General features: G+C 70.6%; 99 protein-coding genes and 2 pseudogenes (1 of these 101 only partly in view). 50 read left to right on the plus strand and 51 right to left on the minus strand.

The genetic code is table 11. The features are described 5' to 3' along the window. Both IH68_RS0118325 and IH68_RS0118330 read right to left on the minus strand, forming a co-directional pair. A protein-coding gene (locus IH68_RS0118325) for a phosphocholine-specific phospholipase C (protein ID WP_030936368.1) crosses the window boundary here: on the minus strand, positions 1–1,952 show its 5' portion. It extends 106 nt beyond the left edge of the window; 1,952 of the gene's 2,058 nt are visible here — the first part of the coding sequence; the start codon lies at positions 1,950–1,952; the stop codon falls past the left edge of the window. 335 nt (positions 1,953–2,287) lie between these two features. After that, a complete protein-coding gene (locus tag IH68_RS0118330) occupies positions 2,288–2,470 on the minus strand; it encodes an isocitrate/isopropylmalate family dehydrogenase (RefSeq protein WP_030936370.1) in 183 nt (60 codons plus the stop codon). A gap of 98 nt (positions 2,471–2,568) precedes the next feature. Here IH68_RS0118330 and IH68_RS0118335 point away from each other — a divergent pair, with 98 nt between their 5' ends. Continuing rightward, positions 2,569–2,793 carry a hypothetical protein gene (locus tag IH68_RS0118335; RefSeq protein WP_030936372.1) on the plus strand — a complete coding sequence of 75 codons (225 nt, stop codon included), beginning with the start codon at positions 2,569–2,571 and terminating at the stop codon, positions 2,791–2,793. Between the two features lie 32 nt (positions 2,794–2,825). On the opposite strand, the gene IH68_RS0118340 is transcribed toward IH68_RS0118335, so the two are convergent. The 3 genes from IH68_RS0118340 to IH68_RS0118350 all read right to left on the minus strand — a co-directional run bounded on the left by IH68_RS0118340 (position 2,826) and on the right by IH68_RS0118350 (position 4,450). Beyond that, on the minus strand, positions 2,826–3,485 hold the full coding sequence (locus tag IH68_RS0118340; RefSeq protein ID WP_030936373.1) for a DNA gyrase: 660 nt from the start codon (positions 3,483–3,485) through the stop codon (positions 2,826–2,828). Continuing rightward, positions 3,472–3,732, minus strand: a complete 261-nt coding sequence (locus tag IH68_RS57145) for a helix-turn-helix transcriptional regulator (protein ID WP_030936375.1) — start codon at positions 3,730–3,732, stop codon at positions 3,472–3,474. Before IH68_RS57145 ends, IH68_RS0118340 begins: the two co-directional genes overlap by 14 nt. Positions 3,733–3,922: 190 nt before the next feature. Continuing rightward, complete coding sequence (locus IH68_RS0118350; protein ID WP_030936378.1) at positions 3,923–4,450, minus strand: ATP-binding protein; 528 nt, start codon at positions 4,448–4,450, stop codon at positions 3,923–3,925. 171 nt (positions 4,451–4,621) lie between these two features. Between IH68_RS0118350 and IH68_RS55245 the strand changes: the two genes are divergently transcribed. From IH68_RS55245 to IH68_RS0118395, 9 genes are all read left to right on the plus strand, one after another. After that, positions 4,622–4,858, plus strand: coding sequence for a Mu transposase domain-containing protein (locus IH68_RS55245; protein ID WP_051833538.1), 237 nt, complete (start codon positions 4,622–4,624; stop codon positions 4,856–4,858). 434 nt (positions 4,859–5,292) lie between these two features. Beyond that, a complete protein-coding gene (locus tag IH68_RS0118360; RefSeq protein ID WP_037884980.1) occupies positions 5,293–7,737 on the plus strand; it encodes a SpoIIE family protein phosphatase in 2,445 nt (814 codons plus the stop codon). A 282-nt stretch (positions 7,738–8,019) separates the two neighbouring features. Continuing rightward, positions 8,020–9,093, plus strand: coding sequence for an aromatic ring-hydroxylating dioxygenase subunit alpha (locus tag IH68_RS0118365; RefSeq protein WP_030936385.1), 1,074 nt, complete (start codon positions 8,020–8,022; stop codon positions 9,091–9,093). After that, positions 9,090–9,275 carry a hypothetical protein gene (locus IH68_RS0118370; RefSeq protein WP_030936387.1) on the plus strand — a complete coding sequence of 62 codons (186 nt, stop codon included), beginning with the start codon at positions 9,090–9,092 and terminating at the stop codon, positions 9,273–9,275. The genes IH68_RS0118365 and IH68_RS0118370 overlap by 4 nt, the downstream gene beginning before the upstream one ends. After that, a complete protein-coding gene (locus tag IH68_RS0118375; RefSeq protein ID WP_030936389.1) occupies positions 9,272–10,207 on the plus strand; it encodes a PDR/VanB family oxidoreductase in 936 nt (311 codons plus the stop codon). Before IH68_RS0118370 ends, IH68_RS0118375 begins: the two co-directional genes overlap by 4 nt. Before the next feature lie 245 nt (positions 10,208–10,452). Then, a complete protein-coding gene (locus tag IH68_RS0118380) occupies positions 10,453–11,421 on the plus strand; it encodes an ABC transporter substrate-binding protein (protein ID WP_030936391.1) in 969 nt (322 codons plus the stop codon). Beyond that, positions 11,418–12,191 carry an ABC transporter permease gene (locus tag IH68_RS0118385; RefSeq protein ID WP_030936392.1) on the plus strand — a complete coding sequence of 258 codons (774 nt, stop codon included), beginning with the start codon at positions 11,418–11,420 and terminating at the stop codon, positions 12,189–12,191. Before IH68_RS0118380 ends, IH68_RS0118385 begins: the two co-directional genes overlap by 4 nt. Next, the gene (locus IH68_RS0118390; protein WP_030936394.1) at positions 12,188–12,964 is read left to right on the plus strand and encodes an ABC transporter permease; all 777 of its coding nucleotides are present in this window, start codon (positions 12,188–12,190) and stop codon (positions 12,962–12,964) included. The genes IH68_RS0118385 and IH68_RS0118390 overlap by 4 nt, the downstream gene beginning before the upstream one ends. Before the next feature lie 19 nt (positions 12,965–12,983). Beyond that, positions 12,984–13,796, plus strand: a complete 813-nt coding sequence (locus IH68_RS0118395) for an ABC transporter ATP-binding protein (RefSeq protein WP_030936395.1) — start codon at positions 12,984–12,986, stop codon at positions 13,794–13,796. On the opposite strand, the gene IH68_RS0118400 is transcribed toward IH68_RS0118395, so the two are convergent. The 14 genes from IH68_RS0118400 to IH68_RS0118465 all read right to left on the minus strand — a co-directional run bounded on the left by IH68_RS0118400 (position 13,765) and on the right by IH68_RS0118465 (position 28,652). Continuing rightward, entirely contained in the window at positions 13,765–15,906 is a 2,142-nt protein-coding gene (locus IH68_RS0118400) for a discoidin domain-containing protein (RefSeq protein ID WP_420718993.1), read from the minus strand. The genes IH68_RS0118395 and IH68_RS0118400 overlap by 32 nt on opposite strands. A 77-nt stretch (positions 15,907–15,983) precedes the next feature. Next, a complete protein-coding gene (locus tag IH68_RS0118405; protein ID WP_030936399.1) occupies positions 15,984–17,564 on the minus strand; it encodes a glycoside hydrolase family 13 protein in 1,581 nt (526 codons plus the stop codon). A 30-nt stretch (positions 17,565–17,594) separates the two neighbouring features. After that, complete coding sequence (locus IH68_RS0118410; RefSeq protein WP_030936400.1) at positions 17,595–18,473, minus strand: carbohydrate ABC transporter permease; 879 nt, start codon at positions 18,471–18,473, stop codon at positions 17,595–17,597. Further along, a complete protein-coding gene (locus tag IH68_RS0118415; protein ID WP_030936401.1) occupies positions 18,470–19,426 on the minus strand; it encodes a carbohydrate ABC transporter permease in 957 nt (318 codons plus the stop codon). Before IH68_RS0118415 ends, IH68_RS0118410 begins: the two co-directional genes overlap by 4 nt. A 4-nt stretch (positions 19,427–19,430) precedes the next feature. Beyond that, a complete protein-coding gene (locus IH68_RS0118420; protein ID WP_030936402.1) occupies positions 19,431–20,780 on the minus strand; it encodes an ABC transporter substrate-binding protein in 1,350 nt (449 codons plus the stop codon). Between the two features lie 110 nt (positions 20,781–20,890). Next, entirely contained in the window at positions 20,891–21,886 is a 996-nt protein-coding gene (locus tag IH68_RS0118425) for a LacI family DNA-binding transcriptional regulator (protein WP_030936403.1), read from the minus strand. A 57-nt stretch (positions 21,887–21,943) separates the two neighbouring features. Further along, on the minus strand, positions 21,944–22,615 hold the full coding sequence (locus IH68_RS0118430; RefSeq protein WP_030936404.1) for a GntR family transcriptional regulator: 672 nt from the start codon (positions 22,613–22,615) through the stop codon (positions 21,944–21,946). A gap of 41 nt (positions 22,616–22,656) precedes the next feature. Then, positions 22,657–23,658, minus strand: a complete 1,002-nt coding sequence (locus IH68_RS0118435) for a proline racemase family protein (protein ID WP_030936407.1) — start codon at positions 23,656–23,658, stop codon at positions 22,657–22,659. An 18-nt stretch (positions 23,659–23,676) separates the two neighbouring features. Further along, positions 23,677–24,567, minus strand: coding sequence for a dihydrodipicolinate synthase family protein (locus IH68_RS0118440; RefSeq protein ID WP_030936409.1), 891 nt, complete (start codon positions 24,565–24,567; stop codon positions 23,677–23,679). Next, positions 24,564–25,976 carry an NAD(P)/FAD-dependent oxidoreductase gene (locus IH68_RS0118445; RefSeq protein WP_030936411.1) on the minus strand — a complete coding sequence of 471 codons (1,413 nt, stop codon included), beginning with the start codon at positions 25,974–25,976 and terminating at the stop codon, positions 24,564–24,566. The genes IH68_RS0118440 and IH68_RS0118445 overlap by 4 nt, the downstream gene beginning before the upstream one ends. Then, a complete protein-coding gene (locus IH68_RS0118450) occupies positions 25,966–26,268 on the minus strand; it encodes a (2Fe-2S)-binding protein (protein ID WP_030936413.1) in 303 nt (100 codons plus the stop codon). The genes IH68_RS0118445 and IH68_RS0118450 overlap by 11 nt, the downstream gene beginning before the upstream one ends. Next, the gene (locus tag IH68_RS0118455; RefSeq protein ID WP_030936415.1) at positions 26,265–27,416 is read right to left on the minus strand and encodes an NAD(P)/FAD-dependent oxidoreductase; all 1,152 of its coding nucleotides are present in this window, start codon (positions 27,414–27,416) and stop codon (positions 26,265–26,267) included. The genes IH68_RS0118450 and IH68_RS0118455 overlap by 4 nt, the downstream gene beginning before the upstream one ends. Positions 27,417–27,517: 101 nt before the next feature. Beyond that, complete coding sequence (locus tag IH68_RS0118460) at positions 27,518–27,997, minus strand: DUF3592 domain-containing protein (RefSeq protein WP_030936418.1); 480 nt, start codon at positions 27,995–27,997, stop codon at positions 27,518–27,520. Between the two features lie 91 nt (positions 27,998–28,088). Beyond that, entirely contained in the window at positions 28,089–28,652 is a 564-nt protein-coding gene (locus IH68_RS0118465) for an ABC transporter permease (protein WP_267883736.1), read from the minus strand. Between the two features lie 116 nt (positions 28,653–28,768). On the opposite strand from IH68_RS0118465, the pseudogene IH68_RS0118470 reads away from it, so the two are divergent. After that, positions 28,769–29,086, plus strand: a pseudogene (locus IH68_RS0118470) (hypothetical protein); the annotation flags it as partial. A 12-nt stretch (positions 29,087–29,098) separates the two neighbouring features. On the opposite strand, the gene IH68_RS0118475 reads toward IH68_RS0118470, so the two are convergent. Next, a complete protein-coding gene (locus tag IH68_RS0118475; protein ID WP_030936426.1) occupies positions 29,099–29,761 on the minus strand; it encodes a hypothetical protein in 663 nt (220 codons plus the stop codon). A gap of 223 nt (positions 29,762–29,984) precedes the next feature. On the opposite strand from IH68_RS0118475, the gene IH68_RS0118480 reads away from it, so the two are divergent. Together IH68_RS0118480 and IH68_RS0118485 are read left to right on the plus strand one after the other, a co-directional pair. Beyond that, a complete protein-coding gene (locus IH68_RS0118480; RefSeq protein WP_030936428.1) occupies positions 29,985–30,638 on the plus strand; it encodes a helix-turn-helix domain-containing protein in 654 nt (217 codons plus the stop codon). A 32-nt stretch (positions 30,639–30,670) separates the two neighbouring features. Beyond that, positions 30,671–31,201, plus strand: coding sequence for a hypothetical protein (locus IH68_RS0118485; protein ID WP_030936430.1), 531 nt, complete (start codon positions 30,671–30,673; stop codon positions 31,199–31,201). Positions 31,202–31,221: 20 nt separating this feature from the next. Here the strand turns inward: IH68_RS0118485 and IH68_RS0118490 are convergent, their stop codons facing one another. Then, on the minus strand, positions 31,222–31,656 hold the full coding sequence (locus tag IH68_RS0118490) for an ankyrin repeat domain-containing protein (protein WP_030936432.1): 435 nt from the start codon (positions 31,654–31,656) through the stop codon (positions 31,222–31,224). Between the two features lie 80 nt (positions 31,657–31,736). Next, the gene (locus tag IH68_RS0118495; RefSeq protein WP_030936435.1) at positions 31,737–32,780 is read right to left on the minus strand and encodes an alpha/beta fold hydrolase; all 1,044 of its coding nucleotides are present in this window, start codon (positions 32,778–32,780) and stop codon (positions 31,737–31,739) included. 222 nt (positions 32,781–33,002) lie between these two features. Here IH68_RS0118495 and IH68_RS0118500 point away from each other — a divergent pair, with 222 nt between their 5' ends. Next, positions 33,003–33,230 carry a hypothetical protein gene (locus IH68_RS0118500; RefSeq protein WP_030936438.1) on the plus strand — a complete coding sequence of 76 codons (228 nt, stop codon included), beginning with the start codon at positions 33,003–33,005 and terminating at the stop codon, positions 33,228–33,230. A gap of 25 nt (positions 33,231–33,255) precedes the next feature. Here the strand turns inward: IH68_RS0118500 and IH68_RS0118505 are convergent, their stop codons facing one another. Continuing rightward, positions 33,256–34,107 (minus strand): 4'-phosphopantetheinyl transferase superfamily protein, encoded by an 852-nt coding sequence (locus tag IH68_RS0118505; RefSeq protein WP_078912504.1) that lies wholly within the window; start codon positions 34,105–34,107, stop codon positions 33,256–33,258. Further along, positions 34,104–34,964 carry a metallophosphoesterase family protein gene (locus IH68_RS0118510; protein WP_030936443.1) on the minus strand — a complete coding sequence of 287 codons (861 nt, stop codon included), beginning with the start codon at positions 34,962–34,964 and terminating at the stop codon, positions 34,104–34,106. Before IH68_RS0118510 ends, IH68_RS0118505 begins: the two co-directional genes overlap by 4 nt. A gap of 267 nt (positions 34,965–35,231) precedes the next feature. On the opposite strand from IH68_RS0118510, the gene IH68_RS0118515 reads away from it, so the two are divergent. Together IH68_RS0118515 and IH68_RS0118520 are read left to right on the plus strand one after the other, a co-directional pair. Beyond that, on the plus strand, positions 35,232–36,353 hold the full coding sequence (locus IH68_RS0118515) for an ATP-grasp domain-containing protein (protein ID WP_030936445.1): 1,122 nt from the start codon (positions 35,232–35,234) through the stop codon (positions 36,351–36,353). Positions 36,354–36,540: 187 nt separating this feature from the next. Beyond that, positions 36,541–38,229, plus strand: a complete 1,689-nt coding sequence (locus IH68_RS0118520) for a carbohydrate binding domain-containing protein (protein WP_030936448.1) — start codon at positions 36,541–36,543, stop codon at positions 38,227–38,229. Between the two features lie 50 nt (positions 38,230–38,279). On the opposite strand, the gene IH68_RS0118525 is transcribed toward IH68_RS0118520, so the two are convergent. The 4 genes from IH68_RS0118525 to IH68_RS0118540 all read right to left on the minus strand — a co-directional run bounded on the left by IH68_RS0118525 (position 38,280) and on the right by IH68_RS0118540 (position 45,023). Further along, complete coding sequence (locus IH68_RS0118525) at positions 38,280–39,530, minus strand: alpha-L-fucosidase (RefSeq protein WP_030936450.1); 1,251 nt, start codon at positions 39,528–39,530, stop codon at positions 38,280–38,282. A gap of 3 nt (positions 39,531–39,533) precedes the next feature. After that, a complete protein-coding gene (locus IH68_RS0118530; RefSeq protein WP_030936453.1) occupies positions 39,534–42,578 on the minus strand; it encodes an alpha-mannosidase in 3,045 nt (1,014 codons plus the stop codon). Between the two features lie 116 nt (positions 42,579–42,694). Beyond that, positions 42,695–44,032 carry a 6-phospho-beta-glucosidase gene (locus IH68_RS0118535; protein WP_030936455.1) on the minus strand — a complete coding sequence of 446 codons (1,338 nt, stop codon included), beginning with the start codon at positions 44,030–44,032 and terminating at the stop codon, positions 42,695–42,697. A 226-nt stretch (positions 44,033–44,258) separates the two neighbouring features. Further along, a complete protein-coding gene (locus IH68_RS0118540; RefSeq protein WP_030936459.1) occupies positions 44,259–45,023 on the minus strand; it encodes a DeoR/GlpR family DNA-binding transcription regulator in 765 nt (254 codons plus the stop codon). A 129-nt stretch (positions 45,024–45,152) separates the two neighbouring features. Between IH68_RS0118540 and IH68_RS0118545 the strand changes: the two genes are divergently transcribed. The 9 genes from IH68_RS0118545 (at position 45,153) to IH68_RS0118585 (ending at position 57,948) form a co-directional block, all read left to right on the plus strand. Next, on the plus strand, positions 45,153–46,187 hold the full coding sequence (locus tag IH68_RS0118545; RefSeq protein WP_030936461.1) for a carbohydrate kinase family protein: 1,035 nt from the start codon (positions 45,153–45,155) through the stop codon (positions 46,185–46,187). Between the two features lie 62 nt (positions 46,188–46,249). Beyond that, positions 46,250–47,527: an extracellular solute-binding protein gene (locus IH68_RS0118550; RefSeq protein ID WP_030936463.1), complete on the plus strand. Its 1,278-nt coding sequence runs from the start codon at positions 46,250–46,252 to the stop codon at positions 47,525–47,527. A 34-nt stretch (positions 47,528–47,561) separates the two neighbouring features. After that, positions 47,562–48,536 (plus strand): carbohydrate ABC transporter permease, encoded by a 975-nt coding sequence (locus tag IH68_RS0118555; protein WP_199931894.1) that lies wholly within the window; start codon positions 47,562–47,564, stop codon positions 48,534–48,536. Next, a complete protein-coding gene (locus IH68_RS0118560; RefSeq protein WP_030936468.1) occupies positions 48,533–49,402 on the plus strand; it encodes a carbohydrate ABC transporter permease in 870 nt (289 codons plus the stop codon). The genes IH68_RS0118555 and IH68_RS0118560 overlap by 4 nt, the downstream gene beginning before the upstream one ends. A gap of 163 nt (positions 49,403–49,565) precedes the next feature. Beyond that, a complete protein-coding gene (locus IH68_RS0118565; RefSeq protein WP_030936470.1) occupies positions 49,566–50,492 on the plus strand; it encodes an alkaline phosphatase family protein in 927 nt (308 codons plus the stop codon). Continuing rightward, positions 50,489–53,428 (plus strand): glycoside hydrolase family 2 TIM barrel-domain containing protein, encoded by a 2,940-nt coding sequence (locus tag IH68_RS0118570; RefSeq protein WP_030936472.1) that lies wholly within the window; start codon positions 50,489–50,491, stop codon positions 53,426–53,428. The genes IH68_RS0118565 and IH68_RS0118570 overlap by 4 nt, the downstream gene beginning before the upstream one ends. 79 nt (positions 53,429–53,507) lie before the next feature. Beyond that, the gene (locus IH68_RS0118575) at positions 53,508–55,364 is read left to right on the plus strand and encodes a LamG-like jellyroll fold domain-containing protein (protein ID WP_030936475.1); all 1,857 of its coding nucleotides are present in this window, start codon (positions 53,508–53,510) and stop codon (positions 55,362–55,364) included. Positions 55,365–55,383: 19 nt separating this feature from the next. Continuing rightward, complete coding sequence (locus IH68_RS0118580; RefSeq protein WP_030936485.1) at positions 55,384–57,057, plus strand: PHP domain-containing protein; 1,674 nt, start codon at positions 55,384–55,386, stop codon at positions 57,055–57,057. 60 nt (positions 57,058–57,117) lie between these two features. Further along, positions 57,118–57,948, plus strand: a complete 831-nt coding sequence (locus IH68_RS0118585; RefSeq protein ID WP_030936487.1) for a PaaX family transcriptional regulator C-terminal domain-containing protein — start codon at positions 57,118–57,120, stop codon at positions 57,946–57,948. Here IH68_RS0118585 and IH68_RS0118590 read toward each other — a convergent pair. From IH68_RS0118590 to IH68_RS0118605, 4 genes are read right to left on the minus strand one after another with little or no spacing between them, the layout of a single operon-like run. After that, positions 57,939–58,394, minus strand: coding sequence for a MaoC family dehydratase (locus IH68_RS0118590; RefSeq protein ID WP_030936488.1), 456 nt, complete (start codon positions 58,392–58,394; stop codon positions 57,939–57,941). The genes IH68_RS0118585 and IH68_RS0118590 overlap by 10 nt on opposite strands. Before the next feature lie 23 nt (positions 58,395–58,417). Beyond that, complete coding sequence (locus tag IH68_RS0118595; RefSeq protein ID WP_030936490.1) at positions 58,418–59,920, minus strand: acyl-CoA synthetase; 1,503 nt, start codon at positions 59,918–59,920, stop codon at positions 58,418–58,420. Positions 59,921–59,930: 10 nt separating this feature from the next. After that, complete coding sequence (locus tag IH68_RS0118600; protein ID WP_030936492.1) at positions 59,931–60,815, minus strand: amidohydrolase family protein; 885 nt, start codon at positions 60,813–60,815, stop codon at positions 59,931–59,933. 2 nt (positions 60,816–60,817) lie between these two features. Continuing rightward, positions 60,818–61,735, minus strand: coding sequence for an SDR family NAD(P)-dependent oxidoreductase (locus tag IH68_RS0118605; protein WP_030936495.1), 918 nt, complete (start codon positions 61,733–61,735; stop codon positions 60,818–60,820). 245 nt (positions 61,736–61,980) lie between these two features. Here IH68_RS0118605 and IH68_RS0118610 point away from each other — a divergent pair, with 245 nt between their 5' ends. Next, entirely contained in the window at positions 61,981–62,406 is a 426-nt protein-coding gene (locus IH68_RS0118610; RefSeq protein WP_030936497.1) for a MarR family winged helix-turn-helix transcriptional regulator, read from the plus strand. 34 nt (positions 62,407–62,440) lie between these two features. Further along, complete coding sequence (locus IH68_RS0118615) at positions 62,441–63,196, plus strand: IclR family transcriptional regulator (protein WP_030936499.1); 756 nt, start codon at positions 62,441–62,443, stop codon at positions 63,194–63,196. Positions 63,197–63,205: 9 nt separating this feature from the next. Here IH68_RS0118615 and IH68_RS0118620 read toward each other — a convergent pair whose 3' ends face one another. Further along, positions 63,206–64,510, minus strand: coding sequence for a lipase family protein (locus tag IH68_RS0118620; RefSeq protein ID WP_051833541.1), 1,305 nt, complete (start codon positions 64,508–64,510; stop codon positions 63,206–63,208). 208 nt (positions 64,511–64,718) lie between these two features. Between IH68_RS0118620 and IH68_RS0118625 the strand changes: the two genes are divergently transcribed. Both IH68_RS0118625 and IH68_RS0118630 read left to right on the plus strand, forming a co-directional pair. Further along, a complete protein-coding gene (locus IH68_RS0118625) occupies positions 64,719–65,906 on the plus strand; it encodes a sensor histidine kinase (protein ID WP_030936504.1) in 1,188 nt (395 codons plus the stop codon). Beyond that, positions 65,903–66,571 (plus strand): response regulator, encoded by a 669-nt coding sequence (locus tag IH68_RS0118630; protein WP_030936506.1) that lies wholly within the window; start codon positions 65,903–65,905, stop codon positions 66,569–66,571. Before IH68_RS0118625 ends, IH68_RS0118630 begins: the two co-directional genes overlap by 4 nt. On the opposite strand, the gene IH68_RS0118635 is transcribed toward IH68_RS0118630, so the two are convergent. After that, complete coding sequence (locus tag IH68_RS0118635) at positions 66,568–66,972, minus strand: VOC family protein (protein WP_030936508.1); 405 nt, start codon at positions 66,970–66,972, stop codon at positions 66,568–66,570. The two genes, IH68_RS0118630 and IH68_RS0118635, sit on opposite strands and share 4 nt — an antisense overlap. Before the next feature lie 207 nt (positions 66,973–67,179). On the opposite strand from IH68_RS0118635, the gene IH68_RS0118640 reads away from it, so the two are divergent. Continuing rightward, complete coding sequence (locus IH68_RS0118640) at positions 67,180–69,279, plus strand: MMPL family transporter (protein WP_030936511.1); 2,100 nt, start codon at positions 67,180–67,182, stop codon at positions 69,277–69,279. Positions 69,280–69,408: 129 nt separating this feature from the next. On the opposite strand, the gene IH68_RS0118645 is transcribed toward IH68_RS0118640, so the two are convergent. Further along, the gene (locus tag IH68_RS0118645) at positions 69,409–72,087 is read right to left on the minus strand and encodes an FAD/NAD(P)-binding protein (protein WP_030936512.1); all 2,679 of its coding nucleotides are present in this window, start codon (positions 72,085–72,087) and stop codon (positions 69,409–69,411) included. A 209-nt stretch (positions 72,088–72,296) separates the two neighbouring features. Here IH68_RS0118645 and IH68_RS0118650 point away from each other — a divergent pair, with 209 nt between their 5' ends. Further along, positions 72,297–73,532 carry a L,D-transpeptidase gene (locus IH68_RS0118650; protein ID WP_030936514.1) on the plus strand — a complete coding sequence of 412 codons (1,236 nt, stop codon included), beginning with the start codon at positions 72,297–72,299 and terminating at the stop codon, positions 73,530–73,532. 160 nt (positions 73,533–73,692) lie between these two features. Then, on the plus strand, positions 73,693–75,078 hold the full coding sequence (locus IH68_RS0118655) for a glycoside hydrolase family 16 protein (RefSeq protein ID WP_030936518.1): 1,386 nt from the start codon (positions 73,693–73,695) through the stop codon (positions 75,076–75,078). A 135-nt stretch (positions 75,079–75,213) separates the two neighbouring features. On the opposite strand, the gene IH68_RS0118660 is transcribed toward IH68_RS0118655, so the two are convergent. Continuing rightward, positions 75,214–76,125 carry a helix-turn-helix domain-containing protein gene (locus IH68_RS0118660; protein WP_030936520.1) on the minus strand — a complete coding sequence of 304 codons (912 nt, stop codon included), beginning with the start codon at positions 76,123–76,125 and terminating at the stop codon, positions 75,214–75,216. Positions 76,126–76,271: 146 nt separating this feature from the next. Between IH68_RS0118660 and tkt the strand changes: the two genes are divergently transcribed. From tkt to IH68_RS0118695, 7 genes are read left to right on the plus strand one after another with little or no spacing between them, the layout of a single operon-like run. Next, on the plus strand, positions 76,272–78,347 hold the full coding sequence (gene tkt, locus IH68_RS0118665; protein ID WP_030936523.1) for a transketolase: 2,076 nt from the start codon (positions 76,272–76,274) through the stop codon (positions 78,345–78,347). Between the two features lie 19 nt (positions 78,348–78,366). Beyond that, positions 78,367–79,512, plus strand: coding sequence for a transaldolase (gene tal, locus IH68_RS0118670; protein WP_030936525.1), 1,146 nt, complete (start codon positions 78,367–78,369; stop codon positions 79,510–79,512). Continuing rightward, on the plus strand, positions 79,509–81,062 hold the full coding sequence (gene zwf / locus IH68_RS0118675) for a glucose-6-phosphate dehydrogenase (protein WP_030936527.1): 1,554 nt from the start codon (positions 79,509–79,511) through the stop codon (positions 81,060–81,062). Before tal ends, zwf begins: the two co-directional genes overlap by 4 nt. Further along, positions 81,059–81,994: a glucose-6-phosphate dehydrogenase assembly protein OpcA gene (gene opcA, locus IH68_RS0118680; RefSeq protein WP_030936530.1), complete on the plus strand. Its 936-nt coding sequence runs from the start codon at positions 81,059–81,061 to the stop codon at positions 81,992–81,994. The genes zwf and opcA overlap by 4 nt, the downstream gene beginning before the upstream one ends. Then, on the plus strand, positions 81,987–83,645 hold the full coding sequence (pgi, locus tag IH68_RS0118685; protein ID WP_030936532.1) for a glucose-6-phosphate isomerase: 1,659 nt from the start codon (positions 81,987–81,989) through the stop codon (positions 83,643–83,645). The genes opcA and pgi overlap by 8 nt, the downstream gene beginning before the upstream one ends. Positions 83,646–83,647: 2 nt before the next feature. After that, positions 83,648–84,523: a phosphogluconate dehydrogenase (NAD(+)-dependent, decarboxylating) gene (gnd, locus tag IH68_RS0118690; RefSeq protein ID WP_030936534.1), complete on the plus strand. Its 876-nt coding sequence runs from the start codon at positions 83,648–83,650 to the stop codon at positions 84,521–84,523. A 7-nt stretch (positions 84,524–84,530) separates the two neighbouring features. Further along, a complete protein-coding gene (locus tag IH68_RS0118695; RefSeq protein WP_030936536.1) occupies positions 84,531–85,118 on the plus strand; it encodes a histidine phosphatase family protein in 588 nt (195 codons plus the stop codon). A gap of 102 nt (positions 85,119–85,220) precedes the next feature. Here IH68_RS0118695 and IH68_RS0118700 read toward each other — a convergent pair whose 3' ends face one another. After that, a complete protein-coding gene (locus IH68_RS0118700; RefSeq protein WP_030936538.1) occupies positions 85,221–86,495 on the minus strand; it encodes a lipase family protein in 1,275 nt (424 codons plus the stop codon). A gap of 322 nt (positions 86,496–86,817) precedes the next feature. Here IH68_RS0118700 and IH68_RS0118705 point away from each other — a divergent pair, with 322 nt between their 5' ends. The 3 genes from IH68_RS0118705 to IH68_RS0118715 are packed head-to-tail and all read left to right on the plus strand — an operon-like array spanning position 86,818 to position 92,536. Then, positions 86,818–89,697 (plus strand): peroxidase family protein, encoded by a 2,880-nt coding sequence (locus tag IH68_RS0118705; protein WP_030936540.1) that lies wholly within the window; start codon positions 86,818–86,820, stop codon positions 89,695–89,697. Next, positions 89,694–91,061, plus strand: a complete 1,368-nt coding sequence (locus tag IH68_RS0118710) for a hypothetical protein (protein WP_030936541.1) — start codon at positions 89,694–89,696, stop codon at positions 91,059–91,061. The genes IH68_RS0118705 and IH68_RS0118710 overlap by 4 nt, the downstream gene beginning before the upstream one ends. A gap of 11 nt (positions 91,062–91,072) precedes the next feature. Next, positions 91,073–92,536: a hypothetical protein gene (locus tag IH68_RS0118715; protein WP_030936543.1), complete on the plus strand. Its 1,464-nt coding sequence runs from the start codon at positions 91,073–91,075 to the stop codon at positions 92,534–92,536. Here IH68_RS0118715 and IH68_RS0118720 read toward each other — a convergent pair. Beyond that, positions 92,523–94,322, minus strand: coding sequence for a bifunctional sugar phosphate isomerase/epimerase/4-hydroxyphenylpyruvate dioxygenase family protein (locus IH68_RS0118720; protein WP_030936546.1), 1,800 nt, complete (start codon positions 94,320–94,322; stop codon positions 92,523–92,525). The genes IH68_RS0118715 and IH68_RS0118720 overlap by 14 nt on opposite strands. Positions 94,323–94,436: 114 nt before the next feature. Then, complete coding sequence (locus IH68_RS0118725) at positions 94,437–95,324, minus strand: shikimate dehydrogenase (protein WP_030936548.1); 888 nt, start codon at positions 95,322–95,324, stop codon at positions 94,437–94,439. Positions 95,325–95,465: 141 nt separating this feature from the next. Here IH68_RS0118725 and IH68_RS0118730 point away from each other — a divergent pair, with 141 nt between their 5' ends. Both IH68_RS0118730 and IH68_RS0118735 read left to right on the plus strand, forming a co-directional pair. Continuing rightward, on the plus strand, positions 95,466–96,131 hold the full coding sequence (locus IH68_RS0118730; protein WP_030936550.1) for a TetR/AcrR family transcriptional regulator: 666 nt from the start codon (positions 95,466–95,468) through the stop codon (positions 96,129–96,131). Between the two features lie 222 nt (positions 96,132–96,353). Next, entirely contained in the window at positions 96,354–97,694 is a 1,341-nt protein-coding gene (locus IH68_RS0118735; RefSeq protein WP_030936552.1) for an MFS transporter, read from the plus strand. A 130-nt stretch (positions 97,695–97,824) separates the two neighbouring features. On the opposite strand, the gene IH68_RS57150 is transcribed toward IH68_RS0118735, so the two are convergent. From IH68_RS57150 to IH68_RS0118755, 4 genes are read right to left on the minus strand one after another with little or no spacing between them, the layout of a single operon-like run. Further along, positions 97,825–98,130, minus strand: coding sequence for a hypothetical protein (locus tag IH68_RS57150; protein ID WP_030936554.1), 306 nt, complete (start codon positions 98,128–98,130; stop codon positions 97,825–97,827). Between the two features lie 29 nt (positions 98,131–98,159). After that, entirely contained in the window at positions 98,160–98,501 is a 342-nt protein-coding gene (locus IH68_RS0118745) for a VOC family protein (RefSeq protein WP_030936556.1), read from the minus strand. Positions 98,502–98,554: 53 nt separating this feature from the next. Next, entirely contained in the window at positions 98,555–98,989 is a 435-nt protein-coding gene (locus IH68_RS0118750) for a VOC family protein (RefSeq protein WP_030936558.1), read from the minus strand. 51 nt (positions 98,990–99,040) lie between these two features. Beyond that, complete coding sequence (locus tag IH68_RS0118755) at positions 99,041–99,451, minus strand: VOC family protein (RefSeq protein WP_030936560.1); 411 nt, start codon at positions 99,449–99,451, stop codon at positions 99,041–99,043. 238 nt (positions 99,452–99,689) lie between these two features. Between IH68_RS0118755 and IH68_RS0118760 the strand changes: the two genes are divergently transcribed. After that, positions 99,690–101,465, plus strand: a complete 1,776-nt coding sequence (locus IH68_RS0118760) for a hypothetical protein (RefSeq protein WP_030936562.1) — start codon at positions 99,690–99,692, stop codon at positions 101,463–101,465. A gap of 162 nt (positions 101,466–101,627) precedes the next feature. On the opposite strand, the gene IH68_RS0118765 is transcribed toward IH68_RS0118760, so the two are convergent. Both IH68_RS0118765 and IH68_RS0118770 read right to left on the minus strand, forming a co-directional pair. Continuing rightward, positions 101,628–103,718, minus strand: a complete 2,091-nt coding sequence (locus IH68_RS0118765) for a tetratricopeptide repeat protein (RefSeq protein ID WP_030936564.1) — start codon at positions 103,716–103,718, stop codon at positions 101,628–101,630. A 154-nt stretch (positions 103,719–103,872) separates the two neighbouring features. Then, on the minus strand, positions 103,873–104,310 hold the full coding sequence (locus IH68_RS0118770) for a PPOX class F420-dependent oxidoreductase (protein WP_030936566.1): 438 nt from the start codon (positions 104,308–104,310) through the stop codon (positions 103,873–103,875). A 78-nt stretch (positions 104,311–104,388) separates the two neighbouring features. Between IH68_RS0118770 and IH68_RS0118775 the strand changes: the two genes are divergently transcribed. From IH68_RS0118775 to IH68_RS0118785, 3 genes are all read left to right on the plus strand, one after another. Next, complete coding sequence (locus IH68_RS0118775; RefSeq protein WP_030936568.1) at positions 104,389–104,964, plus strand: TetR/AcrR family transcriptional regulator; 576 nt, start codon at positions 104,389–104,391, stop codon at positions 104,962–104,964. Then, positions 104,961–106,337, plus strand: a complete 1,377-nt coding sequence (locus tag IH68_RS0118780; protein ID WP_030936569.1) for an MFS transporter — start codon at positions 104,961–104,963, stop codon at positions 106,335–106,337. Before IH68_RS0118775 ends, IH68_RS0118780 begins: the two co-directional genes overlap by 4 nt. 168 nt (positions 106,338–106,505) lie before the next feature. Then, positions 106,506–107,735 carry a serine hydrolase domain-containing protein gene (locus tag IH68_RS0118785; protein ID WP_030936570.1) on the plus strand — a complete coding sequence of 410 codons (1,230 nt, stop codon included), beginning with the start codon at positions 106,506–106,508 and terminating at the stop codon, positions 107,733–107,735. Between the two features lie 70 nt (positions 107,736–107,805). Here the strand turns inward: IH68_RS0118785 and ribA are convergent, their stop codons facing one another. Next, complete coding sequence (ribA, locus tag IH68_RS0118790) at positions 107,806–108,465, minus strand: GTP cyclohydrolase II (protein WP_030936571.1); 660 nt, start codon at positions 108,463–108,465, stop codon at positions 107,806–107,808. A 38-nt stretch (positions 108,466–108,503) separates the two neighbouring features. Between ribA and IH68_RS53200 the strand changes: the two genes are divergently transcribed. Next, the gene (locus IH68_RS53200; RefSeq protein ID WP_078912506.1) at positions 108,504–109,319 is read left to right on the plus strand and encodes a creatininase family protein; all 816 of its coding nucleotides are present in this window, start codon (positions 108,504–108,506) and stop codon (positions 109,317–109,319) included. A gap of 137 nt (positions 109,320–109,456) precedes the next feature. Here IH68_RS53200 and IH68_RS58055 read toward each other — a convergent pair. The 5 genes and pseudogenes from IH68_RS58055 to IH68_RS0118820 all read right to left on the minus strand — a co-directional run. Continuing rightward, positions 109,457–110,722: pseudogene (locus tag IH68_RS58055) on the minus strand (lysylphosphatidylglycerol synthase transmembrane domain-containing protein); the annotation flags it as partial. After that, a complete protein-coding gene (locus IH68_RS0118805; RefSeq protein WP_030936573.1) occupies positions 110,719–111,726 on the minus strand; it encodes a class I SAM-dependent methyltransferase in 1,008 nt (335 codons plus the stop codon). The gene IH68_RS0118805 and the pseudogene IH68_RS58055, both read right to left, overlap by 4 nt. Next, positions 111,723–112,922 carry a glycosyltransferase family 4 protein gene (locus IH68_RS0118810; RefSeq protein ID WP_030936580.1) on the minus strand — a complete coding sequence of 400 codons (1,200 nt, stop codon included), beginning with the start codon at positions 112,920–112,922 and terminating at the stop codon, positions 111,723–111,725. The genes IH68_RS0118805 and IH68_RS0118810 overlap by 4 nt, the downstream gene beginning before the upstream one ends. Beyond that, positions 112,919–113,317, minus strand: a complete 399-nt coding sequence (locus IH68_RS0118815) for a 6-pyruvoyl trahydropterin synthase family protein (RefSeq protein ID WP_030936582.1) — start codon at positions 113,315–113,317, stop codon at positions 112,919–112,921. Before IH68_RS0118815 ends, IH68_RS0118810 begins: the two co-directional genes overlap by 4 nt. Before the next feature lie 116 nt (positions 113,318–113,433). Next, positions 113,434–114,414: a zinc-dependent alcohol dehydrogenase gene (locus IH68_RS0118820; RefSeq protein ID WP_030936583.1), complete on the minus strand. Its 981-nt coding sequence runs from the start codon at positions 114,412–114,414 to the stop codon at positions 113,434–113,436. 108 nt (positions 114,415–114,522) lie between these two features. On the opposite strand from IH68_RS0118820, the gene IH68_RS0118825 reads away from it, so the two are divergent. After that, positions 114,523–115,299 (plus strand): CDP-alcohol phosphatidyltransferase family protein, encoded by a 777-nt coding sequence (locus IH68_RS0118825; RefSeq protein ID WP_030936585.1) that lies wholly within the window; start codon positions 114,523–114,525, stop codon positions 115,297–115,299. Positions 115,300–115,343 lie beyond the last annotated feature (44 nt).

A 115,343-nucleotide genomic window follows, 5' to 3' on the forward strand; every position in this document is an offset into this window, starting at 1 on the left:
TCGTACCAGCGTCGGCTCGCCGCAAGGTCGACGGTGTGCGTCACCGTGGCTCCGGGCCGCACCGTGAAGGTCCGGGGCTTGCAGCCGTATCCACCCGTCAGCTTCAGACGGACCGTGCCGGAGCCCTTGTTGGTGAAGGTCAGCTCGATGTCGTCGCCGCTGTGGCGGGCGGTGACCTCGGGCCCTGCCACCTTGTTCGGCCCCTTGAAGACGCGCAGGAAACCGTTCGGGCCGTGCACGGCCAGGTCGTACGAGCCGTTCGAGTACACCGAGTTCCAGGCGTCCGAGACGGTCTTGCCGGCCTCGGTGGTGTAGCTCCAGGGCCCGTCGGTGCGGTTGCCGGAGGTCACCAGGAAGGCGGCGCCCGCCTTGGCTCCCGAGGCGAAGGTCAGGGTGAACTTCCCGGAGGCCATGTCCGCCGAACCGTCCACGTACGGGGCGTACTTGAGGGGACGCGCCGGACGCAGGCCGCGCTCCTGCTTGGGCAGGACCGGGTTGGCGGGCGGGGTCGGCACATAGTCGGGGTGACGGTTGTGATCCGGCGGCTGGTAGCCGTCGGTGCCCGGGAGGGCGACCGGCTTGGTATCGGTGCGGGAGAAGTCGAACGCGGAGGTCAGATCGCCGCAGATCGCCCGACGCCAGGGCGAGACGTTCGGCTCGTGCACACCGAAGCGACGCTCCATGAACCGGATGATCGAAGTGTGGTCCATCGTCTCGGAGCAGACGTAACCGCCCTTGCTCCAGGGCGAGACGACGATCATCGGCACGCGCTGGCCGAGCCCGTAGGGGCCTGCGGGGTGGCTGCTGTTGCCCTTGAACAGGTCGAGGGCGGGGTCCACCGTGGACTTGCCCTGCGCCGCGGAGCCCGGTGCGAACGGCGGGACCAGGTGGTCGAAGAAGCCGTCGTTCTCGTCGTACGTGATGAACAGGGCTGTCTTCGCCCACACCTCGGGCGAGGAGGTGAGCGCGTCGAGGACCTGGGCGACGTACCAGGCGCCGTAGTTGGCGGGCCAGTTGGGGTGTTCGGTGAAGGCCTCCGGGGCGACGATCCAGGAGATCTGCGGCAGCTTGCCGCCCTTCACGTCCGCCTTCAGCTGGTCGAAGAAGCCCTCGCCCTTGCGGGCGTCGGTCCCGGTGCGGGCCTTGTCGTAGAGCGGGCTGCCGGGCTGCGCGTTCTGGTACTGCTTGAAGTAGAGCAGCGAGTTGTCGCCGTAGTTGCCGCGGTAGGCGTCCTGGATCCAGCCCCAGGAACCGTTCGCGTCGAGACCGTCGCCGACGTCCTGGTAGATCTTCCAGGAGACGCCGGCCTTCTCCAGGCGCTCGGGGTAGGTGGTCCAGCCGTAGCCGGCCTCGTCGTTGCCGAGGACCGGGCCGCCGCCCTGGCCGTCGTTGCCCGTGTAACCGGTCCACATGTAGTAGCGGTTCGGGTCGGTCGAGCCGATGAACGAGCAGTGGTACGCGTCGCAGATGGTGAAGGAGTCGGCGAGCGCGTAGTGGAACGGGATGTCCTCGCGGGTCAGGTACGCCATCGTCGTGGACCCCTTGGAGGGAACCCACTTGTCGTACTTGCCCCCGTTGAAGGCGGCATGTCCGTCGTTCCAGCCGTGCGGGAGGTCCTGGATGAAGGCCAGGCCCAGGTCGTCGGCGTCCGGGTGGAAGGGCAGGATGTCCTTGCCGTTCGCGTCGGCCTGGTACCAGACCGGCTTCCCGTCCTGCCGGGTCACCACGGGACGGGGGTCACCGAAGCCGCGAACGCCTCTGAGCGAGCCGAAGTAGTGGTCGAAGGAACGGTTCTCCTGCATCAGGACGACGATGTGCTCGACGTCCTCGATGGATCCCGTGCGGTGGTTCGCGGGCAGCGCGGCGGCGCGCTGGATGCTGTTGGACAGGGCGGTGAAGGCGGTGGTCGCGCCCGCGAGTTGCAGGAATCGGCGCCGGTTGACTTCGGGCATGGGTGAGTGCCTCTCATCCTGGTACGGACGGCCGGAACATGACGGATTGTGCGCGGTGCGAGTGTTCCAAGAGCACCAAACGTCAGGGAAGGGTCCGGTGGCGCCTATGTGAAAGTCGTCGGTACGCGAGGTGCGCCGCGACGGCCGCGTCTGCCGACCGATCGGTCGGGCGGGCAGAGGGAGAAGGGCCTCCGACGGCAACTCGGCGGCAGGCAGTGCCACTTGGTTGCGGCAGGGGCGCGGCGATGCCCGTCGAGCTCGTCGGGCACGGCGACAGCCGCAGAGCTGTCGCCTGCCCCACGATCAGGCGGTCAGGGCGCCGATGAGGGCCCTGGTCACGTCCTCGGTGGCAGCTGGTCGACGTCGCGGGTCAGGATGCCCGCGGCCGTCGTCGCCTCGATCGCCCGGTTGAGGCGGGCCACCTGCTCCGGCAGGCCGAAGTGCTCCGGCATCGGGGCCGCGCTGCCGACCTCGCCGATCGGGTTGGCCGGGCCCGGAAACACATCGATGCCCTGCATGAGCGCAGCCCATGCGTCCCGGCCCGGGCGGCGAGGCGTTTCACCGGTCGAAAGTCCCCCCTGATCTCGCCTGAGCGGACCTTCCTTACACTCACGGGATGAACAACTACACGTGCACCCACTGCGGCACCGTGGGTCTGGCGCCGGGCTTCATCGAGGACGGCGGCGAGCACTCGCGCGGGTACGCGCGCTGGATCGAGGGCGCGTTGGAGCGGGGGATCTTCGGGGGTGCCAAGCGGATGGGGCGGCCCCGTCGGCAGATAGAGGCGTACCGCTGCCCCAAGTGCGGACACCTCGAACTGTTCGCCGCCGCCGAGGTGTAGCGGGCAGGGGCGCCCGGCCCTCGCACGGACTCCTATGGACCCGCGTCCTCGCCCAGCCGTGAACTTCCGGTACTGCGCCGGTCATCGACCTGAAGCTCAAGGTCCGGCCACATCGTCGCCAGACCCTTGAGTTCGTGCCCTGCCGACGCCTCCACGGGACGAAACAGGGCGTCCGGTCTGAAGTGGACGAGTGTGCCGGTGGTGCCGTCGGCCTCGACAGGCTCCAGGTCAGTGACCGGGATGCCGCGCTCATAGCGTTGGGTCCAGGCACCGTTGAGACGGCGGTTGGTGTGGACGAGCCATTCACTCAGCGCTGCAACCACGGACATGCCCCGACGCGGATGGCCGTCCGGAAGCCGTTCCGCGTCCGGGGAGTCGAAGAACCGGAGATCCTTCGACGCCATGACGGGCTTCTTGACGATCCGACCGTGCTCGTCCGCCCGGGTATCAGTGCCCCGCCCGTCATCCGCCACGGACAAGGACCCGTCCGGACAAAGGGTGATGAGGCAGCGTCCGCCGCCCCTGCTGGATGCTTCGTCGGCGGCGTACGCAAGCACCTCGAGGAGAAGATGCCATGCGCCGCCCGGCGCGAACTCCTCCGCAGCTTGTCGTATGGATGCCAGATGGTCCAGATCGACGGCGCTGGACCAGTCGTGCGTGGTGTTGACCCAGGAACCCCTAGAGACCTGCATCGGGCAAGTATCCAGGGTCCGGGGTGTCAGTGGATGTGGGGACCGTCCGGCCGGTGTTCCTTGTCACGCGTCGACTCTCGTTGTGCCGCCAGGCGCCCGGGGGTTCGCCGTGGTGGCGGCGGAAGGCGGCTGCGAACGCGTCGGGCGAGCTGTAGCCGACGCTGCGGGCGATGCCCGCCATGCCGAGTTCGCCGGTGCGGAGGTGCTCGCGTGCGAGGACCATGCGCCAGTCGGTCAGGTACTGCATGGGGGGGGCTGGCCGAGTGCCTCCTGGAAGGTGCGTGCGAAGGCGGCTCGGGACAGGCCGCCGATCGGGGCGAGTTCGGGGGCGGACCAGGGGTGGCCGGCGTCCTGGCGCGACCACCTCAACCCCGTCGCGGTGTTCCGGGCGCTCGGATGGCCGGCAGAGGCGCGCCGGCGGTCCGGGCGAGCGGACCTCAGCTCTTGACGGCCTCGGCGATCTGCAGGGCGGCCTCGGCAGGCGTGAGGTGGGTGGTGTCGACGACCTCGGCCTCGCGGTGCAGCCATGTGCGGGCCGCCTCGGCGTAGGGCTCGAGGTACTTGAGGCGGAACGGGGAGGGGTAGGGGCCAAGAACCCTGTCCCCCTCGATGCGTCCGCGCAGGGTGTCCTGGTCGGCGTGGAGGACGAAATGCCGTACCGGGATGGCATGTTGGGCGAGACCGGCGCTGATCTCACGCCAGTACTCCTCGACCAGGACGGTCATGGGCACCACCAGAGTGCCGCCGGTGTAGTCGAGTACGCGGCGGGCGGTCTCCACGACGAGCGGCCGCCACGGCGGCCAGTGCTGGAAGTTGTCCGTCTCGGGCAGCCCCGGCGCGATGTCCATCAGCGTCTCGCCGACCTTCTCGGCGTCGAACACCCTGGAATCCGGGATCAGTTGCTGCACGAGTGGACTGGTCGTCGTCTTGCCGGCGCCGTGGGTGCCGTTGATCCATACGATCATGGGGCCCGATGCTAGCGCCGTGCGGTGTCGTCCCCGCTGCTGTCGGCGGGTGAGTTGCCGCACCATCGGCAGGCCGGGGCTCCCGACGAAGCGGTTGACGGCGGCCTCGTCGTAGTCGGTGGTGAAGGATGTGGTCGGCCACAGCCCCAGCGCCCAGGCCGGTGGATGTCGTTGCGGCTTCCGCGTGACCATTACGTCAGGCTGGCCGCCGACGACTGCTCGGTGCACCCGTCGGCCATCGGCCACCTGGTCGAGGTCGCCGCGGGCCTGGAGCGAGTGCGGGTCGCATGCGGCGGGCAGACGGTCGCGTCCCACCGGCGGCGCCGGGCCGCCCACCAGACCCTGACCGGCCGCCCGGCCCAGGAACCGGCCACCGGGGATCTGCGCCACCGGCACCACCGCAGTTGACCGAGGTCCAGCGGCGCGGTCCCCGGCCGGGCGGGCCGGCCTCGTCGAGCGGCACTCGGCCCGCTCGCGATCGCGCCGGCCCGGTGCTTCGAGACGCCCCGACCCCGAACAGTGCCCCCGTGACGTATGGCATGGAGCCTGGCTCACTTCGGGGCATCGCGGCCGCTGTCGAGCGGGGCGCGAAAGCCCGAGCCCCGTTCACTCCGGCACCCGGCACCCGGCACCCGGCACCCGGCACCCGGCAGCCCGAACGCACCCATCGCAGCGCCGTGGCACGCGGGCGCGAAAGCCCAAGCCCCGATCCCTCCGCCACCCAGCAGCCCGAACGCACCGGTCGGAGCGCCGTGGAGCGGGGGTCGATCTAGGCTGGAAGCAGCCGCTGGAAACCAGCCCTGACGGGCACGGCTGTCCGGACGGAGGCGTGGCGCGTGGAGATGGCCGGCAAGCAGGACGTACCCACTGCCGTTGCCGTGGTGGACCCGGACGGCATGGTGAGCGGCTGGAGCGAGGGGGGTCGGCTGCTGCTGGGCTGGACGGCGGAGGACATCGTCGGCCACCCCGTGACCGACCTGCTGGTCGATCCCCCGCCACCCGGCTTCCCCGAGGGCTACGGCGTCGGCCCCGACCCCACGGGATTCATCCTCCTGCGTCACCGGGACGGTTCCACGCTGGACGCCGTACTGGCGGCTCACCCGCTGTTCGGCCCCGGCGGGCGGGTGCTGGGCCACGCGGTGACCGTCCAGCGCTGGGGACGCCGCCCGGTGATCGCCGACCGGGCCTTCGAGCAGAGCCCCTTCGCTCTCGGCGTCTACGACCCCGATCTGCGGTTCCTGTGGATCAACGCCTCCTCGGGCCGGGTGATCGCGCACTCCGAGGAGCAAGTGCTCGGTAAGAAATACCGCGATCTGTTTCCCGAATTCGACCGCGAGCTGTTTCCCGAAAGGGACGACAAGCCCTACACCGACGCGCTCGCCCAAGTGGCTAGGACGGGCGAGCCCACGCGTCTCATCACCGTCTTCCGCCCGCTCGGCAGTAACTACGCCAACGCCTGGGCCACCAGCATCTGGCCCGTGCGGGATGCCGAGGGCAGGGTCCGCGCGGTCGCCAACTGGGGATTCGACATGAGTGCCGAGTACTGGGCCCGGCAGCGCCTTCTGATCCTCAACAAGGCCAGCGGCGGCATCGGCCGGACACTCGACGTGATCGGCACCGCCCACGAACTGGCCGGGACCCCTGTGCCGGGATTCGCCGACCTCGTCAGTGTGGATCTCTTCGAGGAGGTGCTGCGCGGAGAGGAACCGCCCTCCGTGTCCGCCTTCACCCCCGGCGAGGTCATCGTGCTCAGCCGTGCCGCCCAGCACGGCGCGAAGGAGGACACCGACCGGGCTCCCGGGCCCACGACGCCGGTCAGCCACCCTCCCGGTTCCGTCGCCGTCCGCTGCATGACCACCGGCAGGTCCACGGTCGAGCTCGCCGCCGAGCCCGGCGAGGGCGGCGAGTGGGCCTTCGGGCCGGGGCTCGCCTCCGACCCGGCCCACTGGCCGCCGGGCAACCCGGTGATCGAGGAGTCCCTTGCCGCGGACGGGCTGACCGGCCGGATCACCGTGCCGCTCCGGGCGCGCGGCGCACTGCTCGGCGTCGTCACCTTCTCCCGTCTCGACCGGCCCGAGGCCTTCACCGCCGACGACCTGATCCTCGCCGAGGAGCTGACCGCCAAGGCAGCCGTCGCCATCGACAACGCCCGCAGGTTCTCGCGCGAGCGCACGACCGCGCTGACCCTGCAGCGCAGCCTGCTGCCGCAGGGGCTGCCGAACCAGGAGGCGGTCGACGTGGCAACCCGCTACCTGCCCGCCGGGACCGGCGCGGAAGTGGGCGGTGACTGGTTCGACGTCATTCCGTTGTCCGGGGCCCGGGTCGCCCTGGTCGTCGGCGACGTCGTCGGTCACGGCCTGCACGCCTCGGCCAGCATGGGCCGACTGCGTACGGCGGTCCGCACCCTCGCCGACGTGGACCTGCCGCCGGACGAACTGCTGACCCACCTGGACGACCTTGTCCTCCACCTCGCCAGCGACCTCCAGCCCACCGGTCATTTCCAGTCGGCCGGGGAGGCCGGGGCGACCTGCCTGTACACCGTCTACGACCCCGTCTCCCGGCGCTTCACGCTGGCGAGCGCCGGCCATCCCCTGCCGCTGATCATCTCCCCGGGCGGCACCGGGACCCCGGTACCCGCCCATCCGGGACCGCCGCTCGGCATCGGCGGGCTGCCTTTCGAAGCCACCGAGCTCGAGCTGCCCGAGGGCAGCCTGCTCGCCCTCTACACCGACGGACTGCTGGAGAGCCGCGAGCGCGACGTCGATACCGGGATCGTCGAACTGCAGCGGGTCCTGAACCAGTCGGCCACCTCGCTGGAGGCCCTGTGCGACACGGTGATCGACGCCATGCTCCCCGATCGCCGCACCGACGACGCCGCCCTCCTGCTCGCTCGCACGCACGCGCTGGATCCCCACCACGTCGCCGACTGGGACGTCGAGCCCGACCACGCGCAGGTGCCGCGCGCCAGGAAGTTCGCCGTCGACCAGGTGGACGCCTGGGGCCTGGAGGAGGCGTCATTCGTCACCGAGCTGGTCGTCAGCGAACTGGTCACCAACGCCATCCGATACGGCGAGCCGCCGATCAAACTGCGGCTGATTCGCGACACTTCCCTGATCTGCGAGGTCTCCGACGCCAGCAACACCGCCCCGCACCTGCGCCGGGCCCGCGCCTTCGACGAGGGCGGCCGGGGCCTGCTCCTCGTCGCCCAGCTCACCCAGGGGTGGGGCACCCGGCACACGACCAACGGCAAGACGATCTGGTGCGCGCAGAACCTCCCCCAGCCTTGAGGGCGCCGTAGCTCGCATCGGAGTCGGTGCTCGGCTCGAGCTGGTCCGAAGTGCAGGTGAGGGCACCCGGCAGCCACCTCAGGAGTGATCCACCCAGCGGCGCGACCGCGCAACCCCCCGCCCGTGCCGAGCACGACACGCGACAAGGCCCTGACCAGTTCTTTCGTGGAGACGCTTCCGCCTGGCAGAAGCCGTCTTGCGCGCCCACCGCAGCCGTCAGGACGCTGAGTCCAACCACGGCACGCGGGGCGACGGCGCCCCGCCGACAGGGACGGGAACCCCATGCCTCACATGACCGCCTTCGCCAGGAACCAGTGGTACGTCGCCGCCTACAGCCACGAGGTCGGGCGCGAGGAGTTGCTCGGACGGACCATCCTCGGTGAACCGCTCGTGTTCTACCGGACGGAGGAGGACGGGACGCCGGTCGCGCTCGCCGACCGCTGTGTGCACCGCCGCTTCCCGCTCCACGAGAAGCCCAGCCGGCTCGACGGTGACAAACTCGTGTGCGGCTACCACGGGTTCACGTACGACACGACGGGTACCTGCGTGTACGTGCCCGGTCAAAAGCGCGTCCCGCGCACCGCCCGGGTCGCCTCCTACCCGGTGGTCGAGCTGGACTCCCTGGTGTGGGTGTGGATCGGCGACCCGGCCCTCGCCGATGCGCAGACCATCCCCCGGGCCCGGCACCTCGACGCGCCCGGCTGGGTCACCGTCCGCGGCATGGAGCCCATCGACGCCGACTACGGGCTGCTCGTCGACAACCTGCTCGACCTCTCCCACGAGACGTATCTGCACGGCGGTTACATCGGCACCCCCGAGGTCGCCGAGACGCCGATCACCACCGAGGTCGACGAGGGCGCGGGCATCGTGCGGGTGAGCCGGCACATGGACGACGCCGAGTGCCCGCCGTTCTACGCCAACTCCACCGGCATCCAGGGCCGGATCACACGCTGGCAGGACATCGAGTACCACGCGCCCTGTCTCTATCTGCTGCACAGCCGGATCGCACCGGTGGGCGTGCTGCCGGAGGCCGACGGCAGCGACCCGAACGGCTTCCACACCGAGATCACCTACGCGATCACGCCGTCGACGGACGGCAAGGTGTACGACTTCTGGGCCGTCTCGCGCGACTGGGCGACGGAGAACACCGAGGTCACCGAGTTCATGCGGAGCAACAACCACACCGTGGTCATGCAGGACGTGGTCGCGCTCAACCTGCTGCACAAGACGCTCGGCACAGAGCGGACCGGGTACCAGGAACTCAGCATCAACATCGACACCGGCGGCCTCGCCGCCCGCCGTATCCTCGCCCGGCTGGTCGAGGAGGGCGACAAGCCCGTGGAGAAGGTCCTGTGAGCAGCTCCACCGGCGAGATCTACCGCATCGACTGGCTGCCGGGCACCGACATCCTGCACGGCACCTGTCACTGCGGCGCCGAGCACAGCGCCCAGGATCCGATCGAGATGTGGGAGTGGATGCTCGGCCACCCCGAAGGACACCAGCCGCGAGGACACGAGCCGCAAGGAAACAGCTCATGACCGTGTACGAAGCCGAACTCGTCGTCGACCGCAGGGAGTTCGCGGCCGACGGCGTGCTCGCCCTCACCCTGCGCCACCCGCTCGGCGAGGACCTGCCGGCCTGGGAGCCGGGCGCCCATGTCGACGTGGTGCTCGGGCCGGAGCTGGAGCGGCAGTACTCGCTGTGCGGGGATCCCGCGGACCGTTCGGTGTGGCGGATCGCGGTGCTGCGGGAGCCTGACGGGCGCGGTGGATCCGCCCATGTGCACGAGCAGGTGGGGCAGGGCGACAAGGTGCGGGTGCGCGGGCCGCGCAACCACTTCCGGCTGGAGAGTGCGCCTCGCTACCGGTTCGTCGCGGGCGGCATCGGCATCACCCCGATCCTCCCCATGCTGGCAGCCGCGGAGGCCGCGGGCGCCGAGTGGACACTGCTGTACGGCGGCCGCACCCGCAACTCCATTGCGTTCACTGAGGAGTTGGGGCGATACGGGGACCGGGTCAGCGTCTGCCCGCAGGACGAGGCGGGGCTCCTCGACCTCGGTTCGGTGCTGGACGACCTGCCCGAAGGCACGCTCGTGTACTGCTGTGGTCCCGGGCCGCTGCTGGATGCGGTCGAGCGGCGGTGCCCGGCCGAGCAGCTGCGGGTCGAGCGGTTCTCGCCCAAGGCCCAGAAGGACGGCGAGAACGGCGAGTTCGAGGTCGAGCTGGCGCAGAGCGGCCGTACCGTCACGGTCGCGCCGGACGTCTCCGTGCTGGATGCCGTCCGTGCGGCCGGCGTGGAGGTGCTGTTCTCCTGCACGGAGGGCACCTGCGGCACCTGCGAGACCGACGTCCTCGACGGCACCCCGGACCACCGGGACTCGGTGCTCAGCGCCGAGGAACAGCAGAGCGGGGAGACGATGATGATCTGTGTGTCCCGCTGCCGTGGGAAGAAGCTCGTGCTGGACCTGTGACTCCGAGGCCGGCACGCTCCTGGTCGACGATGGCGCCCCCTGACGCAGCACCCGTCAGGGGGCGCAGCTGTGTGCGGGTGTGCCGGAAAAAGTGTCAACAATGTTGTCGGCGAACCCATTGACCGCACCCGTTGCGGCTTCTACCTTCCCGCTCAGCGAGTCCGCGCACTACTGTGCGCGTTGCGCACGACCTGTCGGAACACCGATGCACCGCGAACTGCACCGTTCTCTGCACAGGAGGAGCCATGCGCCGTCTGTCCGCCGGTCTCACCGCCGGCGCCTTCCTGCTCGTCTCGACGGCCTGCGGCTCGTCCGGCGGGAGTTCGTCGAAAGCGGGTGAGTCGTCCGGGGGCATCACCACCGTCAAGGTGGGGCTCATCCCGATCGTCGATGTCGCACCCCTCTACCTCGGCGAGAAGAAGGGCTTCTACGAGAAGCAGGGCCTGAAGCTGTCGCCGACGCTCGCCGCGGGCGGGGCCGCCATCGTGCCGGGCGTGGCCTCCGGCCAGTACCAGTTCGGCTTCTCCAACGTGTTCTCGCTCATGGTCGCCCAGTCCAACAACGTGCCCGTGAAGGCGATCTCCAACGGTGTCGCCTCAACCGGCGTACAGGGAAAGGACTTCGGGGCAGCCCTCGTGAAAACGGACAGCTCCGTCAAGACCGCGAAGGACCTCGAGGGCAAGAAGGTCGCCGTCAACACCCTCAAGAACATCGTCGAGTTGTCCATGCGCGCATCGGTGAAGAAGGCGGGCGGCGACCCCGACAAGGTGAGCTTCGTCGAGATCCCCTTCGACCAGATGCCCGCCGCACTCGACAAGGGCCAGGTGGACGCCGCCATGGCCGTCGAGCCCGCGCTCACCACCATCAAGGACCAGGGCGGCCGTGAGATCGCCTCACCACTGGTCGACGTGGCGCCCGACCTCACCGTCGCGATGTACTTCACGTCGACGCGGTACGCGCAGCAGAACCCGGGCGTGGTGAAGAAGTTCCGGACGGCCACCGCCGAGTCCCTCGCCTACGCCAACGCCCACCCGGACGAGGTCCGCCGGATCGTCACCACGTACACCAAGGTCCCCGCCTCGGTGCTGGCCAAGGTGACCCTGCCCAAGTGGCCGGCCGAGGCGAACCGTGCCTCGATCGAGGCGCAGGAGAAACTGGGCCAGGAGTTCGGCTTCTTCAAGAAGACTCCCGACCTGGACACACTGCTGCCATGAGGGGCGCGAACGCCGCACTCGGCGCAGCCGGGCTCACGGCCTTCCTCGCCCTGGGCGAGGCGGCGCCGCGGCTCGGCCTCGTCAAGGAGGCCTACTTCCCGCCCACCAGCCGTATCGCCTCCGCGCTGTGGGACGAGGTCACCGAGGGCGCGTTCTGGTCGGCGCTCGGCGACACCCTCACCGGCTGGGCGATCGGTCTCGCGATCGCGGTCGGCGCGGGCGTCGTCGTGGGCGTGGTCATCTCGATCGTGCCGTATCTGCGCGAGGCGACGGCCTCGACGATCGAGTTCCTGCGGCCGATCCCCTCGGTCGCCCTGATCCCCCTGGCAGTGCTGTTGTACGGCGCCGAACTCAAGTCGGTGCTGCTGCTCGTCGTGTACGCGTCCTTCTGGCAGGTGCTGATCCAGACCCTGTACGGCGTCCAGGACGTCGACCCGGTCGCCGAGGAGACGGCACGCTCGTACGGCCTGGGCACCTGGGCTCGGGTGCGCCATGTGCTGTGGCCGAGCGCGCTGCCGTACGTCATGACGGGCGTGCGGCTCGCCGCGGCGGTGGCGCTGATCCTCGCCGTCACCACCGAACTCGTCATCGGCGCACCGGGGTTGGGCCAACAGATCGCGGTCGCACAGGCCTCGCAGGCGGTGCCCGAGTTGTACGCGCTGATCGTGGTCGCCGGGCTGCTGGGGCTGCTGATCAACGTCGGTGCGCGCACGGTGGAGCGGCGGGCGCTGGCCTGGCACCAGTCGGTGCGCGGGGAGGTGACGGTGTGAGGCGCGCAGTCCTCCGGCTGTTCTTCGTGCTCGCCCTGCCCGTGGTGCTGGTGGCCGTCTGGTGGGCCGCGTCGTACGGCAGCACCGACCCGTTCTGGCCTCCCCTGCGCACGGTCTTCCAGACCTTCCCGGACGTCTGGACCGCCGACCGGCTGCGCTCGGACGTCCTGCCGAGCATCGTGCGGCTGGCAGCGGGTTATGCCACGGCGACCGTCGTCGGCATCGCACTCGGCACCGTCATCGGCTCCTACCGGCGGGTGCGGGCGGTCTGCGAGCCGGTCCTGGAGTTCCTGCGCGCGGTGCCACCCCCGGTCCTCATCCCCGTCATCATGCTGTTCGCGGGCATCGGCGACACGATGAAGATCGTGGTGATCGCCGGCGGCTGCGTCTGGCCGATCCTGCTCAACACGGTGGAGGGCGTGCGCGCGGTCGACCCGGTGATGCTGGAAACGGCCCGCTCCTACGGCATCACGGGCCTCGCCCGACTGCGCAGCCTGGTCCTGCGCTCGGCGAGCCCGCAGATCTTCGCGGGCCTGCGCCAGGCCCTGTCCATCGGCATCATCCTGATGGTCATCAGCGAGATGTTCGCGGCCGGCAACGGCATCGGTTTCACCGTCGTCCAGTTCCAGCGCAGCTTCGCGATCCCCGACATGTGGACCGGGATCCTCGTCCTCGGCCTGCTCGGCTTCCTGCTGTCCGTGGTCTTCCAGGCCGTCGAGCGCAGGGTGCTCGCCTGGTACCACGGCCTGCGCGCATCCACCCGGCGGTCCTGACATCGTGAAAGGGCGATCCATGCTCGACGTACGCGGCCTCAGGAAGGTCTACGAGGGGTCCGGCCGCCGCGTCGAGGCGGTCCGCGACCTCACCTTCACGGTGGAGGCCGGCGAACTGGTCTGTCTCGTCGGCCCGTCGGGCTGCGGCAAGACGACACTGCTGAAGTGCGTGGGAGGACTGCTCACCCCCACCGCGGGCCAGGTACTGCTCGCGGACAAGCCGGTGAGCGGGCCGCCGCCCGGGATGGCGTTCGTCTTCCAGGAGTACGGGCGCAGTCTCTTCCCCTGGATGCGGGTGGCCGAAAACATCGAACTTCCCCTGAAACAGAAGGACTTGAGCAAGGCACGGCGCAAGGAGCTGGTCGCGGACGCGCTGGAGTCGGTCGGGCTGGCGGACGCCGCGGGGGCGTACCCGTGGCAGCTGTCCGGCGGTATGCAGCAGCGCGTCGCGATCGCCCGGGCCCTCGCCTACGAGCCCGACGTCCTGCTGATGGACGAACCGTTCGCGGCGGTCGACGCGCAGACCCGCGCCGATCTGGAGGACCTGGTACGACGGCTGTGGCGCGAGCGCGGGATGACGATCCTGTTCGTCACCCATGACATCGACGAGGCGGTCTACCTCGGCGAACGGGTGGTCGTTCTCTCCGCCTCCCCTACCGTCGTACAGGAACAGCTGAAGGTCGATCTGCCCGACGAGCGGGACCAGTTGCACACCCGCGTGGCCCCGCGCTTCGCCGAGCTGCGGACCCATGTGTACGAGCAGATCCAGGCGGCGAAGCGCGGAACCCCGCAGGACGCGGTCACGAAGTCGGATACGCCTCCACCTCACTGAACTGCCCTGCGGGCCAGCCGGTGTTGGCGCTGACGGTCAGCCGCAGATGGCGCAGGCTGGTGCCGGCCGGCAGGGAGACGGTGGCCGTGTTGCCGGTCGCCGGGTCGAAGCGGTAGCCGGTGGAGCCGACGACGGTCGAGTAGGTCGAGCCGTCGGTGCTGCCGAGCACGGTGATGGTCTGGGTACGGGCGCCCCAGGCGGACGACGGCGGCAGCTTCAGCACCAGCCGGCGCACGTCCTGCGGGGAGCCGAGGTCGACCGTCCAGGACTGCGGGAAGGCGTTGTTGGTCGACTCCCAGTAGCTGTTCGCGTCGCCGTCGACCGCCTTGCCCGGCGTGTAGACGTCCTGCGAGCCGGTCGCGGTGGCCGGGCGGCCCTTGGCGAGATTGCGGTTCGGGTCGGGGTCGGGGTTGCCCTGACCGGGCTGCGGCCAGGTCGAGCAGTCGGCCCAGGTGCTGCTCCAGCCGGAGTTGCCACCGCCGTCGTCGAGGGTGAAGCTCCCGGAGCCGGACGGGTAGGGGCAGTTGTAGATGCCGGCCGCGCCGACCCCGGTGGCCTGGACGTTGCTGAACTTCGCCGAGCCCTGCGTCTCCGCCTGGACGACGACCGTGCCGGTGTTCTTCACGGTCGCGCCGCTGACGGTGACGTTGCTGGTCGGGTAGCCGTGCCCGCCGCCGGAGACGAACTCGAAGGCGCTGTACGGGCTGTCCGTGACGGTCGTGTTGGTGATGTTCACGGTGGCGTTGACGGCGCTGTCGTAGGAGTCGACGCGCAGCGCGCCCATCGGATGGTTCCAGTTGGGGTTCATCGCGCCGGTGCGCACGAGCGTGTTGCCGTCGACGGTGATGGTGCCGGCCAGTGGGGAGAACGGGTCGAGGAACTTCTGGTTGGAGATCGCGATGCCGCTGCCGAGGGCGTTGGTGTCGGCGACCAGGTTGTTCTTCACCGCGATGTCGGTGCCGCCGTAGATCGCGATGCCGTTGGCGAGGTTCGGCTGCGAGATGGTGTTGTTCTCGAAGCTGCTGTCCGTGTCGGGCGCGTACAGCGACCACATGGCGAGCGAGTCGTCGCCCTGGTTGCGCAGGAAGTTGTTGCGGACGCGGACACCGCGCGCGTTGCCGTTGAGGTTGAGTCCGTCGGCGGTGGTGTCGAGGATGCGGTTGTTCTCGACGACCAGGTTGTCGTTGTTGCCCATCAGCCAGAGGCCGACCTTGAGGTGCTGGATCCACATGCCGGACACCGAACTGTTCGGCCCGAGCGAGCCGTTGACGAAGTTGTCCGGGTTGGAGTCGACGCGCTCGGTGACCTCGCCGATGACCGCGAAGTTCTTGATGTGCACGCCCCCGGAGGAACTCGACTGGTCGATGAAGCGTGAGGTGTGCACGACGGAGTACCAACTGCCGGCGCCCTGCAGGGTGACGTTCTGGACGCCGCTGAGCGAGGACGTCAGCCTGTAGTCGCCCGGCGGGATCCACACCACTCCCCCTTGTGCGGCGGAGATCGCGTCCCGGAAGGCCTGGGTGGAGTCGGCGTTGCCGCTGGGGTCGGCGCCCTTGGAGGTGACCGAGACCGAGCCGGCGGGCTGTGTGGCTGCGGCGTCGACCTGCTCGAAGTCGGCCACGTCGACGGTGACCTGGGTGCCGGTCGACTGGAAGGCGATCTTGTCACCGGCCTGGACGCCTTGGCCGAGAAGCAGCCGGGCGTCGTCGAAGAAGTGGTGCGTCCTGGCGCCCGGGATCCAACCGGTGTCGATGTACGAGTACTTGGAGGTGACCGCGAGTGTCTTGGCGATCTTCTGGCCGTTGACGTACACGTCGAGCGTGCCGGACTGGCCGTCGGGGACGCTGTAGGAGATGTTCACGGCGTTGGCCGCGCGCGGCACGGTGAACTCGACGCGCTGGCCCGAAGTGAGACGTACGGCCTGGCGGCCCGAGGCCTCGGAGGCGAGGGTGCCCTGGGTGTAGTCGGGGCCGATCCTGGTGCCGGTGGTGGTCGCGGACTCCGCCTCGACCGAGGTGAAGGGCAGAGTGGCGCCGGAGGCGGCGTGCGCCGCGGGGGCCGTGGCCGTGAGCAGACCGGCGGACAGGGCAACGATCATCGCTGCTGGCATGCCCCTGACAGTCCTGTGCATGTGCTGATCCCTTCGTGGTGGGGGTGCGGGGATAGCGGGGAGGGTGCGGTGCAGGCTCAGACGCGCAGCCAGACCGCGGTGTCCTTCGGCAGTCGTCCCTCGGCATCCAAGGGGCCGCTGGCGAGGAGGACTTGGGTGTGGGCGGGAAGGTCGACGGGGGTGTCGGCGAAGTTCACCAGGCACCGGACCCCGGCCCGGCTGAAGGCGAGCACGCCCTCGGGTGCGGTCAGCCAGCTGAGCGGCCCGTCGCCGAACAAGGGGCGCAGCCCGATGGCCGTGCGGTAGAGGGCGAGCATCGAGCCGGCGTCCGCGTCCTGGCGGTCGACGGCATACGACGCCCAGCCGGCCGGCTGCGGCAGCCAGGGCTCCTCACGGCTGCCGAATCCCGCATACGGCTCCCCGGCCGCCCAGGGCAGCGGCACCCGGCAGCCGTCGCGTCCCGGGTCGGTGCCGTTCGACCGGAAGTGCATCGGGTCCTGGATGCGGCCGAGGGGGATGTCGGCCTCGGGCAGGCCCAGCTCCTCGCCCTGGTAGACGTAGACCGCGCCGGGCAGGGCGAGTGACAAGAGGGCGGCCGCGCGGGCGCGCCGGGTGCCGAGGGCGAGGTCGGCCGGGGTGCCGAAGGCCTTGGCGGCGAAGTCGAAGCCGGTGTCCGTGCGGCCGTAGCGGGTGACCGTGCGGGTGACGTCGTGATTGCACAGCACCCAGGTGGCCGGGGCGCCCACGGGTGCGTGCTCCGCGAGGGCCTCGTCGATGGACGTACGCAGCCTGCGCGCGTCCCAGGGGCAGGTCATGAAGGCGAAGTTGAAGGCCGTGTGGAGTTCGTCGGGGCGCAGATAGCGGGCGAAGCGTTCGGTGTCGGGGAGCCAGACCTCGCCGACGAAGATGCCGTCGTACTCGTCGGCGACGGCGCGCCAGGAGCGGTAGATGTCGTGGAGTTCGTCCCGGTCGACGTAGGGGTGCGGGTCGCGGCCCTCGGTGAAGTCCGGCAGGGCGGGGTCCTTCGCGAGGAGGGCGGCCGAGTCGATGCGGACTCCGGCGACGCCCCGTTCGAACCAGAACCGCAGGATGTCCTCGTGTTCCTGGCGGACCGCCGGGTGGGCCCAGTTGAGGTCGGGCTGTTCGGGGGCGAACAGGTGCAGGTACCAGTAGCCGTCGGGCAGTCGGGTCCAGGCGGGTCCGCCGAACTGGGACGTCCAGTCGTTGGGCGGGAGTTCGCCGTGGGCGCCGCGGCCGGGGCGGAAGTGGAACAGCTCTCGTTCGGGGCCGCCGAGGAGGGCGGCGCGGAACCAGGGGTGCCGGTCGGAGACATGGTTCGGAACCATGTCGACGATCGTGCGGATGCCGAGTTCGCGGGCTTCGGCGATCAGCTTCTCCGCCTCCGCCAGGGTGCCGAAGGCCGGGTCGATCGCGCGGTAGTCGGCGACGTCGTAGCCGCCGTCCTTCATCGGTGACAGGTACCAGGGGCTGAACCACAGGGCGCCCACGCCGAGTTCGGCGAGGTAGGGCAGTCGGGCGCGGACGCCGGCGAGGTCGCCTGTGCCGTCGCCGTCGCCGTCGGCGAAACTGCGGACGTACACCTGGTAGATGACGGCGGAGCGCCACCACTCCGTGGGGGCATGGCGGGGCTGTCCCACTGTGCTTGCCTTTCTGTCGGAGGAAGGGCGTCAGCCCTTGGTGCTGCCCGCGCTGATGCCGGCGATGATGTGCCGCTGGAAGAGCAGGAACAGGGCGACCATCGGGATGCTGGCGATCACCATCGCCGCGATGAGCACGGTCAGTTGGATGTTCTGCGACAGCTGGACGAGTGCCACGCTGATCGGCTGTCTGCCGGTGTCCGAGAAGACCATCAGCGGCCAGAGGAAGTCCTGCCACACGGCGACCAGCGCGAAGATCGACACGACTCCCAGGACCGGCCGCGACATGGGCAGCACGATCGACCACAGGGTGCGCAGCTTCCCGGCGCCGTCGATCTCGGCCGCCTCCAGGACGTCTCGCGGGAGCTGGTCGAAGAACCGCTTGAGCAGGTAGAGGTTGAAGGCGTTGGCGACGGCCGGCAGCCAGATGGCCAGGGGGTCGTTGAGCAGGCTGGTGTGGATCAGGGGGAGGTCGGCGACGGTCAGGTACTTCGGTACGACCAGCGCCTGCGCCGGGACCATGAGGGTGGCGAGGATGCCGCCGAGGATCACCTTGCCGAAGGCGGGCCTGAGCCTGGACAGGGCGTAGGCGGCGGCCGTGCAGAAGACCAGCTGGAACAGCCAGGCGCCGGCCGCCTGGACCAGCGTGTTCCACAGGTGCTGCGGCAACTGCATGAGGTCCCAGGCGTCGGTGTAGCCGCCCAGGCGCCAACGCTCGGGGACGATCGTGGGCGGGGTCCGCGCCACCTCGTCCGGCGACTTCATCGCACCGGTCACCATCCAGTAGACGGGAAACAGGAAGGCCAGCGCGAACAGGACGAGAACGACGGTGAACACCGTCCAGTAGACCGTCTTCCCACGCGGGCGGGCGAGTGCCGCCGGAGAGACGAGGGTGCGGGTGGCGCTCATGCGTCCTCCTCTCCGGATCGGGTCAGGCGCAGGTATACGGCGGAGAAGGCGCCGAGCAGCACGAGGAGCATGACGCTGAGCGCGCAGGCGCCGCCGAAGTCGTTGTAGAGGAAGGCGTACTTGTAGATCAGGTAGAGGACGGTGACCGTGGCGTTCTCCGGGCCGCCGCCCGTGATCACGAACGGTTCGGTGAAGACCTGCATCGTGGCGATGATCTGGAGGAGCATCAGCATGAGGATGACGAAGCGGGTCTGCGGGATCGTCACGTGGCGGATGCGCTGGAGGAGGTTCGCGCCGTCCAGTTCGGCGGCCTCGTAGAGCTCGCCGGGGATGGACTGGAGGGCGGCCAGATAGATCAGCACGGTGCCGCCCATGTTGGCCCAGGTGGCCACGATGACCAGGGAGATGAGGGCGGTGTCGGTGCCGTTGGACCAGTTCGAGGTGGGCAGGTGCAGGAAGCGCAGTGTCTCGTTGGCGAGGCCGGCTCCGGGGTCGTAGAACCACTTCCACAGCAGTGCGCTGACCACCGGCGGGATCATCACCGGCAGATAGACGACGACTCTGAAGAAGGCCTTCCAGTGGCGCAGTTCGTTGAGGACGAGGGCCATGGCGAAGGGGATCGCGAAGCCGAGCAGCAGGGCGAGCAGGGTGAAGGTGAGCGTGTTGCGCCAGGCGGCGGTGAACTCGGGGTCGTGCCAGACACGGGTGAAGTTGGCGGTGCCCACCCACTCGGGCGGTGAACCCGGCGTGTACTTCTGGAAGGCGATCACGACCGCGCGGATCGCCGGGTACCAGGAGAACAGGGCGAAGCAGACGAGGCCGCCGAGGAGGAAGGCGTAGGCGCGGGCCTGGTCGGCGAGGCGACGCCGTGCCCGGCCCCCTGCCGGGGACGGCGCCTGGACCGGATGGACGGCGGCAGTCTGGACGGGTTGCCGCTCGGCCGTCTTCGTCATGTCGTCAGCCCCGCGCCAGGATGCCGTCGATCTTGCCGGAGGCGTCCTTGAGCAGCTGGTCGATGTCCGCGTCCTTCTTGGTGAGGACAGCGGAGACGGCGGAGTCGAGGACGGAGTAGATCTGCTGGGCGTCCGGCGGCTCGATCTTCAGCTGGAGGGTGTGGTTGCCGTCGAGGAAGGCCTGGTAGTTCTCCACCGGCACATTGGCGTTGGCCTTCTTGACCTGCTGGTCCTTGGCGTCGGCGGCGCCGGTGAACAGGCGCGGCTCGGGCAGTCCGACGGGGGCGTCCGCCTTCTTGGCGCGGGCGTAGTCGCCGAGGAAGCCCGTGCCGGGGGTGAGGAACATGTGGTCGAGCCACTTCAGGCCGGCGCGGATCTGGGCGGGCGTGTCGTGCTTGTTGAACATGTAGCCGTCGCCGCCGATGAGCGTGCCCTTGCCGCCGGGCATCGGGCCGAGGGCGAGGTCCTTGTAGTTGCCGCCCTTCTCCTTCACCAGGATCGGGATGTTGTCCGGCGCGGAGAGATACATGCCGAGCTTGCCCGAACCCATCAGCTGCTGGACGTCGTTGATGACCAGGAGCTGCTTGCTGCCCATCGAGTCGTCGGCCCACCGCATGTCGTGCAGGTTCTGCAGCACGGCATGACCCTCGGGGGTGTCGATGGTGGCCTTCCTGCCGTCCGCGCCGACCACGTCGCCGCCCTGGGAGTACAGCTCCGCGGTGAAGTGCCAACCGCCCTGGTTCTGGGCGCTGTAGTCGGCGTATCCGACGGTGCCGTTGCCGAGTGCGGCGATCTTCTTGGCGTCGGCGCGGACCTCGTCCCAGGTGGCCGGGGGCTTGTCGGGGTCGAGGCCGGCCTGCTGGAAGAGCTTGCGGTTGTAGATCAGGCCCATCGAGTAGCCGGTGCGCGGGATGCCGTAGATCTTCCCGTCGACGGTGTAGATGTCGCGCAGCTGCTTCTGGAGGGTGTCGTAGCTCTTCAACTCCTTGATGTACGGCGTGAGATCGGCCGCCTGCCTGATGTCGACGACGTGCCTGGCGTCCGTGAAGTACGTGTAGAAGACGTCCTCCATCTGCCCGCCGGCGAGCTTGGCGTCGAAGGTCTTGGGGTCCTGGCAGGGGAACGCGTCGTGCGCGACGACGTCGATGTCCGGGTGCTGCTTCTCGAAGGCGGCGACGTCCTGCTCGAAGAACCCGCGGTCGACCTTGGCGCTCTTGGGCGGCTCGCAGTTGACGGTGATACGGGTCTTTCCGCTCGCCGATCCGTCGTCGCCCGATCCGCAGGCGGAGGCGGCGAGTGCGAGAGAACAGACGCTGAGCGCGACGAACGTACGGCGGAACCCGGTGCTTCTCATCGGTGGACCCCTCGTGGCAGGAGCGGTGGGCGCCGCACACTCAAGCACCGCCGACATCTGGCCGCAAGATGTCGCGCAGAATCTGTAATTATTCGACAGGCCGATGGACCTCAGGCACGGGTCGCTTGCGCGGTCGACCCGCGGACCACCAGCTCGGGCTCGAAGAGCAGCTCTTCGGGTGCTACGGCACTGCCGTTGATCTGGGCGTTCAGGAGCTCCACGGCCGCCCGCCCCATGGCCTCGATGGGCTGGCGGACGGTCGTCAGCGGGGGTTCGGTGCAGTTCATGAACGCGGAGTCGTCGTAGCCGACGACCGAGATCTGCGAGGGGACGCCGAGGCCCTTGCGCCGGGCGGCCCGGATCGCGCCGAGAGCCAGGGGGTCGCTGGCGCAGACGATGCCGGTGACGCCCCGGTCGATCAGACGGGAAGCGGCCGCGTGACCTCCCTCGATCGAGAACATGGCGCGGGCGACACGCTCGTCGGGCAGCTCCCCCATGCTCTGTGCCGCGGCCAGTTTGCGGGCCGACGGCATGTGGTCGGCCGGGCCCAGCACCAGCCCGATCCGCTCGTGTCCGAGGGAGGCCAGATGTCGCCAGGCCTGCTCCACCGCCACCGCGTCGTCGCAGGACACGCCCGGGAAGCCGAGGTCGTCGATGGACGCGTTGACCAGCACCACCGGGATGTTGCGCTCGGCGAGCCGGCGGTAGTGGTCGTGCGGGGCGTCGGCCTGGGCGTACAGGCCGCCGGCGAAGACGACACCGGAGACCTGCTGTTGCAGCAGCAGCTCCACGTAGTCGGCCTCGGAGACGCCTCCCTTGGTCTGCGTGCACAGCACCGGAGTCAGGCCGAGCTGGGCGAGGGCCCCGCCGATCACCTCGGCGAACGCCGGGAAGATGGGGTTCTGCAGCTCGGGCAGGACAAGACCCACGAGCCGGGCGCGTTCGCCGCGCAGCTGCGTGGGCCGCTCGTAGCCGAGGACGTCCAGGGCACTGAGCACCGCCTGCCGGGTGACCTCCGAGACCCCGGGCTTGCCGTTCAGCACCCGGCTGACCGTGGCCTCGCTGACCCCGACCTTCTTCGCCACCTCAGCAAGTCGTCGCGTCATGCACGCAAGAATAGCGCAAGAAATGCAAACGGCTTGCGTAATGGCGAACGTGAGCTCTCAGTGGGCTGCCCAGAGCCCCCGGACGTGGCCTAGGTGCCGCGTCATCACCTCGCGCACGGCCTCGGTGTCCCGCGCGAGCAGCGCGTCGAGGAGTTCGAGGTGCTCCTCGGCGGAGGCCTTCAATCGTCCGGTCTCGACCAGGGCTGTCAGTCCGTACAGCCGTGAACGCTGCCGCAGGTCCCGTACGACTTCCACAAGATGGTCGTTGCCGGCCAGGGCGAGCAGAGCGAGGTGGAAGTGCAGGTCGGCCTCGACATAGTCGGTGAGGTCGCCTCGCGTGGCCGAGGTGACGATCTCCATGGCGAGCGGGCGCAGCGCCTTCAGGTCGTCGAGGCCGGCGGTGGTCGCGAGCGCGACGGTCGTCGGGATCTCGATCAGGGACCGGATGTGGGTGTACTCGTCGAGCTGCTTCTCGGAGACCTCGGTGACCCGGAATCCCTTGTTCGGGACGATCTCGACCATGCCCTCCTTCACCAGCTCGAGCATCGCCTCGCGCACCGGGGTCGCGGAGACGCCCAGGCGGGGTGCGAGGGCCGGTGCCGAGTACACCTGGCCGGGGCGCAGTTCACCGGAGATCAGCGCGGCCCGCAGCACGTCCACGACCTTCTCCCGGAAGTTGGGCTTCCTGCCGCCGAGCGAGGGGATGGCGGGGCGGTGCTGCTGGGCCATGGTGATCGTCCTCCTAGGGTTACCGGACATTATCGGGCCGCCTACAGCACGAAACCCGCCGGGAACGGGTCCTCCGGGTCGAGCAGGTACTGGGCGGTTCCGGTGATCCACGCACGCCCGGTGAAGCTGGGCAGGACGGCGGGGCGGCCCGCGACCTCGGTGGTGCCGAGGAGGCGGCCGGTGAACCGGGTGCCGATGAAGGACTCGTTGACGAACTCGGTGTGCAGGGGCAGTTCGCCGCGCGCGTGCAGCTGGGCCATGCGCGCGCTGGTGCCGGTGCCGCAGGGTGAGCGGTCGAACCAGCCGGGGTGGATCGCCATCGCGTGCCGGGAGTGGCGGGCGTCGGAGCCGGGCGCGTAGAGGTGGACGTGGTGACAGCCGCGGATGGACGGGTCCTCGGGGTGGACGGGCTCGTCCTCGGCGTTGATGGCGTCCATCAACGACAGCCCTGCCGCGAGGATTTCATCCTTGCGAGTGCGGTCGAAGGGGAGGCCGAACTGGTCCAGGGGGAGGATGGCGTAGAAGTTTCCGCCGTATGCCATGTCATATGTTACTGACCGCCCGTCAGCCAGCGTCGCCTTCCGGTCCAGCCCCACCGCGAACGACGGCACATTCCGCAGCGTCACCGACCTGGCCGCGCCGCCCTCCACCGCCACCTCCGCGACCACGACTCCGGCCGGGGTGTCGAGGCGGATGGTGGTGACCGGTTCGACGACCTCGACCATGCCGGTCTCGACGAGCACGGTCGCGACGCCGATCGTGCCGTGCCCGCACATCGGCAGATAGCCGGACACCTCGATGTAGACGACACCCCAGTCGCAGTCGGCCCGTGCCGGCGGCTGCAGGATCGCGCCGCTCATCGCGGAGTGCCCGCGCGGCTCGTTCATCAGCAACTGCTTGATGTCGTCGCGGTGTTCGCGGAAGTACAGCCGCCGCTCGTTCATCGTCGCGCCCGGGATGGTCCCGATCCCACCGGTGATCACGCGGGTGGGCATGCCCTCGGTGTGCGAGTCGACGGCGTGCAGGACGAGTCTGCTGCGCATGACCTGCCTCCTCGTGGGTTACGCCAGTCCGGCGGCGACGGCCTTCTCGGTGGCCGCCCGGACGGCCGCCTCCTGCTCGGGCAGCAGCGGCATACGGGGCGGCCGGACCGGCCCGCCGTGTCGCCCGACGACGTCCATGGACAGCTTGATCGCCTGCACGAACTCCACCTGGGAGTCCCAGCGCAGCAGCGGATGCAGCTGACGGTAGAGGTGATGGGCGGTCGCCAGGTCGCCGTCGACGGCCGCGTGGTAGAGCTCCACGCTCGCGGCCGGCAGGGCGTTCGGGTAGCCGGCCACCCAGCCCTTCGCGCCCGCGATCGCCAGCTCCAGCAGGACGTCGTCAGCACCGATCAACAGGTCTAGTTCCGGGGCGAGTTCGGCGATCCGGTAGGCGCGGCGGACGTCCCCGGAGAACTCCTTGACGGCGTGGATGTACCCCTCCCCGTGGAGCTTCGCGAGAAGTTCCGGCACGAGGTCGACCTTGGTGTCGATCGGGTTGTTGTACGCCACCACCGGCACACCCGCCTTCGCGACCTCCGCGTAGTGGGCGAGCACCGAACGCTCGTCGGCACGGTAGGCGTTGGGCGGCAGCAGCATCACCGCGTGGCAGCCGGCTTCGCGGGCCTGCTCGGCCCAGCGGCGCGACTCCGCGGACCCGTACGCGGCCACCCCGGGCATGACGCGCTGCCCGCCGATCGCGGCGACGGCCGTCTCGACGACCTTCGCGCGTTCCTCGGGGGTGAGCACCTGGTACTCCCCCAGCGAGCCGTTGGGGACGACGCCGTCGCAGCCGTTCTCGACGAGCCAGGCGCAGTGCTCGGCGTACTTGTCGTGGTTCACGGTGAGGTCGTCGTTCAGCGGCAGCGCGGTGGCGACGAGGACTCCGCGCCAGGGACGGTGGTCGGTCATGAGGATCCTTTCTCGGTGGGGTGCGTGTCCTCGCGGGCGAGGACACCGAGCGGTACGGGACGCGCGAACGGCCGTCTGGAGGGGGTGAGTTGGCATCCGGCCAGCCCGGCGACCGCGGGTGCGCACACCCGGCCCTGGCACCAGCCCATGCCGGCCCGGGTCAGCAGCTTCACCGTGCGGACGTCACCGGCGCCGAGCTCCGCGACGGCCTCGCGGATCGCGGAGCCGGTGACCTCCTCGCAGCGGCACACGACGGTGTCGTCGGTGATCAGCTCGCTCCACTGGGCGGGCGGCGCGTACACGGCGTCGAGGGCATCAGCGAACTCCCGCAGCCTGGTACGGGACTTGGCGGCCGCGGCCCACTCGTGCGGGTCCGGTGCACGGCCCGCCAGGCGGGCCGCAGCCGAGCATCCGGCGATGTGGCCCTCGGCCAGCGCGAGGGCCGAGCCGCCGATGCCGGTGATCTCGCCCGCGGCCCAGACGCCGGGGACGTCGGTGCGCTGCTCGCCGTCGACCTGCACGTTCATGCCGTCGAGGCGGCAGCCGAGGGTCTCGGCGAGGTCGGTGTGCGGGAGCATGCCGTGGCCGACGGCGAGAGTGTCGCAAGGGATGCGACGCGCGGTGCCGGGCCGGACCCGCCCTTCGCCGTCGAGCTCGGCAACGGTCACCGCCTCCAGTTGCTCGGTGCCATGTGCCTCGACGACGGTGTGCCGGGTGAGGGTACGCACCCGGTACCGGAGCAACTGGGCTGCGTATCCGGCCCCTTCGGCGAGCTTGCCCGGCTGTGCCGCGAGCGCCCGGGACCGTCGTACGAACGCCTTGGGGTCGGCGGACTCGACGAGCGCGGCGATTTCCACTCCCGCCGCGGCGAGCCCGGTCGCGACCGGCAGCAGCAGCGGTCCGGTGCCGGCGACCACGGCGGTGCGTCCGGGCGCTGCGAGGTTTCCCTTGAGCATGGCCTGGGCGCCGCCCGCGGTGAGGACGCCGGGGAGGGTCCAGCCGGGGAAGGGCAGCACCTTCTCGTAGCCGCCGGTGGCGAGGAGCACGGCGTCGGCGTGTACGGCGGCCGGGTCCTCCTGCTCGGGGCCGAGCAGGGCGTGCACGGTGAACCGGTCTGCGTGGCGTTCGACGAACCAGACGTGATGATCCGTCAAATGCGTTACGGCACCTGCCTTTACGTGTGTGTGGAGCCCGTCCCGCAGTCGCTCCCAGGTCCGCCAGTCGTGATGGAGCGCCTGAGGGCGCTGCACGCGCAGTTCGGCGGCGGGCTGCCGGTAGAACTGGCCGCCCGGTTGTGCGGCCGAGTCGAGGAGCGTGACCCGCACGCCGTGCGCCGCGGCGGCCACGGTCGCCGCCAGGCCCGCCGGGCCCGCGCCGATGACGGCGAGGTGGGGCCGGTCAGTCGTCATGGCCGGTCCCCTCCTGGGTGCGGATCGCGTCGCCCGGCTGCAGGGAGACCAGGCAAGCCCGTTGGTTGGGACGGTCGTTGACGGTCACCAGGCAGTCGAAGCAGACGCCGATCCCGCAGAAGACGCCGCGCGGGCGGCCTCCGCCCCGGGTGGTGCGCCAGGAGGTGACGCCTGCTGCCCAGAGCGCGGCGGCGACCGTCTGGCCGGGCAACGCGTCGATCTCGCGGCCGTCCAGCGTGACCGTGAAGGCCGGGCGCGGGTGGGCCTGTGCCAGGTCCAGCGGAGAGCTCACGGGGTCTCCTCGGGGAAGCGGTCGGGGCGGAACGGGGCGAGGTCCAGGTCGGGTGTCTTCGCGGTCAGGGTCTGTGCGATCAGGTGCCCGGTGCCGGTCGCGAGTCCGATGCCCGCGCCCTCGTGCCCGCAGGCGTGGAAGAGGCCGGGGACACGAGGATCGGGGCCGATGGCGGGCAGATGGTCGGGCATGTAGGGGCGGAAGCCGGCGTAGGAGCGGATGGCGCGGACGTCGGCCAGGAACGGGAACAGCCGGGTCGCGCCCGCCGCGAGGGCCCGCAGGGCCGGCAGCGAGAACGACCGGTCGAAACCGACCCGTTCCCGGCTCGCGCCGATCAGGACCGGTCCCGCGGCCGTGCCCTCCACGACCGGCGAGGTCTGCAGCTCGGCCGAGTCGCTGGCCACGTCGGCCACGTAGTCGGCGGCGTACACCTTGTGGTGGACCATGCGGGGCAGCGGTTCGGTGACGAGGACGAAGCCGCGCCGCGGGAGGACGGGCAGGGAGGTGCCCGCGAGGGCGGCGAGTTCGGCGCCCCAGGTACCGGCCGCGTTGACCACGGCCGGAGTGTGGATATCGTCCTTGTCCGTGCGAACTCCCCACACCTGCCCGTCAGTTGTACGCAGAACGCCCGTCACTGTCCGGCCCGTGAACAGGCGCGCGCCGGACGCCCGGACCAAGTGGGCGGCGGCCAGGGCGGGCATGACCTGGGAGTCCTGCGGGTAGTGGACGGCGCCGGGCAGGCCGGGGGCCAGCTGGGGCTCGAGTTCGTACAGCTCGGTGCCCGCGACTGTCGTGGCGGTCACTCCGGCGGCTCGCTGCCCGGCGGCGAAGTCCTCCAACGCGACGAGACCGCCGGGGGATGTGGCCACCACCACGCCGCCCTTGGCCTCGTACTCGATGGCCTCTCCGAACTCCTGGGCCAGTTCGGACCACAGGCGGTTGGAGAGAAGCGCAAGGTCGAGCTCCGGGCCGGGCTCCTTGTCGGAGACGAGGAGGTTGCCCTCCCCCGCGCCGGTGGTGCCGCCGGCCACGGGGCCACGGTCCACGACGATGACGTCCAGTCCTGCGCGGGAGGCGTAGAGGGCGCAGGCGGCGCCTGTCATGCCGGCTCCGACGATCACGACATCGCAGGTCAGTGGCTGACTCACGGCAGTACTATGTCACATACCACTGATTCTGAACATGGTGCGCGCACGGCCGGCCGCAATCCTCCCCGCGGTGCCGCTGATACGGACATCACCTGCAGTGATCAGGCGGCCTGGGAACGTCTCCGCATCACCAACGCGACGGCTGTGCCGATCCCCGCGGCCAACAGCCCGAGCCCGCCGAGGACCAGCGGCGCCAGCCACAGCGAGGCGAACCCGTTGATCCGCGCATCCTGCGGGGAATCTGCCCGGTAGAGCACCTCGACCCGCTCACCCGCCTCGTACGACGGCGGATTGGAGCCCACAGAACTCCGGAACGTCCTCTGCTTGCCGTCCGCCGAAGTGAACTCGACCACCGGGTACGCCATGCGCTTGTCGCTCGACCGGTTCTTGTGGAATGAGCTGCTGTGTTCGGTCCGCCACTCCAGGGACACCACCGCGCCCCGGGCACGCTTCGCATCCGCCAGCAGCGAGACCGACTGCCCCGCAAGAATCAGCCCGACGACCAGGAACAGCGCCCCGAACGCGATCACGCCGAAGGCGATCCACCTGCGGACACGCCGCCCCCGTACCTGAACCTGCACAATGCCCCTCTCGCTTCTCCGGCCTCGCTCGTCCGGAGCTTCAGGGACGTTATCCCAGGTAGCTCGGTCGCCCGACCCTCGCCGGGTGCAGTCAAACCCGGCTCCCGGTCGCCGTGTCCGCCGACAGCCGCTGCGCGACGTAGATCGGAATCACCGAGAGCAGGACGAGCACGGCCGCCACCACGTTCACCACGGGTGCCTGCTGCGGGCGGGTCATGTTGTTGAAGATCCAGATGGGGAGCGTCTCGATACCGGGCCCGGCGGTGAAGGTCGTCACCACGATCTCGTCGAAGGAGAGCGCGAAGGCGAGCAGCCCGCCCGCGAACAGGGCCGAGCGCACCAGCGGGAAGGTGACGTCGGCGAAGGCGCGGAAGGTGTTCGCACCGAGGTCCATCGCCGCCTCCTCGTACGACCCGGCGGTGCGTCGCAGCCTGGCCACGACGTTGTTGAAGACGACGACGATGCAGAAGGTGGCGTGTCCGACGACCACCGTGAACAGGCCGAGACCGAGGCCGAGCGGCGCAAGTACCGTGCCGAAGGCCGAGTTGAGGGCGATGCCCGTGACGATGCCGGGCAGGGCGATCGGCAGGACGACCACGAAGGAGATGCCGAGATCGAGGCGCCGCTGTGTCTCGTGCTCGGGGACGACGAATATCTTGAATCCTCCCCTCCTTGAAGCTGAAGGAAGGGGATTCCTGGTTCAGGCTGCCTGCCGGACCGGCGGTCCGGGAGGTCTTACGCCCTCGACACCATCCGGGTTGAGACCAGCCCGATGAGTACAGCCTCACACTGTCCGCGCCGGTGCAGATGGAGGGGCGGTTCGCCGGAGTCGCCGCGGCGGACGTGTACCTGCGGCACTTCGAGGCGGCCGTGATGCCGATGCAGCGCCGGCTGCCCGGGCCGGCCCATCCGGTGAACGCCCGCGGACGGGTGACCGCCTCCGCCGACCCCGCCCATCTCGCCGGATCCCTCACCAAGGGGCCGGATTTCGCCGCCGTACTGCAGCGGGCGCGGCCCGGAAGGTTTCGCGGACTGCGGCTGGTCCCCTGCCGGGACATCCCCCTCGTGCTCGTGATCTCCCCACGCTGACGGTGGCGGCCGTCAGGCCTCGGGGGCCGGCACCACCCTCAGGTGCGCCGCCGCGTGGCGGGCCTTGCGGGCCCTGGGACGGGCGGGGCGCGTCTCCCGCAGCACCAGCGTCATTCGTGTGTACCCCATGTCCTGCAGCGTCCTCGGGCTCTCGTCCACCACGCGGCAGTCGGTGGCGCCCCAGCGCGGATCGGGGTGGGTCAGGGGGCGTACGGCGCCGTCGTGCGCCACGGCCTGTTCGCCGACCGCGCGGATCCAGTGCGGCAGGCCCTGCCGGTATGCGGCCTCCATGATCGGATCCTGGGCGATGTCGCGGCGGATGGACTGCAGTCCGTGGTCGTGGCCGTAGCGCTCGACGGCGGCCGCGAAGTGCGCGAGCATCGGCAGGCACCAGTTGGACTCGTGCTCGCCGAGGACCGTGCCCGCGTCCGGGTGGAACAGGACGAATCTGAGGAAGTTGTCGCCGGGCATCGCCGTCGGATGAGGGCTCACCTCACGGAAAAGTGACGCGAAAGCATTGTTGGAGAGAACGACGTCCCAGCGGTGGTCGAGGACGACGGACGGAAAGGGAACGGCCTCCAGGAGGGCGGCGTAGTCCTGCAGATACGCCTGGGCCTCGAGACTCTCGGGGACGGGCCGCGGTGCCGGACGCTGCCCTCCTGCCTGATACGCCATCGGGAGGTCACCCCTCTTGCCTCTGCGGCCTTCACGCGGCGCCTTGATCCTGCGGCCCCGGATCGAGTCGTGTCAACTATCGTGGCATTTCATGCTTGTTGACGGCTGAAATTGGCCACAGTTGTGGCGACACCTGGATGTGAGTTCGAACTACCCGGTAATCTCCGTCGAGTTCACGGCAACCGCTTGTGAGAAGCCTGTGAGAAACGTAGGAGATCTGTCGGTGACGGATGGCTTCGAGGGTCCGGGCACCACGGCTGCGACCGCTGCGCTGCCGGCCGTCGTCGCCCGCGTCACCGCGCTCGCCGACCGGCTCGGCGTGCCGCACGCGGAGGTCTTCGACACCGGCCGCCTGTCCGCCGCATCGGGCGTGCCCGAGCCCGTGGTCAGAGCCCTGCTGAGCGGCCGTCCCGCGGGCGAGCCCGATGTGCAGGAGCGGTTTCTGCAGCGCCTCGACCTGCTGCGCCGCACCCGGCTCAAGCCCAACGGTCGCAAGTACACCCAGCAGGAGATCGCCGACGGTGCGGGCATGTCGCGCCAGCAGGCGGGTGCGCTGATCAACGGCGACCGGCGCCCCACCATGGAGCACTGCGACGCCATCCAGCGCTTCTTCCGGGTGCACGCCGGATTCCTCACGGCCGAGGACCCCGAGGCTCTCACGGGCGCCCTGCAGAGCACAGAACAGGAACTCCTGCACAAGCTCGCGGAGCGGGAGGCTGCCGCGGCCGCCGACGACCCGCTGGAGCGGCTGCTGCAGGACCACGGGGTCCGCGGAATCGCCTGGCGGGCCGCGCAACTGCCCACCGACCAGCACCGCGACAAGGTCGCGGAGTGGCTGGACATGCTCCTGGAGAGCGTCAAGCGGCCCGAGTCGTGAGCCTGGGGAGAGCTGTGGGCATCGGAAGGGAAATGCGCCGTCTGTGCGGCGAGCTGGTCGCGGAGCTCACCCTTGCCGCACCGGCACCGCCCGAGGACCTGTACGGCGCGCTGTGCGAGGCGATGAGCAGACGGCGCGGCCGCCCGGTCCACTTCCGCACGGCCGCCTTCCCCACCGGCACGGCGAGCGGGCTGTGGCTCGACATGACCGACCAGGACCTCGTGGTGATCGAGGAACGGACCGCGCCGGACCACCAGTTGGTGATCCTCGGCCACGAGCTGTGGCACATGAAGGCCGGCCACTGCGGCCATCACGTCGAGGGTGCCCGGGTCGCGGCCCGCCTGCTCAGCGACGGCGCGGACCTGCGGGACACCGTCCGCAAGGTGGCCGCCCGCAGCCGTTTCGACCTCGCCGAGGAGCAGGAGGCCGAGTCCTTCGGTCTGCTGCTGGCCAGCAGGTGCCGTACGTGGCTGGCCGGTTCGGGGGTGCGGGGGCCGGTGCAGCGCGATCATCTGGCGGGGCGGATCGAGGCGTCGCTCGGGTATCTGGGGCCGCAGGGCTGAGTACGCGCCGGTCGGCTCTGTCACGTGGTGCGCAGACGGGCTGTCGCACCCGCCGCGGTGAGGAGAGCGGCGGTTTCGGGGTGAGGACCGTTGTTCGCCCAGTCCAGCGGGGACCAGCCGGTGCCGTGGTCCTCGCGGAGATTCGGGTCGGCGCCGTGTGCCAGCAGCTCGCGCACCGCCTCCGTGTGCCCCCAGCACGCGGCAGCGCACAACGGTGTGCCTTCCGCGCCGATTCCACGGCTCTCGGTGTCCGGGGCGGCGCCGGACGTCAGGAGCAGACGGACGATGGCGGCTTCGCCGTGCACTGATGCCACATAGAGGGGCGTGGTGCCCTCGCCGTCGGCTCTTTCCGGATCGGCCCCGGCCCGCAGGAGAGCCCTCGCGCGGGCTGTGTCGCCCCTCCAGATCGCCGCGAAGAGCTGGCCCGAGAACTTCTTCTGCCGCCGACGGTTCATGAGAGCCGAGGCTACCGACCGGTCACCTGAGCGGGCGAGGCAATATCCACTCGCCGCCGGTCGCGACCAGCAGTGATATGTCACGTCGCACTGCGTTCGCTGGCCTCTCTCATATCGCGTTCCACCGCGCGGCTGCGGGGGGTGTCGGGGCGCCCGGCGCTGGTGCCCGGCCGGCCCCCGACAAGGAGTTCACGCCAGCGCTCCCGGCTCCAGCCGGCCGGATGCGTGCTCGCCGTGAACTCCTCGACCAGCGACACGAACCGCGCAGGGTCGCTGTGGAACGGGAAATGGCCTGCCTGTTCGAAGATCTCCAGCCGACTGCCCGGCATCGCCTCGTGCGCCCCGTACGCGTGCCGCACCGGCACCACGCTGTCCCGGTCGCCCCACAGCAGCATGGTCGGCATGCCCTCGGTGAGATAGCACCGGTCGAGCATGGTGACGACCTGGCCGCGCCAGTCGACGACCGCGCGCAGCGTGCGGATGAACGCGTTGCGGGAGGTGTCGTCCGGCAGGGCATCGACGAGGGTGAGCAGTTCGGGTGCGTCCTGGCCGAGATCGGTGTCCAGGAGCTTCATCAGACGCACCGCGAGCCCCACTTGCAGCCGCATCCCCGGCAACCGCAGGGTGGACAGCATCAGGTGGGCGCCCGGCAGGGAGACCAGGCGCAGCACGGGATTGACCTCGCGTCCCACCCCGCCCGCGCTCACCAGGACGAGCCGCTCGGTGCGCTCGGGGAACTGGTAGGCGAACTGCATGGCCACGCCCCCGCCCAGCGAGTGCCCGACCAGCGTCGCCGACTCGATGCCGAGCGTGGTGAGCAGGTCCCGTACGCCGTTCGCATACGCGGCCACCGAGTAGTCGGCGCGCGGTTTGTCCGAAGCGCCGTGGCCGAGCAGGTCGGGCGCGATCACGGTGTGGGTGCGGGCCAGGTCGGGGATCAACTCGGCCCAGGTCGCGGAGGAGTCGCCGATGCCGTGGATGAGCACCAGTGCCGGGCCCTCGCCGGCCATGCGGAAGGCGCGCCGGTATCCGTGCACCACGCGGTACTGCAACTCGAGTTCTCCGTCGCCCACCGGGCGCAGTCGTACGGCGCGCACCGGGCGCCGTGGTGGGACGTCGACCACGCACTTGCCTCCCCGTTCCAGGGCCGCGCACAAGCGGCCGAAAGCCCTTGTCCTCCAGCGTAGAACTGCTTTCCCACAAGGGATTTCGGGGACGTTTCGCCTCCGCTAAGCGGGCGAACCGACCGGTGCCCGGACCCCATTGTCAGTGGCGGGCGGCAAGCTGGAGTTGCACCCCCTTGTGCGGGGTGCGACCGACGACGCCGACGCGGGGAGAGCCGACCGATGCCCACTGCCCTACTGACCGACCGCGAGCGCACCGCCGTGCAGGCCTACCTGCGGCTCTTGCACACCGTACGAGCCGCGTTCGACGGTCCCCCCGGCTCCCCGCGACCACCCGTCGTACCGCCCGCGGTGCTCGCCGAGGCGGAGCAGGCACTGGCGGCGGCGGGCCTGGCGGGGAACGAGGAGGAGTTCTTCCGGCTGCTGCAGAGCTGGTGCCCGGAGCCGTGACGGCCGACGGCCGACCGACGGGGGCTCAGCGGGTGTGCGGCACCGCGATCGCCGTCGCCACCAGCCCCCGCCGGACGGTCCACCGACCCTCGAAGCAACCAAGCCGACGGCCGCCGAGCAACACGCCGGAACACCGGCGGCCAGGGCAGCGGGAGTGCGGCACCGCAATCGCCGTCGCCACCAGCCCCCGCCGGACGGTCCACCGACCCTCGAAGCAACCAAGCCGACGGCCGCCGAGCAACACGCCGGAACACCGGCGGCCAGGGCCGAGCCGGCGGCCGCCGACCAGCGGGCCGGGGACGAGGAGTTGGGCGCGGAAGCCGCCGTGCAGCCGCTCGTCGGGGTCGGCGAAGACCTCGATGTCGGCCTCGGCGAACTCCAGCCACAGTCCGGTGAGGGGGAACCACGCCTTGTAGACCGATTCCTTGGCGCTGAACAGCAGCCGGTCCCAGTGGACCTCGGGGTGCCGCACGGCCAGGCGGCGCAGCCTGGCCGCCTCGGCGGGCAGGGCCACCGCGTCCAGGACTCCGTCCGGGAGTGGCCGGTGGGGTTCGGCGTCGATGCCGACGGAGGCAAGGTCGGTGGCGCGGACCAGGGCGGCGGCACAGTAGCCGTCGCAGTGGGTCATGCTGCCGGCCAGGCCGGGCGGCCAGCCCGGTGCGCCGCGTTCGCCGGGCAGCAGGGGCTGCGCGGGCACGCCGAGCTTCTCCATGGCGCGGCGTGCGCAGGCCCGTACGAGGGCGAACTCGCGGCGGCGCTTGTGCACCGCCTGCGCCACGACCTCGGCCTCTTCGGGGTACAGCGGCGCGGGCTCGCTCCCGTCGTCGCCGTGCACCTCCACGGCCACCACCTCGTCCGGCAGCAGCTCCTCGATCACCCGGCCCCGACCTCCTTCGACAGCACACGGCGCAGTTGCCCCGGCGGCTGCTGCCGCTTGCGCCATTCGCGGGGGTAGCCGACGGACACCTCCTCGAAGCGGACACCCTCGTGCCAGGTGGTCCGCGGGATGTGGAGATGCCCGTACACCATGGTCTCGACGCGGAAGCGGCGGTGCCAGTCGGCGGTCAGTTCGGTGCCGCACCACATGGCGAACTCCGGGTGCCACAGGACGTCGCAGGGGTGCCGGTCCAGCGGGTAGTGGTTGACCAGGACGGTCGGCAGGTCGGCGGGGAGCGCGGCGAGTCTGGCTTCGGTCTCGGCGACCCGGGCCCGGCACCAGGCCTCGCGGCTCGGGTAGGGGTCGGGGTGCAGCAGGTACTCGTCGTTGCACACGATGCCGGTGCCGTGCGCGTACTCCAGTCCCTGCTCCTTGGTGGTGCAGCCGGCCGGGAGGAACGAGTAGTCGTAGAGGAGGAAGAGCGGTGCGACGGCCACCGGGCCGCCCTGGCCCTCCCACACCGGGTAGGGGTCCTCGGGTGTCGTCACGCCGAGTTCGCGGCACATGGCGACCAGGTGCTCGTAGCGGTCGACGCCGCGCAGGGTGACGGGGTCCGACGGATGGGTCCACAGCTCGTGGTTGCCCGGTGCCCAGACGACCTTGCGGAAACGGCTCGCAAGCGTCTTCAGGGCCCAGCGGATGTCGGCCACGTTCTCCGAGACGTCGCCGGCCACGAGCAGCCAGTCCTCGTCCGACTCGGGGCGCATCTCCTCGACCAGGGCGCGGTTCTCGGCGTATCCGATGTGCAGGTCGCTGATGGCCAGCAGCTGTCCGGCACCACCGGCCGTCGACGTCACCTTCCGCCCCCTCCGTACACGCTGCGCACCCGCGCACTCACGAATGGGACCACGAGAACACATTTCCCGGCTTCCCGACAAGGCGGCAAGATCCTTGAATCCGTAACACGTACGTTGCACGCGCGGCCTCTGGGAAGCCGTATGATCGCCCCAACACCACCGCCATGAACTTCCCTTCATTCAAGGGCGGTTTGGTGACCCTCCAACTCCCCTGCCCGGGCACGGGCTGCTCAGCCGTGCCCGCGAACCGTGAAAGGACGGCCCTGCATGGTCTCTCGCGTACGCGTCTGGCTCAACCGCACGTACGCGGAGAACGTGTTCTTCATGGATCAGCTGCGGCGAAATCCCAGCGATCGGGCCGTGGAGATCCATGCGACGCACGGGGACGCGGACTCCCCCGTGCTGGCCGCCGCCGACACCGCCGATCTGGAGCCGGAGGGCCTGTCCCCGGCCGCGTACGTGGAGTACGCCCTCGACCAGTGCCAGCGGCGCGGCATCGACGTGTTCGTGCCCCGGCTGCAGCAGTCGGCGATCGTGGCGCACCGCGCCGACTTCGAGGCGGTCGGTACGGCGCTGCTGGCGCCGCCTCCTCAGGCGGTGGCCGTCTTCCACGACAAGGTGATCGCGTACGAGGCGGTCCAGGCGATCGGGGTGCCCGTGCCGCCGTGGTGGCGGGTGCGGACCGCGAGTGAACTCGTGGCCGCCGTGGAGGAGTTGGAGGCGGGCGGGCACAAGGCGTGCTTCAAGCCGGCGTCGGGCGCGGGCGGCGTGGGCTTCCGCATCGTCACGCGCGCCCCCTTCTCGCTCGTTCACCTCAACGGCTTCCCGGGCCCGCATGTGCCGCTGGATCTGGTCGTGGAGGCGCTGCAGCAGGCCGACGAGCCGGTCGACTGGCTGGTGATGCCGCGGCTGGAGCAGCCGGAGGTCTCGGTGGACTGCCTCACCGGGCCGGACAACCGGGTGCGGCTGGCGATCGGGCGCACCAAGAACGGCCGGCGGCGCGGGTTCACGCTGCACGAGCAGTGGCTGGAGCCGGCGCGGCGGATCGCGGAGGGGTTCGGGCTGCACTACCTGTCCAACATCCAGTTCCGGATGTTCGGCGACGAGCCGGTGCTCATGGATGTCAACACCCGCCCGGCGGGTGGCCTGCATCAGCTGTCCCTGTGTGGCGTCAACGTCCCTTGGGCAGCAGTGCAGTTGGCGCTCGGCGAGGACCCGGGTGAGATGGCTCCGCCGTTCCTCGGGCAGGACTACACGGTGGTGTCGGGGCCGCGGCCGCTGCGGGCGGTTTCGCTGCCGCAGCAGAGGGTCGAGGCGGAGCCTCTGCTGCCGGCGGTGCCTGCGCCCGTCGACTCCGTCGAGGTCTCGGCCCAGGTACTGCCGCTCTAGGTTGGCCACGCGGCGGAGCCGCAAATCGACACAGCACCGCGCCCTGATCGGGGCGCTCCCACTCACCGGTATGGACCAATTCCGTCCTTCTCCTTGACAGGCGGATTGGTCCATACCAACTTGGTTGCGCACCCCTCTGCAGTTCTCTCTGCACTCCCGAACACCCCCATTCCTCCAGGGAGATCGCGTGCGCAACACACTCAGACGTTCCAGACATCGGCTCCTCGCCCTGCTCGGCTCCGCCGCTCTCGCGCTCGCCGGAGCCATCGCCCTTCCCGGTACGGCCCAAGCGGCCAACATCCTGACGAATCCCGGCTTCGAGTCGGGCAGTCTCTCCCCCTGGACCTGCACCGGCAACCTCGGTTCGGTCGCCTCCTCCCCCGTGCACGGCGGCTCCAAGTCCCTTGCCGGGGCGGTGAGTTCGAGCGACAACGCGCAGTGCAGCCAGACCGTCTCCGTCCAGCCGAACACCACGTACTCGCTCAGCGGGTGGGTGCGCGGCTCCTACGTCTACCTCGGCGTGAACGGCGGCGCCTCCACCTGGACGACGTCCCCGTCGGCGTACAGCCGGCTGACCGTCTCCTTCACGACCGGCGCCTCGCAGACCAGCGCCACGATCTACGTCCACGGCTGGTACGCCCAGGGCACCTACTACGCCGACGACATCAGCCTCGACGGCCCCGGCGGCGGGGGCGGCGGCTCGGACACCCAGGCGCCGACCGCGCCGACCGGGCTGACCTCCACCGGGAAGACCTCGTCGAGCGTGTCGCTGAAGTGGAACGCCTCGACGGACAACGTCGGCGTCACGGCGTACGACATCTACAGCGGCTCGAACAACCTGCTCACCGTCTCCGGTACGTCCGCCACGGTCAGCGGGCTCTCGCCGAGCACGTCGTACACCTTCACCGTCAAGGCACGGGACGCGGCCGGGAACACCTCCGGGGCCTCCAATTCCGTCTCCGTCACCACGGACGCGGGCGGCGGTGGCGGCACCGGATTCAAGCAGGCCGCGCCCTATCTGTACGAGGGCTGGGGCGACCCGCCGAGCCCTTCGACGGTGATGAGCGCGACCGGCATCAAGTGGTTCACGATGGCCTTCGTGCTGGACTCCGGCGGCTGCACCCCGGCCTGGGACGGCAGCCGGCCGCTGACCGGCGGCGCCGACCAGTCCGCGATCAACGCCATCCGCTCCGCCGGCGGTGACATCGTGCCGTCGTTCGGCGGCTGGCAGGGCAGCAAGCTCGGCGCCAACTGCGCCTCCGCCAGCGCGCTCGCCGGGGCCCTGCAGAAGGTGATCGACGCCTACTCGCTCAAGGCGATCGACATGGACATCGAGAACTCCGACGAATTCGAGAACGAGGCCGTCCAGGCGAAGATCCTCACCGCCCTGAAGACGGTCAAGGCCAACAACCCCGGCCTGAAGACCATCGTCACCTTCGGCACGTCGACGACCGGCCCGACGTACTACGGCAACCGGCTCATCGAGCAGGCGCAGTCGCTGGGCGCGAACATCGACGTCTTCACGATCATGCCGTTCGACTTCGGCGGCGGCTCCGACATGTACGGCAACACCGTGAACGCGGCGGAGGGCCTGAAGGCCAAGCTGAAGTCGACCTTCGGGTGGGACGACGCCACCGCCTACTCCCACATCGGGATCTCCGGCATGAACGGCCTGTCCGACCAGCAGGAGACCACCACCCCGGCGATCTGGACCCAGATCAAGGACTGGGCGAACTCGCACCACATCGCCCGGCTCGCCTTCTGGTCGGTCAACCGTGACCGGCCGTGCCCGGGTGGCGGTGTGGTGAGCAACTGCTCCGGCATCAGCCAGAACAACTGGCAGTTCACCTCCATCACGGCCGGCTTCACCGGCTGAGTGGCCTCCGGGCGGCGGCCGGTCCCACGAGGGCCGGCCGCCTCGGCGCATCAGAAGCGGCCCGACCCCCGGTACAGCTCCAGCTCCCCCTCCAGCTCCACGGCGAGCACAGTCGCGTACGGGTCCAGGTCCGCCTGCGCCGGCGGGTCGATCCACAGCACCCCCACCGCGTCGTGCAGCCCGCCGACCACCCGGTGGGCGAGCTCGGTGCCGGTGCCGAGGACGGTGACCTTGCGGACCCCCGTCGCCAGCCCCCGGACGCCGATCTCGGCGCGGGGGATGTCGAACAGGGTGAGGTAGAGGGTGCGGCGGTCGGCGGAGAGAGTGCTGGGCCCGTAGTGGTGCCCGGCCGGAAGCCCGCGCACCGTGCCGTACACCGCCTCCGCGTGCCTGCGGATCCACTCCCCCAACCCCTCCAGCCGCTCGACCTGCGGCTGCGGGATGGTGCCGTCCTCCATGGGGCCGACGTCGAGGAGCAGATTGCCGCCCCCGCCGATGGTCTCGGTGAAGTAGCGGATCAGCTGGGCGAGCGACTTGTGGTTGTGGTCGTGGTGCTGGTAGCCCCACGAGTCGTTGATCGTCAGGCACAGCTCCCAGGGGCCGTCCGGCGGCACGATGGGGGCGCCCTGCTCAGGCGTCGCGTAGTCGCCCTCGCTGAGCATGCGGGCGTTGAAGACGACGTCGGGCACGTACGAGCGGATGAGCGCGGCGAGTTCGGGGATGCGCCACTGCTCCTCGCTGCGGTCCCACTCGCCGTCGAACCACATCAGGTCGGGCCGGTAGCGGGAGGCCAGTTCGCGGATCTGGCCGTCCCGGTAGGCGATGAACCGCTCCCAGGCGTCCAGGTCCTCGGCCTCCGCCGCGACCTCCGAGTAGCGGTTGTCCTCCTGCTCCGGCGGGCGGCCCGGCTTGCGCGTGGACGCGTAGTCGGGGTGGTTCCAGTCGGAGTGGGAGTAGTAGAAGCCGACCTTGAGGTCCTTCTCGCGCAGGGCCTCGGCGTACGGGCCGAGATAGTCCTTGCCGAGGTTGAGGTCGCCGTACTCCGTGTCCCACAGGGCCACGCCGTCGTGGTGACGGCTCGTCAGCACCGCGTACTTCGCCCCGGCGCGGGCGAACAGGTCCGCCCACGCCTTCGGGTCGTACTTGGCGCCGGTGAAGCGCTCCAGCTGGGACATGTACCGGTCGTGCGGCACGATGTCGTCGTAGAACGACCAGGACTCCTGGACGCCGTCGACGGCGTAGATGCCCCAGTGGACGAAGATCCCCAACTTGGCGTCGGTGAACCACGGTTGCATGGGCACGGGTCAGCCCCTCCGCAGCCGGAGCGTCAGGATCTGGAAGGGGCGGAGCGAGACCGGGACCGTGCCGGCTTCGACGTCCGCGTCCTCCAGCGGGCGCTCCAGCAGGTCGGTGACCTGGGCGCCGGCGAGCGGGAAGCCCGTGCGCAGGACGCCCTGGGCGCGGCCGCCGCGGGACTCGTAGAGCCGGACGACCACGTCGCCGGACTCGTCGTCGGCCAGCTTCACGGCCTCGACCGTCACACCTTCCCCGGCCACCGACACGACCGGCTCCGGCGTGCCCGCCGAATCCGCCACCCGCAGGGGGAGGTTGAGGGCGTAGCCCTCCGCGACCGCGTCCTCGATGCTCGCGCCGGGGAGGAGGGAGTAGACGAAGCGGTGGCGGCCCTGGTCGGCCTCCGGGTCCGGGATGCGCGGGGCGCGGACCAGGCTCAGGCTGACCCGGGTCGTCGTACCGCCGTCCTCGCGGACCGTGCGGGAGACGTCGTGACCGTAGGTCGAGTCGTTGATGACCGCGACGCCGTAGCCGGGCTCGGCGATGTGCACCCAGCGGTGGCCGGAGACCTCGAAACGGGCCGCCTCCCAGCTGGTGTTGGTGTGTGTGGGCCGCTGGATGTGGCCGAACTGGATCTCAGCGGAGGAGTGCGGGGCGCGGATGTCGACCGGGAAGCCCGCCTTGAGGATCTTCTCGGCCTCGTGCCAGTCGATGTCGGTCTCGAAGTCGATACGGGGGCTGCCGGCGCGCAGGGTGATCGTCTGGGTGAGCTTGGAGCCCTTGCCGAAGCTGCGCTCCACGCGGATCGCGCCGAGCAGCGGGTCCTCCTCGACGACCGCGACCGAATCGGCGTCCAGCAGGTCGGTGTAGCGGTTCTTGTAGTGCTTGTCGATGTCCCAGGCGTCCCAGTAGTTCGGGAGGTCGGTGTGCAGACGGAGCAGATTGCCCTTGTCGGCAAGGACCTCGCGGCCTCCGGCGCGCAGATCGCGCACCGAGGCCAGCGTGCCGTCCTCGGCCACCTCGACGCGCACCAGGCCGTTGTCGAGCACCCGTCCGGCCACCGTCACCGCCTGCGGCGACTCTGCGGCCGCGAGCGGGGCGCTGCCGCTCGCCGGCACCTCGACGTACGTCGGTGCGCCCTCGGCCGTACGCACGACCTCGGCCCGGTCGAAGGGGCTGGTGTTGAAGACCCGGGCCGCGCCACCGCCCAGCGCGGTGACCGCCTCCGCCGTCAGCTCCTCCAACTCCTTTGCCACACGGGCGTATTCGGCCTCCGCCTCGCGGTGCACCCAGGCGATCGACGAGCCCGGCAGGATGTCGTGGAACTGGTGCAGCAGCACCGTCTTCCACAGCCGGTCCAGCTTCTCGTACGGATAGGCGTAGCCCGGCGCGTGCAGTGCGGCCGTCGTCGCCCACAACTCGGCCTCGCGGAGCTTGTGTTCGGAGCGGCGGTTGCCCTGCTTGGTGCGGGCCTGGGAGGTGTAGGTGGCGCGGTGCAGCTCCAGGTAGAGCTCGCCGTTCCAGACCGGGGCGTCCGGGTACTCCTCGCGGGCCTTGGCGAAGAAGTCGTCCGGGTGCTCGACGACGACCTTGGGCGAGCCCTCCAGGTCGGCCAGCCTGCGGGCGCGTTCCATGATCTCGCGGGTGGGGCCGCCGCCGCCGTCGCCCCAGCCGAAGGGGGCCAGCGAGCGCGTACCGGCGCCCTTCTCCTGGTAGTTGCGGACCGCGCGGTCCATCTCCTCGCCGCTGAAGCGGGCGTTGTAGGTGTCGACCGGCGGGAAGTGGGTGAAGATGCGGGTGCCGTCGATGCCCTCCCACCAGAACGTGTGGTGGGGGAACTTGTTGGTCTGGTTCCAGGAGATCTTCTGGGTGAGGAACCACTCGTTGCCGGCGAGCTTGGCGAGCTGCGGGTATGCGGCGTTGTAGCCGAAGGAGTCCGGCAGCCAGACGCCCTTGGTCTCGATGCCGAAGTGCTCGATGAAGAACCGCTTGCCGTGGACGAGCTGGCGGGCGATCGCCTCGCCGCCGGGCAGGTTGCCGTCGGACTCGACCCACATGCCGCCGACCGGCGCCCACTGGCCCTTCTTCACGGACTCCTGGATGCGCGCCCAGACCTTGGGGTAGTTGTCGCGCACCCACTCGTACTGCTGGGCCTGGGAGCAGGCGAAGATGAAGTCGTCGTACTCGTCGGCGAGCGAGGTGACGTTGGAGAAGGTGCGGGACGTCTTGCGCTTGGTCTCGCGGATGGGCCACAGCCAGGCCGAGTCGATGTGCGCGTGGCCGACGCCGGAGACGGTGTGGGCGCTGGCGTGGGCGGGCTTGGCGAGGACCGGCGCGAGCACCTCGCGGACGGCGGCGGCGCTGCCGGAGACGTCGTCCAGGTCGAGGGCGTCCATGGCCCGGTCCAGGGCGTGCAGGATCTCGTGCCGGCGCGGCTCGTGCTCGCCGAGGTGGACCATGAGCTCGCGCAGTACCTGGAGGTCCAGGTCGAGGTGGAAGACCTCCTCGTCCAGGACGGCGAGGTCGGCGCGCCGGAAGGTGTACAGCGGCTTGTCGCCGGCCGTCAGGATGTCGCCCATGGGGGTGGGCTCGGAGAAGTTGTTCGCCAGGATGTCCGGGTTCGAGGCCGCCTCGACCAGGTAGTCGATCTCCTCACCGCCCGTCGCCGGGTTGGCGATCGCCACGTACTGGTTGAGCGGGTTGACCGCCTTCAGCGGCGTCCCGTCGGTGAGGTGGACCAGGGCTTCTGCCTGGTTGCCCGGCCAGTCGCCGACGAAACCGAGGTCGATGACCGCCTCGACGCGCCGGCCGGCCCACTCGGCGGGCACCTGCCCGCGCATCCGGAACCAGGTCGTGCCCCAGGGCGGCCCCCACGGGGTGTCCATCGCGAAGGGCTCGTACGAGGCAGCCGCGGCCTCCTCGAACGGGACCGGCTCGCCCGGCGCCTGCCAGGCTTCGACCGTCAGGGGGACGGTGGCGGCGTAGACCGCGGTCTTGATGCGCTGGGTGTGGAGGCGCTCGGCGCGCTCCTCGATCCGGCGGCGTTCGTCGTGCATGGGAAGTCTCCAGAAAACCAGGGAGCCGAGAGGGAGGGAGGGAGCGGGCGGGCAGCGGGTCGGGCGGACGGGCGGTCCGAGGACGGGCAGGGAGAAAGCGCTTTCCGGTGGCGTGCCTACCTAAGGTACGCCAGTCCGGGGTGCACGTCGGTGTAGCCCTCGACCAGCCGTCGGGCCACGTTCACGGAGTCGACCAGCGGGTGCAGTGCGAACGCCTTCACAGCCGTCGTACGGGAGCCGGACTCGGCAGCGGCCAGCACCTCCCGCTCGACGGCCTTCACCGCGCAGACCAGGCCGGTGGCGTGCTCGGGCAGCGGGGCGACGGCGACCGGGTGCGCGCCGTTGGCGTCGACCAGGCACGGGACCTCGATGACGGCCTCGGCGTCGAGCACCGACAGGGTGCTGCGGTTGCGGACGTTGAGGATCAGGGTGGTGCGCTCGTCGCGGGCGATGGCCCGCATCAGGGCGAGGGCGACCTTCTCGTAGCCGCCGGAGAGGTCGTCGGCGTCGCGTTCGCCGGCGCCGGCACTCTCCCGGTTCTCTGCCATGTACGTCGCCTCGCGCTCGGCGCGGGTGCGGTCCCAGGCCGCGAGGGCGTGTGCGCCGGGGTCGCGCATCTCCTCGTAGAAATGGGCCTGCTGGTCGCGGAGGAAGGCGCCGCGGGTCTTCTCGGCCTGCTGGTAGGCGCGGACGGCCTCGCGGTTGAAGTAGTAGTAGTGCAGGTATTCGTTCGGGATCGCGCCGAGGGACTGGAGCCAGTCGGCGCCGAAGAGCTTGCCCTCCTCGAAGGAGCCGAGCAGGTCCGGGTCGGCGAGCAGACGCGGGAGCTCGTCGCGGCCGGCGATGTGCAGTCCGCGGACCCAGCCGAGGTGGTTGAGGCCGACGTAGTCGATCCACGCCTCCTTCGGGTTCCCGCCGAGCACGCGGGCGATACGGCGGCCGAGGCCGACCGGCGAGTCGCAGATGCCGATGACGCGGTCGCCGAGATGGCGGGACATGGCCTCGGTGACCAGGCCGGCCGGGTTGGTGAAGTTGATGACCCAGGCGTCCGGGGCGAGGCGCGCGACCCGCTGAGCGATGTCGACGGCGACCGGGACCGTGCGCAGGCCGTAGGCGATGCCGCCGGCGCCGACCGTCTCCTGGCCGAGGACGCCCTCCGCGAGGGCGACGCGCTCGTCGTTCGCCCTGCCCTCCAGGCCGCCGACGCGGATCGCAGAGAACACGAAGTCGGCGCCGCGCAGCGCCTCGTCCAGGTCGGTCGTGGCGGTCACCTCGGGGGCGTCCGCCATCTGCGCGGCCTGCTCCGCGAGGACGCGGGTCACCGCGGACAGCCGGCCCGCGTCCAGGTCGTGCAGGACGACCTCGGTGACCCTGCCCTCGCCGCGGTCGCCCAGCAGGGCCCCGTACACGAGCGGCACGCGGAACCCGCCGCCGCCCAGAATCGTCAGCTTCACCGGGTCCCTCCGAAGCATTCGCCCTTTGGGCGGACATCTGCCCACATGAACGAGTAGGCTCCACGCAGTGCGTTGCGAGAACCAAGCACGCGCTGCCTCCTTGCACTTGTTCCAAGAACCCGGGCTGGTTTCAACCCGGCTGGTGTTGATCGCGTAAGACTCGATCGCTCACTGAGCGTTCGCGCAGCGTGAGCCAGGAATCTCCTTCGACCACGAGGGAGAGGATTCAACCTTGCACCTTTCCTGCCACGACCACCTCGACGCGGGCCTCCTCCAAGGAGGCCCGCGTTGCTGCGTCGACCGGCGCGTTCGTCACCACCACGTCCAGGTCCTCGGGACCGCAGACCTTCGCCATCCCCGTACCCGGGAACTTCGCCGCGTCGGCGAGCAGCACCACCTTGTCGCTCGCCTTGATCATGGCGCGCTTGACCGGCACCTCGACCACCGTCGTGTCCATCACCTGCCCGCCCGGACGCACTCCACTGGTGCCGAGGAAGAGCCAGTCGGCATGCAGCTGGCGCAGGTTGTCCTCGGTGAGGAAGCCGACCAGGGAGCGGTACTCGCGGCGGACCATGCCGCCGAGCAGCACCAGCTCGATGCCCTCGTCGTCGGCGAGCTCCTCGTAGACCACCAGGTTGCTGGTGATCACGGTGAGGCGGCGGCCGTGCAACTGGCGGGCGAGCCGGAAGGCGGTGGTGCCGATGTCGAGCAGCACCGACTGGCCGTCGGCGACCATCGCCGCGGCGTGCGCGGCTATGGCGTCCTTCTCGGACACCCGCACCTCGGCGACCTCGGCGAAGGGCTGGTCGCCCTCTTCCACCACGGCGCCGCCGTGCACACGGGTGAGCAGGCCGTCCTCCTCGAGCTTGACCAGGTCGCGCCTGATCGTGGCGGGGCTCACACCCAGCTGCTCGGAGAGGTCGGTCACAGCCGCGGGCCCGCCGGAGCGCAGGGCCCGCAGGATGAGTTGGTGTCGTCGTTCTGCCAGCACGGCGTGAACACTACTCGTCATCTTCAATCAAATCCATGCTCAGTTCTGCTCGGGTATTGACCAATCTCGTGGATCAGCGCACGATTCCGGTCATCGAAAATGACGAGTTTTGACGAGAGGCTGTTTCGCGTGGACGACGACAGGCCCGACGTGCTCCTGACCGGGCTGCTCTTCTACGACCTCGTCCTCACCGGGCTCGGGAAACCGCCGACGCCGGGCGAGGAGATCTGGACGGGCGGGATGGGCTGCGGCCCCGGCGGCATCGCGAACCTCGCGGTGGCCGCGTCCCGGTTCGGTCTGCGCACCTCGCTGGCCACGGTCTTCGGCGACGACTTCTACGGCGAGTACTGCCGGGACGTCCTGTGCGACCAGGAGGACATCGACCTCTCGCTCTCCCGCACCGCGGACGCCTGGCCCACCCCCGTCACCGTCTCGCTCGCCACCGGTCACGACCGGGCCCTCGTCACCCACGGCCAGGAACCCCCGTACTCGCAGGACACGCTGATGGGCGACCCGCCCGAGGCGCGCACCGCCCTCGTGCACCTGGAGGCCGAGCCCCGCGAGTGGCTCGCCAAGGCCGCCGCGAACGGCACCCGGATCTACGCGGACGTCGGCTGGGACCCGACCCAGGAGTGGTCCACCGACCTCCTCGACCAGCTGAAGCTGTGCCACGCCTTCCTGCCCAACGAGGCCGAGGCGATGGCCTACACCCGCACCGACACCGCGGTCGCCGCGCTCGGCACGCTCTCCGAGCTGGTGCCGGTGGCCGTGGTCACGCGGGGCGGCGACGGCGCCGTGGCCGCCGACCAGATCACCGGCGAGTACGCCGAGGTCCCGGCCCTCGACGTCGACGTCCTGGACGCCACGGGCGCCGGGGACGTCTTCGGCGCGAGCTTCGTCGCGGCCTCGCTGGGCGGCTGGCCCCTGGAGGAACGGCTGCGGTTCGCCGTCCTCGCGGCCGGCCTGTCCGTCCGGCACCACGGCGGGGCGCTCGCCGCTCCCGGCTGGTACGGCGTCGACCGCTGGTGGCGGTCGCTGAAAGATCCCGCACTGCGGCGCGCGTACGGCTTCCTGGCCGACCGGATCCCGGCCGACCCCGGACCGCCGGTGCAGCACGCCCCTGTCACCCCGCCCGCCCACACGCCCGTCGGCCCACACGCCTGAGAACGGCGGCAGTGACCCTCGAACCCCCTCTCCACGTCGAACAGGAACAACAGGAGTGACCCGTGGACCTTTCTCGTAGAGGCTTCCTCCAGGCCGCCGCGCTCACCGCGGCCGCTTCCGGCCTGACCGTCGCATGCGGCGGCAGCTCGGGCTCGGGCGGCACCAAGAACGGCAAGGACCTCACCTTGTGGTACTGGGGCGGCGCGCTCAGCGACAAGGTGGTCGCGGAGGCGAAGACCCACTTCAGCAGCACGGTCAAGCTGACCTCCGCCTCCATCGGCGGCGACTTCAAGCAGAAGCTCACCACCACCATCGCGGCGGGCACCTCCGTGCCCGACATCACCGGCATCAAGGGCGAGGACATAGCGTCCTTCCTGCCCAACGCCTCCCGCTTCCTCGACCTGAACGACCTGGGCTTCAAGAAGCTCTCGTCCCAGTACCTGGACTGGAAGACCAAGCTCGCCCAGACCGAGGACGGCAAGCAGATCGGCTTCCCGATCGACATCGGCCCCACCGCGCTGTACTACCGCGAGGACTTCTTCGCCAAGGCCGGGGTGCCCACCGACCCCGACAAGGTCGCCGCCCTGGTCAAGACCTGGGAGGACTACTTCACGCTCGGCACCGAGCTGCAGAAGAAGAACCCCGGCACCTACCTGGTCAACAACATCGGCTCCATGTTCGACATGACCGTCGGCCAGGGCACTCAGCGGTTCATCGACAAGAACAACCACTTCATCGGCGACCAGGACCACATCCGCGCCGCATGGACCACGTCGGTGCGCCCCTACACCCTCGGCCTCGACGCCAAGATCAACGACAACACCTGGAACGCCGCCGTCGGCAAGACCCTCCTCACCGAGCTCGGCGCGGCCTGGCACGCGCTGGACATCGAGCAGGCCGCCCCGCAGACCAAGGGCAAGTGGCGGGTGTGCGCGATGCCCGTCGGACCGGCCAACCAGGGCGGCTCCTACCTGGCGCTGCCCAAGCAGTGCCGCAACCCCGAAGAAGCGTTCAAGATCATCAGCTGGATCCTCAGCCCCGCCAACGACGCCCGCGGCTTCACCGACGCCGCCATCTTCCCCGCCGCCCCCGCCGCCTACACCATGCCGGCCATGACGGGCCCCGACGCCTTCTTCGGCGGACAGAAGATCATCGAGGTCTTCGGGCCGGCCGCCAAGGCCGTGCCGCTCGCGTACGAGGCGCCGGCCGACGCCGCAGTCATGGCCCCCTACAAGACGGAACTGACCAACATCGAGGCCAAGGGCAAGAAGCCCGACGACGCCTGGAAGGACGCCGTCAGCCAGGCCAAGCAGATCGCCCGCCGGCAGGGGGTGAGCTGAGGTGTCGTCCCCTCCGGTCACCGGCTCCGCCGAGGTGCCGCAGCGCCTCGGCGGGCCGGGCCCGGCCCGGTTCCGCCCGCGACGCACACCGCCCGCGGGCACCGCTCGGCCCAGGCGGCGCGGGCCGCTGTCGTACTGGCGGCAGTACCTGGCGATCTCACCGTTCTACCTGATCTTCGCCGCGTTCTCCTTCTTCCCGGTCTTCTACTCGCTGTACCTGGCCTTCCAGCGCTGGGACGGCATGGGCACCATGCAGTTCGTGGGCCTGCAGCAGTTCAGGTTCCTGTGGGACGACCCGGTCTTCTGGCTGTCGATACGCAACACCCTGGTGATCTGGGTGCTGTCGACCGTGCCCACCCTCTTCGGCGCCCTGATGCTGGCGACGCTGCTGCACTCGGTGCGCCGCTTCAAGGGCTTCTACCGCATCGCGCTGTACGTCCCGAACGTCACCTCGATCGTCGCCGTGGCGATCTTCTTCGGCGCGGTGTTCAGCAACAACTTCGGTCTGGTCAACGCGATCCTGGGCATGGTCGGCATCTCGCCGGTTCCGTGGCTGAGCAACCCGTGGCTGATCAAACTGGTCATCGCGCTGCTGATGACCTGGCAGTGGACCGGCTACAACATGATCATCTATCTCGCCGGTCTGCAGGCGATCCCGAACTCGATCTACGAGGCGGCGAAGATGGACGGCGCGGGCCCCATCCGCACGTTCTTCCAGATCACGATCCCGATCATGCGGCCGATCATCCTGTTCACCGTCATCATCTCGACCATCAACGGTCTGCAGAGCTTCAGCGAACCCCAGGTCCTGTTCGGCAGCAACGCCGCCAACGCGAACCTCGGCGGCCCCGGCCAGGCGGGTCTGACCACGTTGCTGTACTTCTACCAGTCGGCCTTCCTCAACAACGACTACGGCTACGGCGCGGCCATCGTGTGGGCCTTCTTCGTACTGATCATCGTCCTCGTCGCCGTCAACTGGCGCATCACCACACGAGGGAGGAAGGCATGACGGCAGTGGACACCGCGCGGCCGGCCACGGGCGGCAGGCGGCTGCGCCGCCCCAGGGGCCTGACGGCGCACATCATCCTCGTCGTGGCCGTCCTGATCTCGGTCTTCCCCTTCGCGTGGACGATCGTCATGGCGACCAACACCACCCAGGACATCTACAAGAGCCCGCCGAAGTTCACCTTCGGCTCCCATCTGCTGGAGAACATCCGGCATGTGCTGAACACCATCGATTTCTTCGGGTCGATGCTCAACACGGTGATGGTCGCGACCGTCACCACCGTCCTGGTGCTGTTCATCGACTCCCTGGCGGCCTTCACCTTCGCCAAGTTCGACTTCCCCGGACGCAAGCTGCTCTTCGGCACGCTGCTGCTGTTCATGATGCTGCCGCTGCAGCTGGCGATCCTGCCGCAGTTCATCCTCATGTCGAAGATCGGCTGGGTCGGCATGCTCAAGGCGCTGGCCCTGCCCTCCCTGGCCAACGCCTTCGGCATCTTCTGGCTGCACCAGTACATCCAGAACGGCGTTCCCGACGAACTCCTCGACGCCGCGCGCATCGACGGCGCCGGGTTCTTCCGCCAGTACTGGAACATCGCACTGCCGATGATCAGGCCCGCGCTGTCGTTCCTCGCCATCTACGCCTTCGTCAACTGCTGGAACGACTACATCTGGCCGCTGGTCGTGCTCACCAACCCGGGCCATGTCACGCTCCAGGTGGAGCTCGCCGAGCTCAACGTCGGCCACACCACCGACTACAGCATGGTCATGGCCGGTGTGCTGATGGCGGCGCTTCCGCTGGTCATCGTGTTCAGCATCTTCGCCCGCGGGTTCATCGCGGGGGCGACGGAGGGGGCGGTGCAGGGAAGCTGACCCGACGTGCCGCGCCGCGATGGGGGTCCCCGCTCGAGCGAAGCCGAGAGTGGGGGAGCGACCAGCCACAGCGGGCCTGCGGCCAACAACCGGCAATCGGCCCCGAGCTCTTGGATCTCGGCCATGCCGGTGCAGCAGGCACGAACGACGAGGGAGGCAGACAGTGAGGGACGCCGAGGGTCGGCACGGCAAGGTACTCGTCGTGGGCATGGACGGCCTGCGCTACGACCGCCTGACCCGCTCGCCGTCCAACGCGCCTGTGCTGCACGGCCTGATGGCCGCGGGCGCCGTGGGCACCAGCCTGCTCCCCTACGGCGAGGCCGACGGTCAGTCCGAGCACGGGCCGTCGACCAGCATGGCCTACACCGACTCCGGGCCCGGCTGGTCGAGCATCCTGACCGGGGTGTGGCCCGACCGTCACGGTGTGAGGGGCAACGACTTCGCCGGCGCCGACTACGCCCGTTACCCCGACTTCCTGACCCGCGCCGCCGCAGTCCGCCCCGGTCTGCGCACCGCGGCCGCGGTGTCCTGGCCGCAACTGGTCCGCCGCGGCGTCCTCGGCCCCGCCATCGACCGGCGCCGGCGCTACAACGGCGAGTTCCGCGGCTACCGGACCGCGGACCGCCGCGTTGCCCGCACCGCCCTGCGCTGGCTCACCAAACACGACCCGGACGTCGTGTTCGTGTACTTCGGCGCGACGGACGAGGCCGGCCACGACACCGGCCCGCTCTCCCCCGCCTACGACCGAGCCCTCCTCGCCCAGGACGCCCACCTGGGGCGGCTGCTGGAGGCGATCGACGCCCGGCGCAGCGACCCGCGCCGCGCCGACGAACGCTGGACCGTGCTGGTCACCACGGACCACGGCCACCTCGACACCGGCGGCCACGGCGGCGACACGCACGCAGAACGGGAGGTCTTCGTCATCCTGGCCGAGCCCGGCAGGCCCGACGGCTCCCTCCTCGACTCACCCCGCCTCATCGACGTCGCCCCCACCGTCCTGGACAGGCTCGGCATCCCCGTCGACCCCGCCTGGGGCCTGCAGGGCCGCGTCCTCCCCCGGCCCACCGCACCGACTTCGGACAGGTCATGACCGACGCACTTCCCGCCGATCCCCTGATCGCCCTCCGCCCCTGGCAGGCACCCGAGGTGACCTCCTGGGGCCGCCTCCCCATGAACGCCGTCGACCGGCGCTCCGGAGCCCTCTCCCTGGACGGCGACTGGCGTTTCCAGTTGCTTCCCGCTCCGGACGCGCCGGTCGGCGGTGACTGGTCCTCGTCGTACGTCCCCGGCGTCTGGACCATGCAGTCCGCCGGCGCCGGCGACCTGCCGCAGTACACCAACGTCCGCATGCCGTTCGCCGACTTCCCGCCCGGCTCACCGGACGCCAATCCGACCGGCGTCCACGAGCGCGAGGTGGACGTCCCCGCCGACTGGGCCGGACGCCGGATCGTGCTCCAGGTCGGGGCCGCCGAGAGCGTGCTGCTGGTGCAGGTCGACGGGCGGCCCGTGGGAATCTCCAAGGACTCCCATCTGGCCGCCGAGTTCGACCTCACGGACGTGGTGCGGGCAGGCGAGCGGTCGGTCGTACGGCTCACCGTCGTGAAGTGGTCGGACGCCTCGCACATCGAGGACCAGGACCAGTGGTGGCACGGCGGCATCACACGCTCGGTGCTGCTGTACGCGACCGATCCCCTGCACCTGGCCGACGTGACCGTGCGGGCGTCGTACGACGGCGAGCTGCGCGTCGACTGCCGGGTGCGGGATGCGCGCGGTGCGCTGCCCGACGGGTGGTACGTCAGCGGCGAGCTGGAGGGTCGACTCCTCGGTCAGGACCGGGAGTTCGACCGCGCCAACGCCGAGGACGAGCGCGTCTCCGACTTCCTCGGCGAGGCCCGCATCCACACCACCGTCCCCGAGGTGCGCACCTGGAACACCGAGACGCCCGAGCTGTACGACCTGACCGTCCGCCTGCACCGCGCCGACGGAACGGTCGCCGACACCTCGCGGCACCGCATCGGCTTCCGCGACGTCGAGATCGTCGGACGGGACCTGCTCGTCAACGGCGAGCGGGTGTTCATCCGGGGCGTCAACCGGCACGACTTCCATCCGCTCACCGGCCGCACGGTGTCGTACGAGGACATGCGCGCGGACCTCGTCCTGCTGAAGCAGTTCGGTTTCAACGCGGTCCGCACCTCCCACTACCCGAACGACCCGACGCTCTACGACCTCGCCGACGAGCTCGGCTTCTACGTCGTCGACGAGGCGGACATCGAGTCCCACGACCACGCCCACGAGATCGCCGACGACCCGCGCTATCTGGGCGCCTTCGTGGACCGGGTCTCACGGATGGTGCTGCGGGACAAGAACCACCCGTCGGTCATCATCTGGTCGCTGGGCAACGAGTCCGACTACGGCGCCAACCACGACGCGGCCGCCGGGTGGGTACGGCGGCACGACCCGACGCGGCCGATCCAGTACGAGGGTGCCGCGAAGCTGGACTGGGCGGCGACGGACGACGCGTCCGACATCGCCTGCCCGATGTACGCGCCGTTGGAGGACTGCGTCGCCCACGCGCTGTCGGGCCGGCAGACCCGGCCCCTCATCCAGTGCGAGTACTCGCATGCGATGGGCAACAGCAACGGCACTTTGGCGGACCATTGGGCGGCCATCGAGTCCACGCCAGGTCTTCAGGGCGGGTTCATCTGGGAGTTCTGGGACCACGGAATTCTGCAACGCGTGAACGACGGAAGACCGGCCGGGCGCGCGGGCGCCGGACTGTATGACAACGGTGTCGCCGCGCCCGGCCACCGCTGGGCGTACGGCGGCGACTTCGGCGAGACGATCCATGACGGAGCGTTCATCGCCGACGGAGTCGTCTTCCCGGACCGCACCCCGAAACCGGTGCTGTACGAGCACCGGGAGATCGCGGCGCCGGTGCGCATCGAGTGCTTCAAGCACGAGGGCATCGTGCTCGGCAACCACCAGCACTTCCGGGGCCTGGACTGGCTGTCCGGTGAGTGGGAACTGTCCCTCGCCGACGGCCGCACGCTGACCGCCCCCGCCGAACTGCCCGCCCTGCGGCCCGGCGAGACGGCCGCCGTGCCACTGCCCTTCGACCTCCCGCGCGACGGCGGCGAGGCCTGGCTGACGCTGCGGGTGACGACCGCGCAGGACCAGCCGTGGGCGCCGCGCGGCACGGACATCTGCGCGCCGCAGGTCCGGCTGCGCGGACCTTCCGTGTCCTGGGAGGTCCCCGTGGACGGCGCCGTCGAGGTCGACGACGAGGGCCTCCTGGTCCATCCGCTGCTGACGGCCGCCCCCACGCTCTCCCTGTGGCGGGCGCCCACCGACAACGACGAGCTCGGCGGCATCGCGCTGCGCTGGCGGACCTGGGGACTCGACTCGCTCGTCCGCAAGGTCGTGTCGGTACGGCAGGACGGCGCCCGGGTCACCGTGGACGCCGAGTACGCGGGCACGGTCGGCGTCGTACGGCACCGGCAGGTGTTCACACCGGTCGAGGGCGGCATCCGCATCGACGAGGAGGCCGAGCTGCCCGACGAGTTCCACGATGTGGCGCGGGTCGGCTCGGTCTTCGAGACAGTGCCGGGGCTGGACCTGCTGGAATGGTTCGGGCAGGGTCCGTGGGAGTCGTATCCCGACCGGAGCGTCGGCGCACCCGTCGGCCACCACTCCGTGCCCGTCGACGCGCTGTTCACCCCCTATCTGCGTCCGCAGGAGAGCGGCGGCCGGCACGGTGTACGGCACTTCACGCTGTCCGCGGCGGATGCGACCGGCCTCGCGGTCGTGCTGGACGAACCGCGCCAGGTCTCCGTCACCCGCCACCGCGCCGAGGACCTGACCGCCGCCTCGCACCACGACGAGCTCGTGCCGCGCTCAGGGTGCGTGGTGCACCTCGACGCGGCGCACCGGGGGCTCGGCACGGCGTCGTGCGGCCCCGACACCTCCGCCCCGTACCTGATCCCGCCGGGTGTCCACCGCTGGAGCTGGACCCTGCGCGTGCTCTGAACCCCCCGCCTTGCCCCGCCTCACCTCCCGCCTTCCAGTCCTATGTCACATGTGACATGTCACATCCCACGGAGCACACGTGTGCACTTCGCATGACCACAACCAGGGCGAGGCCGCACAGGCCGGTGCCGCACGACGCAGTTTCCTCAGAGCCACCGCCCTCCTCGGCGCCGCCGCCGGCGCCGGGGTCGCGCTGCCGGCCGTCGCGGAGGCGGCTACGGCGAGCACAGACAGCTGGCGGCCCGACGCCCACAGCCGTCGCTTCACGCTCGCCGTCATGCCCGACACCCAGTACCTCTTCGACGGGCCCAGCATCGACAAAGCACCGGTCGAGGCCTCCCTGCGCTATCTGCTGCAGCACGGCAAGGACGAGAACATCGTCTTCCTGTCCCACCTCGGCGACCTCACCCAGAACGGCGCCAAGGACGAATTCGCAGCGATCAGCGAGGCGTTCGGGCTGCTGGACCGCAAGGGCGTCGGCTACAGCGTCCTGGCCGGCAACCACGACGTGAGGTCCTCGACGGACGACCAGCGCGGCTCGACGCCGTACCTGGACGCGTTCGGGCCGCAGCGCTTCAAGGGGAAGAGGACGTTCGGCGGCGCGTCCGACGACGGCTACAACACCTACCACCTGTTCAGGGCGGCCGGGCGCGAGTGGCTGGTGCTCGCGCTGGACTGGCGGCTGTCGGCGAAGGGGTACACCTGGGCGAAGGACGTGCTCGCCAAGCACCCGAGGACGCCGGTCATCCTCACCACGCACGAACTCGTCGTCGAGGACGACCAGTTGTCGGCGTACGGGCAGCAGCTGTGGGACCAGCTGGTCGAGGAGCACGACCAGATCTTCCTCACCCTGAACGGCCACTACTGGCCCGCGGGCCGCGCGACCCGCAAGAACGCGGCGGGCAACGAGGTGCACCTGCATCTCACGAACTACCAGAACCGCTACTTCGGCGGCGCCGCGATGATCCGCCTCTACCGCTTCGACCTGGACCGGGGCGTCATCGACGTGGAGACCGTCTCCCCGTGGATCCTCGGCCGGGCGGGCAAGGGCCTCAACGAGCTGGAGCGGCAGGAGATCGAGCTGAGCGGTGACGCGGACCGCTTCTCGGTGGAGATCGATTTCGAGAAACGTTTCGCCGGATTCGCCCCGGTCCCCGCACGTCCGGCCCGCCCCGCCTCGAAGGTCGTCATCCCCGGCACGGTCGCGTACTGGCGATTCGACAGCCACGAAGACAGCGGCGACGCCACGCCGGTCGGCGGCACCGTCCGTGACCTGTCCGGGCGCGGCAACGACCTCACCCTCGTCACGGTGGGCGGCGGCGCCCTCACCTGGTCGTCCGACCACCACCCCGACCAGCCCGGCCACGGCAGCCTGGAGTTCCAGGGCTTCAAGTCGCCGCTCAAGGGCGCGTACCTGAGGACGGTCGACGGCGCCCCGCTCAACTCGGCGACGTTCAAGGACGGTTACACCATCGAGGCGTTCTACCGTCTGCCCGCCGACTGGGACCCGGACCACCACGCCTGGTCCGGCATCGTCAGCCGCACCGGCACGGGCGGCGCGGCGGGCAAGACCGCAGACGACCCCGACGAACCCCTCGCCACCCTCTCCCTGTCCAACGACCGCGAACCGCAGTGGGCGATGCGCCCGCTCAACCAGCAGGGCATCGCCACCAACTGGGGCCAGGAGACCCCGCTGGAGACCTGGTGGCACCTCGCGGTGGTCAACGACGGCAAGTACACGACCCTCTACGTCGAGGGCTGCCCGGTCGTCCGCAACCCGAAGGCCGCCGCGACCGGCATCACCTCCGTCGGACTGCCGTGGCTGCTCGGCGGCTACGAGTACGCGGGCAAGATCGACCAGATCCTGCACGGCCGCCTCGGCGACGTCCGGATCGTCTCCCGGGCGCTGCCCGTCACCGCCTTCATGAACCACTGACCCGCGACAGGGATTCACGATGACCGAGCAGCAGCTGCCCGCCTGGGCCGACCCGTCCGTCTCCCCCGCCCACCTCGACGCCCAGGGCATCTCCCGCCGCGGGCTCCTGCGCCGCGCAGGCATGTTCGGGGCGGCCTTCACCCTCGGATCGGTGGCCACCCCCGCCTTCGCCGCATCCTCAGGGCCCCGCTTCGGCGGCGACGACCCGCGCCTCGCCTACCTCGTCGGCGACCACCACGTCCACTCCGTCTACAGCCACGACGCCAAGTACACGTTCTCCCAGCAGGCACAGGCCGCCGCCAAGTACGGCCTGGACTGGATGGTGTTCAACGAGCACTCCAACTTCGGGCACGCCCACTACGGCGCCGCCCTGGAGCACCAGGAGATCCTCAAGGCCCGCGCCGAGAACCCGCGCCAGCTGATCTTCCAGGGCCTGGAGTGGTACATCCCGGCCGCCGAGCACTGCACCGTGTTCGCCGCGCCCGGCCCGAACGAGGTCGACCTGCTCACCCAGTTCGAGCTCGCCTACGACGGCAAGCTCCTCGGCTACACCGACGGCTCAGCGACCGGCACCGACACCGCCCGTAACGAGGCGCACGCCGTCAAGGCCATCAAGTGGCTGGCCGAGCAGCGCGATTCGGGCTACGTCGACGACGTCCTCGTCCTCGCCAACCACCCCCTGCGCCTCGGCATCGACTCCCCGCACGAGATGCGCAACTGGCGTGACGCGGCCCCCGAGATCATGATCGGCATGGAGGGCGCACCCGGCGCCCAGGGGGCGGCCATCCCCGGCTGGCGCGGCGCCACCTCGATCCGCGGCGAGTACGAGAACAAGCCGTCGGCGCAGTCCTGGGCGGGCTACCCGGCGGACGCGTATCTGACGTACGGCGGCTTCGACTGGGCGACGGCGACCGTCGGCGGCCTGTGGGACTCGATGCTGGCCGAGGGCCGGCTGTTCTCGATCACCACCAACTCCGACAACCACCGCACGGTCTTCGACACCTGGAAGAACGGCGACTGGCCGACCGGCCAGAACTTCGACAACACCGGCAAGCTGCCCGACCCGGTCAGCACCGACACCCCGCAGCCCGGCAGCGACTTCTGGCCGGGCGAGTTCAGCCGCACCCACGTCGGCGTGACCCGCTACGGCTACCGCGCCGTGATGGCGGGCCTGCGCGCGGGCCGCGTCTGGCTCGACCACGGGCATCTGCTCGACGGCCTCGACGTCCGCCTGAAGCGGGACTGCGACGCGGGCCGGGGCGTCACGCTCGGCGGACGGCTGCGGGTCCGCAAGGGCGAGAAGATCACCCTGTACGTCACCGTCACGACCGCCTCGCGGGCCAACCCACAGGGCATCCTGCCCGAGTTGGCGCACGTGGACGTCATCCGGGGCGCGGTGCGCGGCCCGGTGACCGACCGGGACGGCTGGAAGGCGCCCGACACCAAGGTCGTACAGACGAAGGACGTGTCCGGCCGGAAGGGGACGTACACCCTGCGCATCCCGCTGACCGCCGGGGACGAGTCCTTCTACGTCCGGCTGCGCGGCAGCGACGGCAACCGCCACGGGGCGGGGTACCTGGGCGCCTCGATCGACCCTCACGGGCCGATTCCGCACGAGCCCGGCAACGGTGATCCGTGGGCGGACACGTGGTTCTACTCGAACCCCGTTTTCGTCGACGTGGCCGGAGCCTGACCGGCCGTCCACTCGTACCGCCAGGTCACGAAGTGATCCATCGCGTCGTACCGTGGCCGCATGACCGGTGAAGAGTCGTTGCGGCCACAGTCCCTGCTGCTCACTTTCCTGGGTGACCAGGTGCTGGGGCGGGACGTCTGTGTGTACTCCGGCAGCGTGATCGACGTCTTCGCGCGTGCCGGGGTCGGTGAGCAGGCGACCCGCTCGACGCTGACCCGGATGGTCAAGCGGGGGCTGCTGCGCCGCCAGCGCGAGGGCCGCAAGATGTATTTCGGGCTGACCGAGCACTCGGCGGCGGTGCTGCGGGACGGCGAGCACCGTATCTGGCAGACCGGCGCGGTCAACCGGCACTGGGACGGCACCTGGACCCTGCTCGGGTTCTCACTGCCCGAGTCCTGGCAGCGTCAGCGCCACGATCTGCGCTCCAAGCTCACCTGGAGCGGTTTCGGCCCGCTGTTCAGCGGTCTGTGGATCGCGCCGGGCGAGGTCGACGTGGCGGAGCTGGTGACCGAGCTCGGGCTCGCGGCCCATGTGAAGGTCTTCCGTGCGCATGCCGACGCCGGGATGGACATCGGCGCGATGATCGAGGAGACCTGGGAACTGTCCGAACTGGCCGCGGGTTACGAGGAGTTCGTGCGGCGCTGGGAGGTCTGGGAGCGCCGGCTGCCGGACGCCGACGACGCCCTCGCCCTGCGGCTGCGGCTGCAGGCCGAGTGGCTGCAGGTCATCCGCCGCGACCCGCGCCTCCCGGTCAAGCATCTGCCGGACGACTGGCCCGCGGAACGGGCCGAGAAGACGTTCCGGGCGGTGTACGACCGGCTCACACCGCTCGCACGGGAGGCCTCGGAGCGCCTTCTCGACCTGATGCCCGTACGCCCCGATCAGGCGTAGAAGCGCGACAGGCTCTGCAGTACGGCCGCGGGCTTCGTGCCGCCCTCGATCTCGATCGTGCCGTCCACGGTGATCTGCACGCCGCCCGGTACCTCCTCGACCTCCGCCAGCTTTCCGACCAGGCGGATACGGGAGCCGACCTTCACCGGGGAGGGGAAACGGACCTTGTTCAGGCCGTAGTTGACCTTCGTGGTGACTCCCTGGACGTCCAGGAGTTCGGTGAACAGGGGGATGAAGAGGGAGAGGGTGAGGTAGCCGTGGGCGATCGGGGCGCCGAAGGGGCCCTCCGCGGCACGCTCGGGGTCCACGTGGATCCACTGGTGGTCGCCGGTGGCGTCGGCGAAGGTGTTGATGCGCTCCTGGGTGACCTCGATCCATTCGCTGGTGCCCAGGTCGCTGCCCGCGAGCTTCTTCAGTTCGTCGATGCCGTTGACGGTGACGCTCATGTAGCTGTCCTTACTCGGGAGTCTCAGGAATTGGTGCCGTAGCGCTTGCGCACACGGGACTTGAGGAGCTTTCCGGAGGCGGTGCGCGGGAGTTCGTCCGCGAGGACCACCGACTTCGGGATCTTGTACTTGGCGAGCTGTCCGGCGAGGGAGGCGAGGATCTCGTCGGCGTCGACCGTGGCGCCCTCGCGCGGCACGACGACCGCGCGCGGCACCTCGCCCCACTTCTCGTCCGGCACGCCGATGACGGCGCACTCGACGATGTCGGGGTGGGCGAGGAGGCGGTCCTCGATCTCGGCGGGGTAGATGTTCTCGCCCCCGGAGATGATCATGTCCTTGATGCGGTCGACGATGTAGACGTAGCCGTCCTCGTCGACGCGCGCCGCGTCGCCGGTACGGAACCAGCCGTCCGCGAAGGAGGCCGCCGTCTCCTCCGGCAGACCCCAGTAGCCGGACATCACGCTGGGCCCGCGCACCAGCACCTCGCCGTTCTCTCCCGGTGCGACCGGGGAGAGGCCCGGTCCGACCACGCGCACATCGCTGAAGAAGTGGGGGACACCGGCCGAGCCCGTCTTGCTGACCGAGTGCTCCCCGTCGAGGAAGAGCACGCCGAGCGCCTCGGTCATCCCGTAGCCCTGCAGGAAGGCCAGGCCGCGTGTCTGGTAGGTCTCGATGAGCGGGGTCGGCACGGGGGCGCCGCCGCAGCTGAGCATGCGCAGGCTGGACAGGTCCGCCTCCGCCCAGCGCGGATGGCGGGCGACCTGCTCGAACATCGCCGGCACCCCGAACATGTAGGTGATCCGGTGCTGCTCGACCAGTTCCAGGGTCTCGCCCGGGTCGAAGGCCTCGACGAGGACGCAGGTGCCGCCCTTCATCAGTACGGGCAGGGTGAGCACCGTGAGGCCCGCAATGTGGAACAACGGGGCGGAGACCAAGGCCCGTTCGTCGGCGTGGAGGTCCTTGTCGATGAGGAAGTTGACGGAGTTCCAGGTGACGTTGGCGTGCGAGAGCATCGCGCCCTTCGGGCGGCCCGTCGTCCCCGAGGTGTAGAGGATGAGGCAGGTGTCGTCGGCGGCAACGGGCTCGTCGATCGGTTCGTCCGTGGACGCGGCGAGCAACTCCTCGTATTCCGCGCCCACTTCGAGATACACGCGGACGTCCGTGCTGCCCGGCAGCCCGGCGACGAGGCCCGCGTGCGAGGAGCCGTAGACGAGGACCTTCGCGCCGGAGTCGGCGAGCTGGTAGGCGATCTCGGGGCCGGCCAGGCGGGTGTTCTGCGGTACGAAGATCGCGCCGAGCATGCCCGCTGCGAACAGGGTCTCCAGGAAGGAGGGGTGGTTGGGCCCGAGATAGGCGATCCGGTCGCCGCGCCGCACACCCCGGGCACGCAGGGCGTGGGCGAGGCGGGTGGTGCGGGTGTGCAGCTCGCCGTAGGTGACCGTCGTGCCGCCGTGGACCAGTGCGGTGCGGTGCGGGGTCTTGCGGGCCCGGCGTGCGGGCCATGACCCCAGTCCCTCGTTGCGCATCTACGGCCCCTTACGGCTTCGTCAGCCCGAGCAGACGGGCGGCGTTCTCCTTGAGGATCTTCGGCTTCACCTCGTCCTTGATCGACAGCTGCTCGAAGTCGCGGAGCCAGCGGTCGGGGGTCAGGACGGGGAAGTCGGAGCCGAAGAGGACCTTGTCCTTGAGCAGCGTGTTCGCGTACTGCACGAGCTGCGGCGGGAAGTACTTCGGCGACCAGCCGGACAGGTCGATGTGCACGCCCGGCTTGTGTGTGGCGACGGCGAGGGCCTCGTCCTGCCAGGGGAAGGACGGATGCGCCAGGATGATCTTGAGGTGCGGGAAGTCGGCGGCGACGTCGTCCACGTGGAGGGGGTTGGAGTACTTGAGCCTGATCCCGCCACCGCCGGGGACTCCGGCGCCGATGCCCGTCTGGCCCGTGTGGAAGAGGGCGATGGTGCCCGTCTCCTCGATCACCTCGTAGAGGTCGTACGCCACCGAGCGGTCGTTGGGGAAGAAGCCCTGGATGCTGGGGTGGAACTTGAACCCCTTCACCCCGTACTCCTCGACGAGGCGGCGAGCCTGCTTCACCCCCGCCTTCCCGCGGAAGGGGTCGATGGAGGCGAAGGGGATGAGGACGTCCGCGTTGGCGGCCGCGGCCTCGGCGACCTCCTCGTTCGGGACGGGCGCGGTGCCGGTGGCGGACTCGGCGTCGACCGTGAAGATCACGGCGGCCATCTTCCGCTCACGGTAGTAGGCGGCCGTCTCCTCCAGCGTCGGCTTCCGCTTGCCCTCGACCTTGAAGTAGGCGGAGGACGCGTCGTGCAGGTCGTCGTCCAGGGAGGAGTGGCCCTTGGAGGAGACCTCCGCGTGGGTGTGGACGTCGATCGCGACGAGTTCCTCGACATTGAGGGTCGTCATGCTCAGGCCTCCGGGAACTTCGGGGCGGGGACGCCGACGCTCTGCAGTTCGGCGCCGACCGAGGTGGGGAAGGCGTCGGCCAGGCTGTCGGGGGTCCAGCCGCCGTCGGCGTAGGCCGCCTTGATCTCCTGCGGATGCGACCAGAGTGCCACCTTGTCGCCGCCGATGCCGATGGCCTGGCCGGTGATCCCGCGCGCGGCCTCGGAGGCGAGGAACGGGACCAGGGCCGCGCAGTCCTCGGGGGTGCCGAAGCCCTCGCCCTTGCGCAGGAAGTCCGGGAGCGGCTCGCCGTTCTTCATGGCCTCGATGTACGGGGCGAAGGCGGGGATGGTCTCGGTCATCGCGGTCGCGGCGACCGGCACGATCGCGTTGACGGTGATGTTCGCGCGGCCCAGCTCCATCGACCAGGTGCGGGCGAAGGCGGCGATGCCGGCCTTGGCGGCGGAGTAGTTGGTCTGCCCGAAGTTGCCGCGCTGCCCGGCCGGGGAGCCGACCAGGATCAGGGTGCCGCCCTCGCCCTGCTCGCGCATCCGGATCGCGGCGGCGCGGGCGCAGGTGAAGGTGCCCTTGAGGTGGGTGGTGATCACCGCGTCGAAGTCCTCGTCGGACATCTTCCACAGCACCTTGTCGCGCAGGATGCCGGCGTTGGTGACCAGGATGTCGAGCCGCCCGAACTCCTCGACCGCGCGGCCGACCAGCCGGTCGGCGGCCTCGCTCGTCCCGACCGGGACCACCTCGGCGACGGCGGTGCCGCCGGCCTCGGTGATGGACTTCACCGCCGCCTCGGCCACGGCCTCGTCGACGTCGTTGACGACCACGGACGCGCCGTGGGCGGCCAGGGCGTGCGCGTAGGCGAGGCCGAGGCCCCGGCCGCTGCCGGTGACGACGGCGACCTTGCCGGTGAGATCGATGCTGGGCACGGGTGGGTCCCTTCACGAGGTGATGCGGATGGTGCGGCTGCTGCACCGCGACGTTCCGCACTGCGGCTTCGAGATCGAAGCTAAGAGCAATAATTGTTGACGTCAATAGTTGTTGAAGACCTCCGGGTGCGACATGCTGGAATCTGCACGAAGAACCGCGCCCCCGAGGGGCCGAGACCAGGGAGCCCGCCATCACCCGCCAGCACGCCACGAACGCAGCCTCGATCGACGCGGACGAGCCATGGATGCGTGGGCTGCACGCGGACACGGGCTACCTGCTCTACCGCCTGGGTCTGCGCTCCGGACAGCTGTTCAACGCCTTCCTGCAGGAGTCGGGGCTGCGCCTGCGGCACTACGCGGTCCTGCGCTTCCTCGCCACCTCCGACGGCGCCCTGCAGCGCGAACTCAGCACCCGCCTCGGCTACGACCCGAGCGCGATCGTCGGCCTGGTCGACGACCTGGAGAAGCTGGGCTTCGCCGAGCGCCGCCCCTCTCCCGACGACCGCCGCAGCCGCATCGTCGTCCTCACCGAGGACGGCCGCGCCTTCCTGCGCGACAGCGACGAGGCGGGCCTGCGCGCGACGAACGAGCTCTTCGAGCCACTCGAACCGGCCGAACGCGAGACGCTGCACGCGCTGTTGCTGCGGATCGCGGAGGATGGGCTCGGCTGAGCCGGAGGCTGATGCTGTGGGAGACCGCCCGGCCATGACCACCCGCTCCGCCCCCGACCGGCTGCTCGCCGTGCTCGCCGCGTTCGACCATGAGCACCCGGCACTGTCCCTCACGGACATCAGCCGGCGGGCCGGGCTGACCCTCACCACCGCCCACCGTCTGGTGGGCGCCCTCACCGACTGGGGCGCCCTGGAGCGGGACGGATCCGGCGTCTACCACGTCGGGCTCAGACTGTGGGAGGTCGCGGCACTGGCCCCGCGCGGACTCGCGCTGCGGCAGATCGCGCTGCCGTACCTGGAGGACCTGTACGAGGCGACGCACGAGAACGTGCAGTTGGCGGTGCGGGACGGCGGGGAGGTCGTCTACATCGAGTGGATCTCCGGTCGCAGCGCCGTCGGCGTGCACATACGCGTCGGGGCGCGCTGGCCGCTGCACGCCACCGGGGTCGGGCTGGCGCTGCTGGCGCACTGCGGTCCGGAGGTGCAGGAGGAGTACTGCGCGGGCCCGCTCGCGTCGTTCACGCCGTACACCATCACCGAGCCGGTGCGGCTGCGCCGGGTGCTGGCCGAGGTGCGGCGCACGGGAGTCGCGGTGAGCAGCCGGCAGGTCACCGACGACGCGCTGTCGGTGGCGGCCCCGGTGCGCGGGCCGGGCGGGGCGGTGGTCGCCGCCGTGTCGGTGGTGGTGCCGCAAGCCGAAGCGCAGGTACCGGTGTTGGCGCCCGCGGTGCGGCTTGCGGCACGCGGCATTTCGCGCGCCCTGGGGTGGCGGCCGGCGAAGGAGCCGTAGAGAGGTCGCTCAGCAGTTGCCGTGCATCGGTCTGCCCGCTAAGCGGTCGGTGAGCCAGTTGACCGAGTCGCCGATCGCCTGCGGGTCGCCGAGGAGATGGTCGCCCGCGTACGAGGTCCACTGCGTGGCCATCCCCGCGTCGCAGTAGGCGCGGCGCGTGCCCTGGCCGGTCTCGGCGGGGATCACCTCGTCGAGGAGACCGCGGTACTGCAGGACCGGGAAGCCGATCTCGTATCGGGCCCCGGATCCGGACGGGCCCACGCCGACGCCGAGTTTGTCGGTGTCGGCGATCTCGCCCCAGGTCGTGCCGTCGGGGCCGCGCAGGGCGTAGAGCTGGTCGAGGGTGAGCTTGTCCTTGGTGTAGTTCTCGATGTGGGCGCCGGTGAAGCGCGCGACGGTGCCGACCGCGCAGAGCGACTCGGCGTCCTTGACCGCCTTGCGGCCCGTGTCGTTGAGGAGTCCGTCGAACGGCATGTCCGGGTGGGTGACCGACAGTCCGATCACCGCGTCCACCAGGAACCCGGCAAAGGCCCCGCCGTCGAGCGCGTTCCCCACCTGCTTCAGGTCGCCCGGAACCCCGCCGGACGCCACGCCGGCCACCTTCACCTCGGGGGCGTACGACTTGGCGAGCTGCGCGGCCCACAGGCTGCCCGCACCGCCCTCCGAGTAGCCCCAGATACCGACCTGCGTGTCCGGGCTCACCCCGCTGCCGGGCAGCCGGGAGGCGGCGCGTACGACGTCGAGGACCGCATGTCCGGCGTCGGCGCCGGAGACGTACGGGTGGACCTGGCCGTCCAGGTATCCGGCGCCGTCGGTCGCCGCGACGGCGAACCCTGCCTTGAGCAGCGCCGCGATGTTGGGCCCCTCGTAGGCGTCCTGGTACTCGCCGGCGAGCTGCTTGGAGAAGGCGCACTGCGGTCCGATGCCGAGGGTGCCGGGTACGAACGCGACCAGCGGCCGCTTGCCCGGGCCCTGCCACGCCTCGCGGGGCACGATCACCGTGCCGGCGACGGTGTCTCTCCTGCCGTGGCCGTCGGTGGAGCCGTACTGCACCTTCCATGCGTTGATCGGGGTGCCGTTTCCCACCATGGGCAGGGAGTCGACCGTACGGCAGGCGATGACGTCGCCGGGGGCGGCGGTCGCGCTCACCGGTGGCCGGTAGATCGCGTCGTCGGGATCGGAACACGCCCCGCCCGTCCCGGCCGAAGCGGTCACGGCCGGAACGGCCAACAGCCCGCCGAGCAGGGCTCCGGTCCCGATGAGTGCGGCTCTCCCCTTCAGCGGTTTCCTCTTCGTCCTCTGTGCCGTCACCATCACAGCGTCCCTTTCTGCGCGATGAGTGAGGCCGCGAGATTACGAACGAGTTGGTGAGCACTGCTAGTTAAGGGATGACAAACCCGCCCCGTCCGGCTGCGCTCCGCTGACTAGCGCCCGACCGGCGCCGGATATCCCTCTCACCGGCGAGGCCCCGCCCCCGCACCCCTCGCGATACTGGAACGGCCCTTGCCCCGAGGAGCCGCCCATGTCCCCGCAGTCCTGGTTCACGCAGACCGCCGCGCGCCTGCGGACGGCGAATCCGTACGCCGTCGACGCCGCCCTCGCCGCGCTCGTCCTGTTCGCCGTCTCGCTGCAGTGGCTCTTCCCCGACGAGGGGGACGACCGGCTCACCTGGCAGGGCTGGCTGCTGGGTGCCGCGACGGCGGTGCCGCTGGTGTGGCGGCGGCGGGCACCGTTCACGACCGCGTGGGTCGTGTCGGCGGCCACGCCCGCGATGGCCGTCTACCACGCTCCCCCACCGGATGTGATGTACGGCGGGCTGGTCGTCCTCTACACCATGGCCGCCCGAGGTCTGCCCTGGCAGCGGCGCGTGATGCTGGCCGGCTGGGCGATCGGAGCCACCGTCACCATGCAGCACAAGGAGGACGCCCGCCCCTTCGAGTACGCCTTCCATCTGCTCTGCATCGCCTGCGCCTACGCCCTCGGACGGCTGGCCCGCGTCCAGCGCGCCTACACCGCGGAGCTGGAGGACCGGGCCCGGCGGGTGGAGCGGGAGCGCGCCGCGGACACCGCGCGGGCCATCGCCCAGGAACGCGCCGGGATCGCCCGGGACATGCACGACATCCTCGCCCACGCGGTGAGCCTCATGGTCGTCCAGGCGGAGGCGGGCCCGGTCGTGGTGCGCAGTGATCCGGAGCGTGCGGAGGCCTCCTTCGACGCGATCGCGGCCGCCGGGCGGGACGCGATGGCGCAGTTGCGCCGGATCCTCGGGGTGCTCAAGGAGGAGCAGGGCAACGGCACTTCACCACAGCCGGGCGTGGCGGCACTTCCGCGACTGCTGCAACAGGTCGGCGAATCGGCGGGCCTGCGGGTCGAGCTGCACACCACGGGCCGACCGCACCCCCTGCCCGCGGACGCCGAGGTCGCCGCCTATCGCGTGGTGCAGGAGGCCCTGACCAACACCGTGAAGCATGCGTACGCCGCTTCCTGCGCGACCGTCGAACTCGACTGGACGGAGGACCTGTTGACCCTCACGGTGACCGACGACGGACAGGGCCCCGCGGCACCCGGCGGCGGGCACGGGCTGATCGGCATCCGGGAGCGGGCCGCCGCCTGCGGGGGCAGCGCCGAGGCCGGACGCGGTCCCGACGGCGGCTTCCGGGTCGTCGTACGCCTGCCTGCCGCCGCCGACCGTCAGGCGGCCCTCGGGTGAGCATCCGGGTGGTCGTCGCCGACGACCAGGAGCTGGTCCGCAGCGGTTTCAGCATGATCCTGGAGGCGCAGCAGGACATCGAGGTGGTCGCCGAGGCCGGCGACGGCGCCCAGGCGGTCGCGGCCGTCCAGCAGCACACGCCGGACGTGCTGCTCCTGGACATCCGGATGCCGCTCATGGACGGGCTGGAGGCGGCACGGCGGGTGTGCGCGCAGTCCTGCTGCAAGGTCGTCATGCTGACCACCTTCGACCTGGACGAGTACGTGTACGAGGCGCTGTACGCGGGCGCCAGCGGCTTCCTCCTCAAGGACGTGCGCCGCGACGACCTGGTGCACGCCGTACGGGTGGTCGCGGCCGGCGACTCGCTGCTCGCGCCGACGGTGACGCGGCGGCTGGTCGCGGACATCGTGCAGCGGCGCCGCGAGCAGGCCGCCGCCTCGGTCACCCCGCAGCGGCTGGACGCGTTGACCGCCCGGGAGGTGGAGACGCTGCGGCTGCTGGCCCGCGGCCTGTCCAACGCCGAGATCGCCACGGCCTTCTTCGTGAGCGAGCACACCGTCAAGACCCATGTCAGCAACGTGCTGAGCAAGCTGGGGCTCAGAGACCGGGTGCAGGCGGTGATCTGCGCGTACGAGACGGGGCTGGTGACGCCGGGGTCCGCCTAGCCGCCGAGCTCCTCGAAGAGGGTCAGTTGCAGGGCGCCCGGGGCCTCGAGCCGGGAGTTCAACGAGTTCCACGGGGTGCGTGTCGGTTCGGCGACCACGTCCGCTCCCGCCGCGGCCAGCTTCGCCGTTGTGGCGGCCGAGTCGTCCACCTGGAAGGCGACCCGGATGTGCCCGGCCACGCGGCGGCCCACCTCGACCTCGTCGATGAAGTCGGCATGGTGGGGGTCGGTCAGCTCCAGGGTGGCCCGCCCCGCCTCGAGGATGGTGACCCGGCCGTCCGGCGAGGAGAACGCGGCACGCTCGGGCAGGCCGAGGACGTCACGGTAGAAGCGCAGTGCCTCGTCGTAGTCGTCGGCGGTGACGACGAGGCGGAGTTCACGGACAGCGGGTTCGCCGGACATACGGGCTCCTCGAAGATCGCGGCTGCTTCGTTCCGACAACCGCCCCAACCGTACGAACGATTCCCGCCGCTCCCTCTCCGGAGGGAGCCGGGGTCCCGCCTCCCCCGCACGACCGATGCCTCGAAACCGCTCCCTCCGGCGATTCGGTACACCCCCGTCGGCACGAGCCTGAGGGCAATGGCAACCGACGACCCGCCGGGAGGGACCGTGCTCTCCACACTCGCCCGGGCAGCTACCCGCCGCCCGCTGACCGTCATCCTTCTGTGGGTGCTCTTCCTGCTGCTCGGCTTCGGGCTGGGGACGGGCGTCTTCGGGCGGCTCTCCGACAACGTGCCCGAGGTGCCGGGCACCGAGTCGGAGCGGGCCGCCCAGTACCTGGACCGCGTCGACCCGACGGGCGAGTCGATCACCGCCGTCGTCGCGGGGACCGCCGTCTCCGACCCCGGACTTCACGAGCAGGTCGAGCGGGCCGTGGCCGACGTACGCGGTATCACCGGTGTCGCCGCGGTCCCGGACCCGTACCGGACCCACGGTCTGACCGCCGCCGACGGGCAGGCCCTGATCGTCCCCGTCACCTTCAAGGGCGGTCTCGGCGACGACGCCGAGGAGAAGGCGGTGGACGCGGCGGCCGACCGGATCAAGCAGATCGACGCGCCCGAAGTACACGTCAGCGGCGGCCCGATGCTGGGCAAGCAGCTGGGTGAGCGTGCCCAACAGGACGTGAAGAACGCCGAGTTGATCTCGCTGCCCGTCGTACTCGCCCTGCTGCTCGTCGTGTTCGGCGGGCTGCGCGCGGCCGGGCTGCCGCTGGTGATCGCGGTGAGCGGGATCGCGGGCGCCTTCCTGGCACTGTTCGGCTTCAGCCAGGTCACCGACATCTCGGTGTACGCGATCCAGGTGACGACCATGCTGGGCCTCGGACTCGCCGTGGACTACGCCCTGTTGATGCTGGTCCGCTTCCGTGAGGAGCGCCGCAGCACCGAGGATGTCGTGGAGGCGGTGCACCGGACGGTCGCCGCGGCCGGGCGGACGGTGCTGTTCTCCGGGCTCACGGTGGCCGTCAGCCTGACCGGTCTGCTCGTCTTCCCCAGCGTGTTCCTGCGCAGCATGGGCCTGGCGGTGGCCGCCGTGGTCGTCATCGACATGCTGGCCGCGCTGACGCTGCTGCCGGCGCTGCTGGCCAGGTTCGGCGCGAAGATCGCCCCTGCGAAGGCCCTGCCGGAGGGCGAGGAGGGCCGCTTCTTCGCCCGCGTGGCCCGCTTCTCGGCCCGCCGCCGCCTCGCCGTCCTGGCCACGGTCGTCCCGGCCCTGCTCGTCCTGGCGCTGCCCGTCACCGGCATGAAGATCGAGATCGGCGACGCGACCCAGCTGCCCGCGAGCACCGAGGCACGGCAGTTGTACGACACGGTCGACGCGCACTTCCCGGCGGGCACGGGGGTCTCGCCGGTCACCGTCGTCCTGAAGCCGGGCACCGACTCCTCGACCGCGGACCGGATCCGCGCCCTGTCCCGGACTGCGCAGTCCCGCGAACTGCCCGGCGGCGCCACGGTCGTACAACTCCAGCCGTCCGGCAGGGTCGACGGCAAGGAGGCCACCGACCTGGTCAAGCAGGTACGGGAGCTGCGCGGCACCGCACCGGTCCAGGTCACCGGGCCCGCCGCCCGTCTGGTCGACTTCCGCGCGATGCTCTCCGACCGGGCGCCCTGGGCCGCCCTGACCGTGCTGGCCGGCATCTTCATCCTGCTGTTCGCGTTCACGGGCTCGGTGCTGATCCCGCTGCGCACCATCCTGACCACGCTGCTCAGTCTGGGCGCCGCGCTCGGCGTGGTGGTGTGGGTCTTCCAGGACGGCCACCTGGCCGGCGCGCTGGGCGCCGAGGGCCTGGGCGCGCTGAGCCTGACCGCCCCGCCCCTGATCGTTGCGATCGCCTTCGGACTGGCCATGGACTACGAGCTGTTCATCCTGGCCCGGATGCGGGAGGCACGGGGCCGGACGGGGGACGACCAGGAGGCCGTGGTGACCGGTCTGCGCCGCTCCGGCCGCGTGGTCACCTGCGCCGCCCTGCTCCTCGCCGTCGTCTTCGGCGCCTTCATGACGGGCGGCTTCTCCCCCATCCTCCAGATCGGCCTGGGCCTCACCCTCGCGGTCCTGATCGACGCGACGGTCGTACGCATGCTGCTGGTTCCGGCGACGATGACGCTGCTGGGACGCCGGGCGTGGTGGGCGCCGGGGTCGCTGCGGCGGGTGCACGACAGGTTCGGCTTGCACGAAGTTCCCGCTCCACGCCGGGAGTTGACGCACACCTGAGGGCACAGCCCAAGGCCGCGCGGTTCACTGCGCCCCTTCAGGGGCGCGGGGAACTGCGCGAACAGCCACGACGCACCCGCAGACGCCCAACAACAAATCGCGGCAATTCCGATTGCGCCAAACACAGCCTCAGGCCGGCAGGCCGGCCCGCATCCGCCGATCGCGCGGCGCCTCCTTGCGGTCCAGGCGGGTGTCCAGCAGGCGGCGGGCGGCGTCGCAGCGGCCCGCCGACACCAGAGCGTACAGAAGCGTCTCCTCGACGACTTCGCGTTGGGCGGCGCTGCCGCCGACCCTGTGCAGCACCGGCAGCAACCCGTCCAGCCCGCGCGCGGCCTCGTGGAAGCGCTCCTCGACGAGTGCGGCAAAGGCCTCGCACAACGGCACGATCACCTCCCGCTGCACGGCGTCGGCGCCCGCCGCATGGTCCCGCAACCGATGCAGCGCCGCCAGATCCCCCGCAGCGGCCAGCGCCACAGCGGCATGCAGGGCCGTGAAGGCGGTCGCCGGACGTTCCAGGACGTCCCGGGCGACCGTGTCCAGGACGTCCCCGGCGGGCAGCTCGCCCCGCCAGCTGTCGCTCAGCCGGGCCCGCCACAGCAGCGACCCCGAGTCGACCAGCGCCCGCACCCCGGTCACCACCCGGCCCGGTGCGAGCTGTGCGAACCAGCGCCTGCGCACCGCCGCCGGGTCGTCGAGGGCGAGTTCGTGCAGGGCGATGTGCCAGGAGAAGTGGGCCCTGTGGACGGCGCCCCGGCCCTGCCCGGACACCCAGCCGTCCAGCCAGTCGCGGCCCGCCTCGTGCACGCCGGACTCGTAGTGGACGTGGGCGAGGGCGTGCACGGCATGCCCCGAGGCGGGCTCCAGGGCCAGGGCGCGGTGGGCGAGTTCACCGGCCTCGTGCAGCCGGCCCTGCTCCTGTCGCAGAAAGGCGAGCAGCGAGGTGTGGAACCAGTGGCCGTCGTAGGCGGGGGTCGTCCGCTCGACCAGCCGCAGTGCGTGGTCGTCGTCGAGGTCGGTGACGCCGGAGAAGGCGATGGTGGGCACGGCGGCGGCCAGCGCGAGCGCATCGGCGGGGTGCGCGTCGAGGTGGCGTACGAGGGCCGTGTCGCCGTCGTCGCCGTGCACCCGGCGCGTGACCACGTCCACGAAGGAACGCTCCCGCTCGTCGGCGTGTTCGCGCGCGGAGCGCTGCGCCTCGGCGAGTGCCCGCGGTACGTCGACGGCGGCGCCGCACTCATGGCCGAGCAGGGCGAGGGCCGCGTGACCGAGAGCGAACCCGGGGTCGAGGGCGACGGCTCTGGCGAAGGCGTCCTCGGCGCCGGCGCGGACCTTGAGGACCCGGTTGAGGCCGGATCGGTAGGCGGCGGCCGCCTCGGCGTGGGTGGAGAGGGCGAGTCCGTGTCCGTCGACGGGACGCCGGGAAGTGCGGGGCCTGCCCGTCCTCCCCGTCAGCGGGGCGAGCAACTGCCCTGCCAGGGCTGCCGCCTGGACGCGTATCTCGGGGATCGCGGTGGTCTCCCACAGTTCGCCGCGGCGCGGGGCGCCCAGCGTGAACAGCGGCCGGTCCGCGCGGCCCTCCGAGTCCAGCAGCCGCCCGTCGCGGGTGGCCACGCCCATGCCGAGCGGGCCCGGCACCGCGGCCCCGGAGGCGAACAGGGAACGCCACAGGGGGTCGTCGAACCGTCGGCCCGGGCCGGTGCAGTCGATCACCCAACCGACGTGCAGGGTACGGCCGTTGGAGAGGGTGACCCTGAGTGAACCGTCGTGCTCCACCGCGTCCGTCACCGCGCCGGTGTGGACGGTGAGCCGTCGGGCCGTACGGGCCCGGGCGACGGACTCGGCGGTGGCGGGGGCCATGCGGTGGCGGTGGGTGTTCCACAGGGCGCCCTCACGGGCGAGGAACTCGGCCCGGTCCTCGGGGGTGAGGCTCTCCCAGAGGCGGGCGGTGTGCGGGCGCAGGCTGTCGAGGGCGGGGCGCCAGTCTCCGTGGGTGCGCACGGACCGGCTGATGTGGCGGTAGACGGCCCGGCGGAGGCGGCCCAGCGAGGCGTCGTCGAGGCCCTCGGGCGCGCCCATCTGGCCGGCCGGGGTGAGGGCGTGCGGCTGGGGCAGCAGGCCGCTGCGGGAGAGGGCGTGGACCGTGCGGCCGGGACGGTCGAGGGTGAGGGAGAGGTCGACGGCCGTCAGTCCGGTGCCGACGAGGAGGACGTCGGCGGTGTCGGAGAGCGGGCCGTCCAGCGCGCCCGTGGCCCAGGGTGCGGCGACGAAACGGGCCGAGGCGCGCAGTGCCGGCGGGGCCCAGGTCGGGGAGGGGGCGGCGGGCCCGGTGGCCAGGACCGCGCTGTCGACGGTGAGGTGTCCTCCGTCGGCGAGGTGGAGCGTCGGCCGGCCCTCGGGGGTGCCGGTGCAGCTCTCGGCGCGGGTGCGCAGCCGTCGTACCGTCACCGTGCCCTGGGCTCGAACGATGGCCTGCGCGAGGGTGTCGGCGAGGTAGGCGCCGTAGCGGTAGCGGGTGGCGAAGTCGGCCGCTGTGACGGACGGTTCGCCGTGGCGGCACAGCCAGCGGGTGAAGTGGCCGGGGTCGTCGGGGTAGCAACTCATGCCGCCCGCGGGCACGTTGAGGCGGTGGCGCGGGTCGCGTGTGGCGTACGCGGCGCCGCGGCCTGCCTCCGGGGCCGGGTCGAGAAGGACGAGGCCGAGCGGTGTCCGGCGGCGCGTCGCCGTCTCGCAGAGCTGGACGGCGGTCAGCGTTCCCGCCGCGCCTGCTCCTACGACGGCCACGGTGTGCGGCTCGCGGACTTCGGTCACGTCATACCTCCGGCGGTGGTCGGTCGGCCCCGGTCGGGCCGCTCATACTCTGTTCACAATCCCCGGACCCTCCACAACCGCGGTTTCGGTCCTTCTCACGGCGATTCCTCACAGGAATCTCAGGAATCGATCGAGAAATTCAAAGGATCAACAAATCTGCGCGGCGCAGGATGCACCCGGAAAAGGTGGACATCCCAGAAAGGCCTGCCGTGGGCGTCTCGCACATATCGAACCGGTCTCAGCAGTCGCAGAAGTGGTCCCGGCGTGGAGTACTGAGCGCGCTGGGCGCGGTGCCCGCCGCCGCGGCACTGACCGGATGCAGCAGCTCCGCGGGCGCCTCCGAGGGGACGACGAAGTCCGGCGAATCCGCGGCCGCCGCCTCAAAGAAACCGACCGTCTCGGTCACACCCGCCGACGGCACCAGGAAGGCCGCCTTCACCAGCCCCGTCGAGGTCACCGTGACCGACGGCATCCTCGCCTCGGTGAAGGTCACCGGCAACGACGGCTCCGCACTGGCCGGTTCGCTCAACGACGCGAAGACCAGGTGGACGTCGGCGAAGAACCCGTACTCCGGGATGAAATACACGGTGACGGCCACCCCGGAGGGCGCCGCGGCACAGACTGCGACCTTCACCACCAGGTCACCCGGCGAGACCTTCGTCGGCTACTTCACGCCCGAGGCGGGCTCCACCTCCGGCGTCGGCATGCCCGTGTCGATCAACTTCACGCCCGCCGTGAAGGACCGCGCCACCGTCCAGAAGGCCATCACCGTCACCGCGGAGCCCGCCGTCGAGGTGGTCGGCCACTGGTTCAGCGACACCCGCCTCGACTTCCGCCCGCAGACCTACTGGGCCTCCGGCACGAAGATCACCCTCAGCCTGCGGCTGAAGGACGTCGAGGGCGCAGGCGGCGTCTACGGCGTGCAGAACAAGGACGTCACCTTCCACATCGGCCGCGCCCAGATCAGTACGGTCGACCTCGCCACCAAGGAGATGGCGGTCGAGCGGGACGGCGAGACGCTCGCCACCTACCCGGTCAGCGGCGGCAACGCCCAGCACACCACCTGGTCCGGAATCATGGTGATCAGCGAGCGGTTCAAGCAGACCCGCATGGAGTCCTCCACGGTCGGGCTCGGCGACGAGTACGACATCTCCGACGTGCCGCACGCCCAGCGTCTGACCACGTCCGGCACGTTCGTGCACGGCAACTACTGGGCGTCCGGCTCGGTGTTCGGCCACCAGAACACCAGCCACGGCTGCGTGGGCCTGCACGACGCGAAGGGTGCGGACGACAGCTCCGTGGCGGGCTACAAGTTCTACGACTCCTCGATGCTCGGTGACGTGGTCATCGTCAAGAACTCCGGTGAGAAGACCGTCGACCCGGCCAACGGGCTCAACGGCTGGAATCTGTCATGGTCGGAGTGGAAGGCGGGGAGCGCGCTTTAGCACGTTTGCACCGTTCAGGGGGTGAACTTCGGCCGCCGGAAAGGACTTTCCTTGCTTTAACTCTTGACGGTTCTGGTGGCGGAGAGCACATTGGGCCCACTTTGAGAGCGCTCTCAAGGGCACCCCACAGCCCATCACTCCGCAACCGGGAGGCACCCCCATGAGTGCAACCTCCGGCATACCCAGACGGCGACGCGCGCTCCTCGCCGTGCTCAGCACGCTCGGCCTGGCGGCCGCGCTCGCCACGGCCGCCACCCAGTCCGCCGACGCCTCGGCGCCCACACCCCCGTCGGGCTGGACGCAGGTCTTCCTCGACGACTTCAACGGCTCGGCCGGAACCGGCGTCAACACCTCCAACTGGCAGTACGACACCGGTACTTCGTACCCCGGCGGCGCCGCCAAATGGGGCACCGGCGAGGTCGAGACGATGACGAACAGCACCAGCAACGTCTCGCTCGACGGCAGCGGCAACCTCCGCATCACCCCGCTGCGCGACTCCGCGGGCAACTGGACGTCCGGCCGTATCGAGACCAACCGCACCGACTTCCAGCCCCCGGCCGGCGGCAAGCTGCGCGTCGAGGCCCGCCTCCAGATGCCCAACGTCACCGGCGATGCCGGTGCGGGCTACTGGCCGGCGTTCTGGATGCTGGGCGCCCCCTATCGCGGCAACTACCAGAACTGGCCGAGCGTCGGCGAGCTGGACATCATGGAGAACGTCCAGGGCATCAACAAGGTCTGGGCGACGATGCACTGCGGTACGAACCCGGGCGGCCCGTGCAACGAGACGACGGGCCTCGGCAATTCGACGGCATGCCCCAACACGACGTGCCAGTCGGGCTTCCACACCTACACCATGGAGTGGGACCGCTCGGTCACCCCCGAGGCGATCCGCTTCTACGTCGACGGCGTCAACTACCAGACCGTCACGGCCAGTCAGATGGACGCCACGACCTGGGCCAACGCCACCAACCACGGTTTCTTCGTCATCCTGAACGTGGCGATGGGCGGCGCCTTCCCGGCCGCGTTCGGCGGCGGCCCGACCAGCGCCACGGAATCCGGCCACCCGATGCTCGTGGACTACGTCCAGGTCCTGTCGAGCGGCGGGAGCACGACCACACCCCCGCCCTCCGGCAACCGTGACGCCTACAGCGCCATCCAGGCGGAGTCCTACGACGGCCAGTCCGGCACCGCCACGGAGAGCACCTCCGACACCGGCGGCGGCCAGGACCTCGGCTCCCTGGCCAACGGTGACTGGGCCCTCTACAAGGGCGTCAACTTCGGCTCCACGGCGGCCACACAGTTCTACGCACGCGTGGCGAGCGGCGCCGCGTCCGGGGTCAGCGGCCTGGTCGAGGTACGCCTGGACAGCCGTACCGCCACACCGATCGGCAGCTTCGCCCTCGCCAACACGGGCGGCTGGCAGTCCTGGAGGACGGTCCCGGCCAACATCAGCGCGGTGACCGGCACCCACGACGTCTACCTGACCTTCACCAGCGGCCAGCCGGCCGACTTCGTGAACGTGAACTGGTTCGACTTCGGGCACTGACACGGCTTGCAACGCTGCCCCGCGGGGATCCGCCCCCATGGGGCAGCGCCCAAAGGGGGCGCGGGGAACTGCGCGACCAGCCACGAACTGCCCGCAGACCGTCGACGGCACCGGCCCCCACGACGGAGCCGCACTTCACCGAAGCTCCGCACGGAACGCCGCCGGCGTCACATCCGTGTGCTGATGAAAGAACTTCGAGAAGTTCGCCGCGTCGGGAAACCCGACAGCCACCCCCACCCGGCCGATAGGCATATCGGTATGGGCCAGCAGCCGCTTCGCCTCCAGAATCACCCGCTTGTCGATGAACCCCTTGGGGGTCTCACCGGTGGCGGCGCGGACCGCGCGGACGAGGGTGCGCCGGGAGTAGCCGAGGGAGTCGGCGTAGGCGCTGACGCTGTGGTTGGTGGCGAAGTGCTTCTCCACGGCGTCCCGGAACAGGGTGAACGTCGTGTCCGACTGACGGCGGACCGCCTCCGCCGAACTGGCCGCCAGGTGCGCCAGCCGCAGCAGGAAGGCCGTGAGGGCGTGCCGCAGCACGGCGGTGTGCAGGCTGAGCGGCAGGGTCGTGGTGTCCTCGTACTCGCGTTGCAGTTGGGCGAGGGCGGACTTCAGGGCGGTCAGCTGCGCCTGGTCGGGGTGGAGCAGGGGCGGCAGGTCGTAGCGGTAGAGGCCGGTCGCCTCCACCGTGGCACGGGGCAGGAAGCCGGGCTGCATGGCCAGGACGGTTCCGCGGTACTCGCTCGCTTCCGAGAAGCGGTGGACCTGGCCGGGGCGGATCCACAGCACGTCGCCGGGCGAGGCCTCGTACTCCGCGAAGTCGATCATGTGGCGGACGGGGCCGTCGTCGAAGAACATCACGACGTGGAAGTCGATCCGGTGCACACGCTCCAGGGGCGCCGCCCCCTCGGCGTGCCAGGTGCGATCGGCCCCCATCGGGCCGACTCGCATGCCGACACCGCCCAGACTCAGCTCGACCGGGAAAGGGAACGTTCGGATGCCGTCCACCCCGCCGTCACCGTCTCCACCTTGGATGGTTCTGCCCGCCATGTCCTACTCGTGCCGCCTCGGTCGCGCTGTCGGTGTCCCACTTTCACCACAGGCTGACACACAGCGACCTTCCCCCGTAAAAGTCAGACTTTTAAGTTTGAACACATCAGAGCAGTTCAGCCGCTTCGATCGAGGACTTCTTGAAGATGAGTACGCAGACACCGGACAGCTTCGAATGGACCGAACTCGACCGGCGCGCCGTGGACACGGCCCGTCTGCTCGCCGCCGATGCCGTGCAGAAGGTCGGCAACGGCCACCCGGGCACGGCGATGAGCCTGGCCCCGGCCGCGTACACGATCTTTCAGAAGGTGATGCGTCACGATCCCGCCGACCCCGAGTGGACCGGTCGGGATCGTTTCGTTCTGTCCCCCGGCCACACCTCGCTGACTCTCTACACGCAGCTGTTCCTGGCGGGCTACGAGGTCGAGCTCGATGACCTGAAGGCGTTCCGGACGCACGGTTCCAAGACGCCCGGTCACCCCGAGTACGGGCACACCGCCGGTGTCGAGACCACCACCGGTCCGCTCGGCCAGGGGGTCGCCAACGCCGTCGGCATGGCGATGGCCGCCCGCTACGAGCGCGGTCTGTTCGACCCCGAGGCGCCCGAGGGCACCTCCCCCTTCGACCACACCATCTGGGCGATCGTCTCCGACGGCGACCTGGAGGAGGGCGTCTCCGCCGAGGCCTCCTCGCTGGCCGGCCACCAGAAGCTCGGCAACCTGGTCTTCCTCTACGACGACAACCACATCTCCATCGAGGGCGACACCGCGACCGCGTTCTCCGAGGACGTCCTGAAGCGCTACGAGGCCTACGGCTGGCACGTGCAGCGCGTCGAGCCCTCGCTCGGCGGCGACATCGACGTACCCGCCCTGTACGCGGCCCTCAAGGCCGCGCAGGCCGAGACGGAGCGGCCCTCGATCATCGCAATGCGCACGATCATCGCCTGGCCCGCCCCGAACGCGCAGAACACCGAGGCCTCCCACGGCTCCGCGCTCGGCGCCGACGAGATCGCCGCCACCAAGCGCATCCTCGGCTTCGACCCCGAGCAGTCCTTCCAGGTCGACGCCGACGTCCTCGCCCACGCCCGTGAGGCCCTCGACCGCGGTGCCGAGGCGCACGCGGCCTGGGACAAGCAGCTCGACAAGTGGCGCGGCGCCAACCCCGAGCGCGCGGAGCTGTTCGACCGGATCGTCGCGGGCCAGCTGCCCGAGGGCTGGGAGGACGCCCTGCCGGTCTTCGAGGAGGGCAAGGCGGTCGCCACCCGCGCCGCCTCCGGCAAGGTGCTGCAGGCGCTCGGCGCGATCGTCCCCGAGCTGTGGGGCGGCTCCGCCGACCTGGCCGGCTCGAACAACACCACCATCGACAAGACGTCGTCCTTCCTGCCGAAGGGCAACCCGCTCCCGGAGGCCGACCCGTACGGCCGTACCGTCCACTTCGGCATCCGCGAGTTCTCGATGGCCGCGGAGATGAACGGCATCGCGCTGCACGGCAACACCCGTATCTACGGCGGCACCTTCCTGGTGTTCTCCGACTACATGCGCAACGCGGTGCGGATGTCGGCCATCATGCAGCTCCCGGTGACGTACGTCTGGACGCACGACTCCATCGGTCTCGGCGAGGACGGGCCGACCCACCAGCCGGTCGAGCACCTGGCCTCCCTGCGTGCCATCCCGGGCCTCAACATCGTCCGCCCTGCCGACGCCAACGAGACCGCGATCGCCTGGGGCGAGATCCTCAAGCGGCACGCCACCAACCCGGCCCCGCACGGACTCGCGCTCACCCGCCAGGGCGTGCCGACGTATGCCCCCAACCCCGATACGGCCAAGGGCGGTTACGTCCTGAAGGAGTCCTCGAAGCAGACCCCGGACGTCGTCCTGATCGCCACCGGCTCCGAGGTGCAACTCGCGGTGGCCGCGCGCGAGCAGCTGGAGACCGAGGGGATCGGCACCCGGGTCGTGTCGATGCCGTCCGTGGAGTGGTTCGAGGAGCAGCCGCGGGAGTACCGCGAACGCGTCCTTCCGCCGTCCGTGCGGGCCCGCGTCGCCGTGGAGGCCGGGATCGGTCTGACGTGGTACCGCTTCACAGGTGACGCAGGACGCATCGTCTCCCTCGAGCACTTCGGCGCCTCCGCCGACGCCAAGACCCTGTTCGCCGAGTTCGGCTTCACCCCTGAGAACGTCGCCGCCGCAGCCCGGGAATCCCTCGCTGCCGCCCGCGGTTGATCCGATCGCCAGAAAGAAGATGATCAAAGTGACCGAAGCAACCGCGACCGCGGGAGCACTCAAGCGCCTGTCCGACGAGGGCGTCTCCATCTGGCTGGACGACCTGTCGCGCAAGCGGATCGAGTCCGGCAACCTCGCCGAACTCGTCGAGAACAGCAACGTGGTGGGCGTGACCACCAACCCGTCCATCTTCCAGGCCGCCATCGGCTCCGGCGAGGGCTACGAGGAGCAGCTCGCCGACCTCGCCGTCCGCGGCGTCACGGTCGAAGAGGCCGTACGGATGATGACCACCGCCGACGTCCGCGCCGCCGCCGACATCCTGCGGCCCGTGTACGACGCCACCGGCGGCCGCGACGGCCGGGTCTCCATCGAGGTCGACCCGCGCCTCGCCCACCACACCAAGGCCACGATCGCCGAGGCCAAGCAGCTGGCGTGGCTGGTCGACCGGCCCAACGTCATGATCAAGATCCCGGCGACCAAGGCGGGCCTCCCGGCCATCACCGAGGTCATCGGCCTCGGCATCAGCGTCAATGTCACGCTGATCTTCTCCCTGGAGCGCTACCGCGAGGTCATGGACGCCTACCTGGCGGGCCTGGAGAAGGCCGCGGCCAAGGGCCTCGACCTCTCGACCATCCATTCCGTGGCCTCCTTCTTCGTCTCCCGCGTCGACTCCGAGATCGACAAGAGGCTGGACGGCCTCAGCTCCCCCGAGGCGTCCGTCCTCAAGGGCAAGGCGGCGCTCGCGAACGCGCGTCTCGCCTACGAGGCCTACGAGGAGGTCTTCGCCGGTGAGCGCTGGACCGCCCTCGCCGGCGCCAAGGCCAACAAGCAGCGCCCGCTCTGGGCCTCCACCGGCGTGAAGGACCCCGCGTACAAGGACACCCTGTACGTGGACGAGCTGGTCGCGCCCGGCACCGTGAACACGATGCCGGAGGCCACGCTCAACGCCACCGCCGACCACGGCGACATCACCGGCGACACGATCACCGGCGGCTACGCGCAGGCCCGCGCCGACCTGGCCGCCGTGGAGGCCCTCGGGATCTCCTACGACGAAGTCGTGCAGCAACTCGAGGACGAGGGCGTCGCCAAGTTCGAGACGGCCTGGCAGGACCTGCTGAACGCCGTCACGAAGTCCCTCGACAGCAAGGGAGTTGAGACGGAATGACCGAGCACGCCACGGTCGAGTCGGCGCTCGGCTGGACCAACCCCCTGCGCGACGACCGCGACCGCCGGCTCCCGCGCATCGCGGGCCCGTCCGGGCTCGTCATCTTCGGCGTCACCGGCGACCTGTCCCGCAAGAAGCTGATGCCCGCCGTCTACGACCTCGCCAACCGCGGGCTGCTGCCGCCGGGCTTCTCCCTCGTCGGGTTCGCCCGAAGGGACTGGGAGGACCAGGACTTCGCGCAGGTCGTGCACGACGCGGTCCGCGAGCACGCGCGCACCGAGTTCCGCGAGGAGGTCTGGCAGCAGCTCGCCGAGGGCATGCGGTTCATCCCCGGCGACTTCGACGACGACACGGCGTTCAAGCAGCTGAAGTCGGCCGTCGACGAGCTGGACGCCTCCCGCGGCACCGGAGGCAACTTCGCCTTCTACCTCTCCGTACCGCCGAAGTTCTTCCCCAAGGTCGTCCAGCAGCTCAAGAAGCACGGCCTTGCGAGCCCGCGCGAGGGTTCCTGGCGGCGCGCGGTGATCGAGAAGCCGTTCGGACGCGACCTGGCGAGCGCCCGTGACCTCAACGCGCTCCTGCACGACGTGTTCGAGCCGGACCAGGTGTTCCGCATCGACCACTACCTCGGCAAGGAGACCGTCCAGAACATCCTGGCGCTCCGCTTCGCCAACCAGATGTACGAGCCCATCTGGAACCGGTCGTACGTCGACCACATCCAGATCACCATGGCGGAGGACATCGGCATCGGCGGCCGCGCCGGCTACTACGACGGCATCGGCGCCGCCCGTGACGTCATCCAGAACCACCTGCTGCAGCTGATGGCGCTCACCGCCATGGAGGAGCCGATCGCGTTCGACGCCGAGTCGCTGCTCACCGAGAAGCTGAAGGTCCTGAAGTCCGTGCGGCTGCCGGAGAAGCTGGGCGAGCACACGGTCCTCGCGCAGTACGCGGAGGGCTGGCAGGGCGGCGAGAAGGTCCTCGGCTATCTGCAGGAGGACGGCATCGACCCGGGCTCGAAGACCGACACCTACGCGGCCATCAAGCTGGAGGTGGACAACCGCCGCTGGGCGGGCATCCCCTTCTACCTGCGCACCGGCAAGCGCCTGGGCCGCCGGGTCACCGAGATCGCGGTGGTCTTCAAGCGGGCCCCGCACTCCCCCTTCGACTCCACCGCCACGGAGGAGCTCGGGCAGAACGCGATCGTCATCCGCGTCCAGCCCGACGAGGGCATGACGGTCCGGTTCGGTTCCAAGGTGCCGGGCACCTCGATGGAGATCCGGGACGTGTCGATGGACTTCGCCTACGGCGAGTCCTTCACCGAGTCCAGTCCGGAGGCGTACGAGCGCCTCATCCTGGACGTGCTGCTCGGCGACGCCAACCTGTTCCCCCGTCACCAGGAAGTGGAAGAGTCCTGGAAGATCCTCGACCCGATCGAGGAGTACTGGGCGCGGCACGGCAAGCCCGCGCAGTACCCCTCGGGCAGCTGGGGACCCGAGGAAGCCGACGAGATGCTCGCACGAGACGGACGGAGCTGGCGCAGGCCATGAAGATCGACCTGACCGACACCACGGCAAGCAAGATCAACAAGGCGCTGGTGCAGGGCCGCCGCGCCATCGGCACACCCGCCGTGGGCATGGTCCTGACGATGGTCATCGTCACGGACGAGGAGAACGCCTACGACGCGATCAAGGCGGCCGAGGAGGCCTCGCACGAGCACCCCTCGCGCACCCTGGTCGTCATCAAGCGGCACGCCCGCACCCCGCGCGACCGCATGGCCTCCAAGCTGGACGCCGAGGTCCGGGTGGGCGCCGACGCCGGCACCGGCGAGACGGTCATCCTCCGGACGTACGGCGAGGTGTCCGACCACGCCGACTCGGTCGTGCTGCCGCTGCTGCTGCCGGACGCGCCGGTCGTCGTCTGGTGGCCGGTGGACGCACCGAAGGTGCCTGCCAAGGACCCGCTCGGTGCCCTCGCGCAGCGCAGGATCACCGACCTGTACGCCGTCGAGAACCCGGCCGAGACCCTGGAGCAGCGGGCCCGCTCCTACGCGCCGGGCGACACCGACCTCGCCTGGACCCGGCTGACGCCGTGGCGCTCGATGCTGGCGGCGGCCCTGGACCAGGCCCGCACCAGGATCGTGTCGGGGGCCGTGGAGGCCGAGGCCGACAACCCGGCGGCCGAGCTGCTGGCGCGCTGGCTGGAGGCACGGCTGAACGTGAGGATCGACCGCGTGGTCACCGCGGGCCCGGTCGTCACGGCCGTGCGGCTCGGGACCGCGGACGGCGAGATCGTCATCGACCGCCCCGAGGGCCCACTGGCCACGCTCACCCTGCCGGGCCAGCCCTCGCGCACCCTCGCGCTGAAGGTCCGCACCACCTCCGAACTCATCGCCGAGGAACTCAGGCGCCTCGACGCGGACGAGATGTACGCCGTCGCCCTGCGGGGCGAGGCCACCAAGGAGACCCTCTCTCATGTCTGACTCCCCTCAGCTGACGCGGCGCCCCGAGTGGGCCGCTCTGGAGGACCACCGTGCCCAGGGCCAGCCGGTGCTGCGTGAGCTGTTCGCAACCGACCCCGGGCGTGCGGAGCGCTACGTCGTGCGCGTGGGCGACCTGCGCATCGACTACTCCAAGCACCTGATCACCGACGAGACCCTGGCCCTGCTGCAGGAACTCGCCACCGCCGCCGACGTGTTCGGGCTGCGCGACGCCATGTTCCGCGGCGAGAAGATCAACCTCACCGAGGACCGGGCCGTCCTGCACACCGCACTGCGCGCCTCTCGGGACGCGGTGATGGAGGTGGACGGCGAGAACGTCGTGCCCGGCGTGCACCGCGTCGTCGACAAGATGGCCGCCTTCGCCGAGCAGGTCCGCTCCGGGCAGTGGACCGGCCACACCGGCAAGCGGATCAGGAACGTCGTCAACATCGGCATCGGCGGCTCCGACCTCGGCCCCGCGATGGCCTACGAGGCACTGCGGGCGTTCACCGACCGCTCGCTGACCCTCCGGTTCGTGTCGAACGTGGACGGAGCCGACCTGCACGAGGCGGTCCGCGACCTCGACCCGGCTCAGACGCTGTTCATCGTCGCCTCCAAGACCTTCACCACCATCGAGACGATCACCAACGCGACCTCGGCCCGCACCTGGCTGCTGCGCGGGCTCGATAGGGACGAAAAGGCGGTCGCCAAGCACTTCGTCGCCCTCTCCACCAACGCCGGCAAGGTCTCCGAATTCGGCATCGACCCGGACAACATGTTCGAGTTCTGGGACTGGGTCGGCGGCCGCTACTCCTTCGACTCGGCGATCGGCCTGTCGCTGATGATCGCGATCGGCCCGGACCGGTTCCGGGAGCTGCTCGACGGCTTCCGCATCGTCGACGAGCACTTCCGCACCGCCCCCGCCGAGGCCAACGCTCCGCTTCTGCTGGGTCTGTTGGGCATCTGGTACGGCAACTTCTTCGACGCCCAGTCCCATGCGGTGCTGCCGTACTCGCACTACCTCTCCAAGTTCACGGCGTATCTGCAGCAGCTGGACATGGAGTCCAACGGCAAGTCGGTGCAGCGCGACGGACGACCGGTGGGCTGGCAGACCGGTCCGGTGGTGTGGGGCACGCCCGGCACCAACGGGCAGCACGCCTACTACCAGCTGATCCACCAGGGCACCAAGATCATTCCGGCGGACCTGATCGGCTTCGCCCGCCCGGTCGACGAGCTCAGCGACGAACTCAAGGCCCAGCACGACCTGTTGATGGCCAACCTGTTCGCGCAGGGCCAGGCACTCGCCTTCGGCAAGACCGCCGACGAGGTGCGCGCGGAGGGGATCCCCGAGGAGCAGGTGCCGCACCGCACCTTCCAGGGCAACCACCCCACCACCACCATCCTGGCGAAGGAACTCACCCCCTCCGTCCTCGGCCAGTTGATCGCCCTCTACGAGCACAAGGTGTTCGTCCAGGGCGCCGTCTGGAACATCGACTCCTTCGACCAGTGGGGCGTCGAGCTCGGCAAGGTCCTCGCCAAGCGCGTCGAGCCGGCTCTCACCCAAGGCGCGGACGTCCCCGGCCTCGACCCCTCCACCACCGCTCTCGTGGCCGCGTACCGCGAGCTCAAGAACGCTCAGGAAGAAGTGAACTGACCATGCAGATCGGACTCATCGGGCTCGGCAAGATGGGCGGCAACATGCGCGAGCGGATCCGCCGCGCCGGCCACACCGTCATCGGCTACGACCGCAACCCCGACCTCTCCGACGCGGCCAGCCTCGCCGAACTGGTCGACAAGCTCGAAGCGCCGCGCGTGGTGTGGGTGATGGTCCCGGCGGGCGCCCCCACCCAGTCCGTCGTCGACGAGCTCGGCGGCCTCCTCTCCCCCGGCGACACGGTCGTCGACGGCGGCAACTCCCGCTGGACCGACGACGAGAAGCACGCCGAGGAGCTGGGTGCCAAGGGCATCGGCTTCGTCGACGCGGGCGTCTCCGGCGGTGTGTGGGGCCTGCAGAACGGCTACGCGCTGATGGTCGGCGGCGACAAGGAGCACGTCGAGCGGCTCCAGCCCATCTTCGAGGCGCTCAAGCCGGAGGGCCCGTACGGCTATGTCCACGCGGGCAAGGTCGGCGCCGGGCACTTCTCCAAGATGGTCCACAACGGTATCGAGTACGCGATGATGCAGGCCTACGCCGAGGGCTGGGAACTGCTGGAGAAGATCGACTCGGTGACCGACGTCCGCGAGGTGTTCCGCTCCTGGCAGGACGGCACGGTCATCCGTTCCTGGCTGCTCGACCTCGCGGTCAACGCCCTCGACGAGGACGAGCACCTGGACAAGCTGAAGGGCTTCGCGCAGGACTCGGGCGAGGGCCGCTGGACGGTCGAGGCGGCCATCGACAACGCGGTGCCGCTGCCCGCCATCACGGCCTCCCTCTTCGCGCGGTTCGCCTCCCGCCAGGACGACTCCCCGCAGATGAAGATGATCGCGGCCCTGCGCAACCAGTTCGGCGGACACGCCGTCGAGTCGAAGTAGGTCTGCCGTGGGGGACCTACTCCTGGTCCGCCACGGCGAGACGGAGTGGAGCGTGTCGGGACAGCACACCAGCTGGACCGACCTGCCCCTCACCCAGCACGGCGAGGAGCAGGCCAAGTCGCTCGCTCCACTCCTCTCGCAGCGGACCTACGCACTTGCACTGACCAGCCCGCTCGGCCGTGCGATACGCACCGCCGAACTCGCGGGCATCCCCGCGGCCGTCGTCGAGCCCGACCTGCACGAGTGGGACTACGGCGGCTACGAGGGCATCACCACCGTCGAGATCCACCGCACCCGCCCCGACTGGTACCTGTGGACCGACGGCGTGCCGCCCGGCCCGGACGGACACCCCGGCGAGTCCCCCGAACAGATCGGGCAGCGCGCCGACCGCGTACTGTCCCGCGTGGACGCGGCACTCCCCGACGGGGACGTGATCCTCGTGGCGCACGCCCATTTCCTCCGGGTGCTCACGGCCCGACGGCTGGGTCTTCCTCCGACGGACGGCCGTCTCTTCCAACTGGCGACGGGCACGGTCAGCCGCCTGTCTACGGAGCACGACCGCCCGGTGATCGCCGAGTGGAACATCAGGCCCTGAAGCTCTCCGGTTCCCCGCGCCCCGGAAGGGGCGCGGGGAACTGCGCGACCAGCCACGACGGCGCCGCAGCCAAACGACTGCACATCGCGGCCCCGCGGAGCGCTACAGCACGTCTCCGAACTCGCTCAACACCCCCGGCGGAGCAAGCGCGTTGACATAGTGGCCCGGGCCGTGGTCGTCGAAGGAGTACTTGAACGGGATGGTGCGGGTCAGCGCCAGGCGGGTCGCGAAGAACGCCAGCGGGGCCACCACGGCGAGACCCGCCAGGCTGTCCATCTGGGGGTAGTGCAGGCCCGGTTCGGTGACCTCCGTCCAGCCCTCACCGCCGGCCCGCAGCAGGGGGCGTACCGACCGCCGTATCCCTTCGGTGGCGCGGAGCAGCAGCCCGCCCCAGTCCCGGTCGACGGCCGTGCGCAGGACGTCGCCCGGCAGGGTCAGGCCCTCGATCGCCGAGTCGGCGACGAAGGTGAGCGTGGCGTCTGCCAGGCCGTGCCGCCTGCGGTAGTGGAACTCGCGGCCGAACGGCTGGTACGGGCCGACCGGCCGGGGGGGCAGGGCGGGCACGACGTCCCGGTCGAAGATGTAGCGGATCAGACGGTCGCGCAACACGTGGTTGTCCAGCGGGCCGGGTGTCTCCTCGCAGGCGCGGGCCAGATCGGGGCCGCCGACCATGGGCTGGCCGAAGGTGTAGACACCCTTCAGCTTCTCGGCGATGTGCCGGTAGCGCGGCTCGTGCACGAGGGTGACCGCCATGATCGCGGCCATGGCCGCGCCGAGGCTGTGCCCCGTGATGTAGAGGGCCTCCAGGCCGCCGCCGCGGGTGCCCTGCTCCTCGGGGTTCAGGGACTCGCCGCGCACGGCCCGCTCCAGGGCGTCGATGACCAGATGGCGGGTGGCGCGCACGTTGCGGTAGAAGCCGGCGTGGACCTCGTACTTGCGGCCCTCCAGTTCGACGCAGAGCATCTCGGGCCGTACGTCGGCGTCGGTGAGGATGCTGATGACGTCCTCGGGCTGGGTGCCGCGGTAGCAGAGGATCGCGACCCTGCGGTCCTTGTCCTGGACCAGATAGGCGGCGGACGCGATGTACAGGGCGTCCACGCGCTGTTCGAAGGCCCGGCAGCCGTTCTCCTCCAGGCCGAGCCGCGCCATGATCATCGAGACGGTCTCCACATCGCTGTGCTGCTCGAACCCGGCGTACGAGTAGGCCGCACAGGTCGCCAGCACATGCGGGATCACTCCGTCCGGGTCTGGCTGGTGCTTGTCCTCGACGAGCCGTTCCACCAGGTCGGGGTAGACCGGGAAGCTGCTCGGATCGGTTTCCGGCTTGCACGGGCGCAGCGCGGCATAGCTGGGCCCTTTGACGTAGGTGTCCCGCATCTGGGACCTCCCCCGGGACGTCTGCGGGTGGTGGGCACCCACCATGGCCCCGAACCGGCACCGGGAAGGAGTCGTTCCCCGGCCACGGCGGGGGCGGCGGGTGGGGTTGCTGGGAAGCGGGAACGCCCGCGGTGCGGGCACAGCAGGTTACGGCTCTCTCACAGGCCCGGCTGACGTGCCCAAATGCCGTTCACCGTGCAATTGTTCGCATGGGGCGCAAGGTGGCGCACATCGGCGCGAACCATCGCTGTGAGCGCGCCCCGGCCGCCAGTAGCGTGCGGGGCCCTGTCCCGTACGCAACGTGCGCGTGAGGAAACGACCGATGGCCGAGACCGGGCAGCAAGGACCACAGTACGAGCGGTACGAAGGCGGTGGTCCCGAAGCGGAACGGCTGATGTTCGAGCAGCTGGCCGCCGAACTGATGAAGGTGCAGGTCAAGAACCGGCGGGCGGGGGGCGGCGGGATCGCCCGGACCTTCCATGCCAAGGCGCCGGTGGCCGTGGACAACGCGCGGCTGCGCTTCCACGACGATCACCCCGCCGCACTGCGGGTGGGGTTCGCCCAGCCGGGCGCCGAGTATCCGGCGACGGTACGGCTGTCCAACGCGAGCGGGATCCGGCAGGGCGACGGTTCGCCGGACCTGCGCGGGGCGGCCGTACGCGTGCTGGTGTCGGACGAGGAGAGCCACGACCTGCTGGCGACCAGCTATCCCGTCTCGCATGCCCGCAACGCACGGGAGTTCGTCGCCTTCGCGAAGGCCATGGCGGGGGCGAGGAGCCCGGTGCAGAAGGCGTTCGGGCTGTTCGTGAAGCTGCCGCTGGCCGTGGGCCTGGGCACCGCGAACCGGATGCGCCGCAATGTGCAGGCCGCCACCCGGCACACCGTCGACTCCCTTGCCAACGAGACGTTCTGGAGCCGCGGCGCGGTGCTGTGGGGCGAGGCGGGACCGGTGCGGTTCCTGTTCCGGCCCGCGCCCGGCACACCGCCGGCGCCCGCTGCGGACCGCCGGGACGCGGACGCCCTGCACCGGGAGTTCGCGCACCGCCTGGCCCAGGGTGACGTCAGCTACGACCTGTGCGTGCAGCGCTTCGTCGACGAGCGGCGCACTCCGGTCGAGGACGCCTCGGTGGAGTGGAAGGACGGCGTGTCGCCCGCGATCGCGGTGGCCCGGCTGACGATTCCGAGCCAGGACCTGAACACCGCCGAGGCCCGCGCGACCGCCCGCCGGATCGAGGACCTCGCCTTCAACCCCTGGTACACCACGGACGACTTCCGCCCGCTCGGCAACATCAACCGGGCCCGGAAGGCCGCATACCAGGCGGCGAGCGCGCACCGGCTGGGGCTGAGGTTCGTCACCGAGGAGCCGCTGCGCAACCGCATCCTGGGCCGCCCGACAGAAGCGGCCTTCGCGCTGCTGAACCGCTATGTCCCGTGGCACCGGCTGCCGTTGCAGCTGAGCCTGCTGAACCTGGTGTTCCTGCGCAAGGTGCTGCGCCGCCGCAACCTGATCGACACCGAGCCGCGCGAGGCGCCGCCGAGCGCCCAGCGGGTGCCGGCGCCGATCCCGGAGCAGCTGCGCGGGGAGCGGTCGTACGAGGGGACGTACAACGATCTGTCGGCCCCGAAGATGGGCGCGGTGGGCGCCGCCTTCGGCCGCAACCTGAAGCCGGACTACCGCCCGGACCTCTTCGACACCCCGAATCCGGTCACGGTCAGCCGGCAGCTGCTGTACCGCGAGAGCTTCGTGCCGGCGACCTCCCTCAACATCCTGGCCGCCGCCTGGATCCAGTTCCAGGTGCACGACTGGGTCAACCACCGCCGCTACAAGCCCGGCGAGCGCAGCGTCGAGGTGCCCCTGCCGCCCGGCAGCGGCCCCTGGCACAACACGCCCGGCGGACCCGGCGAGAACGTGATGAGGTTCGCGGAGAACGAGGGCATCGAAGTGCCGGGCCGGCCCCCGATCCTCTTCGGCAACAACGCCTCCCACTGGTGGGACGGCTCCGAGGTGTACGGCGAGGACGAGCACACCGCCCGCTTCCTGCGCGAGGCCGACGGACGCGCCGAACTCCGCCTGGAGGACGGCCACCTGCCCGGCGGCAGCAACGGTCACATCCCGCTCACCGGCTTCAACGAGAGCTGGTGGATGGGCCTGAGCGCCATGCACACCCTCTTCGCCCGCGAGCACAACGCGGTGTGCGCCGCGCTGCGCGCCGAGTACCCGGCGATGAGCGAGGAGCGCATCTACCAGACCGCCCGGCTGGTGGTCTCCGCGCTGATCGCGAAGATCCACACGGTGGAGTGGACGCCGGCGATCCTCGCCACCGAGGCGATCGACATCGGCCTGCACACCAACTGGCAGGGCCCGCCGAAGAACTGGCTCAACCAGCTGGGCCTGTGGCTGCTCGACGCGCACTCCCTCACGGGCATCCCGAAGACGCTGCCGGACCACCACACTGCGCCGTACTCGCTGACGGAGGACTTCGTCACCGTCTACCGCATGCACCCGCTGGTCCCGGACGACTTCGAGCTGCGCGAGCACCACTTCGGGCAGCGACTGGAGACGGTGGGCTTCCTGGACATCCAGGGCGGGGCGGCCGAGTCGCAGATCCGCAAGACGGGCCTCGCGAACACGCTCTACTCCTTCGGCATCGCCCATCCGGGCGCGATCACCCTGCACAACTACCCTCGTGCGCTGCAGCAGTTCGAACGTGACGGGGAGATCATCGACCTGTCGGTGGTGGACCTCGTACGGACCCGCCGTCGTGGCGTGCCGCGCTACAACGACTTCCGCGAGGGCCTGCACAAGCCGCGCATCCGCTCCTTCGAGGAGCTCACGGAGAACGCCGAGACCCTGGCCCGCCTCAAGGACGTCTACCGCTCGGTCGACGAGATCGACACGGTGGTGGGCCTGTTCGGGGAGAACCCGCCGGCCGGCTTCGGCTTCAGCGACACGGCATTCCGCATCTTCATCCTCATGGCGAGCCGGCGGCTGCAGTCCGACCGCTTCCTCAACGTCGACTACCGGTCCGAGGTGTACACGCCGCTGGGCATCGACTGGGTGGAGCGGGGCGGCATGAACTCCGTCATCCTGCGGCACTGTCCGGAGCTGGCGGCGTTGCTGCCACGCGCGGCGAGCGCGTTCGCGCCGTGGCGGACGGTGCGAGCGACCAGCGACGGGGACATGCACGGAGGCCGTGAATGAGCACCGTCGACGGTCACCCGGGGCTGGCCGACCTGTTCGGCCGGCCCCTGCTGGACACGGTCTGGCACCGGCGCACCCACCGCGTCAGCCGCGGCGCCTCGGTTCCGGCCGGGTCGATGAGCTACCGCTCCCCGCACACCCAGCAGCCGCTGTCGGAGCTGGAGGAGGCGGTGCTGATCGCGATCACCGGCTGTACGGGCCTCACCATGCCCGACCGGCCCTTCGAGGACCCGCGCGACGGCAAACCCATCATGGCCAAGCCCAACCTGACCATGGCGGGCCGCACCGCGGGCAGCCCCGACAACGCGCAGGGCACCCACTTCTTCATGATCAACGACACGGGGACCTACTACCTGCGGAAGCTGCCGCCGGCTCCCCAGGAACCCTTCGGCGCCGAGACGTTGGCGACACGGGCGGCCCGGTCCAAGGTGAAGGTCCTCGACCACCGGCTCGACGTACCCCGGAACAAGCGGGACTTCCCGGCGTACCTGGACTCGAACCGCTTCCTGTCGAATCTGGCAGGAACGACGGTGTTCTTCCCGGTGGTAGACCTCTCCCATCAGTACATCAACGCCTTGATGTATCTGCTGACCCAGCCGGACGGAGCACGCCCGACGCTGGTGGACGACCGCAACTTCTACCGCCCCGCCGGCGTGAAGAAGTGGGTCAAGAACGGCTTCCTCAACGGAGATCTGAAGCTCCCGCTCGGCGCACTCGGCCCGATGCGCACCCAGATCGAGGCGGACCTGCTGCTGCAGAACCTCATGCTCACGGCGGAGGCCATGGGCCTCGGCGCCTGGATCCACGCGTCGATCAACCCCCAGATAGCCCTGGGCGACCCGAAGTTCTCACGCACGTACGGCAAAATGCTCGGCTTCACCTTCGTCACCCCGCGCTGGCGGCTCGCGGACGTATGGCGCTGGCACGTCCCGCTCCCGGCGTACGCGAACCTGCGCTCCCATCCGGTGGGGCTCACCTCCCGGGACGGCGAAGCCCTGATCGCGGCCGCGTGTCCACCCGCGCACAAGTCGATGTCGGACGCGGTGGATTCGGTGATCAGCGCGAAGTTCGGCACCGGCGGCACCTACACCGACAAGGACGTCTTCACCCGCATCTACAAGGAGGACTACGGGCAGCGCTATCTCGCGGAGGCGAGCGAGTACCAGGAGCGGGTGATCGACTGCGCCCGCGACATCTGCGAGTACGTCATCCGCACCCACCGCAGGTTCCCGGCGCACACGGACGCGATCCACGTCCCGGGTATCTGGCTGCAGACCCATCACGTGGAACGGGAGTACTACGAGCGGTTCTTCGTGAACGGACTGACCGACACCCACCGGCGGCACGCGGAGCTCTGGGATTAGAGTCCCGCTCTGTGGAGATCAACGATCTGACGCCGGCCGAGCAGCAGGTGTGGCGGGCGTTTTCGACGGGGGCGACGGTCGACTTCCTGGAGGGGGCCGACGAGGATGTGGCGGAGGGCGCGAGCTGGGGGCCCGAACGGACGGTTCGGGCAGCCGTGTTGCGCGCCCTTTTGCTCAACGGGCCGCAGGAGCCGGGAGAAGTGGCGGCCCTCCGGCTCTCGGGGGCCCGGATCACCGGAAAGCTGAGCCTCATCTATGCGGGGGTCGACCACGCGGTCCGGCTGAGCGACTGCTACTTCGACGAGGCCCTCGATCTCTATAGCTCGCGCCTGCGTCAACTGAATCTGAGGGGCTCGGTTTTTCCCGCTCTCACTCTCGGCAGTTCGCACATCGACGCGCCGTTGCGGTTGACGGGCTGCCGGGCACGAGGGGTGGTGAAGCTGGGCGGCATGCGGATCGCCAATGCCGTATTTCTGGATGACGCCGAGATCACGGCACCCGACGCGGGGATTCCGGCGCTCCAGCTCAACCAGACTTCCATCGGCCACGACTTCTGGGCGCCCGGACTGCGCGTGCACGGCGAGATGCGACTGACCGGGGCCACGGTGGCCGGCCTGGTCAACCTGGAGCGCGCCGAGTTGCGCGACTCCGGAGGCACCGCTCTACGCGCCGACGGCCTGGACGCGCAGGCTGATGTGCGTGCGCGGGGGCTGCGTGCTCACGGAAGGATCGAACTGCGGGGCGCTCACGTTGCAGGCCGAGTCGATCTTTCGGGCAGCCATCTGTTGAACCCCGACGGCACGGCCCTGCGTGCCAGCAGTGCCGTGATCGGCGAGCTGTGGCTGTACGGGAGCGATCCCATCGAAGGCACCCTGAATCTGCGCCGCTCCCGGATCGAGGTCCTGAACTTCGAACCGGAGGTGCTGCCGGGCGATGTGCGCCTGAACAACCTGAGCTATACGACACTCAACCCGAACAGACCCGCTGATGAGCGACTTCCCATGCTCAAGAACGACGGGGACGGGTATGTCCCCTACGCATACGAGCAGTTGACGAACGCATACCGCCGCATAGGCGACGATCACGCCGCCCGGCTGGTCCAGCTCGCCAAGCTCCGGCGCCTGCGCAGCACCCGCGCATGGTACGGCCGCCTCTGGGGATACCTCCAAGACGCCACCGTCGGCTACGGCTTCCGTCCGCTCTGGGCCTGCGCCTGGCTGCTGTCCCTGCTCGCCGTCGGCTCGATCACCTACACCCTGCACCACCCGCCCGCCCTCAAGCCGTCCGAGGCCCCGCACTTCAACCCGGTCTTCTACACCCTCGACCTGCTGCTGCCAGTGATCTCCTTCGGCCAGGAGGAGGCGTTCGCGCCGGACGGCTGGTACCAGTACCTCGCCTACGCCCTGATCATCACCGGCTGGATCCTGGCCACGACGGTCGTCACCGGCGTGACCAGAACCGTCAGCCGCCAGTGAGCCGCCGCGCGGCATGCTGCGCGGCCAGACGCACGGGTGCGTTCTGGGCGCCGTACCCCTGGTATCCGCCGTCACGCTGGACGAGCTCGAAGAAGACCCGGCCCACGGTCCGCGTGTAGCAGTGCCGGAACTCCCCGTACCGGTCCCGGTCGTAGAGGATCCCGAGCTCGCGATACGTCTCCAACTCCCCCTCGGCGAACTCGAACCGGGCCGCCAGGTCGTCGTAGTAGTTCGCGGGCATCGCCAGCAGCAGCCCGCCCGCCTCGCGGTAGCGGCGCGCCGCGGCCACCACGTCGTCCGTCGCCAGCGCGATGTGCTGGGCATGGACCGTGTCGTCGGCGGGCGCCGCACCGACGGACAGGGCGATACGGACGCTGCCGTCGGCGGCGGTGACGGCACGGCTGCGCAACAGGCCGTAGGGGTCGGCGACGTCCACGCTCTCCTGGGCGGACAGGCCGAGGACGCTGCGGTGGAAGAGGGTGGCCTCGTCGAAGTGGTGCCAGGGCTGGACGAGAGCCAGATGGTCGATGCGCCGCACGCCCGGGGCCACCGGGCCGGCGTGCTCGACCTCCTCGAAGTCACCGCGCCAGTCGGTCAGTTGGGGCCGACCGGTCGCGCAGAAGAACAACTCCGTGCCGTCCGGGGCCGCCACGGCATCCAGCGGGGCGTCCTCGCTCGCCCGACGGCGCGGCAGCACGGGCGCCAGCAGCGCCTCTGCGCGCCGCGCCGCGCCCGCCGGGTCAGGGGACTCCAGACCGATCGCGGCGAGCCCGGTGCCGTCCCGTCGGGCGGCCGGGCCGGTGTTGACGAGCACTCGGGCCTCCCCCGCCTGCCACAGATCGACCGGCTTGCTGCGGTGCCGCGCGGTCCGGACGAGACCCAGGGCCCCGAGCACCTCGCTGACCGGCTCGGCGTCGGGAGTGACCAGCTCGGCGAAGGCAATCCCCGCGGGAACGACAGGGGCGGGCAGTTCGGCCAGCCCAACCGCCTCCTGGAGGACCAGGAGCGACCGCTGCGCGTCCACGGCCGTCGGCCCGGCCTCGGCCTGCCGGAAGACGTCGTTGAAGACCTCCAGGGAGAGCGGCCCGGCATACCCCGTGCTCAGCACATGCCGCACGAGCCCGGCGACGTCGAAGCCGCCCTGCCCCGGGAAGCAGCGATAGTGGCGGCTCCACTGCAGCACGTCCATCGCAAGCAGCGGGGCATCCGCGAGCTGCAGGAAGAAGATCTTCTCGCCGGGAATGTCCTCGATGCCCTTGGGATCGGACCCACGGGAAAGAATGTGGAAGCTGTCGAGACAGGTGCCGAGCGCAGGATGGTCCGCGGTCTCGACAATGTGCCACGCATGGTCGTACGTACTGACGTGCCGCCCCCAGGCAAGCGCCTCGTAGGCGACGCGGATCCCGAAGTCCTCTGCGAGATCGGCGAGTTGACTCAGCTGCTCGGCGGCGAGCGCGTCGTCGTCCACGGCCAGGGGACTCACGCTGGAACAGACGAGGACGGTCTCGGCCCCCAGCCGCCGCATGACCTCGAACTTGTGCCGGGCCCGACGCATGTTGCGCGCGAACTCGTCCTCCGGGACGGCCTCGATGTCCCGCATGGGTTGGTAGAGGTCGATGCTGAGGCCGAGATCGGCACATCGGGCCCGGATCTCCTCCGGCCTGAGGGGACTCGCCAGCAGGTCGTTCTCAAAGATCTCAACCCCGTCGAACCCGGCCCGGGAGGCGGCCGTGAGCTTCTCGGTAAGGGATCCGCTCAAGGAGACGGTGGCGATGGACGTACGCATGGGTCGTGCTCCTTCACACTGCCGGGTACTACAGCGCCCCGACAGGGGCGTGGGGCTGTATCGATATGCGGCTTCGCCGCGTGGGCGCGAGCAACCACGAACAACCCGCAGCGTTCAAACGGCCTTGCTCACCGAGCTCTCGACACCACCAGCCAGCTCCGCAATGTCCGCAAGCATCCGCCCACTGTCGGGCTCCCGCCCGGTGAACAGCCGAAACGCATCCGCGGCCTGGAAAACAGCCATACCGCCCCCGTCCAACGTGGCGCAGCCACCCGCCCGCGCGGCACGCAGCAACTCCGTCTCCAACGGCCGGTAGACCACCTCGGCAACCCACAGGTGGGGGTGCAAGAGCTCCGCAGGAAACGGCAGCCCGGGATGCGCAGCCATCCCGGTCGGCGTGGCATGCACAATCCCGTCGGCCGAGCCGAGCAACTGGGCCAACTGGTCAGGGGCGGCGGCAGCCGCCCGCCCTGCACCGAAGTGCCGATTCAGCCCCGCTGCAAGATCCGCGGCCCGGTCGGCCAACGCATCCACGACAGTGACCCGCTCCGCCCCCAGGGTGAGCATCGCGTGAGCGACAGCCGCCCCCGCACCGCCGGCACCGAGCTGCACCACCCGCTCCAGCGAAGCGTCCGGCAGCCCCCGCGCGAACGACGCGGCGAAACCCGTGACGTCCGTGTTGTGGCCGACGGCGCGACCGTCCTCGAAAACGACGGTGTTGACCGCCCCCAGCGCCTCGGCCTGCGGAGCAAGTGCGTCCAGGTGCTCGATCACCAGCTGCTTGCACGGGTGTGTGATGTTCAGCCCGTCGAAGCCGAGGTCCCGGGCGGCCCGCACCAGGTCGCCGACCGCCTCCGGGGGCACGCCGAGGGTGTCGATGTCGATGAGCCGGTACAGACAGCGCAGGCCCTGCCGGTCCGCCTCCCGCTCGTGCAGCGCCGGGCTGAGCGACGGGCCGATGCCGGAACCGATCAGTCCGACGAGATACGAGTCCTTGGCCACGGGGCCTCCTGAGCCGAGCGCTAATGTACGAACTAGTACGTTAGCTATATCAGCCCGGCGGTTCCCTGGGAAGACCTCGCCGACGCCACCCGGCCCGCCTTCTAGAATCTGCGGCACTGGCCGCACTCCCGAAGGAACCCGATGACCAGCGTCGACGAACCGGCACGACCCAACGGGCGGATCCGCGACGCCGCCCGCACCCAGGCCGAGATCCTCGACGTGGCGACACAGGAGTTCGCGCGGGCGGGCTACGACGGCGCCCGGGTCGACGAGATCGCCGCCCGCACCCGCACCACGAAGCGGATGATCTACTACTACTTCGGCGGCAAGGAACAGCTGTTCACAGCCGTCCTGGAGCGGGCGTACGGCGTGATCCGCGAGGCCGAGCAGAAGCTGGACGTCGAGCACCTGGACCCGGTCGCGGCCATCCGGCGCCTGGCCGAGCTGACCTTCGACCACCACGAGCAGCACCCGGACTTCATCCGCCTGGTCAGCATCGAGAACATCCACGGCGCCGAGCACATCGCCGCCTCCGAGAAGCTGGGCAGGATCGGCTCCCCCGCGCTCGACGTGATCCGCCGCATCCTGGCCACCGGGCAGGAGTCGGGCCTGTTCACGGCCGACGTCGACGCGGTCGACCTGCACGCGATGATCAGCTCCTTCTGCTTCTTCCGGGTCTCCAACCGGCACACGTTCGGCGCCCTGTTCGGCCGCGACCTGGTCGACCCGGCCCAGCGCGAGCACTACCGGACGATGCTGGGCGACATGGTGATCGCGTACCTGACGGCGGACCGCGCGACCGACTGATCACGTTCCGATCACACGCACGACAGCGGCAAGATCCTTCGGCACCACCCCTTGACACCCGGGAAACGTGGGCGCAACATCCGTAGCCAACCGCTACTAACTATCCAGTGGGTTAATTAGCCGGGTAGCACCCGGCGCGGCCGTCCCGTCACCCCAGGGATCCGGCACTTCTCCCCCGCCGCTCACTCCGCTTACGTTGGAGTTCCCTCGAAGGAGCAAGCCGTGTCCGTCCCCGCCGAAGCCGTCGGGCAGCCGAAAAAGGCGGCCACCGCCGCCTGGATCGGCAGCGCCCTGGAGTACTACGACTTCTTCATCTACGGCAGCGCGGCCGCGCTGATCTTCCCGAAGGTCTTCTTCGACGAGTCCGACCCGGCCACCGCGACCCTGCTGTCCCTGGCCACGTTCGGCGTCGCGTACGCGGCCCGGCCCGTCGGCGCGCTCTTCCTCGGCCACTTCGGTGACCGTGCCGGCCGTAAGAAGATCATGGTCTTCACGCTGATCCTGATGGGCCTGTCGACGTTCCTCATCGGCTGTCTGCCCACCCGCGCCCAGGTCGGCACGCTCGCCCCGGTCCTGCTGGTCGCCTGCCGCGTCCTGCAGGGCATCTCGGCGGCGGGCGAGCAGGCCAGCGCCAACTCGATGACCCTGGAACACGCGCCACCGAACAGGCGCGGCTTCTTCACCAGCTTCACCCTCAGCGGCACGCAGGGCGGCCAGCTCATCGCCACCCTGGTCTTCATCCCGGTGGCCGCGCTCCCGGAGAGCCAGCTGCTGTCGTGGGGCTGGCGGGTTCCGTTCTGGGCGAGCGTCGTGGTCGCCGTCGTCGGCTATGTCATCCGCCGCAAGCTGGAGGAGACACCGGCCTTCGCGAAGCAGGCGGCCACCGAGGGGGTCGTGAAGCTGCCGCTGGCGGTGCTGTTGCGTGAGCACTGGGTGGACGTGCTGCGGGTGATCGGCGGCGCGCTCATCGCTTCCGTCTCCACCATCTTCACGGTCTGGGCCCTGGCCTACGCCACCAGCGACTCGGTCGGCATGTCCCGCTCCTCCATGCTGTGGGTGGGCGCGCTCGCCAACCTCGTGGCCCTCGCCGCGATCCCCCTGTGGGCCTCCCTGTCGGACCGCATCGGCCGCCGCCCGGTGTTCCTGATCGGCGCGGCGGGCAGCGCCATCGCCATGTTCGGCTACCTGTGGGCGATCTCGACGGGCAACTACCCGCTGACCCTGATCCTGGGCATCGTGACCTTCGGCATCGTCTACAGTGCCGCGAACGGCGTCTGGCCCTCCTTCTACGGCGAGATGTTCTCCACCCGCGTCCGCCTGTCCGGCATGGCGATCGGCACCCAGATCGGCTTCGCCGTGGCCGGTTTCGCGGTCACCTTCGCCGCGCAGATCGCGGGCCCCGACGGCAACGACTGGTCCTCGGTCGCCCTCTTCACTGCGGCCCTCTGCATCCCACCGGTCATCACCGCCCTCTCGGCCCGCGAGACCCACAGGATCCCGACGGAACACCTGGGCGAGCGCGCCACCCGGGGAGCATCACAGCCGGAAACGGTCACCGCCTGACGCGTCCACGAACGCCCCCGGGCACCGGATGCCCCACCGGCTCCGGCACCCGGGGGTTCCGGCATGCCCGCCCCACACCCACCCGACCGACAGCGCCACCCCCGGCCGCCGACGTCACAGCCGGAGACCGTCACCACCTGACGACACCCCACGCACACCCCGGGCGCCGGACACCCGCACCGGCTACGGCACCCGGGGGCCCGGCATGCTCACCCGGCCGACGCGCCGTCCACACCTCGGCGACGCGCTCCGGCGTGGCCCCCTCCCGAGCCTGCTCGCGCGCCACCGCGCCGGCGGGGCCTGCCGTGCCCTCGGCCTCCGCCGGGGCCTGCCCCGCCAGGGAGGCGATGCCCGGGCTGTCGTGGATCCACCGCCGGTCGTGGATATCGTCCGCGCCCGGCCACAGCAGCGGCACGGGTACGGCGCCGGGGGTCATCCCGTCGGCCGGGGCGAGGTGCTCCGGCCCTACGCCCGCGGGTGACGCGGCTCGTAGAGGCCGACCTCGCCGCCGCCCGGCAGCCGGAAGCGGGTCACGCGGCCCCAGCGCGCCTCCTGCAGGGGCAGGGTGAACTCCACGCCCTTCTCGGTGAGTTCGGCGGTCGTCGCGTCGATGTCGTCGCACATCAGCATCAGTTCGTGCGACGGTTCGCCCTCGGCCGGATGGAAGGCGACCTCTGCGGGCGGCGCCCTGAAGATGAGCCAGCCGTGGCCGGCGTCGACGTGCGCCCAGCCGAGGACGTCCCGGAAGAAGGCGCGGTCCGCCTCGGCGTCGCGGGTGTAGATCACCACATGTGCACCATTGATCACGCGCGGAGGCTAGGTCCCCGGCCCGGGGCACGGCAAGGGCGGCGCGCGGTCGGTCATGTGGAGGAGGCGGCCACGCAGAACTCGTTGCCCTCCGGGTCGGCCATCAGGATGTGGTGTCCGCCGAACTCCTCCAGGACGCTCCCGCCCGCCTTCACCAGGCGCTCGGACTCCGCCCGGATACGGGCCCACCGCTCGTCGGGACTGCCGCCCCCCGGCACGCGGACGTCGATGTGGAGGCGGTTCTTCGCCGTCTTCGGCTCGGGGACCTTCAGGAGGGACAGCCGGGGGCCCACGCCGTCGGGATCGCAGAGCCACGCGCCGTCGTCCGCCGAGTCGTCCTCCGGCAGGTCGAACTGCGCGAGCCACTCCTCGCGCGTGGTGAAGGGAGCGGGCGGCGGCTCGTCGACATAGCCGAGCGCCGTCTTCCAGAACCCGGCGAGGAGCTGCGCGTCCGCGCAGTCAAGCGTGAGATCGAAGGTGGCTGCCATGCGAGGACCGTACTGCGCACCACTGACAGCAGGACCGCCGTCGGAGCCTGATCAGGCGTTCGACCAGCCCCGCTCGCACAACACGAGCCGGTAGCCGTCCGGATCCTCGATCGTCACGCCCCACCGGTTCCAGTAAGGATTGGGCGACGGCACCCGCTTGCCACCGTGCTCCTCCAGCCGGCCCACCAGGTCTTCCGGCACCGGCCCGTCGACGTAGACGACGAGGAGGTCCTCCTCGGTGGGCCGGGGCTCGACGGGCCGCACCGGTTCATGAACGAGTTCCAGGTGCCATCCGGCGTCCGGCCAGCCGAGCATCAGCAGGTCGTGCTCGCCGGGTTCGGAACCGCCCTCGGTCCGCCACACCACACTCAGCCCGAGCCCCTGCGCCCAGAACCGCTCGGCGGCCGCAAGGTCGCGGGACGGGCGGGCGATACGAATGTGGCTGCGGCCGTCGACCGGCATCGTGACCTCTTCCTGAGCTGCGGCATCGTTCCTCGCAGCCTAGGCAGTCCGTGATCCGCGAACCATCGGTCCTCCGCCCTGCGCCCCGGGACCTAGGTCCCCACCCGCCGTTTTCGTCGGCCTTCGGACGAAAGGCGCTGTTGAGGCATCGCGCGCACTGGGGTAATCATGAGGAACCTCCGCGCGCTCCGGCCGGATTCAGGGGCGGCCGGGGTGCGCGGACCGACGTTGACTATCGTTGCCCGATCACACGGGCGGGCGGCGAGAGGCGGACGAGGACGTGGCGGGGGCCGGGTGGATACGGGTGCCGGTCGGCAACGACGCCGCACGGTGGGCGACCCGCGGGCGCAGCCACAAGGTGCTTCTCGTCGTCCACAACGTGACCGCGGCGACCCGTCTGCTGGACGTCCTGCCGCTCTTCCACGACGACTTCAGGGTGCAGCTGCTGGCCACCTGCCCGGGCTCGTCGGCGTTCCGGGCGGGCGTCGCCGAACTGCTGGACGGGACCGGGGTGCCCGTACTGCCGTGGGAGCAGGCAGTCGAGACGCCGGTCGCGCTGGCCGTATCGGCGAGCTTCGGCGGTCAACTCCGGTCACTTTCCGGCGTATTGACCGTCTTGTCGCACGGTGTCGGATACACTAAAACACTGGCGACACCCGACACCCGACACCCGACACCGGGCAGCGGTCAGGAACGGTCGGATCCGGTCTTCGGAATGTCGCCCGAGTGGCTTCTCGACGAGAACGGCAAGCCGATCGCGGACACCCTCGTCCTCTCGCACCCCGAGCAGTACGAGCGACTACGCACCGTCTGCCCCGAAGCCGCGCCCACGGCCGTGCTCGCCGGAGATCCCTGCTGGGACCGCATGCTGGCGGCCCGCCCGTACCGCGACCGCTTCCGCCGCGCCCTAGGGGTGGCCCAGGGGCAGCGCCTGATCGTCCTGAACTCCACCTGGAACCCCGAGTCGCTCTTCGGCGACGGCGGCGGCGATGACGTACTCCCTTCTCTCCTCCCCCGTCTGACCTCGGAGTTCCCGGCCGACGAGTACCGTCTCGCGACCGTGCTGCACCCGAACGTCTGGCACGGTCACGGCTCCGGCCAGATCCGCGCCTGGCTCGACCGTGCCCGCCGCGCGGGACTTTCCCTGATCGACCCCCTGGAGGGCTGGCGCCAGGCGCTGCTCGCCGCCGACGCCGTGATCGGCGACCACGGCTCCGTCACCTATTACGCAGCCGCCCTCGGCACACCGGTCCTCCTCGGCGCCGCACCCCTCGCAGGCCTGGACCCCGAGGCCCCGGTCCACGCATTCGTCCGCACCGCACCCCGCCTCGACCCCGCATGCCCCCTGCGCCCACAGGTGGACGCGCTCGTCGACCACCACCAACCACCGTCCGGGCTCTCCGAGTTGGTCAGCTCCGCACCCGGCGAGTCCGCGACCCGACTGCGACGGCTCTTCTACGACCGCATCGGCATCCCCGAACCGGACGCGCCCGCCCGCCTCGAACCACTCCCTCTCCCGCCGTACGAACCCGCGACGCACACGGTCCCGTTGCTGGTCCTCACCCGCCTGCTCGGCTCCGGCGAGGTCTGCGTCACCCGGTACGCAGGCCCGCATCCACCACCGGACAACGCGGGCGAGGCCCACACGGCGGCGCACGAGGACACCCGCGAGAGCGAGCAACTCACCCTGGCCGACGTGGTGTTCAGATACGGCGACGAGAACGACCCACGCTTCGTCTCCCCCGCGCACTGGACGGCGGAGATCCTCGCCCGGCACCCGCACTGCGCGCTGGCCGCCTACGTCACGGGCCCCGGCTCGTGCGTCGTCCGCACCCGATCGGGCACGTCAATACGCCTGGACGCCGGTCCCGGCGCGGACGCCGATCCGGCCGCGTACGCCTCCGCCCTGCACGCGTGGCTCGCGGCAGGCAAGTCACTGGATCAGCCGGCCAGGCACGGGCTGACCGTCCGAATCGGGATGACAGCCCACCTCATACGGCTCACTCCGGCCTGACACACCACTCCCGCAACCACGCCACCGGATACTCGGCCTTCTCCCGCCCAAGGCCTCAAAGCACCTCACCCAAACGCGTGGCTCGCAGCAGGCAAGCCTCCCACCCGCCAGCCGGACAGAAACCGACCGTCCGAATCGGGAACGCGGCCCACCCCGTACGTCTCACTCCGGCGTGACACACCGCTCCCGCAGCACCCGCAGCCACGCCACCTGGTATTCGGCGTTCTCACGTCCGAGCGCCGTGAGCGCCTCGTCGATCAGTGGTCGTGCGGTCTCCGATTCGCCGCCGTCCAGGTGGGTTTCGGCCAGGTCGGTGAGGGTGCGGGCGGTGTTGTAGGCCTCGCCGGTGTCACGGAAGAAGCGCAGGGCGCGGTCCAGCCGCTGCACCGCCTCCTCGCGGCGGCCGAGGCCGCGCAGGGCACGTCCCCGGTGGCGGTCCAGCAGGGCCCGGGCGCGCGGGAGGTCGGCGGCTCCCTCGTCCTCGGGGCCGATGCCGTCGAGGATGCCGTACGCCTCCTCGAAGCATGCGTACGCCTCCTCGAAGCGCCACTGCCGCAGCCGCAGCAGTCCGAGGAACTCGACCGCGGAGGCGTGGCCGCGTACATGGCCGGCCGTCTGCTCGTCCCGGGCGGCGGCGAGCGCTTCGGGTTCGGCCTCGTCCCAGCGGCGCAACTCCGTCAAGGTATGGGCGAGTTGGGCGTGCAGTGCGCCGGCCGTGCGGGTGCCGGGGAAGTGCTCGTCGGCGGTGCGTGCTCCGGCTCGCAGTGCGGGCAGCAGGACGTCGTGGTGGCCGGCCTTGAGCTGGAGCGGCCACAGGGCCTGGCAGAGCAGTACGACCGTGGCCCAGTCCCGGAACTCCTCCGCCGCGTGCACCGCCTCGACGAGAGCGGGCGCCTCGGCCGCCAGAGCGGCGACGGCCGTGCCCCGGTCCGGGAAGGACACGGGCGAGTCGGCGGCGGGCACCCGCCAGCTCTCGGGCAGTGCGGCCCGTGCCGCGCCGACGGCCAAGTTCCGGTAGCCGGCGACGACGCGGGTGACGGCGGCCGAGCAGGCCGCTATGCCGTCGAGGGCGGCCGCCGTGTGCTCGGCGTGGGCACGGACGGCGGGGCGGTAGCGGTAGCGCCCGGCGTCGGTGCGTTCCAGGAGGAGGGCCTCGGCGAGTTCCTCCAGGTGGCGGGCGGCTTCGCTCTCGTCGAGGTCCGCGGCGCGGGCGGCCGCGGCGGGATCGAGGGCGGGCCAGTCGCGCAGGGCGGCGAGCCGGTAGAGACGGGCCGCGGCGGGTGTGAGCAGACGGTAGGAGTCCTCGGCGGCCGCTCGGACGGGGTCGTTCTCGGGCCCGGCGGGCGCCTCGGTGTGCACGGCCAGGCGGGGTGCGGCGGCGCGCAGTGCGTAGGGCGAGCCGGCGCAGCGGTCGAGGACCGCGGGCAGGGCGGCGCGGGCAGCGCTGATCGCGGGTTTGCCGACGAGGTCGGTGAGCAGCCGTACGGCGTCCCGCCGTGCCAGCGGGCCGACCGGGATGCGCAGGGCGTCCAGGCCGGTGAGCGGCTGACGGGCGACGACGATGGTGAAGACACCGGGCGCCGAGGTCAGCAGCGGCCGGAGCTGCGCGGCGGACCGGGCGTGGTCGAGCACGAGCAGCAGCCGCCGGTCGGCCAGACAGCGCCTCAGGAGCTCCGCGCGGTCGGCGGCGGCCGGGGGCACCTCCTCGTCGGGCAGGCCGAGTCCGCGCAGCAGGGTGCCGAGAACCGCTTCGGGCGCGCGGGCGCGCAGGTCGGCGTAGAGCTGACCGTCGGGGAAGCGGGCGGTCTGCCGCCAGCCCCAGTGGAGGGCGAGGGTGCTGGTGCCGATGCCTTCGGGGCCGTGGAGGAGCACGAGCCGGGGGCGTCCGGCGAAGGCGCGCGTTGCCTCCTTGTCCAGTGCTTTCAGGGCCTTTTGACGATCCGTGAAGAAGTGCGGGGCGGTGGGCAGGCAGGGGCGGTGCGGTGCTGAACCGCTGCCGGGAGCTCGCACGCGGTCAGCGAACTGCGCCCAGGCCTGCGCCAGTTGAGGATCCCGGTGTATGCGCTCGTGCACCAGGCGGGCCACGTCGTCCATTTGGCCGGGGGTGGTGGGGGCGGTCACCTCGGCCCCGGCAATGCGGCGGACCAGACCGCCCGCCGACTCCCACGCCCACTTGCCGGCTTCGTTCGCCATGCCCGATCCGACGGCTCCGAGCACCGCGCCGATGGCGCCCAGCGAAACCGGATCCACCATGCCGTGCACTCCCCGTCTTCCGTTCTCGGCTGTTCCACCTGTCGCTCGCGGTGATCAACCCTAGCCGTAGTGACGGGACATGACAGGGCATCACCCGGCACGGGCTCCGGACCCGCCGGACGGGTTCATGTCCTTCAGCGCCTGCCGGGCTCCGTCAGCCCCGGTTGGCCCCCTTGGGGATGCCATACGTCCGCTCCACCTTCAGCCGCACCACCAGGCGCCGGTCGCGGACCATCGCGGCACGGTAGTCGTCCCAGTCCGGGTGCTCGCCCAGGACGTCGCGGTACAGACGGATCAGCTCCTCGACCGTGTCGTCGTGCGGGTCCTTGGCGACGGGTGCGAGCTCGGCGGTTCCCTCGACGACCGTGTAGGCGCGGCGGTCCGCGGTGGACACGTGGTACGACGCCCGCGCGTCCCGGCGCAGGTTGCGGGTCTTGGCCCGGTCGTCGGTGACGGAGATCCGGATGACGCCCTCGTCCGGGTAGTAGTGATGGCTGACGTTCGACAGCTGGGGCCGGCCGTCGCGCTTGAGCGTGACCAGCACGCCGCTGCGTTCGTCGGAGAGAAGCTCGAGCAGTGTGTCGTGAGTCATACCCAGCTAACCCATCGGACCGATCTCCGCATTCCCGTTGGGTAGACACTGTCTACGAGCGGCTGGTAGACAGTGTCTATGGATGCGTCGGAGAGTGGACTACGGGACCGGCTGGTCGAGGTCGGAGTGGATCTGGTCGCAAGGGAAGGCGCGCAGGCGCTCACCCTGCGGGAGATCGCGCGCCGGGCGGGCGTCTCGCACGGGGCGCCCCGCCGCTACTTCCCCACCCACCTGGAGCTGCTGTCCGCCATCGCCCGCCGCGGCTTCGCAGAACTGTCCGAGCGGGCGACGGGGGCGACCGGCGACGGCACGGCGACCCCGCGCGAGCAGCTGACGGCCCTGGGGAAGGTCTACCTGGAGTTCGCCGTCGACAGCCGCGGCATGTACGAGTTGATGTTCCGCCACGATCTGCTGGAGAGCGGGCACTTGGGGCTGCGCGACACGAGCTTGCCGCTGTTCGGGCGGCTGGTGGAGCTGGTCGGGCGGGTCCGGCCCGACGCGGACGCCCGGGTCGTCGCGGGCGCGCTGTGGGCGAACCTGCACGGCATCGCCCAGCTGTGGGTCTGGGGCAGCCTCCAACTCGCCACGGGCGCCGACGACTTCGTACCTCTGCTGCGTTCGGCCCTCGACGCGCACCTGGGCGACGCCGCATGAGCGGGCACCGCGCGCTGACGCTGACGTGCAGTGTGGTCGGGGCGGTGATCGTCGCCCTGGACGGCACGGTCCTCACCGTCGCGCAGCCCACCCTGCAACGGGACCTGGGCGCGTCCTTCACGCAGGTCCAGTGGACCAGCACCGGCTATCTCATCGCGGTGGCGGGCCTGTTGGTGTTCTCGGGGCGGCTCGGCGACCGGTACGGGCATCAACGGGTCTTCGCCACCGGGATGTTGGGCTTCGGGGTGATGTCGGCGGGCATCGGTCTGGCGCCCGGTGTCGGCTGGGTGATCGCTCTGCGGGTCCTGCAAGGTGTGTTCGGGGCGTTGCTGCAGCCTGCCACGCTCGGGATGCTGCGGGCCGCGTTCCCGCCCGACCGGCTGCGGATGCCGATCGCCGTGCGGGCCGGCGCGATCGGGGTGGCGGCCGCGGCGGGGCCCGTGCTGGGCGGGGCGCTGGTGGCCGGGCCGGGCTGGCGGGCGGTGTTCTTCCTCAACGTCGTACCGGCACTCGTCTTCGGCCTGCTCGCGCTCACCCTGCGCGGCCCGCGCCCCCAGCAGTCCTCGCCCGCCGCTCTGGACCTGCCCGGCGCGCTCCTGCTTGCCGCGACCCTGGCCGGTCTGGTCCACACCCTGGTCACGCTGCCGGATGGCGGGTGGACGACGGCGAGCGCGCTCGGCCTGGGGTCGGCCGCGGTCGCGGGTACCGCCTTCGTACGGCATGAGCTGCGGACCGCAAGCCCGCTGGTGCCGCCGGACGTAGTGGGCTCGGCCGCCGTGGGTTCCGCGCTCGGCATGCTGGTCGCGGCGTCGGCCGCCCTGAACGGCACGCTGTTCGTCGCCACCTTCCTGCTCCAGGACACGCTCGGTCTCGACCCTGTGCACATGGCCCTGCTCAGCCTGCCGCTCGCGGCACTGATGATCGTCGCCGCGCCGGGGTGCGCGGTGCTGCTGCACCGGGCCGGGGCCCGCCGTACGACCGTGGCGGCGATGGCCGTCCTGGCCGCCGGGATCCTGGTGCTGGGCCGGGCCTCGGGCACGGTCGGCTTCTGCATCGGGTTCGCGCTGCTGGGGGCCGGGTTCGGCACGGTGATGGTGGCGGCCACCCACGTCGTCGTACGCCAGGCCGCCGTCGGGTCGGCCGGGGTGGCGGGCGGGCTGCAGCAGACCGCGATGAACGTCGGCCCGGCGCTGGGCGTGGCCGCCGCGACGACGCTGATGGGGCTGGGCCACGGGTACGGGCTGCCGCTGTCCGTCCTCGCCGTGGTGGCCCTGGCCGGGGCGGTGGCGGGCCGCGCGCTGCCGGAACGTTCCGCCGAAACGATCAATCATGGTCATCCGGGGGCCAACGCCGGCGTTCCTGAGCGACGATGAGACCAGGCAGAACAGGCAAAGTCCGCTCCGGTTCGACGCGCCCCGAAGGGGCGCGGGGCTGTATCTTTATGCGGCTCCGCCGCGTGGGCGCGACCAGCCACAGAGATGCCGCAGCCGACTGCCGGTCTGTCGCGGCACTCACACCGGAGTGCGTTTCGGAGGAGAGCGATGACACAGCTGCGACAAGAGGTCGACCCGGGCGAGGCCGGCCTGGACGCCAAGGCGCTGGACCGCCTCGACCAGCACTTCGCCCACTACGTCGACGAGGGCCGCCTGCCCGGCTACCTGGTGGCCGTGGCCCGCGGTGGACGCGTCGCCCACCTCACCACCCACGGTCTGCGTGACGTCGCGGCGGGTCTGCCCGTCGAGGCCGACACCCTGTGGCGGATCTACTCCATGACCAAGCCGGTCACCTCGGTCGCCGCGCTGATCCTGGTGGAGGAGGGCCGCCTGTCGCTCGACGACCCGATCGGCCGCCACCTTCCGGCCTTCTCCGACCCCCAGGTCTACGAGAGCGGATCCGGCGCCGGCCTCCGGACCCGCCCCGCCGCCCAACCTCCGCTGATCCGGCATCTGTTGACCCACACCGCGGGCCTGACCTTCGCCTTCTACCACAATCACCCCGTCGACGCCCTCTACCGCGAGGCGGGCCTGGACTCGGCCGTACTGCCGGGCTCGGACCTGGCCGGGACCGTCGACGCGTACGCGCGCCTGCCGCTGCAGTTCGAGCCGGGCACAGAGTGGAACTATTCGGTAGCCACCAATGTCCTCGGCAGAGTGATCGAGGTCGTGTCCGGGCAGCCGCTCGACGTCTTCTTCGCCGAGCGCGTCCTCGGCCCGCTCGGCATGACCGACGCCGGTTTCTGCGTCACGGACGAACAGGCCCCGAGGCTCTCCGAGTTGTACGGCGAGACCGACGCCGGCGGCATCGAGCCGATCGCCGGGCTGCCGCTGCGCGGGCGGCCCCGCTTCCTGTCCGGCAGCGGCGGCATGGTGGCCTCCGCGTACGACGTGCACCGCTTCATGGAGCTGCTGCGCCGCCGCGGCGAGCTCGACGGCGTCCGCCTCCTGGCCCCCGAGACGGTGGACCGGATGACCCGCAACCAGCTGCCCGGCGGCGCCGACCTGCGCGCCTTCGGCAGCCGCCCGGCCCACGACGAGCCCGGCAACGACGGCGTCGGCTTCGGCTTCGGTGTCTCCGTCGTCATCGACCCCGACCGCACGCAGGCGCCCTCGGGCCTGGGGACGTTCGGCTGGAGCGGGGTGGCGACGACGACCTTCTGGGTGGACCCCGGCCGCGATCTGACCGTGCAGTTCATGACACAGGTCCGGCCGAAGTCGTCGCTCAGGCTCTTCCCGGACCTCAAGCGGATGGTCCACGAGGCGGTCACGGACTGAACGTGCCTCGGGGCCGCGACCGGAACACCTCGCCGACCGGCAGTGTCGGCGAGGTGGTGCGCGATCCTGCTCAGGACAGGTGGGCCACCGCGTCCAGGTGCGGCAGGACGTGGTCGAGCCGTTCCCGCTTGGTGCGCAGATAGGTGATGTTGCTCTCGCACGGCGGGATCAGCAGCGGGACCGTCTCCGCCACTTCGATGCCGTGCCGCACCAACGCCTCCTGCTTCCGCGGGTTGTTGGACATCAGACGCACCGAGTTCACGCCCAGGTCCTGCAGGATCTTGGCGGCGACGCCGTAGTCGCGGGCGTCCACCGGCAACCCCAGCGCGAGGTTCGCCTCGACGGTGTCCAGGCCCTCCGCCTGCAGCGCCATCGCCCGCAGCTTGGCGAGCAGACCGATGCCGCGGCCCTCGTGGCCCCTCAAGTAGACGACTATGCCGCTGCCTTCGGCGACGACGGCCTTCAGCGCGGAAGCGAGCTGGTCGCCGCATTCGCAGTGCTGGGAGCCGAACGCGTCACCGGTCAGGCACTCGGAATGCAGCCGGGTGAGGACACCCTCCGTCCCGATGTCACCATGGACGAGGGCCACTTGCTCGTCGCCGAGATCGTGATCCATGTAACCCACCGCCCGGAATTGCCCGTACACCGTGGGCAGCGGGGCATTCACAACACGTTCCACGCCCGTGCGCTGTGGGGACTTCTTGCCGAGGACGCCGATTTTATCTGTCATGATCTGATTCCTAAGCAGAGACGAAGGGCCGTGAAGAAATGAGTGTTTCGGGCGCGCGTACGGCGGCATACGGGCTGGTGCCGGCGGACACTACGGAAGAGGTACGGACCAGGGCGGCGGGTGTCTCAACGCAGGTCGCGGTCCTTCCGGTCGGGAGCTTCGAGCAGCACGGTCCGTTCCTTCCGCTGGCGACCGACACGCTCGTCGCCTGTGCCGTGGCCCGGGAGATCGCCGCGGCGTACCCGGTGCATCTCCTCCCGCCCGTGACGATCTCCTGCTCGCACGAGCATGCGGCCTGGCCCGGTACCGTCAGCATCTCCTCGGTGACCCTTCATGCGGTGGTATGTGACATTGCACAGTCGCTGCGCCGCTCCGGCGTCGACGCCCTGGTGGTGGTCAACGGGCACGGCGGAAACTACGTACTGGGCAACGTCGTTCAGGAATCCTCCGCCCGCGGCGAGCGAATGGCACTGTTCCCGGCCGCGGAGGACTGGGAAGCGGCACGGCAGCGGGCGGGGGTGACCACCTCGCTGCTGACCGACATGCACGCGGGAGAAATCGAGACCTCCATCCTTCTGCACGCTCACCCGGAATTGCTCCGCCCCGGTTATGAGACCTCCGATTTCGTCGCGGACGACCGACGTCATCTACTCACCCTCGGTATGTCCGGCTATACCGATTCGGGCGTCATCGGACGCCCTTCGCTCGGTTCCGCGGAAAAGGGGAAGGAACTGCTGGCGAGCCTGGCGGATTCCTTCGGCGCGTATTTCTCGTTGCTCACCTCGCAGGACGTGTCCGCCGATTCCGACGGTTCCGCGAGCGCCTCCGGGGAAGCGGGCAGCGCCCGCGGCTGAGCGGTGCCGGGTTCCGGCGTCGTCGCCCCGGAACCCGCCCGCAGGCCCGTGTACCAGCGGGCGACGAGGACGACGGCGCCCGGCAGGGCGGCCACGAAGCTCAGCACGCCGTACACCACGGCGACGGCCACACCGCTGCTCGCGCCGAGGCCGGCCGCGCCGAACGCCCAGGCGGTGACGCCCTCCCGGGGGCCGAACCCGCCGATGTTCAGTGGCAGTCCCATGGCGACCAGGGCGAGGACGGCCAGCGGCAGCAGGACGGCTACGGAGGCGCCGGAGCCGGCGACCCGGGCGGCGAGCACGAACATCCCGAGGTGCCCGGCCAGGATCAGCAGCGAGGAGACGGTGACGCCGGGCCAGTTGCGGCGCGACAACAGGCCCACGCGCGCCTCGGCGAGCGTCCTGCGCAGGGCCGTTCCGCGGCGGGACGGCGCCTTGTTCATTCGCAGGGCGACGACGACGGCGAGTGCGCCCACGGCCGCAAGGCCGACCAGCGGTGCGAAGTGCCGTACCTCGCCGAGCACCGGTGACTCCATCGTGAGCAGCATCGCCGTACCGACCACCGTCAACGCGACCTGTCCGGCGACACGTTCGAGCACCACCGAGCGCACTCCGCGCCCGAGGTCGCCGGCGCTCTGTCCGTGCCGGACGGCTCGGTGGACGTCGCCGAGGACGCCGCCGGGCAGGGCGGCGTTCAGGAACAGCGCGCGGTAGTAGTCGGCGACGGCCGGTCCGAGCGGCAGGTGGATCTTCAGGCCGCGGGCCACCAGCGCCCAGCGCCAGGCGCTGAGCACGGTGGTGGCGACGCCGATCAGCAGGGACACCACCAGGGTCGTCGCGTCGATGCTGCGCAGCCCGTCCAGCAGGACGCCCGTGCCGAGGCGCCACAGCAGCGCACCGAGGATGACCACACCCACGAAGGTGCCGAAGTGGGTACGTACGGCACGGGAGTTGAGCCGGGCGAGGGCGGCACGCCACCAGGGTGCCCGCGCGGTGGCCGGCTCGGGCCGGGCCGAGGAGACGATCACGCCGATACGTGCTTCCGAGACGGCGGGCCCGGTGGGTGCGGCGGATGCGAGGACATCGGCCCGCGCCCGCAGAGCGGCGTCCCGCGCGGCGAGACAGGCCAGGCCGTCCTCCCACACCTCGACCGCGACGGAGGCGGCACCGCCGGCCGCACCCGCCTCTGCCGGGCGGACGGCGCCTTCGGCCCGCGCCCCGGCACGGGTTCGCTTCGGCAATCCGGCCCGCACCTCAGCACCGGCTTCTGTCGGCAAACCGGCCCGCACCTCAGCACCGACGCCCGTCGGCGCCCCGGACACGACATCCACACCCCGCCGGGCCTCCACGGCGCCGCGCCGGTCGGCCCGCACCACGAGCGCCCGCACCGTCTCCACGCTCATGACGCGCCGCCCGTCGGCCGGGACAGTGCCAGCAGGTCGCTGTGGTGGACCACGACGTGGAGTTCGCCCGCCTCGCAGGCGGCCAGGCGGTCCTGCAGATACCGTTCTGCACGGGCCTTGAGCTCGGGGCGTTCCTCGACGGCCGCGCCCACCCAGCCGCGCAGCCACTGGGCCGTCAGCGCGGCCTCGCCGGGGCCGAGGCGCCAGGGGCTGGGGTTGACCCGTACCGTCGCGCCCCGTTCCGAGAAGGCCTCGCAGGCCACCGTGATCGCGTCCGGGCCGAGCAGGCCGCCGCGGCGCTGGTGGGCGTTGAACGCCTCGGTGATCTCCTCGTCCATCGGGTCGGACGGGGTGAGTTCGATACGTCCGGCCACCGAGAGCGTCAGCAGAGCGGGGCAGCCGGCCCCGGTGCAGGCGTCGGCGAGGGTCTCGATCTGCTCGCGGGTGAGCACGTCGAGCAGTGCGGACGCCGTCACGAGCGAGGCGCCGGCGAGCGCGTCCGGGGTGAGCCGGGCGACGTCGCCGCGGCGCGTCTCCACGGTGACCCTGCTGCCGTCGGCGGCGGAGCGCGGGGAGGCGACTGCCGCGAAGTGCAGCAGGTACGGGTCGCGGTCGTGCAGGATCCAGTGCTGGGGACCGTCCAGGCGGGGTGCGAGCCAGCGGCCCATCGAGCCGGTGCCGCAGCCGAGGTCGTGGATGACGAGCCCGGCCTTGCCCGGCAGGTTGGCCAGCCGGATCCGCAGCGGATCGAGCAACTCGTGCGCCCGCCCGGACGCGTCGGCGGGTTCGCGCAGCTCCAGCCACTCGGGCGCGTAACGGGGCGGCTCCTCGGGCCCGCTGTCCCGCAGTCGCACGGTGGCGCGCTCGCCGGGCCGCGGGGCGGGGCCCGCGCCGGGGATCACGGAGTCCGCCGTCTGGGAGCCGTCGCGATCGGCCGGTTCGGAGCCGCCCCACGCACCGGGCTGTGCCGGGATCTTCCCGTCGATCTGTGCCGTCCTGTTCATGCCGCCCTCCTGGGTTCGCTCGGTAGCCGGCCCAGTACTCCGGCAAGGCTTCGGGCCGTGGTCGCCCACCCGTCCAGGGCGGCCCGCCGGCCCCGGGCGGCGGCCTTCAGCCGGCGTCGTACGTCGGCCTCGCCGAACCAGCCGCGCAGTTCCGCGGCGAGGGCGGCGGGGTCCTCCGGCGGCACGAGGATGCCGGGGACGCCGCCGTCGGGGGCGCGTCCGACCGCCTCCGGGAGACCGCCGACATCTGTGGCCAGCACCGGGATGCCGCGCGCGAGGGCCTCCGTCACCGCCATACCGTACGTCTCCGCGTAGGAGGTGAGGACCATGAGGTCGGCGGCGTTGTAGCTGGCGTCGAGCTGGGCACCGGCCTGCGGGCCCGCCAGCTCGATGCGCTCCTCCAGACCGTGCTCCTTGATCAGCAGCCGCAGATGGGCTACGTACTCGGGGTCGCTCCCGAGCCCGCCGACGCAGACGCAGCTCCACGGCAGGTCGGCCGCCGCGGCCAGCGCCTGCACCAGCCGGTGCTGCCCCTTGCGCGGGGTCACCGCGGCCACGCACAGCAGCCGCGAGACGCCGTCGGTGCCGGAGGCGAGGGGCGCGATGTCGGCGCCGGGGGCGGCGACATGCACCCGCTCGGGCGCGAGACCGTGGTGCGCGACAAGGCGTCGTACCGCCCAGTCGCTGGTGGCGATGACAGCGGGCACGGCCCGCAGCACGTCACGCTCCTTGGCGTCCAACTCGGCGGCCACGGCGGGCTCGAGACCCCTCTCGTCCCCGAGCGGAAGGTGCACGAGGACCGCGAGGTTCAGCCGCTCCGTCTCCGGGACGACGATCTCCGGGACCCCGCAGGCGACGATCCCGTCCAGCAGGACGACCGAGCCGTCCGGGAACTCCCGCAGCGTCCGCGCGAGTTCCGCACGGGCCGACGCTCCGGGCCGGGGCCACTCGCCGGCCACGGCGTGCTTGTGCACCTGCCAGCCGAAGCCGGGCAGGTCCAGGCTGACCCGCCGGTCGTAGGCGTTGCCGCCGCTCGGCGCGGCCGGGTCGTCGACACCGCCCGGCATGACGAAGTGCACGGAGCGCAGCGACATGGGGATGATCTCGGCGTTCTTCAGGGCGGAGTTCTGTACGGGGACGTACGCGAGCGCCGCCTTCTGAGGCCGCTGCACCTTCTCCAGGGTCACGTCGGTCACAGGGCACGCTCGTAACTCGCCCAGGCGATGTGCGACTCGTGCAGGGTCACCGAGATGCCTGCGATGCCCTTGGCGCCCTCGCCCAGCGCGCCCTTCTCGATCCGCTCGGCGAGCCGGTCGGCGATGACCTTGGCCAGGAACTCCGTGGAGGTGTTGATGCCTGCGAAGTCGGGCTCGCTGTCGAGGTTTCTGTAGTTCAGCTCGCTGACGACGGCACCGAGTTCCTGGGTGGCGAGTCCGATGTCGACGACGATGTTGTCGTCGTCCAGCTGCTCGCGCCGGAACGTGGCGTCCACCAGGAACGTCGCTCCGTGCAGGCGCTGCGCGGGTCCGAAGACCTCGCCGCGGAAGCTGTGGGCGATCATGATGTGATCGCGGACGGTGACACTGAACAACGGACGACCCTCCAGGTGCGGCGCGTCTGGTCCTCCGGCCGTTGGCCGCCGGAGGATGCCGTGTAGTACGGCTCTTCGCTTCCCCGCGTTCAGCCGAGTCTCACTCTTTTCTCAGGTCAGACCGTTTCGGGGTACCTCACACGGTGACACAGCGCGGGAATCTCACCGGAGGCCAGCCGGGGCATCACCTCAGGCAGCTCCTCGAACGCGCTTTCCCCCGTGATGAGCGCGTCGAGCGCCGGGTCTGCGAGCAGGTCGAGGGCGAGGGCGAGCCGGTCGGCGTAGCTGCGGTTCGCGCGGGCCGGGGAGACGGTGCCGACCTGGCTGCTGCGGATCGTCAGCCGCCGGGAGTGGAAGGCCTCGCCGAGCGGGAGGCTCACCTTCCGGTCGCCGTACCAGCTCAGTTCGACGACGGTGCCTTCGGCGGCCAGGAGTTCCAGGGCCCGGGCGAGGCCCTGTTCGGTGGCGCTGGCGTGCACGACGAGGTCCCGTTCCCCCAGCGCGTCCTCGGGCAGCGCGAAGTCGACTCCGAGGGCCTCGGCGGTCTTGGCGCGGGCCGGGTCGGCGTCGACGAGTTGCACGCGTACGCCCGGGAAGCGGGCCAGCAGGGCGGCCACCGAGCAGCCGACCATGCCGCCGCCGACCACCGCGATCCGGTCGCCGACCAGCGGCGCGGCGTCCCACAGGGCGTTCACGGCGGTCTCCACGGTCCCGGCGAGAACGGCCCGCTCGGCAGGAATGTTCTCCGGCACGACCGTGACGGCCGAGACCGGCACCACATACCGCGTCTGGTGCGGATACAGACAGAAAACCGTACGCCCCACCAGTTCCTTGGGCCCCTCCTCCACTCTCCCCACACTGAGGTAGCCATACTTCACGGGTGCTGGGAACTCGCCCTCCTGGAAGGGCGCCCGCATGGCCGCGTGCTGGCTCTCCGGAACGCCGCCGCGGAAGACGAGCGTCTCAGTGCCGCGGCTGACTCCGGAGAAGAGCGAGCGCACCAGCACCTCGCCCTCCTCGGGTTCGGGCAGGTCGACGCTCCGGATCTCGCCGATACCCGGACGACTCAGCCAGAACGCGCGTGCGATGCGGTTCATCCGGCCTCCTCCTGAACGATCGGGAAGTTGTTCACGTACCGACATGTGCACAGGCCGCGCACAGTACGCGGCGTTGATCGACTTTGTCATTCGGCCGGAGGGTGTGCGGTGGCCCTGAACAACACTTACGACGCAAGGCTGGTCCAGCAGGAGACCGCTGTGGGAGCGGGCGTTCAGATCCTGTTGCTGGCCCTGCTCGGCACGGCGATCGGCATGGGGCCGGCGGGCTGGCTGACCGGCCTCGTGTTCGCCATCGCCATGTGGGCGGTGCTCTCGCGGGCACTGCACCGCACCCGGCCACGCTCGTTCGGCCCGGCCAACCGCGTGACGCTCGGCCGGGCGACCCTGGTGGGCGGTGTGACGGCCCTGGTCGCGGACTCCTTCGAGAGCTCCCCGCCGGTCACCGCCCTCGTCGGCCTCACGGCGGTCGCCCTCATCCTGGACGGCGTGGACGGCAAGGTCGCCCGCGCCACCGGCACCTCCACTCCCCTGGGCGCCCGCTTCGACATGGAGGTCGACGCGTTCCTGATCCTCGTGCTCAGCGTCTACGTCTCCATGCAGCTCGGCCCGTGGGTCCTGCTCATCGGCGGCATGCGCTACGCCTTCGTCGCCGCGGCCCGCGTCTGGCCGTGGCTGAACGCCTCACTGCCGCCGAGCACGGCCCGCAAGACGGTCGCCGCGATGCAGGGCATCTGCCTGCTGCTGGCCGCCTCGGGCTACCTGCCGCCCATGGCGTCCCTCGGGGTCGTCGTACTGGCCCTGGGCTCACTGATCTGGTCCTTCGGCCGTGACGTCCTGTGGCTGCGGCGGACGTCCCGGGTCCGGGACGGCGAGGTGGAGGAGATGCTGGAGCTGGAGTCGGAGCGGGAGACGGTGGCCTCCTGAACAGCCGTCACCCGTAGTCGCCGTCCACCCGGCGACGGCGACGT

The organism is Streptomyces sp. NRRL S-646, assembly GCF_000720765.1.
Classification (GTDB): domain Bacteria; phylum Actinomycetota; class Actinomycetes; order Streptomycetales; family Streptomycetaceae; genus Streptomyces.

Bases quoted from the DNA above. Each gene is read 5' to 3' on its own strand.
- IH68_RS0118330 (WP_030936370.1), bottom strand. From the start codon at position 2,470: ATGCAGGGCATCGATGTGTTTCCGGGCCCGGCCAACCCGATCGGCGAG.
- IH68_RS0118335 (WP_030936372.1), top strand. From the start codon at position 2,569: ATGAACAACTACACGTGCACCCACTGCGGCACCGTGGGTCTGGCGCCG.
- IH68_RS0118340 (WP_030936373.1), bottom strand. From the start codon at position 3,485: ATGCAGGTCTCTAGGGGTTCCTGGGTCAACACCACGCACGACTGGTCC.
- IH68_RS57145 (WP_030936375.1), bottom strand. From the start codon at position 3,732: ATGCAGTACCTGACCGACTGGCGCATGGTCCTCGCACGCGAGCACCTC.
- IH68_RS0118350 (WP_030936378.1), bottom strand. From the start codon at position 4,450: ATGATCGTATGGATCAACGGCACCCACGGCGCCGGCAAGACGACGACC.
- IH68_RS0118360 (WP_037884980.1), top strand. From the start codon at position 5,293: ATGGCCGGCAAGCAGGACGTACCCACTGCCGTTGCCGTGGTGGACCCG.
- IH68_RS0118365 (WP_030936385.1), top strand. From the start codon at position 8,020: ATGCCTCACATGACCGCCTTCGCCAGGAACCAGTGGTACGTCGCCGCC.
- IH68_RS0118375 (WP_030936389.1), top strand. From the start codon at position 9,272: ATGACCGTGTACGAAGCCGAACTCGTCGTCGACCGCAGGGAGTTCGCG.
- IH68_RS0118380 (WP_030936391.1), top strand. From the start codon at position 10,453: ATGCGCCGTCTGTCCGCCGGTCTCACCGCCGGCGCCTTCCTGCTCGTC.
- IH68_RS0118385 (WP_030936392.1), top strand. From the start codon at position 11,418: ATGAGGGGCGCGAACGCCGCACTCGGCGCAGCCGGGCTCACGGCCTTC.
- IH68_RS0118395 (WP_030936395.1), top strand. From the start codon at position 12,984: ATGCTCGACGTACGCGGCCTCAGGAAGGTCTACGAGGGGTCCGGCCGC.
- IH68_RS0118400 (WP_420718993.1), bottom strand. From the start codon at position 15,906: ATGCCAGCAGCGATGATCGTTGCCCTGTCCGCCGGTCTGCTCACGGCC.
- IH68_RS0118410 (WP_030936400.1), bottom strand. From the start codon at position 18,473: ATGAGCGCCACCCGCACCCTCGTCTCTCCGGCGGCACTCGCCCGCCCG.
- IH68_RS0118415 (WP_030936401.1), bottom strand. From the start codon at position 19,426: ATGACGAAGACGGCCGAGCGGCAACCCGTCCAGACTGCCGCCGTCCAT.
- IH68_RS0118420 (WP_030936402.1), bottom strand. From the start codon at position 20,780: ATGAGAAGCACCGGGTTCCGCCGTACGTTCGTCGCGCTCAGCGTCTGT.
- IH68_RS0118425 (WP_030936403.1), bottom strand. From the start codon at position 21,886: ATGACGCGACGACTTGCTGAGGTGGCGAAGAAGGTCGGGGTCAGCGAG.
- IH68_RS0118430 (WP_030936404.1), bottom strand. From the start codon at position 22,615: ATGGCCCAGCAGCACCGCCCCGCCATCCCCTCGCTCGGCGGCAGGAAG.
- IH68_RS0118435 (WP_030936407.1), bottom strand. From the start codon at position 23,658: ATGCGCAGCAGACTCGTCCTGCACGCCGTCGACTCGCACACCGAGGGC.
- IH68_RS0118440 (WP_030936409.1), bottom strand. From the start codon at position 24,567: ATGACCGACCACCGTCCCTGGCGCGGAGTCCTCGTCGCCACCGCGCTG.
- IH68_RS0118445 (WP_030936411.1), bottom strand. From the start codon at position 25,976: ATGACGACTGACCGGCCCCACCTCGCCGTCATCGGCGCGGGCCCGGCG.
- IH68_RS0118475 (WP_030936426.1), bottom strand. From the start codon at position 29,761: ATGGCGTATCAGGCAGGAGGGCAGCGTCCGGCACCGCGGCCCGTCCCC.
- IH68_RS0118485 (WP_030936430.1), top strand. From the start codon at position 30,671: ATGCGCCGTCTGTGCGGCGAGCTGGTCGCGGAGCTCACCCTTGCCGCA.
- IH68_RS0118490 (WP_030936432.1), bottom strand. From the start codon at position 31,656: ATGAACCGTCGGCGGCAGAAGAAGTTCTCGGGCCAGCTCTTCGCGGCG.
- IH68_RS0118500 (WP_030936438.1), top strand. From the start codon at position 33,003: ATGCCCACTGCCCTACTGACCGACCGCGAGCGCACCGCCGTGCAGGCC.
- IH68_RS0118515 (WP_030936445.1), top strand. From the start codon at position 35,232: ATGGTCTCTCGCGTACGCGTCTGGCTCAACCGCACGTACGCGGAGAAC.
- IH68_RS0118530 (WP_030936453.1), bottom strand. From the start codon at position 42,578: ATGCACGACGAACGCCGCCGGATCGAGGAGCGCGCCGAGCGCCTCCAC.
- IH68_RS0118560 (WP_030936468.1), top strand. From the start codon at position 48,533: ATGACGGCAGTGGACACCGCGCGGCCGGCCACGGGCGGCAGGCGGCTG.
- IH68_RS0118570 (WP_030936472.1), top strand. From the start codon at position 50,489: ATGACCGACGCACTTCCCGCCGATCCCCTGATCGCCCTCCGCCCCTGG.
- IH68_RS0118580 (WP_030936485.1), top strand. From the start codon at position 55,384: ATGACCGAGCAGCAGCTGCCCGCCTGGGCCGACCCGTCCGTCTCCCCC.
- IH68_RS0118585 (WP_030936487.1), top strand. From the start codon at position 57,118: ATGACCGGTGAAGAGTCGTTGCGGCCACAGTCCCTGCTGCTCACTTTC.
- IH68_RS0118590 (WP_030936488.1), bottom strand. From the start codon at position 58,394: ATGAGCGTCACCGTCAACGGCATCGACGAACTGAAGAAGCTCGCGGGC.
- IH68_RS0118595 (WP_030936490.1), bottom strand. From the start codon at position 59,920: ATGCGCAACGAGGGACTGGGGTCATGGCCCGCACGCCGGGCCCGCAAG.
- IH68_RS0118600 (WP_030936492.1), bottom strand. From the start codon at position 60,815: ATGACGACCCTCAATGTCGAGGAACTCGTCGCGATCGACGTCCACACC.
- IH68_RS0118610 (WP_030936497.1), top strand. From the start codon at position 61,981: ATGCGTGGGCTGCACGCGGACACGGGCTACCTGCTCTACCGCCTGGGT.
- IH68_RS0118615 (WP_030936499.1), top strand. From the start codon at position 62,441: ATGACCACCCGCTCCGCCCCCGACCGGCTGCTCGCCGTGCTCGCCGCG.
- IH68_RS0118620 (WP_051833541.1), bottom strand. From the start codon at position 64,510: ATGGTGACGGCACAGAGGACGAAGAGGAAACCGCTGAAGGGGAGAGCC.
- IH68_RS0118625 (WP_030936504.1), top strand. From the start codon at position 64,719: ATGTCCCCGCAGTCCTGGTTCACGCAGACCGCCGCGCGCCTGCGGACG.
- IH68_RS0118635 (WP_030936508.1), bottom strand. From the start codon at position 66,972: ATGTCCGGCGAACCCGCTGTCCGTGAACTCCGCCTCGTCGTCACCGCC.
- IH68_RS0118655 (WP_030936518.1), top strand. From the start codon at position 73,693: ATGAGTGCAACCTCCGGCATACCCAGACGGCGACGCGCGCTCCTCGCC.
- IH68_RS0118660 (WP_030936520.1), bottom strand. From the start codon at position 76,125: ATGGCGGGCAGAACCATCCAAGGTGGAGACGGTGACGGCGGGGTGGAC.
- tkt (WP_030936523.1), top strand. From the start codon at position 76,272: ATGAGTACGCAGACACCGGACAGCTTCGAATGGACCGAACTCGACCGG.
- tal (WP_030936525.1), top strand. From the start codon at position 78,367: ATGATCAAAGTGACCGAAGCAACCGCGACCGCGGGAGCACTCAAGCGC.
- zwf (WP_030936527.1), top strand. From the start codon at position 79,509: ATGACCGAGCACGCCACGGTCGAGTCGGCGCTCGGCTGGACCAACCCC.
- opcA (WP_030936530.1), top strand. From the start codon at position 81,059: ATGAAGATCGACCTGACCGACACCACGGCAAGCAAGATCAACAAGGCG.
- pgi (WP_030936532.1), top strand. From the start codon at position 81,987: ATGTCTGACTCCCCTCAGCTGACGCGGCGCCCCGAGTGGGCCGCTCTG.
- gnd (WP_030936534.1), top strand. From the start codon at position 83,648: ATGCAGATCGGACTCATCGGGCTCGGCAAGATGGGCGGCAACATGCGC.
- IH68_RS0118700 (WP_030936538.1), bottom strand. From the start codon at position 86,495: ATGCGGGACACCTACGTCAAAGGGCCCAGCTATGCCGCGCTGCGCCCG.
- IH68_RS0118705 (WP_030936540.1), top strand. From the start codon at position 86,818: ATGGCCGAGACCGGGCAGCAAGGACCACAGTACGAGCGGTACGAAGGC.
- IH68_RS0118710 (WP_030936541.1), top strand. From the start codon at position 89,694: ATGAGCACCGTCGACGGTCACCCGGGGCTGGCCGACCTGTTCGGCCGG.
- IH68_RS0118720 (WP_030936546.1), bottom strand. From the start codon at position 94,322: ATGCGTACGTCCATCGCCACCGTCTCCTTGAGCGGATCCCTTACCGAG.
- IH68_RS0118730 (WP_030936550.1), top strand. From the start codon at position 95,466: ATGACCAGCGTCGACGAACCGGCACGACCCAACGGGCGGATCCGCGAC.
- IH68_RS57150 (WP_030936554.1), bottom strand. From the start codon at position 98,130: ATGACCCCCGGCGCCGTACCCGTGCCGCTGCTGTGGCCGGGCGCGGAC.
- IH68_RS0118750 (WP_030936558.1), bottom strand. From the start codon at position 98,989: ATGGCAGCCACCTTCGATCTCACGCTTGACTGCGCGGACGCGCAGCTC.
- IH68_RS0118755 (WP_030936560.1), bottom strand. From the start codon at position 99,451: ATGCCGGTCGACGGCCGCAGCCACATTCGTATCGCCCGCCCGTCCCGC.
- IH68_RS0118765 (WP_030936564.1), bottom strand. From the start codon at position 103,718: ATGGTGGATCCGGTTTCGCTGGGCGCCATCGGCGCGGTGCTCGGAGCC.
- IH68_RS0118770 (WP_030936566.1), bottom strand. From the start codon at position 104,310: ATGACTCACGACACACTGCTCGAGCTTCTCTCCGACGAACGCAGCGGC.
- IH68_RS0118775 (WP_030936568.1), top strand. From the start codon at position 104,389: ATGGATGCGTCGGAGAGTGGACTACGGGACCGGCTGGTCGAGGTCGGA.
- IH68_RS0118780 (WP_030936569.1), top strand. From the start codon at position 104,961: ATGAGCGGGCACCGCGCGCTGACGCTGACGTGCAGTGTGGTCGGGGCG.
- IH68_RS0118785 (WP_030936570.1), top strand. From the start codon at position 106,506: ATGACACAGCTGCGACAAGAGGTCGACCCGGGCGAGGCCGGCCTGGAC.
- ribA (WP_030936571.1), bottom strand. From the start codon at position 108,465: ATGACAGATAAAATCGGCGTCCTCGGCAAGAAGTCCCCACAGCGCACG.
- IH68_RS53200 (WP_078912506.1), top strand. From the start codon at position 108,504: ATGAGTGTTTCGGGCGCGCGTACGGCGGCATACGGGCTGGTGCCGGCG.
- IH68_RS0118805 (WP_030936573.1), bottom strand. From the start codon at position 111,726: ATGAACAGGACGGCACAGATCGACGGGAAGATCCCGGCACAGCCCGGT.
- IH68_RS0118820 (WP_030936583.1), bottom strand. From the start codon at position 114,414: ATGAACCGCATCGCACGCGCGTTCTGGCTGAGTCGTCCGGGTATCGGC.